Origin of the sequence: Pseudomonas sp. BF-R-19, from assembly GCF_019956445.1 — a bacterium.
GTDB classification, from domain to species: domain Bacteria; phylum Pseudomonadota; class Gammaproteobacteria; order Pseudomonadales; family Pseudomonadaceae; genus Aquipseudomonas; species Aquipseudomonas fluorescens_BH.
In genome coordinates, this window is record NZ_JAHBDN010000031.1 from 1 (window position 1) to 114,854 (window position 114,854).

The window sequence follows — 114,854 nt, forward strand, 5'->3', positions numbered from 1 at the left end:
AAGAGACAACCCTGGGGCTGGCGCAATTTGCCAACAGCACCAAGGGTGACCCGAACGCATTGCTGGTGGTCGGCGCGATCATGGTCGCGGGCATCGAACAGAACAAACCGCAGATCAGCCTGAAGGATGTGACGCCCATTGCCCGGTTGTTCACCGAGTACAACGTGATCGCCGTGCGCAAGGAATCTGAATTCAAGACCCTCGATGACCTGATCAAGGCCTTCAAGGCCAAGCCAACGAGCATCACCTGGGGCGGCGGCTCCAAGGGCTCGGTGGATCACATCGGCATCGCCGAGCTGGCGGGCAAGCTGGACGTGCCGGTCAACAAGGTCAACTACGTGGCCTTTGGTGGCGGCGGCGAGGTGGTCGCCCAGGCGCTGGGCGGCCAGCTCAAGGTGATCACCGGCGGTTACGCCGAGCTGGGCCAATACATCAAGACCGGTCAGTTCCGGGTCCTGGGCATCGGCGCGCCGGAGCGGGTTCCCGGCATTGATGCACCGACCCTCAAGGAGAGCGGCTATGACGTGACGATCGGCAACTGGCGCGGCGTTTACGGTGCAGCGGGCCTCACTCCACAGCAGCGTAAAGAGGTGATCGACGCAGTCGTGGCCGCCAGCAACAGCAAGGTCTGGCAGGACAATATCCAGGCCAATGCCTGGACGCCCAGCGTGTTGACCGGCGATGAATTCGGCAAATTCGTCGAGGAAGAACACGTGCGGTTGCGCGCCATGCTGGTCAAGGTCGGGTTGCTTTGACATGGCCACACAGCGCGCAGTGGTGCCGACGCAATTGGCGGTCGGCATCGGCCTGATCGCCATCAGCGTCGTATTGGCGATTGGCGCCTACCGGTTTCCGCCCGAAATGGGCTTCGTGATCCTCCCTGCGTACGTTTATCCCTATGTCGTGGCGGCGTTTCTGGGAGCAGTGGGGCTGCTGCTGGGGTATCAGGCCGTCAGTGGCGGCTTTCGCGAACTGGATAACGATACCGCCACGGTGCCCGGTGGAAAAAACGGTGCGGCGTGGGTGACGGCGGGGCTTGTCGGGGTGGCGGTGCTGATCAACCTGATCGGTTTCGTGCTGGCCGCCGGGTTGCTGTTTGTCTGTTCGGCGCGGGGTTTCGGCAGCCGTCATCCCGTGCGGGACCTGGCTATCGGCATTGCCTTGACCTTGCCGATCTACTGGCTGTTCAACGCCGGGCTGGGGGTTTCCCTGCCGTCGCTGATCAACATCTGGCTTTGAAAGGAGATCGACACCGTGGACATTCTTTCAAGTCTGGCGATGGGTTTTGCCGCGGCGCTGACACCGATCAATCTGATGTGGGGGTTCATCGGCTGCCTGCTCGGCACCGCCATCGGCGTGCTGCCGGGGATCGGTCCGGCGCTGACGGTGGCCCTGCTGTTGCCGATCACCGCCAAGGTCGACCCCACTGGTGCGCTGATCATGTTCGCCGGTATCTATTACGGCGCGCAGTTCGGTGGCTCCACCACCTCGATCCTGCTCAACACGCCCGGTGAGTCTTCGTCGATGGTCACGGCGCTGGAAGGCAACCTGATGGCGCGCAACGGCCGGGCGGGACCGGCGCTGGCGACGGCGGCGATCGGCTCGTTCGTCGCCGGCACCTTCGCCACGATTTTGCTGACGCTGTTTGCGCCCATCGTGGCCAGGTTGGCCCTGAATTTCGGTCCGACCGAATATTTCGCGATCCTGGTGCTGTCGTTCACCACCGTGTCGGCGGTGCTCGGCGCTTCGATGTTGCGCGGGTTTGCCTCGCTGGGCGTCGGGCTGACCATCGGTTTGATCGGCCTGGACTCGACCTCGGGTATTGCCCGCTACACCCTCGGCGTGCCCGAACTGGTGGACGGCATCGAAGTGGTGCTGGTGGCGGTCGGTTTGTTCGCGGTGGGCGAGGCCTTGTACAGCCTTCTCTATCAAAAGGAATCAAACGAAGGACGGCATCGCCTGACCTCGTTGTGGATGACCCGCGCCGACTGGAAACGCTCGGTGCCGGCGTGGTTGCGGGGTACGCTGATCGGTTTTCCGTTTGGTTCGATTCCGGCCGGTGGCGCCGAGATTCCGACCTTCCTGTCCTATTCCACCGAACGCAAACTCAGCAAGTACCCCAAGGAGTTTTCCGCCAACAAGGGCGAGGGCGCCATCGAAGGCGTGGCCGGCCCGGAAGCGGCCAACAACGCCAGCGCGACCGGGTCTTTGGTGCCGTTGCTGACCCTGGGCATCCCGACGTCTGCCACAGCGGCGATCCTGCTGGCGGCGTTCCAGAACTACAACCTGCAACCGGGGCCGATGCTGTTCGAAACCTCCGCCGAGCTTGTCTGGACGCTGGTGGCCTCGCTGTACATCGGCAACGCGATTCTGCTGGTGTTGAACCTGCCGCTGGTGGGGTTGTGGGTCAAACTGCTGCAAATCCCCCGGCCGTACCTGAACGCCGGCATCCTGGTCTTCGCCACCATCGGCGTGTATGGCATGCGCCACTCATCCTTCGACCTGATCCTGATGTTGGCGATTGGCTGGGGCGGGGTGTTGATGCGGCGGTTCGACTTCCCCGTCGCCCCGGTGATCGTCGGCATGCTGCTGGGGCCGATGGCCGAGAAACAACTGCGCAACGCCTTGTCCATCAGCGAGGGCGACTGGACGGTGTTCCTCACGCAACCGATCTCTGCGTTCTTCCTCGCCCTGACGCTGCTGGTGCTGGTGGTGCCCCATGTGTTGCATAAACGCGGCATCAAGTTGCATGAGGATGATTGAGTCCCCCCTGTGGGAGCAAGCCCGCTCCCACAGGGTCTTGCAGTGGACCAGGTGGAAAACCAATACCTGACTAACTCAGGCCAACATCGACATCAACCCACCCTGACGATCCAGTTTGGCCAGGTCGTCGAAGCCGCCGATGTGCGTGTCGCCGATGAAAATCTGCGGCACGCTGCGTCGACCACTGCGGTTGAGCATTTCCTGCATTTTTCCGGGCTCGCGCTCGATATTGATCTCTTGCATCACCGCGCCTTTGCTCGCCAGCAAGGCTTTTGCGTTGCGGCAGTAAGGGCAGGTGTCGGTTGTGTATAGGGTCACGGTGTTCATGGTGGGTCCTCCGTCAATCCAGTCATTCAGGCATCGATGGCCGGGAAGTCGATATCGGTCAGCGCTGTGTTGTTCAGGTAGTTGGTCAATGTCTGCGAAGCCACATGGGCGATCACTTCGATGATTTTGCTGTCGTCGATGCCGGCGGCACGGGCAGCGGCGATCTGTTCGACGGTCAGGTGCCCACGGCTTTCGGTGATCTGGCGGGCGAGGGTGGCGAAGGCGTTTAGCTCGCCGTGTCGTGCGCTGAGGATGTCCTGCTTCGACAGTCCGGTCTTGCTGGCGAACAGTGTGTGAGCGGCCAGGCAGTAGTCGCAGCCGTTGACCTGCGAAGTGGCGAGGGACACCGCTTCTTTTTCCGTGGCGCTCAGGGACGTTTTGCCCAACGCTGCCGAGTTTTGCAGGTACGCGGCCAGCACCGCTGGGGCGTGAGCCAGGACTTTGAAGGTATTGGGCACAAAGCCGACTTTTTTCTGCACGGCTTCCAGCAGCGGGCGGGTGGTGTCGGTGGCGTGTTCCAGGCTGATCGGGGCAATGCGGGTCATGGTGATACTCCGTGGTGTGAAGCGCGGTAGGCGCTGGGTACGGAGCTGATGTTAGGGCGTGTGTCTGGCGTAATGGGTGCAAATCGTCGATGATATGCGACAGATCGTCCAGAATAGCCTTCGAGAGCCCTGTCATGGATCGTTTGTCCACGTTGCTCACACACTTCGGCGTCAATGCCGGCACTTTCCATAGCGGTACGTTTTGCGGCACCGCCGCCTACGATGGCCAACAGACCAGCGGTCATTTGCACTTGCTTCAGGCGGGCGAGTTGCTGCTCAAGATGGGGGATCAGCCGGACCTGCAACTGTCCGAGCCGTCCCTGATCTTTTTCCCCCGGCCCTATCGTCATCGCCTGTTCGCGTCTGAAGCATCCGCCACGCAACTAGTCTGCGCGACCCTGGATTTCGACGGCGGAGCGGGCAATGCCCTGGCGGCGGCGCTGCCGGATTACCTGGTGCTCAAACTCGATGAAATCCCGACCCTGGCCGGGACCCTGGAATGGCTGTTCAACGAGGCGTTCGACGGCACGTGCGGGCGCGAAGCGGTGATGGATCGCCTGTTCGAGTTGCTGGTGATTCTGTTGTTGCGGCACATCCTGAGCACCACTGGCCAGCAGCCGGGCATGATGGCCGGCCTCGCCGATGCGCGCCTGGCTCGCCCCCTGAGCCTGATGCATCAAACCCCGGCCAAGGCCTGGAGCGTGGCCGAACTCTCGGTCGCCGCCAATATGTCGCGAGCCAGTTTCGCCGAGCATTTTCGCCGGGTGGTCGGGCAGACGCCGGTGGATTATCTGGTGAGCTGGCGCATCAGTCTGGCGCAGAAACGCCTGCGCGAAGGTCGACCGATTGCGCTGATTGCCGAAGAGGTCGGTTACGAAAGCCCCTCGGCGCTGGCCCGGGCGTTTCGGCGCAAGACCGGGCTGAGCCCGCGGGAGTGGAAGGGCAACTGACCACCGCAACCCCCCTGTGGGAGCGGGCTTGCTCGCGAAAGCGGCATATCAGGCACCTATGCTGTCGACTGACACACCGCCTTCGCGAGCAAGCCCGCTCCCACAGGTACAGTGGTGGCTTCAGATGTGCATCAGAACTTGAACGCCTGCCGTCCCACCAGCAACCATTTGCCTTCCTGCTTTTGCCAGATCTGGAAGTTTTCGATTTCGGTCGGCACCACTTCAGTGCCTTTGAGCGCTTGCGCCGAGAAGTGGTGACGGACCAGCGCGACATCGCCGGAGACGGTTATGGTCTGGTTCTGCATCTCAAGGGTCTTGAACGCGCTTTTGCCGGTTTCGATGTCGGCGATGAAGGCCTTCTTGTCCTGGATCTTGCCGCTGGAATGCCCGTAGGTCAGGTTCTCGGCGGTCAAGGCGTTCAGTTCCGGGATGTCCTTGTGCAGCATGGCCTGGGTCAGATGGTCGACCGCCTGGGCCACGTCCTTGTCCGCGGCAACCGGGGTGGCCGCGACGTAGCCGCTGAACAGGCACAGAAAACCGATCAGCACTTTTGCTTTTTTCATGGGTGTTTCCTTGTTGTTGTAGGGGTAGCGCGATGACTGGACAATAATTCATCAGTCATCGTACAACCTAGCATGCATTGGAGGAAAAAAGCGAACTTGCCTGGCACCCTTGCCTCGAAGTTAAAAGGGCGATGCCCTGACTTCGAGGTATTGCGCCATGCAGCCTGACCCGCGTTTCCGGCTCGACCTGACGTTGCTCCTGGTGTTCGTGCTGATTGTCGGGGTGTCGGGTTTTTCTCCTCGCAGCCGGGTGGACTGGGCGCTGGAAAACCTGCTGGTGCTGTTGCTGGTGGGGACCTTGGTGGCGGTTGCTCGTCGGTTCCGCTTGTCGGCGACGTCCATCACGCTAGTGTTTGCGTTTCTGTGCGTGCATGAACTGGGTGCCCATTACACCTATTCCCGGGTGCCTTACGATCATTGGTCTTCGGCGTGGTTGGGCTTCAGTTTCGACCGGGCGGCAGGTACGCACCGCAATCACTACGACCGACTGGTGCATCTGAGCTATGGGCTGCTGCTGGTTTATCCGGTTCGTGAAGTGCTGTGGCGGCTGACGCCGTTGCGCGGGTTCTGGCTGTTTTTCGTGACCCTGAACATCATGCTGTCGACATCCGCCGTGTACGAACTGGTGGAATGGATCGGCGGTGCTTTCCTGGGTAAAGACACGGCGAAGGCCTTCGTCGGCGCGCAAAACGATCCGTGGGATTCGCAAAAGGACATGGCCATCGCGGTGGTCGGTGCGTTTGTCAGTCTGTTGCTGGTGTCTTTGCGCGGCATGGTGCAAAAGCAACCGGTGACGACTGCAAGGTGATCGGGTGGACGGCTTCGACCACGGATGAGTTGTCGAGCCTGGTGGGGCAGTCGTCGCAGTTGGTTGATCGATTTCGGCTTTGAGGTGGGTGTACTGACCAGACGATTTGCGGCGGTTTTGAAGGCCTCTTCGCGAGCAAGCCCGCTCCCACATTCGACCGAGTCCTAAAGATGAAACTCGGTCGAATGTGGGAGCGGGCTTGCTCGCGAATGTGTCAGACCAGACACCGCAAAATTGATGATTAAAGATACTTATCCGTCACTGCCCCCTCCGAAGCACTGGACACCGTCTTCGCATACTTGGCCAGCACCCCGCGCGTATATTTGGATGGCGGCCGCACCCAGCGCGACTTGCGCTCGGCCAGCACGGCATCGGAGACGTCCACCGTGATCTGCCGGGTTTCTGCATCGATGATGATCCTGTCGCCATTCTCCACCAGCGCAATCGGCCCGCCTTCAAAGGCTTCCGGCGTGATGTGACCGACCACAAACCCGTGGGAGCCGCCGGAAAAACGCCCGTCGGTGATCAGCGCCACCTCCTTGCCGAGGCCCTTGCCCATGACCGCCGATGTCGGTGAGAGCATTTCGCGCATGCCCGGGCCGCCCTTGGGCCCTTCGTAACGGATCACGATCACCTCGCCGGGCTGCACTTCGCCATTGAGGATGCCGGCCAGCGCACCTTCCTCGCCGTGATAGACCCGGGCCGTGCCTTCGAAGCGCAGGCCTTCCTTGCCGGTGATCTTGGCCACGGCGCCGTTGGGCGAGAGGTTGCCGCGCAGAATGACCAGGTGGGAGTCCTTTTTGATCGGCTGGTCGAAAGGCCGGATCACGTCCTGGCCGGCCGGGTAGTCGGGGACGCTGGCGAGGTTTTCCGCCAGGGTCTGGCCGGTGACGGTCAGCACATCGCCGTGCAGCATGCCGGCATCGAGCATGCGCTTCATCAGCGGTTGAATACCGCCGATGGCCACCAGCTCGCTCATCATGTATTGACCGCTGGGGCGCAGGTCGGCGACCACCGGGGAAACCTTGCCCAGCTCGACGAAGTCATCCAGGGTCAGTTCGACATCCACCGCATTGGCCATGGCCAGCAGGTGCAACACGGCGTTGGTCGAGCCGGCGAGGGCGATCACCACGCGAATGGCGTTCTCGAAGGCTTTGCGGGTCATGATGTCGCGAGGCTTGAGGTCGAGCTTGAGCAGCTCCATGACCTGCTGGCCGGCGCGGAAACTGTCCGAGGCCTTGTCGCCGCCAATGGCGTCCTGGGAGCTGGAACCGGGCAGGCTCATGCCCAAGGCTTCAATGGCCGAGGCCATGGTGTTGGCGGTGTACATGCCGCCACAGGAACCGGGGCCGGGAATCGCCACTTCCTCGATCTGCTTGACCTGGATCTCGCTGATATCGCCCCGGGCGTGTTGGCCCACGGCCTCGAACACGGAAATGATGTCGGTGTGGCCGGCGCCCGGCTGGATGGTGCCACCATAGACAAAGATCGACGGGCGATTCAGCCGCGCCATGCCGATCAGGCAGCCCGGCATGTTCTTGTCGCAGCCGCCGATGGTCACCAGGCCGTCGAAACCCTCACAACCGGTGACCACTTCGATGGAGTCGGCGATCACCTCGCGGGACACCAGCGAATACTTCATGCCTTCGGTGCCGTTGGCGATGCCGTCGGAAATGGTGATGGTGTTGAAGATCACGCCCTTGGCACTGGCGGCATTCGCGCCTTTTTCGGCTTCGAGCGCCAGCTTGTCGATGTGCATGTTGCATGGGGTGACCATGGCCCAGGTCGAGGCGATGCCGATCTGCGGCTTGGTGAAGTCTGCATCGGTAAAGCCCACGGCCCGCAACATGGCGCGTGCCGGGGCGGCCTCCACGCCGTCGATCACTTGAGAGGAGTACTTGCGCAGATCGTCTTTATCGCTCATGACTGCTCCTATCGCTCATGGCTGTTGCTCACACACTCGTTGAGAAAAACACGATGAGTATAGAAGGCCGGGCGCCCGGGCCCGGACTAACCGGTCGGGAACAGACGCGCGGGTAAGCCTTGTCGTGATATTCTTGGCGACAACTTGGTTTGACCTGTTCAGTTTGCGTGTCCTTGCGACGTGCCGACGGAATCACTGTCGCTCAAGTAGCTGAAGCCAATAAAGATAAGAAGTCAGTTCAGAAGGGACATTAAAGTGGGGTCGATGCGGTTCATCGGCCTTGTGTGCCCACCCTGCAATCCTTGAGTGCCGCACCCGTGACTGCCGTGAAACATGGGGCTGTGCGCATGAGGATGGAAGGGCGGATGGCGTTTTATCATAGGTGCTACAGATGTTTAAAAAAGTGAACACGGCCCTGCTGGGGCTGGCTTTGTCCGTGGGGATGTCTTCCGTCCACGCGGAAGAGGCCAAGAAAGTCGATGTGCTGCTGATTGGTGGCGGCATCATGAGCGCGACCCTGGGTGTGTGGCTCAACGAGCTGGAACCAGGCACCTCGATGCAAATGATCGAGCGCCTCGACGGCGTCGCCCAGGAAAGCTCCAACGGCTGGAACAACGCGGGTACCGGTCACTCCGCCCTGGCCGAGCTGAACTACACCCCGGAAGACGAGAACGGCAAGGTTTCGATCCCGAAGGCCGTTGAAATCAACGAAGCGTTCCAGATCTCCCGTCAGTTCTGGGCCTGGCAGGTTCAGCAAGGCGTGCTGAAGAACCCGCGTTCGTTCATCAACTCCACGCCGCACATGAGCTTCGTGTGGGGCGATGACAACATCAAGTTCCTGAAAAAACGCTACGAAGCCCTGCAAGCGAGCCCGCTGTTCGCCGGCATGCAGTACTCCGAAGACCCGGCTGTGATCAAGCAGTGGGTGCCGCTGATGATGGAAGGGCGTGACCCGAGCCAGAAAATCGCGGCCACCTGGAGCCCGCTGGGTACTGACGTGAACTTCGGCGAAATCACGCGTCAGTTCGTTGCGCACCTGCAAACCACGCCGAAGTTCGACTTGAAGCTGTCCAGCGAAGTGCAGGACATCACCAAAAACGAAGACGGCAGCTGGCGTGTCAGCTACAAGAACCTCAAAGACGGCAGCAAGACCGAAACCGACGCCAAGTTCGTGTTCATCGGCGCTGGCGGCGGAGCCCTGCACCTGCTGCAGAAGTCCGGCATTCCTGAAGCCAGGGAATACGCAGGCTTCCCGGTAGGCGGCTCGTTCCTGGTGACCGAGAACCCGACCATCGCCGAGCAACACCTGGCCAAGGCCTACGGCAAAGCCTCCGTTGGCGCTCCGCCGATGTCGGTTCCGCACCTGGACACCCGCGTGCTGGACGGCAAGCGCGTGATCCTGTTTGGCCCGTTCGCGACCTTCAGCACCAAGTTCCTGAAAGAAGGTTCGTACCTGGACCTGCTGACCACCACGACCACCCACAACGTGTGGCCAATGACCAAGGTCGGCATCAAGGAATACCCGCTGGTCGAGTACCTGGCAGGTCAGCTGATGCTGTCTGACGAAGACCGCCTCAACGCCCTGAAGGAATACTTCCCGAACGCCAAGGCTGAAGACTGGCGCCTGTGGCAAGCCGGCCAGCGCGTGCAGATCATCAAGCGTGACGAAGCCGCCGGTGGCGTGCTGAAACTGGGTACCGAAATTGTCGCTTCGCAAGACGGCAGCATCGCCGGCCTGCTGGGCGCCTCCCCAGGCGCCTCGACCGCCGCACCAATCATGCTGACCGTGCTGCAGAAAGTGTTCAAGGACAAGGTCGCGACCCCGGCCTGGCAGGAAAAACTGCACCAGATCGTGCCGAGCTACGGCACCCAGCTGAACGTCAGCCCTGAGAAGGTTGCTGAAGAATGGGCCTACACCGCCAAGGTGCTGGAACTGACTCCGCCACCGGTGATTGCGCCGGCTGTGAAGCCAGTGACTGTCGACACCGATGCGAAGGCACCGAAGGCTAGTGCTGCGAGTGATATGGCTCTGTAACTAGAGACCGGATCAAAAAAAGCCCACTGAACCGGCGACGGTCAGTGGGCTTTTTTGTGGGTGGTGGCACGGGCAACGCTTTGAACCCGGAGTGTCTACGCCGGCCTTAACAGGGATTTCTGTCATCAATTGTCAAGTCGCTGACGCTCAATGAGAAGCAGACAGTTTGGCCCTGACGATACTGGTTTGTTTACCGACCTCGGTAAGGCGAAACCGTAGACCTGATACCTCTCCGCCCTGGCGGGAATTTGTAGGAGCGAGCGTGCTCCGGGCGGCGTTCCGACGATGGACTCAAGTGCGCTACGTTTAGTCAGTAAGCACGCGTTTTCGTTAACGACCATCGCGAGCAAGCTTGCTCCTACAGTCAGTTGCATCTCAATAAAACAATCATAGAGAGCGCAGAATGAAGTTCAGTTTTGTAGACAACAGCAAACCGACCCGCCGGCGGGTTTTACGCGATGCATTCACTCTGGCTTTGGCGGCCTCGCCGTTGGCAAGCCTGGCCAGGGCAGCCGGCGAATCCGGGGCGGCCAGTGAGGCTGCCGAGGAAGTGACCTTTGCCGCGGGCCCACGACCGCTGGTGCAGTACCCGCAAAAACGCCCGTTGACCCTGGTGACCACTCGGCCGCCGCATCTGGAGACGCCGTTTCCTGTCTTCAACGAAGGGCCGATCACGCCCAATGACGCCTTTTTCGTGCGTTACCACCTGGCCAACTTCCCGACCAGCATCGATCCGGACAGCTACCGCCTGACGATCAAGGGCTCGGTCGACACGCCGCTGTCGCTTTCCCTTGCCGAGCTCAAGGCCCTCGCCACACCGGTAGAGGTGGTGGCCGTGAATCAGTGTTCGGGTAACAGCCGTGGCTTCTCGATGCCTCGCGTGTTCGGTGCTCAGTTGGGCAATGGCTCCATGGGCAATGCGCGGTGGGTAGGGGTACCGCTCAAGGCTGTGCTGGAAAAGGCCGGGGTAAAAGCCGAGGGCAAGCAAGTGACTTTCCGCGGGCTCGATAAGCCCGTATTGCCAAGCACGCCGGAGTACATCAAGGCGCTGGACATCAGCCATGCCATGGATGGCGAGCCGATGATCGCCTGGTCGATGAATGGCACCGACCTGCCATTTCTCAACGGTTACCCGATTCGTTTGGTGGTGCCCGGCTATTTCGGTACGTACTGGGTCAAGCACCTGAGTGAGATCGAAGTCGTCGACCATACCTTCGACGGTTTCTTCATGGCCAAGGGTTACCGGGTTCCGGATAACGATTGCTTCTGCATTGCCCCCGGCACCACGGCGGCGAAAACCCTGCCGATTTCCAAATTGCCGGTGCGCAGTTTCATCACCAGCGTTAAACACGGCGATGTATTGCCGTTGAACAAAAGCGTGGTGCTCAAGGGCATCGCGTTCGACGGTGGCGTTGGGGTCAACAAGGTGGAGGTGTCGATCGACGGCGGAAAAACCTGGCGCGAAACCCAACTCGGGCAGGACCTTGGCCGTTTCTCCTTCCGTGAGTGGACACTGCCGATCAGCTTTACCAGCAAGGGAGCCACGCAGTTGATGGTACGAGCGAGCAACAGTGCCGGCGAGACGCAACCATTGCAGGCTGACTGGAACCCCGCTGGCTACCGCCGCCACGTTATCGAAACCACCCACGTCACCGTCGCCTGAGGAGGGCTGCATGAAACTTGTGAAATGCATGACCGCCTTGCTCTGCGCGGCTCCGGTTTTTCTCACCACCCTGGCTGGCGCCGCACCGCTGTCCATCACGCTGCCGCCTGAAACGGCTGTGTTCAAGCCCAGCACGATGCCTGGCTACGCATTGGCGCAGCAGAAGTGTTCTGTCTGCCATTCGGCCGATTACATCAATTTCCAGCCGCCAGGCCTGAGCCTGGCGCAGTGGACCGCCGAAGCGGGCAAGATGCAGCACGTGTACGGCGCTCCGATCAGCGACCAGGATGTGAGTGTGATCGGCGCTTACCTGGCGGTGACCTATGGCAGTGCGAAGGCCAATGATGCCGAGGTTCAGGCTGCCTCGAACGCCCCGGCGGCCCAGCCCCCGGCGGTGGCTGTGGCTGGGGCAAAAGTCGACGCCAAGGCCTTGCTGCAGAACAACGCCTGCCTGTCCTGCCATGCGATCGATCACAAAGTGGTAGGCCCGGCCTACCGCGATGTGGCGGCCAAATATGCCAAGGACCCGCAGGCAATGGACCGGTTGATGTCCAGCATCCAGCACGGCGGCAGCGGGAAGTGGGGGGATGTGCCCATGCCGCCTTTCGCGCAGTTGAGCGCGGACGACCTGAAGAGCCTGGCGACTTTTATCCTGCAGCAGTGAGCCAGTATCAGCCTGATGCGAAAAGCCCACTGAGCCGGCGACGGTCAGTGGGCTTTTTTGTGGGTGCCACGCGGTCCTTGGCAGTCTGTGATTGAGTTGCTCCGTGCAATCGACCGCGATGACTTTTCGATCCTTGGTGCGCAGATCCTGGTCAAATCAAGGGTTTTGTAATCTATCGCTGCCTGACGCCCTCGAACGAACCTGTGCGCACCTCGCCGCTGCGGATGTAGCGGGCGATCAGCACACCCCCGGGTGAGCTGATCGAATTCGCCAGGGTGAAGGCCGATGCCTGTGCGTTGTCGTCGAACAGGCGCTTGCCACGCCCCAACAGGATGGGATAAATCATCAGCCGCAACTCGTCCACCAGGCCGGCGGCAAGCAGTTGCCGCACCAGGTCGCCGCTGCCCTGGGTCAGTAGCTGAGGGCCGTCCTGGCGTTTAAGCGTGCTGATCGCGTCGACCAGGTTGCCCTCCAGCGCATGACTGTTGTGCCAGGCCAGCGAGTCGGCGCGATGGGTGGCCACATGTTTGGGGACGGCGTTGAACAGGTCAGCGATGGTGTGGTGGGATGAATCGGCCCGAATGTGCGGCCAATAGGCGGCGAAAATGTCGTAGGTACGACGCCCCAGCAGCAACTCGAATGGTTGCGAGAACAAGTCCTGTACGGCCTGGCCGGTGGTTTTGTCGGCGTAGGGCACGATCCAGCCACCGAAGCGGAATCCGCCACTGGAATCCTCTTCAGGTCCACCGGGCGCCTGCATGACGCCGTCCAGACTCACGAATGCGGCAACGGTCAGTGTGCGCATGCTGTTCTCCTGGTTGGTCCTGGTTCAAGAGTTTGAGTAGGGAAGTCTGCGGTCCCCTTGAGACCGCTCCCTGAAAGATAGTCGTTTCCATGTGCGACGAAAGTCGTATGGCGGTCTGTGCTGACGAATGTTAACGAACGTTAATCTTGAAAGTGCAATTGCAAATTTGTATCATTCGTTTTCAATTCAGCGAAGCAGGGAACGCCGCGCCAAAACAATAATAAGGTCAAGGCAATGCTCAAAATGCTTCTCGTGTACGGTCATCTGCTCGCTACGTGTATTGCCCTGGGGAGGGTGCTGCAGGCGGATCACAAACTTTGGAGTTGGCGCAAGGAAATACTGGATCAGGCAAGGCTTGAATACCTCGATGAAACCCAGAAGATCGTCAGCCTCGCGCTGCTGGCCCTTTGGGCAAGCGGACTGTTGCTGGTGCTACAGGGTTATCTCAATGAAGGCGACGTGTATCTGCTCAATCAGAAACTCTGGGCCAAGGTGACGGTCGTCGCGCTGCTGAGCCTCAACGGTGCACTATTGCATCGAGTCGGCTTCCCGCTGCTGCAAAAAGCTCCATTCGTCGCACTGCGCAGTGCGGGCCGTACGCGGCTCGCCTTGTTGGGTGCGCTTTCCATGAGCGGTTGGCTATTCGCCGCTTTCCTGGGGGTGGCTCGAGCCTGGAATCACGTGTTGCCTTACCTGCATGTGATGGGCGCATTCGCCGCATTCTCGTTACTGGCTTGTTGCGTGGCACTGGCAGTCGCCAGCAGGGCAGGCAGTGTCGGTGTGCAAAAAACCTCGGTACCGGGGTAGCGATCAACAGACCGTGTTTCATACCTGTAAACTCGGGCTGGCTTCATTGCGCGGGAAAAATTCCCGCGCATAAAATTCAGGCGCAACTGTAAGTCTGACGGATTGCTCCCGTGCTGTTCCCGGATTGCAACGGGTATTGCGTTGGCACTGCTCGCAGTAAATTTATGGGATTATTTCCCACGCAGCTATACTGGGGTTGTCTACTCAGGAATTCGCTGAATGCAATCGTCCACGCTGCCCACCTCGCTCCTCAAGGCCTTGCGGCATGTCATGCAGCCGCTGGTGCGCCTGATGCTGCGCAAAGGCGTCACCTACCTGGTGTTTGCCGACCTGCTCAAGGAGGTTTTCGTCGAAGTGGCGGACCGTGAGTTCCGCCTGGGCGAGAAGGCACCGACCGACAGCCGCATCAGCCTGCTCACCGGCGTGCATCGCAAGGATGTGCGACGCTTGCGCAATACCAGCGACCCGGCTGCTTCCACGCTTCCGGAAAACATCACGTTCGGTGCGCAACTGGTCAACGCCTGGGCCAAGGCGCCCTTTTGCAACGACGCCGGCCAGCCACTGCCACTGCCTCGATTGGCCAGTGTCGGCGGCGACCGCTCCTTTGACGCCTTGGTGGCGCAGGTCAGTACGGATATCAGGGCGCGGGTGGTATTGGACGAGTGGCTGCGCCTGGGGGTCGTGCGCCTTGACGAACAAGAGCGCGTTCACCTTGAAGCCCAGGCCTTCGTGCCACAAAAGGGCTTCGATGAGAAAACCGCTTACCTGGGGCATAACCTGCACGATCATGCCTGCGCCGCGGTACACAATCTGAGCAGCGATGGCCCGGCCTTTTTTGAACGCAGCGTGCACTATGACGCACTGGCCCCGATGAGCGTCGAGGCGTTGCGCGAGGCCGTGGCCAGCGAGGGAATGCAGGCCCTGTTGAGCTTCAACCGACTCGCCGCCGAACTGGAATTCCGGGACCTGCCCAGCCTTGAACCGCGCCAGCGCATCACAGTCGGCCTGTACTTCTACACTGAAGCTTCCGATCCCAATTCGCCAAAAGCCCCTGAACCATGACCGTCAAATTGCGCCTGATTCGTGCAGTCGCCCTCGTTCTGGGCCTCGGGCTTGCGATTGCGTTGCAAGCCGCCCCGGCCTGTGTCAGCCAGAATGACACGGGCACCAGCGAAGTGCCGGTCATCCAGGCACCGGGGGGTACCGGCGGCACGGGCGCAGCGCCTGGCGGCATGGGCGGTACCGGCATCGACACCGACAACGGCGGGATCGGCGGTACCGGCGCACCGCTGAAAAAACGCCCTGGCGGCATTGGCGGCACCGGTGCCGTTGCAGGTGGAGTGGGTGGCACGGGCATCAGTGACGATAACGGAGGAATCGGTGGCACCGGCATTGTCGGCACCATCACCGGGTTTGCCTCGATCTGCGTCAATGGCGTGGAAGTGCACTTCAACAACAACGTCCCTGTCAGCGAGAACGGCATTGCCAGCTCCAGTACCCGCCTGGCGGTAGGCCAAGTGGTTGCCGTACAAGCGTTCAACTCCCGGCGAGGGCTGGAAGCCGGGCGCATTTCTATCCTGCACGCCTACGAAGGCCCTTTGACAGCCCTGCCGCGCGATTCCATGCCCATGCGCGTCATGGGGCAACCGGTACGCCTGGCCAACGGTGCCCAGGTCGCTGCCGGTCTGCGTCCGGGTGATCCCGTACGGGTCAGCGGGCTGCGCGATGCTCGTGGCGAAGTGGTGGCCAGTCGCATCGACCGGGCGCCCGGCCTCAAGGAGGCCAGTGCCATCGGCCCGGTGGATCGCAGCGGCTATCTCCAGGGGCTCAAACTCAGTAATCACCCAGGTGCGGCGCAGGAAATGCTGGTGCGCGGCCACTGGTCCGGTCGCGAGCTGGACGTGAGCCAAAGTCGCCCCGACCCGAGCCTGCCTTTCATTGGCCGGGCACACAATGCGGTGATCGAGGGCCTGGTACAGGGCCGGCAGGACCGCCATTTGGTGGTGGGCGGCTTTAATGTGACGCTGGCGCGCGACACTGTGTTTGTCGGTGTGCAGGCTTCGCAGCTGACGCTGGATCGCCGCGTGCGGGTCAACGGTGTGTTCACCGGCGCGCGGGAGGTGCAGGCAACGCGTATCGAATTGCCCCGCGAGCGCTCCGATTCGCCAGCCAGCAACCGGCACGGACGACTCGGTACCAGCGAGCAAGACACCGACGACTCAAGTGGCTCGGGCAGCTCGAGCGATTCGAGCGGCCCCAACAGCTCCGGCAACTCTGGCAGTTCGGGGGATTCGGGTAACTCGGGCAGTGACAGGAGCGGCCGCTCCGAGAGTGAAGGCAGCGTTGTCAACGATACTCGCCACGGGGGCAGTGACAGTCATGGCGGTGGCGACAGGATAGAACGCGTGGATGTGGACGTGGATGTGGACAAGTCCGGCAAGTCAGAGCGTATCGAGAAGGTGGAGCAATCCGGCAAAGTCGAGAAAGTGGAGAGGGTAGAGACGGTCGAGAAAGTCGAAAAGGTTGAACGTCCGGAGAAAGTCGAGAAAGTTGATCGGCCAGAGAAGGTAGAGAAGGTTGAACGGCCAGAAAAAGTCGAGAAGGTAGAAAAGGTAGAAAAAGTGGAAAAAGTGGAAAAAGTGGAAAAAGTCGAGAAGGTTGAGCCGGTTGAAAAAGTCGATCGCTCTGGCAAGTCGGGTTAAGCAGTGCAGCCATGATGCACTTGCGTCATAAGTAACTAGGCTGGGTAAGTCACGCAACAAAACCTGCGTGTGAACTTCGATGACGCCAGACACGAGGTGAACATGGACCCCAAGCGCATCCTGCTCGTCGGTTGGCTTGCCAGCCTGGCCTTGCCGGCCTTGGCCGATACCTTCACGACCTCGGTCGGAACCGACTACTCGCGGGGCGACTATGGCACCGGTACTACTTCCGAAACCTGGTACGTCCCGCTGGTGGGCAGATACGAAACCGGTCCCATGACCTACAAGCTCACCGTGCCTTGGCTGCGCATCACCAATCCTTCGGTCGGCCCTGACGGCGAGCCGTTGCCCGGCGGCTGTGGCAAGGTGGAAAGCGGTCTGGGCGACACCGTTGCCGGTGCCGACTATGCCGTGCTTGACGGCAGCGTTGGCGGGCTGTTCGTGGACCTGATCGGCAAGGTCAAGTTGCCCACCGCCGACGAAGACGAGTGTCTGGGTACCGGCAAAACCGACTATTCCGCCCAGGTCGATGTCGCCAAAGCCTTCGGCCCTGTGACCGGGTTCGCGACCCTGGGCTGGAAAAAGTTCGGCGACCCGTCGGGCTCCGACTTCGACAACCCGATATTCGCCGGCCTCGGCTTCGCCATGCCCGTGTTCGCGCGCACCACGGCGGGCGTGTCCTACGACTGGCGACAGAAGGTCGTTTCCACGGGCGACCAGATCAAGGAACTCACCCTCTTTCTCACGCACAAGCTCAATCAGAACTGGAAGATTCAGTTGTATGCCGTCAAGGGGTTTTCCGACGCCAGCCCGGATGGCGAGGCTGGACTGTTGCTCAGCCACGGTTTCTGATATCCGGCCGTTGCCTGATATTTGGTTGTTGACACTTGGGCTGACAGGGCTAATCTGAATATGTGGGAATATTTCCCACGCTAGAATGCTAACTGGCTCTGAGGGATCGTACGGAAACCGCGGTGGCTCGTTATTGCTGCAGACTTATGGCCGTGCCGGTTGGCTGGCCGCTCCAATGGGCGGCCGGGAACTCACTGGACATTGCGTTCGATAGGGAGGTGACAACGCAACTCCAAGCGGAGGTGCATCATGCTGCTCAAGAAATGTTTGTTGGCTCTGGCAATAGGCGGGGTCCTGTCGGCATCGACCGTCCTGGTGCCCGATTACATCGGTAGTTTCTCCAGCGTGTATGCCAAAGATGGCGGCAGCGGCGGTGGTGGTAGCGGCGGAGGCGGTGGAGGTCACGGCGGTGGCGGTGGCGGCGGCTCCGGAGGTGGTGGTAACGGTGGTGGCGGTGGCTCCGGAGGTGGTGGTGACGGCGGAGGCGGCCACGGCGGCGGTGGCTCCGGTAGTGGAGGTGGTGGCTCCGGTAGTGGAGGCTCCGGAGGCGGTGGTCACGGTGGTGACGGCGGTGGCGGTCATGGTGCCGCAGGCCATGGTGGTGACGGTAATGGAGGCCCTGGGCGCGGCGACGCTGACCATGGTGGTGTAGCCGGGAACAAAGGCCCGGGCAATGCACATGACAACGACGATGACCATGGTGGTATGGCCGGGAATAGAGGCCCAGGCAAAGCAAAAGACAAAGACGCGCGTGACAACGACGATGACAACGACGCGGATAACGCCGCAGATGCAGCCAGGGAAGCCGCAGAAGACGCCGATGACGCTGCAAGGGAAGCCGCAGAAGACGTTGGTGACGCTGCAAGGGAAGCCGCAGAAGACGTTGGTGACGCTGCAAGGGAAGCCGCAGAAGACGCCGATGACGCTGCCAGGGAAGCCGCGGAAGACAGAGGCGTTGCCAGAAATGACGCTGATGTAGCCAGAGACGCGGCCAAGGCTGATGCAGATGCGGCCCGGGATGCGGCAAAAGCCGCTGCAGATGCAACCCGGGACGCTGCCAGAGCTGAGGCGGATGCAATCCGGGATGCCGCAAGAGCTGCTGGCGTACCGCGCGCAGAGGCAGATGCAGCCAGAGACGCTGCCCGGGCCGCTGCGGATGCAGCCAGGGACGCCGCCAAGGCCGACGCAGATGCTGCCAGGGACGCCGCCAAAGCCGAAGCGAACGCAGCCAGAGCGGCTGCCAAAGCTGAGGCGAGAGCGGCCAGAGAGGATGTGGCGGACGCCCCGGATGCACCGGATGCGCCAGACGCCCCGGATGCTCCAGACGCACCAGACGCGCCGGATTTCGACACGGTTGAGGTGCAGAACTAGGCCCGCACGTTCGGCAATGAACACGGCAGGCTTACCCGTCGATGACGTCCAGGGAGTTTGAAGGACGAATCGGCAATGAGTCGCAAGCCCCGAAGAATCGCGGGGGCTTGCGACTTTTTTTCGACTTGGTGTCTTTGAAATTTCCTGCCGCAATACCGCTCATCCATGGTGGTTTGTGCGAAAGCCCGCGCGTTGCCCCAGGGTTTTTGCACGAATCTTCACGGCTGTCGCTCGTATCATTTCACCCGGAAACCACGGTGAGCATTGCGATGACAAAAAACACAACGTTGTGGGACATCAGCCCACCCTTGAGTAGCGAAACACCGACCTGGCCGGGAGACACGCCATTCCGGGAGGAGCGCGTCTGGACCTACGGTCCCGAGTGTCCGGTGAATGTCGGACGCATCACCCTGTCGCCGCATACCGGCGCCCACGTCGATGCGCCGCTGCACTACAGCGCCGACGGCGCGGCGATTGGCGATGTCGGGTTGGACGTGTATATCGGGCCTTGCCGCGTTTTGCATTGTCTGGACAGCGGCGAACTGGTGCAGCCGGGGCAACTGGAGGGGCGTTTGCACGATGTGCCCGAGCGGGTGCTGCTGCGAACCTATCGACAGACACCGCTGACGACCTGGGATTCGAATTTCACAGCCGTTGCCAAGGAAACCATCGACCTGTTAGCGAGCCTTGGCGTGCGCTTGATCGGCATCGATACGCCGTCGCTGGACCCCGAGCAATCCAGGACCATGGATTCACACAGTGCCGTAGCCCGCCATCACATGGCGATTCTTGAAGGCATCGTGCTGGAGGAAGTCCCGGAAGGCGATTATGAATTGATCGCCTTGCCGCTGCGGTTCGCTCATCTGGACGCCAGTCCGGTCAGGGCAATTTTGCGGCCGTTGAGTACTACACAACGCGTGTAACCCATTCAACAGATCCGAAGTGGACGCCGGAATCGGGCGCCCGGTTCCGGCGCCCGGTTCCGGCGCCCGGTTGCCGCTGCCGGCGTTTCGCGCTTCAAGTTGTTCGACGCATTCAAGAAGTACTTCGCCCTGTCGCCGATGGCCTACCTGAAAAAACATCGCTTGAACGCCGTCCGCCAGGAGATCCTCGAGCACGGCACGGTACGCAGTATTTCCGGGATCGCCATGGGCTGGGGCTTCATGCACCTGGGCCGTTTTCCACCGAGTACCGCAAGCTGTTCGACGAAACCCCGAGCATGACCTTGCAGCGCAACGAAGCCCGGCGCCAGCAGGGACTTTGAAGGGCCGCCCCGGCCTTACCTGCGTAACACCAGATCCAGCAATTGCTCGCGCTCCTTGATTTTTTGCAGGACGATTTCCGAACGTATATCGGTGACGCCGGCGGTGCGGTTGAGGTGATTGACGATGAAATCCGAGAAGTGTTTGAGGTTGCGGGCCTGGACCCGCAACACATAGTTGCTCGCCCCGGTAATGACATAGGCGGTGACGACTTCCGGCCACTGCTGAACCTTCTTGATGAAGGTCTCGTGCCAGTCCTCGACGTCCTGTCGCAACGACACATGGACGATCGCTTCCAGCTCAATGCCCAGCCGCTCGGCATTCAGCACCGCGCGATAGCCGGTGATGATTCCTTCGCTTTCCAGCAGGCGCAACCGGCGCAGGCAAGCCGAGGGTGACAAGGCGACTTTCTCCGCCAATTCCTGATTGCTGATACGGCCATCCTGTTGCAATTGATGCAGGATTCGCAGGTCTGTCGAGTCAAGATTCATAGTTTGAATAAATCCGCGTTTATTGGGGTTGGATTCGAATATTCTGCGAAATAACTACTACATGGCCAGTTACTTTGCACGAAAATTCTTCAAAGGTTCGTTCATTGTTTCTCCATCGAAAGGCAAGTGAATCGCCTTGAATCAGGGCGCCTGAACCGGCTGATGCAACCTGCCCGGATGGCGTCGCATAACAAAAAACAGGACACCCGATGACGACAAGAAACAGTTGCCTGGCGCTTGATGCCCAGGACGCTCTGGCCCCCCTGCGCCAGCAATTTGCGCTCCCCGAAGGGATTATCTATCTCGATGGCAATTCCCTGGGCGCGCGGCCGGTCGCTGCATTGGCGCGGGCGCAAGCGGTGGTCGCCGAGGAGTGGGGCAATGGCTTGATCCGCAGCTGGAACAGCGCCGGCTGGCGCGAGCTGTCCGAGCGTTTGGGCAATCGCCTGGCGGGTTTGATCGGCGCGGGGGAGGGTGAAGTCGTGGTGACCGATACCACCTCGATCAACCTGTTCAAAGTGCTGAGCGCTGCCTTGCGCGTACAGGCCACAAGGTCGCCGCAGCGGCGAGTGATCGTCAGCGAATCGAGCAATTTCCCCACCGACCTGTACATCGCCGAAGGCCTCGCGCAGATGCTGCAACAGGGGTACACCCTGCGCCTGGTCGACAGTCCGCAAGCATTGCCGCAAGCAATTGACCAGGACACGGCGGTGGTCATGCTCACCCACGTCAATTACAAGACCGGCTACATGCACGACATGCAGGCCCTGACCGCGCTGACCCACGAATGCGGTGCGCTGGCCATCTGGGACCTGGCCCATTCCGCTGGCGCGGTGCCGGTCGACCTGCACCAGGCGGGTGCCGATTACGCCATCGGCTGCACCTACAAGTACCTCAACGGCGGGCCGGGTTCGCAGGCCTTTGTCTGGGTTTCGCCGCAGTTGTGCGATCTGGTGCCGCAGCCGTTGTCCGGCTGGTTCGGCCATTCGCGGCAGTTCGCCATGGAGTCGCATTACGAGCCGAGCAGCGGCATCGCGCGCTACCTGTGCGGTACCCAGCCGATTACCTCATTGGCGATGGTCGAGTGCGGCCTGGATGTGTTCGCCCAGACCGACATGGCCAGCTTGCGCCGCAAATCCCTGGCCCTGACCGACTTGTTCATCGAATTGGTCGAGCAGCGTTGCGCGGCTCATGAACTGAAGTTGATCACGCCGCGTGAGCACGCCCGGCGTGGCAGCCACGTCAGCTTCGAACACCCGCAAGGTTATGCGGTGATCCAGGCCCTGATCGAACAGGGCGTGATTGGTGATTATCGCGAGCCGCGCATCATGCGTTTCGGTTTCACACCGCTGTACACGACCTTCACCGAAGTCTGGGATGCGGTACAGATCCTCGGCGAGATCCTCGACCGGAACACCTGGTCGCAAGCGCAATTCCAGGTTCGCCACAGCGTGACCTGAACCCTGCGGCGTCCGTTTCCTGCTGCGGGAATTTCCCCGCGGCAGGGCTTCGCTCGCCCAATCACCAGTTCTGCAATCACAATAATAAGGAGCACGCAGAATGAAATTGTCCCTCTGGCCTGCCTTGCCGCTCGCCATCTCCAGTTGCCTTGGCCAAATGGCCTGTGCCGCTTCTGACAACGGATTTGTCGAAGACGGTAGCCTGACCTTGACCAACCGTAACTTCTATTTCTACCGCAATAACCTCAACAACCCGGGCGGGCAGAACTATCGGGACGAGTGGGCCCACGGGATCATGCTCGATTACCGCTCCGGCTACACCCAGGGAACGGTGGGGTTCGGGGTCGATGCCTATGCGCAGTTGGGCCTCAAGCTCGACAGTGGCAAGGGACGCACGGGTACGGGGTTGCTGCCGGTCGATGCCGATGGCCGTCCCGAGGATGAGTATTCCGAAGCGGGCGGTGCGGTGAAGGCGCGGATTTCGCAGACCGAGCTCAAGTACGGCAACCTGACCCCGCTCAATCCGGTGTTCGGCACCGGCAATGCGCGACTGTTCACCAGCGTTGCCACCGGCTTTCAGCTGACCAGCAATGAACTCAAGGCATTGCAACTGGACATCGGTCATTTCACCGCCGGCAACGACAGTAATTCGACCAATGCCAATGGCGCGCTGAAAGCGCTGTACGCCGGCGTGGAAACCCGCAGCGTCGATTATCTGGGCGGCAGTTACGCCCTGAGCGATCAACTGAGTGTCAGCCTGTACGGTTCGCAGTTCACCGACATCTGGCGCCAGTACTACGGCAACGCCAACTACACCTATGCGCTGGCGCCAGACCAGTCGCTGAACCTGGATTTCAATCTCTATCGCACCAACGACAGTGGCCAGAGCCTGGCCGGCAAGATCGACAACACCACCTGGTCGCTGTCCACCGCGTACAGGTTCGGTGCCCATCGAGTGACCCTGGCGTACCAGCGGGTCGATGGCGATGAGCCGTTCGATTACCTGGGGTTCGATCAGCAACCGGGCACTTCGATTTTCCTCGCCAACTCGATTCAGGTCCTCGACTTCAACGCCCCCAACGAACGCTCCTGGCAACTGCGTTATGACCTGGACATGGCGCCTTTCGGCGTGCCGGGCCTGAGCTTCATGTCGCGTTACGTCAGTGGTGACCACATCGATGACAGCCATTACGACGGCGGGCCCAATGGCGCCTATGGACGTTACGGCGATGACGGCAAGCGCTGGGAGCGCGACATCGAGGCGCGCTATGTCGTGCAGTCGGGCAAGGCCCGGGACCTTTCAATACGTGTGCGTCAGGCCAGTGTGCGTTCCACCGCGCAGGTCGCCCGGGCCGACACCACGGACAACAACGAAGTCCGGGTGATCATCGAGTATCCACTGAGTATTTTCTGATCCGTGTCCTGCTGTGCGTGGCTGATCCCCACCGTTAAACCCCCGACGTGCTCTTCAAGAAAGACAAAATCCAGAGGACATAAAAATGACCGATAACGCCGGTTTCGAAACGATATCCAACCGTGAACACGGCCTGCGGCGTCAACTGACGTCGGGGCAAATGAGCATGATTGCCATTGGCGGTGCAATCGGCACCGGGCTGTTCATGGGCAGCGCCTATGCCATCGGCTATGCCGGGCCGAGCGTACTGCTCAGCTATGCCATTGGCGCAATCATCACCTTGCTGCTGATGGGCTGCCTGGCGGAAATGACCGTGGCCCATTCGACCTCGGGTTCGTTCGGTGCCTATGCCGAATTTTATGTCAGCCCGCTGGCCGGGTTCCTGGTGCGCTATGCCTACTGGGCGGCGATTGTGCTCGCGGTCGGCACGGAAGTGACGGCGGTGGCGATGTACATGAAGTACTGGTTTGCCAACGTGCCGGAGTGGATATGGATCCTCTCGTTCTCCAGTGTGTTGATCGTGCTCAATGCCATTAGCGTGAAGACCTTCGGCACCTTCGAATACTGGTTCTCGACCATCAAGATCGGCGCGATTGTCGGCTTCATCATCCTGGCGGTGTATGTGGTGTTCGGTTCCGGCAACCCGCAATACGGCGTGCACAATTACACCGCTCACGGCGGCTTCTTCCCCAATGGTCTGCAAGGGATGTGGATCGCGGTGATCGTGTCGATCTTCAGCTACCTGAGCGTGGAGATGATCGCGGTGGCTGCCGGTGAGGCAAAAGACCCGGAGCAAGCGGTCAAGAAAGCCTTTCGCGGGACTATCGTGCGCCTGGTGGTGTTCTACCTGCTGACCCTGGCGTTGATGCTGGCAATCGTGCCTTGGGTCCAGGCGGGCCATGCCCAGAGTCCGTTCGTCACGGTGATGCAAGCCATCGGCATTCCCGGCGCCACCGGCGTGATGAATTTCGTGATCCTGATCGCGGCGTTGTCGGCGATGAACAGCCAGTTGTACATCACCACGCGCATGATGTTCAGCCTGTCCCGTGCCGGCTACGCGCCAAAATCCATGGGGGTGTTGAGCAAGACCGGGATCCCGCTGAACGCGCTGTTGCTCTCCAGCTCAGGGATCGCCCTGGCGACGTTGCTCAACATCCTGTACCCGGAAAGTTCGTTCACCCTGATGATGGCGATCTCGATGTTCGGCGCGATCTTTACCTGGTTCATGATCTTCCTCACGCACTACTGTTTCCGTCGTTTTCATGAACGCAATGGCAACCGCAAACTGTCGTTCCGCATGCGCCTGTTTCCCTACAGCACATTGTTGGGGCTGGTATTGATGGGGGCGGTGATGATCACCACCTACTTCACTGAAGCCTTCAAGATGACCCTGGTGTTCGGTGTGCCGTTCCTGCTGGTGCTGTCGATTGTCTACGGTGTTTTCTTCAGGAAAACCAGGGCGGTCACGGCGCTGAGTGCGCAGCCCAAGCTATAGCCTGAAGGTCGTACCGGGGCGGTGAAGTTCAGTCAGGTCGAAATGCCCGGAACCTGACGATGCGTCGCCCCGGGTTCGATCAGGTTGCGGATTGATACTCGGGTTGTTGTTGATTCAAGCGCGGTACGGAGCGCGCACTGCTTCGAAAACAAGCCGCTGCGCGCAGGGGCACACGCTGCTCAACGATAATCAAGCTCTGTCAGGGGCATGTGGCCCTGAAGCAAATGAGCTGGATGCAGCCTCAATCCGCTCTTGCAGTTGCGCGACATATGTTTGAGCATCCTCCAGGTATCTTGAACGATACAGGGGAGTCGTCAAGCTAGACTTTGCAACCGCTTCCTTGTTCATTTGTTTCAATTTTGACATTCATCTGCAGCGTCCTTATGCGTATGGAGCGGCGGAGAGTAGCGCACTTTTAATGTGCTTCAAAATGAAACGAAGGCTCTAGAACAACGCTTTCGTTGAGTCGCCGCATGTTTCGTAAACTCTACTCAATGGCTGCTTCTGGCCGTATATTGCCTGGCGCCACCGGCCGCTTCACGCACTGAGGAAGTCAGTCAACCTGAATCAAGACTCTTGAGGAGCGCCACACGCTACCGTGCCAGCGCTATTCGTCCACGCTGACGCCCGACCCCCCTAATTCGCTGGGGACATCCTTCAGCTTGGGTAACCCGTCTTTGATGCGCAGTACGGTTTCCTGATAGTGGACGTGAACGCCTGGCGAATACGCGAGATCCGGGATGACAGCGGCATATACGTCGATGAGCCCCATCCCTGGGTGTTCGGTGAAGATATGACCGCCGCAACTCTTGCACCATTTGCGATAACTCTGCGGTGTCTTGTTGTAGGTGCCAATGTTGTCAGCCCCCCGAGTTACTTGCACCGCCTCGGGTTTCCACAGCGTGAAGGCATTGACCGGCGCTGCTGCCCAGTGTCGACACGACTCGCAATGGCAATAGCCCATTGCGGCCGGCTCACCGCTGACGGTGAACTCGACTGCGCCACAAAAACAACTGCCTTTGTAAGACCTTTGAATGCTCATGGAATGACTCCTTCATCAGTTGTTATGCGTACCGCCGAAGTTGGGATGGATCGCTTGAGCGTTGATTAGCTTCACCCGTCGATGTAGCGCACCGCTGTCGTCGGCGTGCGCCGCACCTGCAGTTCGAAAATGTCAGGGCGCGCGTAGTGCCCGGTGACGTCGAGCGTCCGCCGCGCTGGCGCCACGAGTGAGACGTCGATGTCCGCATACAGAATGCCTGCCTCTCGGTGTAATGGACCGGCTGTGATCCGGCCTTGAGGGTTGACCACCACCGAGTCGCCGTCGTTGATCCACTCTTGCGGATCGGGAAACAGTTGCATGCGAGCCGGAAAGTCATCGGGGATGTCGCTGCCGCGCAGCAAGGTACCGCTGCCGAGCACCCAGCAACGGCCTTCGAGTGCTATGTGGCGCATCGTGCTGATCCAGCCATCGCCACTGTCATACGTGGGTGCGATGTAGATCTCCACCCCTTGGGCATACAGAGAATAGCGTGCCAGCGGCATGTAGCTTTCCCAGCAGATAAGTGTGCCAACACGGCCGACGGGTGTGTCGACCGTACGTAACCCTGACGCATCACCGAAACCATGGACCATGCGCTCGGGGTTCGTTGGCATCAGCTTGCGGTGTCGGTTGAGCACTTCGCCGTTCGTGCCGATAACGACTACGCTGTTGTAGAGCGTGCCGCCGCCATGGCGCCGGTCGCATTCATTGATGCCGCACACGATCGTCACGGCGTGAACTCTGGCGGCCTCGCACAATTCGCTCAGGTCACCGTTCGCAATATCGACGGCGTTGGCCAGCAGCCGCGCATGCAACTGGCCCATTACAGCCCCGTCCCTTCCCGCCGCCAGCCGCCAGATCCAAGACGGGTAACCTGGAATGAACTGTTCGGGCAAAACGATCAGCGAGGCTCCCGCCGCCGCCGCCTCAGCGACCGATTGCACGGCCCGGGCGATCGTCGCGCTGCGATCGAGCAGCACTGGCGGGCGCTGAATGATGGCTATCATGGTCATGGCGTTCTCCTGTGGCGGTTGGCTTTCGAAGGCCTCAGCGTGCGCGTGATGAAGTCGCGAGGCTAGTTCAGAATCTGAAGCGTTGTAGTTGCGGAGTACAGGCGATGGATGAAAGCTACGGTCAGTTCTGCACAGTCGCGCGCGGTGCTGAAGCACTGTGCGAGCGCTGGACGCCTTTGGTCGTGCGCGAGCTGCTATGCGGCAGTAAGCGCTTCAATGAACTGCACCGCGGCGTACCACGGATGTCCACCAGCTTGCTGGCACAGCGGCTGCGCCACTTGGAAGATATCGGTGTCGTACATCGCACAGCCGCAGGCAAGGTCTGGGAGTACAGCCTGACCGAAGCGGGCGAGGATTTGCGCCCCATCATAATGGCGCTAGGCCATTGGGGCGCGCGTTGGATAGGCAGTCGCCTGCGCGATAACGAACTCGACGCGGGCCTGCTCATGTGGGACGTGCGCCGGTTCGCGCGCATCGAGATGTTCCCGTCCCGGTCGGTGGTCATCCACTTCAGATTCCGCGACGCGCGGTCCGGCGAGCAAGAGTGGTGGCTCGTGGTCGAAGATGGTGTGGCAGATCTGTGCCGCGACGACCCCGGACGCGAACTCACGCTCGTCGTGGACTCTAGCGTGCGCGCGTTGACCGAGGTGTGGACCGGCGACCGCACACCAAGGGAGGTTCTTCAGTCGCGAGAGCTGCGTGTAGACGGCGCTGTGCAGGATGCGCAAAACTTGTGGCGCTGGCTTGGCACGAGTGCGTTCGCCGGTACCCGGAGCGCTGCAATCGAGCCTTTGCAATAGCCATCGAGAAAAGTAAGCGTCCGAGATTGAAATCTTTACTTTCGGCAGAGGCTTCCGGACTCGGATTTCACGTAGCAGTGTGCAAAAAAGGCGTTTTAACCAGTCAATGACCAGGCTGTTTGGTCGAACCGACTTTTTCGACAGAATCGGCCGTTTTCTGTCGGTCGAGATCGGCAGCTATGGGTTGATCGGGGCTGATCGCAATAAGGACTGTTTGGCGTGCTCTGTAGGTGTTGCGCCTGGCACAGAGCGACCAAGGCGGACGTTCACGGGGACAGCGCTCTGACCGCAGGCAACGGCCGTACTATAATTAATTTCTGTCAATGTTTGCGTGGCGAGCGCTCCAAAACGAATCAGGTATTCATAGCGTTCACCTGACAGGCAGAGGGGCGGCGCAGCAAATGGGATGGACAGTACGTCTGATTACGCGAGAGAGGGTTCAGCCATGAAAATTCACTCCTTCCAGCATTACTCTCATGGTCTGGAAATGGCCGTTCACGATGCATGGATTACCGCCAAGGTGAAGTCGGCCCTGGCATTTTCCGATCCGACCCTTAGCCTGCATATCAATGTCAAAACCCATGCGGGCATAGTGGGGTTAAGCGGCCGCGTCGACACTCATAGACAGTGCGAACAGGCCATTGGTCTGGCCCGTTCGGTTCATGGTGTCGCCGAAGTCGATGCCAGCGACTTGCAGACCCATGTGTTCACGCCAGGGAGTTTTCCAGAAGCGCCCAACGCCGAAGAGAGCACTGAGCGCCGGCCACAATCGTCAACAAAGATGGACGACAAATGATAATGGCAACTTTGTAGGCGCCGTGCTCCCAGTCGGGAACCGAGGGCGCAGGGAAGCTGAATGCCTGTGTGCCCCAGAGTGAATCGCCCATGGTTTCGTGGGCATTTCCGACTGGCTGCTTATGGCTGATTCTGTTGAAAAAGTCGGCTTCGGTTTCCACTGCAGAAAAGTGCGCGTCTGAGATTGAAATCTGTGTTTTGCGCAGAAGGTCCAGGACTCGGATTTGACGTAGCGGCGTGCAAAGAAGGCGCTTTCACCGCTCGATGCATGGCTAGCCAGGGCGGGTCGACTTTTTCAACAGAATCGGCCGTTTACTGCCGGTCAAGAAGGTCAGCTGGCGACCTTTTCCTGATAGTGGCGCTTTCAGCTTGGTCGAGGGTTCAGGGCGAGGGCTGTTACGTTCTATCTCTCGAATGTACTCGCGCGCTTCGCGAAAATAAATGAACTCTGCCATGGCCTGACAGCGAGACGCTGACCGTCTGCAGTCGATCGCAATTGACTGCTTTTGGCCGATTGTTGCCTGTCGCGCAAGGCTGCAATCGACTCAGTCTGTCAGTCCGGCAATGTCGAACAGACCCAAGCCGCCAGTTCTGATCTGATGTTTCGAATATCTGCCGTAAATTTTTTACGCTTTCTTTACGACTGCTGTTTCCGCCCTCAAAGATACTGGCCGCGACTTTCTAGAACGTCCATGCGCCTTGAGGCTTCAGTGGCCTGGGCATATCGTTTTGCCCAAGGATGGCATGCACTTCCTCCCCGTAATTCGAGAGAAGCGACCCTTGAGTGAAACAGCAATCGGAGCACATGAAAACCCGCAATCCAAAACGTCAGGAGCGGGCTTGCTCGTCGCCGCGGTCGGTGTGGTTTACGGAGACATCGGCACCAGCCCCCTCTACACGCTGAAAGAAGTCTTTGCCGGCCACTACGGCGTTCAGGCTAACCACGACGGCGTGCTGGGTATTCTGTCGTTGGTCTTCTGGTCACTGATTTGGGTCGTTTCGATCAAATATGTACTGTTCATCCTGCGTGCCAACAACCAGGGCGAAGGCGGCATCATGGCGTTGACGGCGTTAGCCCGCCGTGCGGCAGCACCTTATCCGCATATGAGTAAAATACTCGTTCTGCTTGGCCTCTTCGGTGCGGCACTTTTTTACGGGGATAGCATGATTACCCCGGCTATTTCTGTGCTCTCGGCGGTTGAAGGGCTACAGCTGGCGTTTGACGGAATCGAGCACTGGGTTGTGCCTTTGTCGGTGATCGTGCTGGTGGCGCTGTTCTTGATACAGAAACACGGTACGGCTCGCATCGGTATCCTGTTCGGCCCAGTGATGGTGCTGTGGTTTGTAGTGCTGGGTGCGCTGGGGATCTACGGGATTTTGCAGCGGCCGGAAGTGCTGCAAGCGCTCAATCCATACTGGGGAGCGCATTTTTTTATCGCTCATCCGGGAATCGGTGTGGCCATCCTTGGTGCAGTGGTACTCGCGCTGACGGGCGCCGAAGCACTGTATGCCGACATGGGGCACTTCGGTCGCAAGCCCATTGCCCGCGCGTGGTTCATATTGGTGTTGCCAGGACTGGTACTCAATTATTTTGGCCAAGGTGCCTTGATCCTGGAAAATCCGGAGGCGGTGCGCAATCCGTTTTATTTGCTCGCGCCGGGCTGGGCCTTGCTGCCGATGGTCGCACTCTCCACACTGGCGACCATCATCGCTTCTCAAGCCGTGATCTCCGGCGCTTTTTCCCTGACTCACCAGGCCATCCAGCTTGGGTATGTCCCTCGGATGTTTATCCAACACACCTCCAGCCAGGAGCAGGGACAGATTTACATCGGCACGGTTAACTGGGCGTTGATGGTCGGTGTTGTGCTGCTGGTGCTTGGTTTCGAGTCGTCCAGTGCGTTGGCCGCCGCTTATGGTGTCGCGGTGACGGGGACCATGTTGATCACAACAATCCTGTCCTCGGCGGTGGTCCTGCTGCTATGGAAAACTCCGCGCTGGTTGGCCATTCCAATGTTGCTGGGATTTTTGCTGGTCGATGGCCTGTACTTCGCGGCCAACGCGCCGAAGATCTTCCAGGGCGGTGCGTTCCCGGTGATTGCCGGTATTGGCCTGTTCATTTTGATGACCACCTGGAAACGGGGCCGCAAGATCATTGTTGAACGGCTGGATGAAACCGCGCTGCCTCTACCGCTATTCATCGGTAGCATCCGTACGCAACCTCCTCATCGCGTACAAGGCACGGCAGTGTTTCTAACGGCCAGGGCCGATGCCGTTCCGCATGCGCTGCTGCACAACCTGCTGCATAACCAGGTTTTGCATGAGCAAGTGGTGTTGCTCACTGTGGTGTCTGAGGACAGCCCTCGTGTGAGTGCTGATCGACGGTTTGAGGTTGAAGCCTATGGCGAAGGGTTCTTCCGGGTCAGTCTGCACTTTGGTTTTATCGAGGAGCCTGATGTCCCCTTGGCGTTGAGTCACTGTCACTTGTCAGAACTGGATTTCAGTCCGATGCGCACCACCTATTTCCTCAGCCGGGAAACGGTGATCCCGACCAAGCGCATCGGTATGGCCCGTTGGCGAGAAAGTCTGTTCGCCTTTTTACTCAAGAACGCCAACAGCAACCTGAAGTACTTCAAGTTGCCGTTGAATCGGGTGATAGAACTGGGTACACAGGTTGAGATGTAAGGAATTGGCAAGGCCGCACGGGCGGCCTTGTTTGTTCGCAGAGTAAGAGACATGAAGACCTCCGTGATCAGCGTCTGTTTCAGCAGCTGATCCCGACCATCATGAATGTCTGCTCCAGCCGATTGCTGCCTGTTTACGCCAGCCCGGAGACTCAGGCTTTCGAGGATCACCAACGATCAGATTCTCGACTTGGGTGAGAAGGATTGCATTTTCTTTCTGCAGGACTCCTTCGCCCCATACCCCCATACCCCCATGTCACCAGCACCCGGCCCGGGTGTTCCCGCAAGCTCTCATTCTGTCCTGTGTAATTCATGCCGCTGCCTGACGGGATCGTCAGGGCGCCAGGCTGCGGTTGGCTTGTGCCCCGACGATACGCTGGTTGCACGGCGGCGGCAGCGCTCAGGTTGTCTGTATCAGGCTGCGCAATTGGAGAGTCGCCTGCGTAATCGGGGAGGTTGGCAGGCAGTGCAATCGCTAGTTTAGGGCCCATCCAACAACAAGACCTCGCTAAAGGAAGGCTTATGCAACTCAGGCTTGCCGTCTCCCACTGTGTGCCCTGCGCTTTTGAGTCGACTACGGGAAACCTTTAGCCGGGTTGAAGTTTTCCCCCCAACGGATGCTGTTCATCTCGATATCGGCGCGGCGCCTACTGACTTACCTTGGGTAGACAAGAGGCGTGTCGTCGTAGCGGACTGTTCCATTGAGCCCGCCTGGCGTTTTACCCCATAACAACAAGAGGCCTGACAATGCTCGAACCCATCGTTCTTTATATCCCTGATGCAATCCGCCTTCCTGCGCAAGAAGGCTCGGTGTTCGGCTGTCGGCATTTTTAGTTTTCAGTTCGAATCTGCTCCTATAAATACAGTGCCCAGCACATACAAGTGTGGAGAAGTTAGATGTATCAGGTAAAACAATCTTGCCGTGGGCTCGGTATTGCCGGCGTGTTGGGAATGATCTGTTCGCCATTGGCAGCCTATGCCGATGTTGTCGATGACAGTCACTTGAAAGTGGATACGCGTAACTTCTACTTGCACCGTAACTACACCAATAACAATGCGCCGGTTTCTGAAGTGCATAGTTGGTCTCAGGGTTTCGATGCGCAGTTTACGTCCGGTTACACCGACACGGCCCTGGCGATCGGCCTTGATGTGGATGCGCAGTACGCCGTGCGCCTGGATTCGTCGGGCAACGACGGTTCGCTGCCGTACAGCGTCCGTGACCAGCAGACGGCCGATGACTACAGCCGCGCTGGCGCTACCTTCAAGATGCGCTACAGCAAGACCGAGTTGAAGGTCGGTGACCTTCGCCCACAACTGCCGGTGGCATTCGATGACCCCAGTCGGCAACTGGATACCATCTACCAAGGGGCCGTGGTCGAGTCCAAGGAAGTCGATGGGTTGACGATGACCGGCGGCCGTTTCTGGTCTGCTGCGACACGGGAATCTTCCAACCACGAGAAACTGTACAAGTTTGGTTCCACCGATAATCTCGACAGTGACGGCCTGGACTTTGGCGGCGCAACTTACGACATCACCAAGAACCTGCAAGCCAGTTATTTCTATGGCGTGTTGCACGATATTTATCAGCAGCACTATTTTGGCCTGATGCATATGGCTGACTTGGGTAATGGCTACAAACTTAAAACCGACTTGCGCTACTTCAATAACAATGAAGATGGCAATGCATTGAACGGTGAAATCGACAACCGTTCCTACGGTGCATTGTTCTCCTTGCTCAAAGGCGCTCACATGTTTGGCCTCAGTTACCAGCGCATGCTCGGTGACAGCGTGTTCCCGACCATGAACGGTTTTATCCCGCAACCTTACCTGGTGCACTGGTCGTCCCTGGGGTTTGTCCGCCCGGATGAAAAGTCCTGGGGCGCGCGCTACAGCTATGACTTTGCCGGGATGGGCGTGCCGGGGCTGAAGCTCTACACCCGCTACATCAAGGGTACCAACTGGGACCGTGGCAACAACCTGAGCGACAACCAGGAAAGCGAACGCTTTCTGGGGCTCAACTACGTGGTGCAGAGCGGGGCGTTGCAAGGCCTGGGGCTGGACCTGCGTAACATCGACGTGAAACAGAAGTACGGCTACGACTACAACGAATTCCGTGTCGCCACGACCTACACCTGGAAGTTCTGGTAAGCCCAGTCCACCCGGGATTTGACCCCATAACAATAAGAGGCCTGACCATGTTCGAACCCTTTGTCCTTTACATCTGCCCCGCAACTTCCCAGTCGGTGTGCTGTGCACCGTCACCCGGCGCGCTGCGCGCATGAGCGGATTCCAAGAGGAGCAAACACTAGTGAATATCCAGGTCGATAACGCGGTCCTGCAGCAGCAGAAGAAGAAAACCTACATTTACGAGTGGTACGTGGTCGGCCTGTGCATGATCGCCTACATCTTTTCATTTGTGGATCGGCAGATCCTGGCGCTGATGATCGAGCCGATCAAAGCCGACCTGCAGATCAGCGACACCCAGTTCAGCTTGCTGCACGGGCTGGCCTTTTCGTTGTTCTACGCGTTCATGGGCATGCCCATCGCCTATCTGGCCGATCGCTTCTCCCGACCGAAGATCATCGCCGTCGGCGTGGTGTTCTGGAGCCTGGCGACGGCTGCCTGCGGCATGAGCAAGAACTTCCTGCACATGTTCCTCGCCCGCATTGGCGTCGGCGTCGGCGAAGCGGCCCTGTCGCCCTCGGCCTACTCGATGTTCAGCGACATGTCCCCAAGGAAAAGCTCGGCCGCGCAGTGGGCATCTACTCGATCGGCTCGTTCGTCGGTGGTGGCCTGGCCTTCCTGGTGGGCGGCTATGTGATCGCGATGCTCAAGGACATGAACACCATCGAGGTCGCCTTTCTCGGCGCGATGAAGGCCTGGCAGCTGGCGTTCTTCATTGTCGGCCTGCCCGGTATCGTGGTCGGCCTGTTGATCTGGCTCACCGTGCGCGACCCGGCGCGCAAAGGCCTGCAGGTCGATGCGCAGGGTCGGGCGAAGAAGGTCGCGATGAGCGATGGCTTGCGCTTCCTCGGCCGCCACCGTGCCACCTTCACCTGTCATTACCTGGGTTTTTCGTTCTACGCCATGGCCTTGTTCTGCTTGATGAGCTGGAGCCCGGCGCTGTATATCCGCAAATTCGGCCTGTCGCCGATGGAGGCGGGCTACATGCTCGGCACCGTGCTGTTGGTGGCCAACACCGCCGGGGTGCTGTTCGGTGGATGGCTCACCGATTATCTGGCCAAGAAAGGTCATCAGGACGCTGCCATGCGCACTGGCGTCATCGGTGCCCTCGGCATGGCGGTGCCGGCCGTGCTGTTCCCGCAAGTCGATCAACTGTGGCTGTCGGTGACCCTGTTGGTGCCAGCGATGTTCTTCGCTTCGTTTCCGATGCCGGCGTCCACGGCGGCGATGCAGATCCTTGCGCCGAACCAGGTGCGCGCACAGGTCTCGGCCGTGTTCCTGCTGATCAGCAATCTGCTGGGCCTGGGCCTGGGCACCACGCTGGTGGCGCTGTTGACCGACCGCTACTTCGGATCGCCCGCAGCAGTCGGTTCGTCGATGTCGCTGGTGATTGCCGGCGCGTCGGCATTGACCGTGCTGCTGCTATGGCGTGGTTGCCGTCATTTCCGCGAAAGCTATGCCCGTGAGCACCCGACCCGGGCTTGATTGGTCATAGTCCACGATCGGCGCCCCGGCCTCGCTCCTGTTAAAGGGAGCGGGGCCGAGGTGCTCCAGGTCAGGAGAACCCTTGATGTTGAATGATGTACACCTGTTGGAACGACATAGCCTGCTCAGCTCGGCCGATTACCGCGAGATCAAGGACAAGGTCAGCCAATACCTGTGCCCGCACAGCTTCAACGTGCTGCGTGACGAGCCCATTTACACCCGGCTCAACGGCGTATTCTTCGGCGATTCGGCGCTGCTCGACCTGCGCTATGGCGCGCCGGTGGAGATCACCATCGGCGACATTGCCGATCAGTACCTGTTTCGCATTACCTTGCAGGGGCATTGCGAGGTGGCCCACGGGCGGCGCAGCGCGGCGATGCAGTCGGGCTACCTGAGCGTTTCCTCGCCGTTCGCGCAAAGCCGCATCGTCACCGATGGCGAGTGCCGCAACCTGATCCTGCGTGTCGACCGTGATGCCCTGGAGACTCAACTGCAACGCCTGCTCGGCCGCAGTCTGCGGCAGTCGGTGATCTTTGATGTCAGCGTCGACCACCTGGGCGCCGGCGTCGTCAGCCTCTATCACACCCTGGACTACATCTGCCGGCTGTACGGCAGCGGCGTGGACGGTTTGCGCCTCGCCAGCGGCCTGTCCGAATACCTGATGCAACTGCTGCTCACACAGTTGCCGCACAACTACTCGGCGGATCTGTTGATCGACTCGCGCGCGCCGCTGCCGCACCACGTGAAAAAGGCCCGTGACTACATCGAGGAACACCTCGACCAACCGATCAGCCTGACGACCTTGAGCGAGCTATGTGGCGTCTCGGTGCGCACCCTGCAGAACGGCTTCAACCAGTTCCTCCAGCAGGCGCCGGTCGAGTACATCCGCGACCGTCGCCTGGCGGTGATCCACGAGTCGCTCAAGCAGGGCAGGGCTGGTGAAACCGTCACCGATATCCTGTTGCGTCATGGCATCAACAGCTTCGGGCATTTCTCCAGCGCCTATCGGCAACGCTACGGCTGTTTGCCGTCTGACACCCTGCGGTGGCAGAAGCATTGAGACTCCTGCGCAATTCGTCATTCGGCTGCGCAATCGGATGAGTCTGTGGCGGTGCGGCTCGATAGGATCGAGTCTCTAACAAAAAGGAGTATCTGCATGAATATTACCGTGCTGGGTGGTGGTCACGGCTGTTACGCCGCTGCTGTCGAAATGGCTGAAAAAGGGCACCAGACCCGCCTGTGGCGTCGAGACTGCGCCGCGCTCAAAGAGCTGCTGGTCATCGGCAGCCTGACCATCAAGGACTACAAGGGCACTCGCAAATTGTCCGTCGGAAAGCAGGGCGACAAGCTCTCGTTCACCGACGACCTGGCCGAAGCCCTGGGCGACGCGCAACTGGTGATCATCCCGCTGCCGTCGACCTCCCACGAAGACCTGGCCAAACACGTGGCGCCGCACCTGCACGACGGTCAGGTGGTGTTCCTGCCGCCGGGCACCTTCGGCAGCTTCGTGTTCGCCAAGGCCATGGCCGATGCGGGCAACCACAGCAAAGTCGCCTTCGCTGAAACCGGCACGCTGCCGTACCTGGTCCGTAAACACGGCGCCAGCGACCTGGTGATCAGCGGCTACGCCACCCGCCTGCCCACTGGCGTATTCCCCAGCAACCTGTCCGAGCATGCTTTCGCGGTGCTGCGCGAGGCCTACCCGAGCGTCGAGCCGATTGAAGACGCCCTGAGCGGTGCGTTGATGAACGCCGGCCCCATCATCCACCCGCCGCTGATCATGATGAACGCAGGTCCCCTGGAGCATTTCGAGGCCTGGGACATTCACAACGAAGGCACCCAACCGTCGATTCGCCGCGTGACCAACCAGCTTGATGCCGAACGCATGGCCGTGCGCGAAGCGCTGACCTACGGCGCGCCGCACTTCCCGCTGGCCGACCACTACAACACCAGCGAAGGTGACGAGTGGATGTACGGGCGCGGTGCCCACGGCAAGCTGACCGACAGCGGCGACTGGCGCGAAGACATCGATCTGCAGACGCATCGCTACATGCTCGAAGACACCCGCCTGGGCCTGTCCTTCCTGGTGTCCGTCGGCCGCTGGGCCGGTGTGCCGACCCCGGTGGCGCAGGGCCTGCTGAGCATTGCCTCGGTCGTCGCCTGTCGTGACCTCTACGCTGAAGGCCGCACCCTGGAAAACCTCGGTCTGGCCACGCTGAGTCGGGCGCAGATGACCGAGCTTCTGACCAAGGGCTACAACTGATGAACGCCGCGCTGCCCCACGTCAGCGTGGTCGGTGCCGGCCGGATGGGCGAGGGCATTGCCCTGGCGTTCATCCATGCGGGCCTGCCGGTCACCCTCATCGATATCAAGGATCGCGCCGAGGATGAGCGGCACGGCTACTTCGAGCGAGTGCGCAACAACATCCGCAGCGAACTGCAGATGCTGGTACGCCTCGGCGTGCTTGAGCTGGAACAGGCGGACATCGCGATATCCCGGTTGACGCTGCAATCCCGGTCCCAGGCCGCAGAGGCATTGCGCCTGTGCGACCTGGTGTTCGAAGCGGTGCCGGAGGTCATCGGGGTCAAGCAGCAGACCTTCGCCTGGGTCAGCGAGCATGTCCCGGGGTCGACGATCATCGCGTCGACCACCTCGACTTTCCTGGTCACCGAGTTGAGCGAAATGGTCAGTGAGCCGCAGCGCTTCGTGAATGCGCACTGGCTCAATCCCGCGTACCTGATGCCGCTGGTGGAAGTCAGCCGCAGCGAAGCGACCTGCCCGCAGGTGGTCGAACGGCTGCTGCAACTGCTCAAGCGGATCGGCAAGGTGCCCGTGGTGTGCAATCCGGTGGCTGGCTACATCGTGCCGCGCATCCAGGCATTGGTCATGAACGAAGCGGCACGGATGGTGGAAGAGGGCGTGGCCAGCGCAGAAGATATCGACACGGCGGTGCGCGTCGGCTTTGGTTTGCGCTTCTCGGTGCTGGGCCTGCTTGAGTTCATCGACTGGGGCGGCGGCGACATTTTGTACTACGCCTCGCGCTACTTGAGTGGCGCGCTGTCACCGCGTTTCGAATCGCCGCAGGTGATCGCCGACAACATGCAAAACGGCCGCAATGGCTTGCGCGATGGCCAGGGTTTCTACGACTACCGTGACATGGACGTGGACGCCTACAAGCAGCAGCGTCTCGGCGACTTTGTCCGCAAGCTGGAGTTGTCGGGGTTGACGCCAGCGTTCGATGGCGCCTTGAAGCAGGCTTGAGCATCAGGGCCCGGAGGCCGGGCCCTGACTGCATCACCAGCGGTCGAAATCCATCAATTTTTCGCCATCCATCTGACAGACCGCCTACCCATCGACCGCTCCGGGTTTCATTTTCACGACTCTAGAGTCCTGCCAGCGTTGCGACATAGAACCCCAAGGCTCAGTTCGCCTCTTCACATCCATGCACTGATTGCCAGCGCATCCTTGCCCGCAAAATCGCGCATGGCGAAATTTTGATACTACACGTCGAGTTGGCGGGAGCGATGAAGCACTGACGACGATTATTGTTTTCGCACAAAAGCAGGAAACAATAATCATGCTGCCGTTGATCAAAAGAATAGACAGTCACGTTCATTTCTATACATCACAAGACCTACGCCGAGTGGCCGGTTCGCTGCCCTATGCGTTACCTGAGCCGCATCCGCTGACTGCTTATCTGGATACATTGATCGATGCCGGAATTGCTCCGACGCTCCTCAATAACGTCCATTTGAGCATTCTGCCGGATTCAGAAAACGTATTTGCTTCATTTGACGAACTCAAGAATCTCCAGGCGGCCAACCCTCTGCGCTATGGGGACGTCAAATTGGTGGGGACGATCAAGGCAGAACCTGCTTACGCCACCCAGGAACGCCTCTCGCACCCGCAGGTGGTTGGCGCACGGATCGTTCTGCACGATGCAAGGCCTGAAACGGTTTCCGATACGCAATTCAGTGATGAGCAGTGGACGGCGTTTTATGGCCGCTTGCTACCACGCCAACATCTGCACATTTACGCGAAAGAAGCCGAGACGAATCTGCGCGTATTGCGCCAGATCCCTCGCGATGTGCGGGTCATTATCGATCACCTGGGCACTTGTCACAGCGAGCGTGACATCACCGAACCGGCCTACATCGCGCTACTCACTGAAGCCAGAGTACGAGGCAACGTGTGGTTCAAGGGCCCTGGCTATCGCACTTGCGTCCATCCCGAGGAAACAGCTCGTTTCGTCACGCAAATTGTTTGCGCAGTCGGCGCGGACAAGATTCTTCTGGAAGCAACGGATGCACCTCATGTTGGAACTGACAACAAGGGAGTTCCGTATTCCGGCCTCTTTAATCTGAACAGCGCTTTCAACTTTGTTGATGCCGTTGCACTGCATGTTTCCAAAGAAACCCGAATTCCTGTTGGCCAACTTCTGCGAGGAGCATCTGGCCAATGGGTAAGTTGATCTACGCCCACGCTCCCACTTCGAGATAACCAGCAATGACGAACATTACAACAAAAGACATCAACTTCACCGTCAAGTATGGCGATGAAACCCTGAGCCTCAAAGGCACGGTTTTTCAGCCAGAACAACTCGACGCCGCGGCGCAAAAACTGCCACCGGTCATCTTCAACTCCGGCTTCACCGGCGGGGTCACGATGTACGGCCAACTGTTCGGTCGCGCCCTGGCAGGCCTGGGTTATCGCGTCATGACCTACGACGTGGCAGGCTTTTTTTCCAACAAGCACATCCGTAATACCCTCGAGTCAGGTGACAAGGTCATCACCAACGTCATCCTCGAAGACCAGAAAGATGAAGTGCTCGGTGCCGTTGAATGGGCGCGCGAGAATTTCGGTGAGATGCCGGTGGTCGCATCGTGGGCGATGGGCTCGGTGGCAAGCCTCGGTGCAGTGGCTGAACTGGCCGCGGCCGGCGGTGAACAGATCCGCTTCTGGGTGCCGATGAGTTATACCAACATCCGCAAACTGCAAGCCTTGCGCGCTGATCAGGCTGCGGCTGACGCAGCCATCCAGCAACTGGCGGATAACGCGCCGATCCCTCCGTTCGACACCGGCACTGATGGGACCCGTCTCGGTTACTACCCGCTGGATCCTGAGACCCAGGCTTATGTCGATCAGCAACTGGGTGGCTACACCGAAGCGGGCGGCGCGGACCGTTGGCCGGGCTGCACCTACGTGACGGCGAAGTCCTACAAGTCCTATGTGGTGTATGACCCGGAGCAGTCCATCGAAGGTGCAAAAGGCTTCCCGCCCGCGCTGATCATCCATGGCGCCGACAACACCTTGCACATGCCGTCGGAGTCTGTGCGTCTGCACCAGAACTATCCGGGCGATGCCGGCCCGAACGCGCTGATCATTTCGCACATGCAACATGGCCAGCAGAATCAGGTCGACAGCCCTGTGTTCAAGTCGATGATCCAGAGCATCGATGAAGCCATCCGCGCGCGCGGCTGATCCGCTCGCCATTCTCCTGCGAGACCTCGGGCGTCGAGGTCTCGCAGCGATTTCCAGCATCGCGGGGTGTATTGCTCCCGTCGTTCTGATCTGTCGTAACGCTTCGGCAGGGCTGGTTCGCTGTCTCAACGATTGAATCTGGCTGAATGCATGCTCAACCCCTAACATGGCGGGTGCAAAGCCACTTCTTCGGGTGGCCCAGGCTGTTCACTTGAATGGCTGCCCCCCATGAAAGGATCTGGCGATGACAGCCCCCAGTGAGTCAGCGACGTCTGTGAATAGCCACACAACCAAGCGAATCGGGCTGCTGATTCTCCCTCAGTTCTCCATGATGGCCCTGGCGGGTGCCAGCGAGCCTTTGCGCGCGGCCAATCGACTGTCCGGCAAAACGCTTTATGAGTGGACCCTGCTCACGGAGTCGGGCGGACCGGTCAGCTCCAGCAGCGGTATCGAAATCCAGACCGTGCCGATTGATCAGGCGCCGGAACTGGATCGCGTTTTTGTCCTGGCGAGCCTGGACATCGAGCATCAGAAACCACCCAAAATGCTGCGCTTCCTGCAGCGCGCAGCGTCCCGCGGGATCACCGTCGGCGCACTGAGCACCGGTACGTTCATCCTCGCACGCGCAGGCTTACTGGAAGGCAAGCGCTGCACCTTGCACTGGGAGTCCATCGGCCAGTTTTCGGAGGAATTCCCCACGATCGAAGTCACCAGGGAGCTGTACGTCAACCATGGCAACCGCTGGACGTGTGCCGGCGGGACGGCGGCCATCGACCTCATGCTGGCACAAGTCGCGCTTGATTTCGGTAACCAGCTCGCGGCGAGCATCGCCGAGCAATTTCTGCACGCCAGGATACGCGCGCCGGAAGAGCATCAGCGGATGTCGATCCAGTGGCGGTTCGGCATTCACGATCGCAGGCTGACAGCCGCCATCGCCTTCATGGAGAACAATCTGGAGAACATCGTCGGCATCGAAGAGATCGCCGACCGTTGCAATCTGTCCCACCGTCAACTCGAGCGGTTGTGGCATCAGCACTTCGGCATGACGCCGAAGAAATTCTATCTGGAGCTCAGGTTGAACGAAGCACGCCGGTTGCTGCGTGAAAGCACCCAGCCCATTGCGTCCATTGCCTACAGCTGTGGGTTCGTCTCGGCGTCACATCTGGGTGCTGCTTACCGTCGTGTCTGGGGATGTACGCCCGGTGAAGAGCGGCGGAAATTTGATGATGCTCACTCCTGATTTCAGTCACTGAGTGCATGGGTCAACAACCGTCAACCCCCTGAAAAACCTCTGAACCAATCCTCTCTGCAAAATCCCATAGCAAGCTAATGACTCGGCCCGACAGGCGGTGCGCTCTGACAAGCCTGGGTCATTTGGCGATCCCGCATACTTGCGCCCTCAATCGACCCTGCGCCTTGCATTGCGAGTTGGCTTGCCGCGTGACGTCGTTTTTTTGATAGAAATCGTCGAACTCGAAGCTCAGAGTGCCTACGGTAGCGCGGTAATGTTTCCTACAGATCCGGCGTTCAATTCCAGATGCGCGACCGATAAAAACAACAATGACGTACAGAAGGCATAACAACCATGGAAACCTTGAGTTTCATTCTGGAAAACGGCGGGCTGATCAGTCTGCTACTCGGGCAGCACCTGCTCATCGTGGCGGTTGCGGTGGGTTTGGCGATTCTGACGGGCGTGCCTGTCGGGATCGCGATCTCCCAGCACCCCAGAACGCGTCGCTGGGTCCTGGCCTTCGCCGCGGTCCTGATGACCATTCCCTCCGCCGCGCTGTTCGGGCTGATGATTCCGGCCCTGTCGCTGATCGGCTACGGGATCGGCGTCGTGCCGGCGGTCATTGCGCTGTTTCTCTACTCCCAATTGCCCATCATCCGCAACACCACCACTGCGATCTCCAACATCGATCCGGCCTTGCGCGAAGCGGCGATCGGGATGGGCATGTCGACCGGGCAACGATTGCGCAAGGTTGAACTGCCGATTGCGGTCCCGCTGATCATGGCGGGCGTGAGGATGGCGACCGTCATCAACATCGGCATCGCAGCCATCGCGGCCTACATCGGCGCCGGCGGCCTGGGCAGCCTGATCATTCGCGGCATCGCGCAATCGGATACCCGACAGCTGTTGGCCGGCGCGATCGTCATCAGTGTCATCGCCATTGCGGCCGATTACGCGTTGTACGGCTTGCAGCGCCTGCTGACGCCAAAAGGCTTGAACAAGAACAAAGTGGCCACCGGCCGAATGAAGGAAGCTACGACGTGATCCAGATCGAAAACCTGAACAAGCAATTCGGCTCAATCACTGCAGTAGAAGATGTCTCATTCAATGTTGAAGAGGGGCAGATCTGCGTACTGCTTGGGCCGTCGGGCTGTGGCAAGACCACGACGCTGAAAATGATCAACCGACTGATCACGCCTACCTCCGGCACGATCAGAATCGGCGGTCGCGACACGTCCGAACTGGACAGCGTCACCCTCAAGCGCTCCATCGGCTATGTGATCCAGCAAGTCGGCCTGTTCCCGAACATGACCGTTGAGGAAAACATCTGCGTCGTTCCCAATCTGTTGGGATGGGACAAAACCAAAAGCCGAAAGCGCGCCGCGGAGTTGCTGGAAGTGGTCGCGCTGGATCCGTCGAAATTTCTCAAGCGCTATCCGTGTGAACTTTCCGGTGGTCAACAGCAACGCGTAGGCGTGGCCCGGGCCCTGGCAGCGGATCCGCCCGTGATGCTGATGGACGAGCCCTTTGGCGCGATCGACCCGATCAACCGGGAAGTGATCCAGGACGAGTTCATGCGCATCCAGCGCCTCGTCAACAAGACCGTCCTGTTTGTCAGTCACGACATCGATGAAGCGGTGAAGATGGCGGACTGCGTCGCCCTGTTCCATAACGGAAAAATCCAGCAGTTCGGCAGCTCGGATGATCTGCTGGCCCGGCCCAACAGTGAGTTCGTGGCGAACTTCATGGGTGGCGACCGGATCATGAAGCGCCTGCGTCTGCTGCGCGCGGCTGACGTGGCCAGCAAGGTCCCGCCACGGGAACACATGCAGATCGTTGGCGGCAACAGCGCTGTTTTTTCGCAATCGCACCTGATCGTCAAGCCAGGGGATGACCTGCGCCAGGTGCTTTCGCAACTGCTGGGTCGCGGCCAGGACTGGGCACTTTGCAACGACAGCGACGGGCGCTTTATCGGCTATGTCCACCAGGCCGACATCCTGGCACGACTTGTTGAAAACATTACTCCGGTGGTGCACTGAAGATGTCTGACTTACTGATCAGATTGTGGGAAGGGCTGCAGTTTTACTGGGGCGACATCAGCTACCTGACGGTCCAGCATCTGCAGATCGTGGCGGTCAGTGGGGTCCTGGCCCTGGTCATCGCGCTGCCGTTGGGTGTGTGGATGAGCCGTCCGGCGAACCAGCGTTACGCCATGGCCAGCATGCAGGTCCTTAACGTAGGGCAGGCGATTCCCAAGCTCGCGTTGCTGGCGTTGGCCATGAGTTTGATTGGTGTCGGTAGCGGCGCGGCCATCATCGGGTTGTTTGTCGCGACGTTGTTGCCCGTGGCAGTCAACACCTATGAAGGCTTGCGCGCCGTGCCGCAGCACTTGGTCGAAGCGGCCGAGGCCATGGGTATGACGCCACGGGAAACGCTGTGGAAAGTTGAAATTCCGAACGCGATGAACGTGATTTTCGCGGGCATCCGCACGGCGCTGGCGATCAACGTCGGTACCGCGCCGCTGGCCTTCCTGGTCGGTGGCGGCGGGCTGGGCGAGTTGATCTTTACCGGGATCGACTTGAACGACTTCGGCATGATGCTGGCCGGTGCCGCGGCGACCGCGCTGTTGGCGATTGCGGTCGATCTGGGCTGCGGCTTGATTCAAAACATTGCAGTGTCACGGGGCTTGAGGTTGACCGGGCGCGAGTGAATCCGATGACCATGGACAAAACCAATAATATGAGGTGCACGATGATTTATCGAATGCTGGCCAGTCTGATCTTTACCCTGAGTCTTGTTTGCGGTGTTGTGGGCAGTGCTTCTGCCAACAACACGATTGTGGTCGGCGGCAAGAAGTTTACCGAGCAGCAATTGGTTGCCGAGATGACCACTCAACTCCTGCGCGCCAATGGCTACAGTGTCGATAAACGCCCGGACCTGGGTTCTTCCGTATTGCGCGCGGCGCAAGAGAATGGTCAGGTCGATGTGTATTGGGAATACACCGGCACTTCGCTGATTACTTACAATAAAGTCACGGACAAGCTCAATGCTGACGAAACGTACAAGAAAATCAGCGAGCTTGATGCGCAGAAAGGCATCACCTGGTTGAATCCTTCCAAGGCTAACAATACCTACGCCTTTGCCATGCGCAAGGAAGAGGCAGAGAAGGATGGAGTCGCTTCGATCAGCGATCTTGCCAAGAAGATCGAAACAGGCAAGTCCTATAAATTTGCCTCCAATGCTGAATTCTTTTCCCGGCCTGATGGCCTGCGTCCCTTGCAAGAGACCTACAAGTTTGAATTTGAGCGCAAGAACATCGTCCGCATGGACGGCGGGCTGACCTATCAGGCGCTTCGAGACGGGCAGGTCGATCTGGCCTTGGTCCTGTCGACGGATGGGCGGATTCCGGCCTTCGGCTTTGTGGTGCTGCAAGACGATAAAAGCTTCTTCCCCAGCTACGCGCTGACCCCGGTTATTCGCACTGAAGTGTTCAAGGCGAATCCAAAGATCGGCGAGTTGCTCAACGCACTGTCGTCCAAGCTGGATGACGACACCATCGCGGGTCTCAATTCCCGGGTCGATGTCGGCCGTGAATCCATCGAGAGCGTGTCCAAGGAATTTCTGCAAAAGAGCAAGTTGCTGTAGAAACTGCCGAAGGCTGCGATCTTCGACATTGTCTTAAGAGCTTTCCAGGGCCGGCGGAATAACCCCGGCCTTTTTTCCCTGCCTCCCATCCACTCCCTTGCACCTCTATCAGGTGCGAGCCGGTTTCGTTCGCCTGTACCCACTCGGAGAATAAAAGTGCAGTTGAATAAAAAGTTCGTGGCGTGCGCGTTTTTGCTAATGGCGGCAAGTGCTCAGGCGGATGACGGTATCGACCGCATGAGTCTCGCCGATATGCGTCATGCGTTGAATGCCGGGACCCTCAGTTCCGAGCAACTGGTCCAGCATTACCTCAATAACATTCAGGCGAACAATCACCAGGGCCAAAACATCAATGCACTGGTGACCATCAATGAACAGGCAATCGATCAGGCCCGCAAGTGGGATGCTGAACGGGCAAAAAACCCCACTGCCAGGTACGCACCGCTGGCCGGCATTCCATTCGTGGTGAAGGACAACTTTGACACCGCTGGTATGGTCACCTCCGGTGGTTCCTTCGTGCTGCGTTCGTCGGTGCCAAGCCAGGATGCCTTCACCGTCAAGAAGCTGATCGACGGGCAAGCCATTCTGCTCGGCAAAGCCAACCTGTCGGAACTGGCCGCGTCCTTTGGCTGGTTTGGCTACAGCTCGTTTGGCGGCCAGACGCTGAATCCGCGGAACACCAAGCGGGATGCTTCCGGCTCCAGCAGCGGTTCTGCCGCCTCGGTGGCGGCGGCGTTTGCCCCCTTCGCGCTGGGGTCGGACACGAGCGGCTCGATCCGGGCGCCGGCCAGCGTCACCGGCACGGTGGGTTTTCGACCTTCGCTAGGGCTGATCAGTCGTAGCGGCATCATTCCGCTGTCGCTCGCGTTCGATACCGCCGGCGTCATTACCAACAGCGTGCTGGATCAGGCCATCGTGCTCGATGCGATCAAGGGCCAGGACAAAGGCGATCCGGCGACCCTCGACCTTGCTGCAGATAAAATACAGTTCGAACCGGCACTGAGCCGTTCCTCGCTGCAAGGCAAGGCCATTGGGGTGATCACCAATTTCAAGGGGGCGAATCCGGAGGTGGACGCGGTCTTTAAAACGGCGCAGGAAACCCTCGGCAAGCGCGGTGCGCATGTCGTCTCCATCGAATTGCCAAAAGCCTTTGAAACCCTATGGAGCGATGTGCTCGGGCCAGTAGGAGAGGGTGAGTTCAAGCCGCAATTCGAACGCTACCTCGCCACCCTCAATCCGAACCAACCGCGAACGCTTGTGCAGTTTCTCGACCTGGCCAAACAAAATCAGGCGCAAAACGCTGCGCACGGGATGAACCCGGCACGCCTGGCCGGACTGGAAACGCTAGCGAGTGCCACCAGCACCGATTCACCCCAGTACATCTCCATTCTCTCCCGGAAGATTCCACAGTTGCGCGCGCAACTGATGGACGTCATGAAGAACAACAAGGTGGACAGCCTGTTCTTCGCGACCATCAACTGCCCGGCTTCGGTGGTGCACGGTGTGAGCGATGACAGTTACGTGTGCAAGTCCGGCGATACCTACGCGTCGTCGTACATTGCCTCGGCCACGGGATTTCCCGAGATCACCGTTCCGGCAGGCATCATCGAGGGCAACCTGCCGGTCGGTGTTTCGTTCCTGGGCGGCTACGGCGAAGACGCCAAGGTGGTTGGTTTCGGCTACGCGTTCCTTGGGCGGTAATCGTCAGATCTGTTCCAGCAACCAGGTACGAAACGCGACGAGTGACGGCAGCATTTCGTTGCGCGGCGGATAGGCCAGGTAGTAACTGCGCTGGCTGGCAAAGGGCTGATCGAGGCTGATCAGTTCGGTGTTGGCCAGTTCGTCGGCCACCAGGATACGCGGTACCAGACCGATGCCGATGCCGGCCCTGACGGCCTGGATCAAGTGCGAGGTGAGTTCGAAACTCGGCCCCAACCGCATCATCCGATGGGGCAGGCCGTGGTGGCTGAACCACTCGCCCCAGACGTTGGCATTGTTTGCGACGTTGAGCAGCGTCTGTCCGCCAATGCGCTCCGGGGTCCAGGTGTCATGGGCTTCGGCCGCTTGTGGTGAAATGATCACCATCAATTCTTCGGTGTGCAGGCGATGGCTGATCAGGCCCGGCAAGTCGGCATTGCCGACGACGATCGCGGCATCGATCCCGCTGGTTTCAAAGTCGATGGCATCGATCCGGGAATTGATGTGCACCAGCATGCCGGGATGGGTTTTGTAGAAGTCATGCAGGCGCGGCAATAACCACTTCGAGCCGAAGGTCGGCAAGGTGGCCAGGCGCAAGGTGCCGCTGCCTGATTGATAAGCCATGGCCTGCAGCGTGGCGCTGCGGATGCGTCCGAGCGCTTCGCTCATTTCCCGCTGATAAAGACGACCGACATCGGTCAACTGCACTTGCCGGCCTTCACGGCGGAACAGCGTCAGGCCCAGCTGCTGTTCCAGCGCCTGGACCTGCCGGCTCACGGCGCTTTGGGTCAATGACAGTTCCATCGCGGCACGGGTATAGCTTTCATGGCGGGCGGCGGCTTCAAAGGCCAGCAGCAACGACATCGAAGGGGTGAGGTGACGGTAATTCATTCGTAAAAGTCATCGATAGCGGCAGGATTATCCGTTTGTCTGGTGCCACAGCCTGCAGGATCATTGGCGTACCCGACGACCTGAGGCTGACCCATTAATGCTCAGGCGACAAGTGTTTTGAGTTTTCCCGTGATTAGACCGACAAGAGAACAGCCTGCGATGATCGCTCAGTTGCCCACCGTTGCACTCGCGGCACAGTACCCGGAATTTCTTCAAGCCCTGCGTGCCAGCGGCTTTCGCGGCCAGCTCAGCGCTGACTACGCCACCCGCACCGTGTTGGCGACCGACAACTCGATTTACCAGCGGCTGCCGCAAGCGGCGGTGTTCCCCCTGGACGCGGATGACATCGCACGCATCGCGACCTTGATGGCCGAGCCACGCTTTCGCCAGATCAAGCTGACCCCGCGCGGTGGTGGCACCGGCACCAACGGGCAGTCATTGACCGATGGCATCGTGGTCGACCTGTCGCGGCACATGAACAGCATCCTCGAAATCAACGTCACCGAGCGCTGGGTGCGGGTGCAGGCGGGCGTGGTCAAGGATCAGCTCAATGCCGCGCTCAAGCCTCACGGGCTGTTCTTCGCGCCGGAGCTGTCGACGTCCAACCGTGCCACCGTCGGCGGCATGATCAACACCGACGCCAGCGGCCAGGGCAGTTGCACTTATGGCAAGACTCGTGATCACGTACTGGAATTGCACAGCGTGCTGCTCGGCGGTGAGCGCCTGCACAGCCATCCGCTGTCCGACGCGGAACTGGAGGCGGCTTGCGCGCAGTCCGGCCGTATCGGCGAAGTGTATCGGGTGGCGCGCAATATCCAGGAGACCCAGGCCGATCTGATCGAATCGGTATTCCCCAAACTCAACCGTTGCCTGACCGGTTACGACCTGGCGCACCTGCGCGACGAGCAAGGGCGTTTCAACCTCAACAGTGTGCTGTGCGGTGCGGAAGGGTCACTGGGCTACCTTGTCGAAGCCAAACTCAACGTGCTGCCGATTCCCAGGTATTCGGTGCTGGTGAACGTGCGTTACGGCAGCTTCATGGATGCGCTGCGTGACGCCGGTGCGTTACTGGCACACAAGCCGTTGTCCATCGAAACCGTGGACTCCAGGGTGTTGCTGCTGGCGATGAAAGACATCGTCTGGCATAGCGTCGCCGAGTATTTCCCGACGGACGTCGAGCGCCCGACGCTGGGCATCAATCTGGTGGAGTTCAGCGGTGACGACGTGGTGCAAGTGAACGCTCGCGTGGCGTCGTTCGTGGCGCATCTGCAGGCCGACTCGACGATTGAGCGGCTGGGCCACACGTTGGCAGAAGGCGCCGAAGCCGTGTCCCGCGTCTACGTCATGCGCAAACGCTCGGTCGGGCTGCTGGGCAACGTAGAAGGTGAGGTTCGCCCGCAGCCTTTCGTTGAAGACACCGCCGTGCCGCCGGAGAAACTGGCCGACTACATCGCCGAGTTTCGTGCCTTGCTGGACAGCTATGGTCTGGCGTACGGCATGTTCGGTCACGTCGATGCCGGTGTGTTGCACGTGCGTCCGGCGCTGGACATGAAAGCCCCGTCCCAGGCCGCGCTGGTCAAGCCGATTTCCGACGCCGTGGCCGAGTTGACCCGGCGTTACGGCGGGTTGCTATGGGGCGAGCACGGCAAGGGTTTGCGTTCGGAATACGTCCCCGGGTTTTTTGGCGAGTTGTACCCGGCATTGCAATCGCTCAAGGGCGCGTTCGACCCGCACAATCAGCTCAACCCCGGAAAGATCTGTACGCCGCCGGATGCTGCCCAGGGCTTGCTCAAGGTCAACGAAGTGACGCTGCGCGGAGATCTGGATCGGCAGATCGACGAGCGCGTCTGGCAAAGCTTCGGCACTGCCATGCACTGCAACGGTAATGGCGCCTGCTACAACTACGACCCCAATGATGCGATGTGTCCGTCGTGGAAAGCCACCCGTGAGCGCCAGCACTCGCCGAAGGGCAGGGCGTCGTTGATTCGCGAATGGTTGCGTCTGCAAGGCGCGGCCAATATTGATGTACTGCAAGCAGCCCGCGGCAAGTTGTCGTGGTTGAGCGGGTTGCCAGCGCGGTTGCGTAACAACCTGGCGCGCTCGCGGGGCGAGGCTGATTTTTCCCATGAAGTCTATGACGCGATGGCGGGCTGCCTGGCCTGTAAATCCTGCGCGGGACAATGCCCGGTCAAGGTCAACGTCCCGGAATTCCGTTCGCGTTTTCTGCAGCTGTACCACGGTCGCTATCAACGACCGCTGCGTGACTACCTGATCGGCTCGCTGGAGTTCACCATTCCATACATGGCGTATGCGCCGGGTCTTTACAACGCGGTGATGGGCTCGAAATGGGTGAGCCGCCTGCTTGAGCGACAGGTCGGCATGCTCGACAGCCCGTTGATCCACCGTCATGACTTGCAGGCCACGTTGACCCGTTGCAAGGTCGCGGTCGCCAGCGTGCCAGCCCTGCGCGAACTGACCGTGGCACAACGTGAGCGCAGCGTGGTGTTGGTGCAGGACGCCTTCACCCGTTACTTCGAAACGCCGTTGCTGGCGAGCTTTATCCAGTTGGCGCATCAGTTGGGTTATCGGGTGTTTCTGGCGCCCTATAGCGCCAACGGCAAACCTTTGCACGTGCAGGGTTTTCTCGGCGCCTTCGCCAAGGCGGCGATCCGCAACGGCAATCAGCTCAAGGCACTCGCCGACTGCGGTGTACCGCTGGTGGGGCTGGACCCGGCGATGACGCTGGTCTATCGCCAGGAATATCAAAAAGTACCAGGGCTCAACGATTGCCCGAAGGTCTTGCTGCCTCAGGAGTGGTTGTCCGATGCGTTGCCGGAAAACCCGTATCCCGCGACCGGGACATTCCGTTTGTTGGCGCACTGCACCGAAAAAACCAATGTCCCGGCCAGCACTTCGCAATGGGAAGCCGTTTTTGCCCGGCTCGGGCTCAAGCTGACGACTGAGGCGACCGGCTGCTGCGGCATGTCCGGAACCTTCGGCCATGAGGCACGTAACCAAGGCAGCTCACGAACCATTTTTGAGCAGTCCTGGTCCGGCAAACTGAACAAGAACAGCGAGGCGCTGGCCACGGGATACTCCTGTCGCAGTCAAGTGAAGCGCTTTGCCAACCTGCAATTGCGCCATCCATTGGAGGTTGTGTTAGAGCATACGCTCGCGAAGTGAAGAGGAGCGCTCGGTTGAATCATCGGGCCGATGTCGGCTCAGTTGCCGTTCTTGATATTGCTCCAGGAGCGCGTGCGGACACGATCGACCGCATGGGACTGCGGTTGCAGGGTGAACAGCGTGGCTATCACCTGCGCAGAGGGGTAGATGTTCGGGTTGTCTTGCACCTCGGCCGAAACCAGCGCGTTCGCGTCTTTGTTGGCGTTGGCGGTGAGCGCCCCTTGGGAAACAACGATGGCCAATCGAAGAGGAAAATTAACGGTCGCTGCCGACGAAGATCCCAGCTACTTGCCATTCCTGGCATGCGCTACCTTCGCTCGAATACCATCAAAATACTGGGACTTCAGCTCTGTCGTTAACGGCCCAAGGATGGGGTTTGCTTTGAACCGGGCCAACAGATGCTCAATCACCCGATCTACCTTGGCGTAGGCAGCAGTGACGCTTGAAGGCACCAGCGGATCAAACTCAATCCCTTCCATCTCGATATCGAGTGTTTTCAACACGGGTTCGGCGTCCAGGATCTGGTGGCGTATTTCATCCGGCGAGCATTGCATTGTCGACCTCCTTGTAATGCCATAAGTACAGACACGCCTCTCGTTAACTGCATGTCGGATGACGCAGTCAACGCATGGCAGCCACTGTCTTAAAAATGAAACAAAATTGTCGCGCAGAAATATTACTGAAATATTTCAATCCTATGATCGAGGGAGATCTTTTTCAGGTTACCTCCCTCATGCGTCGAGCTGTGTTCAATCAAAAAGGAGGCGTTGGCAAATCAAGCATCGCCTGCAATCTCGCGGCTGTCAGTGCTGCCGAAGGCTACAGGACGCTGCTGGTGGATCTCGATCCCCAGGCTAACTCGACCCAATACCTGACAGGACTGACCGGCGATGATATCCCCATGGGGATTGCCGATTTCTTCAAGCAAACCTTATCCAGCGGCCCGGCCAGCAAAAAGAACCGGGTGGCCATCACTGATACTCGCTACAACAATCTGCACCTGGTCACGGCCAGCCACGAGCTTGCCGACCTGCAGTCAAAGCTTGAGTCAAAGTTCAAGATCAACAAGCTGCGCCGCTTGTTGGTAGAGCTTTCCGAAGATTACGAACGTATATATATCGATACGCCGCCTTCCCTGAATTTCTATACGTTCAGCGCACTGATCGCCGCCGACCGCGTGCTGATTCCTTTCGATTGCGACAGCTTTTCTCGTCAGGCGCTCTACAGCGTCATCGCGCAAGTGGCCGAGTTGCAGGCTGACCATAATGAGTCGTTGATCGTGGAAGGCGTGGTGGTCAACCAATTTGTGGCGCGTGCCAGCTTGCACCAACTGCTGATCGACGAGTTGGTGGCCGAAGGCTTGCCCGTGTTACCGGATTATTTGAGCAGCACGGTCAAAATGCGGGAGTCCCATGAAACGTCGGTGCCCATGATCCACCTGGCGCCACGCCATAAGCTTTCATTGGAATTCGTCAGTCTGTTTTCCGCTTTGGAGCGGGCCAGTTGATCGCAAAAGCAATGTTGACGTTTCAGCTTCCAGCGATGGGATAACACGCCTTGGTTCCCCTTCTGGTTTCACTGCTACCACAAAGCACTCCAGCCAGGCCCAGACGCGAGCGACTCGGCATGCTCACGCCATCACCTGGCGTGAGCATGCGCCGATCACTCAGGTAAAGGCGAAGTCCGCCTCGGTGATGGCGGCCTGTGGGACGCCAGTCAAGGTGATGCTTCCCACATCCGGCTGACCAGTGACGGTAATGACGGCCTCGCCGAACTGTTCTCCAACAGTGAGATTCGCGAAGGCCAAACCGCTGGTGCTCAGGTCGATCAGGTCAGTGCCGTCCTCGAAGTCGAAGATGGTGTCCGTTCCCCACACCGTACCGAACTGGAACTTGTCCGCACCGAGGCTCGGCTCGAAGAAGACGTCACCGACCATGAAGTCGTCGACGCTGCTACCCACCAATACGTCGGCGCCTACGCCGCCTTCCATGACGGCGCCGCTGGCGCCCGCGGTCAGGGTGTCGTTGCCGGCGTCACCGTCGAGGTTGGACTGGAAGCCGAAGGGGTCGTCGCCCCCGAACAGCTGGTCGTCGCCATCGCCGCCACTGGCATTGGCGAATTCCTGGACGATCAGGGTGTCGTTGCCGGCACCGCCGAGCAGCTCGTCGAAGCCCAGGCCGCTATCGATGACGTCGTCACCGCTGCCGCCGTCGAGGAAGTCGGCTCCTTCCAGACCGAAGATCTGGTCATTACCGCCCAGGCCGAAGATGCGATCGTCGCCATCGGTGCCGGTGAGCACGTCATTACCCTCGGTGCCGGCGGTGATGAGGGTCGTGTTATTACCGAAGTCGCCCGCCGTCAGGTTGTGCGTGCCCTGCAGGCGCAGGGTGAAGTCGAGGCTGTCGAGCACACCGTCGTCGTTTTCGTCGGCGATCAGCCAGGTGTTGCCCGGGCGCAGGCTGTAGAACAGGTCGGTCACGCCGTTGCCACCGCCCACCAGTACGGCGCCCAGTTGCGGATTGACGTTGAACTGGCCGCGGAAGAAGAACTCATTGTTGAGTTCCAGGGTGTCGCCGCCCACTACGCCAGCGCCCTGGAAGTCGACCAGGGTGTCGAAGGTGGCGAAGGGCGAGCTGGGGTTGAAGCCGGTGAAGAACTCGAACTCATCGTCGCCGGCGCCACCGGTGAGACTGTCCTGGCCACCTTCACCCATGATCAGGTCGTTGCCGGCGCCGCCATTGAGCATATCGGCGCCGGGGCCGGCGAACAGTTCGTCGTTGCCGTCTTCGCCGAAGATCTGGTCATTGCCGTCGCCGCCGAAGAAGTCGTCGTTGCCCACGCCGCCGTTGAGGACGTCGTTGCCGTCGTCGCCGTCGAGGGTGTCGTTGCCTTCGCCGCCATTGACGACGTCGTTGCCAGCGCCGCCGGACAGGGTGGTGTCGTTGCCGGCGCCACCGTTGATGATGTCGTTGCCCTCATTGCCGGTCAGAAGGTCGCGGTCGGCGCCACCATTGATAATGTCATTGCCGGTGCCGCCGGAGATCCGGTCGATGCCCGCGTCACCGTTCAGGGTGTCGTTGCCGTCGCCGCCATTGATGATGTCGTTGCCGTCATTGCCGTTGATCACATCGCCGCCGCCCAGGCCGAAGATGGTGTCGGGATCGTTGGTGCCATCGATCACATCGCCGCCTTCAGTGCCGCGCAGGACGAAGGCGGTGGTGCCGAAGTCGCTCCTGACCAGGTTGTGGATGCCGTCCAGCTGCACAGCGAAGTCAGTGGCGTCGAAGATGCCGTTGTCGTTGGAGTCAGCGAACAGCAGGGTGCTGGCGGCGCCGAGGGCGAAGAAGACTTCGGTGAAGCCGTTATTGCCGAAACCGAGGCTGGTTCCCACCGTGGGTACGCCGTTGTGGGCGCCCTGGAAGACCAGGCGGTTGGGAAAGCTGGAGAGCCGCAGGATATCGCCGCCGACCTGACCCGCACCTTCGAAGTCGGTGACGCGGTCCTGGCTCAGGGAGCTGGACTCGTTACCGGTTTCCACGGTCCAGAAGTAGCTGTCGATGCCGGCACCGCCGGTAAGGATATCGGCGCCTGACCCGCCGTCGAGAGTGTCGTTGTCGTTGCCTGCGAGAAGTGTGTCGTTGCCGAGGTCGCCGAAGAGGTCATCGTTGCCGTCACCGCCGTCGACATTGTCGTTGCCGCCCAAGGCGAACACGGTGTCGTTGCCGGCCAGGCCGGTTATTTGGTCGTCTTCCTCGGTGCCGAGCAGAAAGTCATCACCTGGGGTGCCAGGGATAGTAGCCATGGTTCTACCCTCCGTTGATGGAGATGGTAAGCGTGAACTGCGTTACAGCGAATCGAGGTTAATTAGACAAACCAAAGGGTCACAAGTACGCCACTTTGACCTGACCGTTTATCGCGAATGCAGCCGAGTGTTGATGAGCCCTGGAGCATTCGCCAACCCTCCACAGCTGCCACATGGCTAGCTCCGGAGTTCCAGGGCAGGAGGGGTTTAAAAGCTGTCATTCCCCGGTGACTTGATGAAATATCATGAAACACATAAGACTTTCCTGCGTGAACTTTCACAACGTTCTACCGCACAGAGTGAGTGACTCAGGAGGGGGAGACTCGCACTGCCAAATCCACTCGTAGCTTGGACTACGGTCCGGGGTGCGTGGGGTAATGCAGCAGCTGTGACATTCGTTTACTTCGGGCTTTGAAAACGTGATTGATATTCGCATAGGGTCGATAGCTACCCTTTACGACAGGCAGCAATCGGCCCAGAGTGTGTAAAAACGCCTTCGCGAACCCTTGCTATGATTTCTGAGGATTTCATCGCAGGGATCGCCCATGAAGCGCTTTATCCAAGGTGAACATCGAGGCCAAGGCACCTTACTTCCCGAGAGCCTCGACGACTACGTCAGCGATACCAATCCGGTACGTGTAGTCGACGTCTTTGTCGACGAACTCGACCTGGTCAATCTGGGTTTTGAAGGTGCCATTCCAGCCGATACTGGCCGGCCTGCTTACCACCCCGCGATCTTGCTGAAGATCTACATCTACGGCTATCTCAACCGCATCCAGTCGAGCCGACGTTTGGAGCGAGAAGCTCAACGCAACGTCGAGCTGATGTGGTTGACCGGGCGTTTGATGCCGGATTTCAAGACCATCGCCAACTTCCGAAAAGACAACAGCAAGGCCATCCGAGGCGTCTGTCGCCAGTTCGTCGTGCTGTGTCAGCAATTGGGACTGTTCGGAGAACATCTGGTCGCCATCGATGGCAGCAAATTCAAAGCAGTCAACAACCGCGACCGCAATTTTACCAGCGCCAAACTGAAGCGGCGGATGGAAGAAATTGAATCGAGTATCAATCGTTACCTGGCGGCACTCGATGCTGCCGATCGGCAAGAACCAACAGCTTCCGAGCCCAGCGCCGTGCGGTTGGAAGAGAAAATCGCCAAGCTCAAAACTCAAATGAAGGAGCTTCAAGCGATCGAAATCCAGCTCAATGAATCGCCGGATAAACAGGTCTCACTGACCGATCCAGACGCCCGCTCCATGATGACGCGCGGCACGGGAATCGTCGGCTACAACGTGCAGACAGCGGTCGATACTCAGCACCATTTGATCGTTGCGCACGAGGTGACCAACGTCGGCTCCGACCGAGATCAACTCAGCTCGATGGCCACGCAGGCCCGCGAGGCGATGGCGTCAGATACGTTGTCGGTGGTGGCTGATCGAGGTTACTTCAAAAGCGAACAAATCCTGGCCTGTCACGATGCAGGCATCACCGCCTATGTGCCCAAGCCGATGACCTCTGGAGCCAAGGCTGACGGGCGTTTCAATAACGATGCCTTCGTCTATGACGCGGCAAAAAACGAATACATTTGCCCGGCTGGAGAGGCGCTGATCTGGCACTACTCCTACGTTGAAAAAGGCCTGAAGTTGCACCGTTACTGGAGTTCGAAATGCCAGGGTTGCGCGTTGAAGTCGCAATGCACCCCGAGCACGGAGCGACGAGTTCGACGCTGGGAGCATGAAGACGTATTGGAGGAAATGCAGCTTCGACTGAGCAAAGCGCCGGAGATGATGCGAGTGCGAAAACGGACGGTTGAGCATCCCTTCGGGACGCTCAAACAATGGATGGGTGCGACGCACTTCCTGACCCGAAAGCTGGCAGGGGTGAGCGCGGAGATGAGCTTGAATGTGCTCGCCTACAACATGAAACGGGTCATGAAAATCATCGGCACCCATCACTTGATGAAGGCGCTAACGGCCTAAAAACCGGCCGGTTTTTACGTGTTCCGATGACCTGGCGCGTTGCTGGGGTGGTTTAGCTCATCAGGAAGGGACATCGTGCCTTGATCAGGCTGCGAAGCCGGACAGCCGCTCAGCCTTGAAGATCGAAACGGGATCTAGCGTTTTTACACACTCTGGACCCGAAGGAGACATTCGTTTGCGTCGGGATGCCCCCTATCCAGTCGTCAGGCATTAAGCACTGTTGAGATGGTCGCGTATGAACTCGATGAACCGCTGGGTCTTTGCAGGAAGCAGCCGTGTTTCGGTCAGTGCGTAAACCGAGAGGCGAGTGCGACTACGACGAGATGTGCCACATCCTCTAAGGCACCGTGCGCCTGACCGATGCGGACGGCGTGGCGAAGACCTTCGGGCCGGGGGATTCGTTCGTGGCGGCGGTGGGGTTCAAGGGAACCTGGGAAAACATCACGCCTGCGCCTCGCCTGGGAGCGCCGGCAGCCCGTACGTCAACGCAAGTTCCAAGGCCGGTTACAAAGGGTATAACTATCAGAACAAAGGGCGGGTCACCCGGAATAGGCCCTCCAAAGGCAGCGCCCGGGCCAGGCGCCCCAGGCCTGATCGGCGCCTGCGGCGCGGAGCGATGTGATGAGTTCCAGAGCATGGCGATGGGCTCGCAAGAGCCTTTTTGGCTGCATCGAGCTGGCCTTGCTGGTCGCTCCACTGTGCGCCAGCGCCATGTTCAAGTGCCAAGCCAGGGACGGAGCCATCAGCTACACCAGCCAAGCCATCGCCAGCGCCCGCTGCACTCGCCTGAATGGCATGGCGGGCGCCGGTGTCGGCGCCAAGGCAATGGCTCTGCCACGGGTTGTGCGGGACGACGACTCAGGCGCGGTGCGGATTCGGGTGTTCACCTTCATCCACAAGGGTATTCGTCAATATGTGAGCCGGCGCCCCGTCGGGATCTCCGCACGGGTCGATGTCCTTGAGCTCTATTACATCAAGGGCTGCTATCTGTGCATGGCGCCGAAGGATTTCAAGGTCGCCTCATTGCGCCTGGACACCCATTCCTATCGGCGGGAGATCGAAGCCGCTTCGGGTCATTATGGTGTCGACAGGGCGCTGGTCCGCGCAGTGATACATGCCGAATCGGCGTTTCGCCCCAACGCCATTTCCGAAGCCGGCGCCCAGGGGCTGATGCAGTTGATGCCCGCCACCGCCGAGCGCTTCGCCGTGGACGATCCGTTCGACGCACGACAGAACATTCGTGGCGGCGTGCGCTACCTGGCCTGGCTGCTCAAGCGCTTCAACGGCAACCAGGTGCTGGCGTTGGCAGGTTACAACGCCGGCGAAGCGTCCGTGGTCGAGTACAACGGGGTGCCTCCCTACGCCGAGACGCAATCCTACGTCACCCTCGTGCAGTCCTTGACCGAACGCTATCGCAACCATCGCTGAATGGCTCAACCGAACTTCCACGCTCACCGGTAGCTATCGACCCATGGCGGCCCTCCGTGAAGGGGCAGAAACCGGCCAGGAGCGCAAGGTAGACTCACCAACAATACTTGCCAGCATCGCCGATATAACATGCTCTGGCTCATCTATAAGGGGCCCCGCCGGCACTGGAGTTTCCTTCCTGCTCTTATGTGATGCCTCGAACACCGGGCTCGCAATATCGCCCGATGATCTCGAACAATCGATTGCACGATGTAGCGAGGTAAGGTTCAGGCGCTGTGGCAACCCCGAGCAACAGGCCAGAGGAACTCCCGGACGGCGTCGCCAACCACGCTGACAAAGGCGATGGAGCCATGCCAAAGGTCATCGCTTCCCGAACGATTTGCACGTCGGGTGCGCCGTCGGGGAGTCTGAGAAGTACAGCCAGGCCTGCCTTGACCCACTCTGCATCGTGCATTCGTAACTGCTCGCATAACGCGTCACGCTGGGCGCAATACAGTCGCTTGAGCCGGCGGACACGGCGAATGTAGTGGCCATCACGCATAAATTGAGCCATGGCGAGTTGAATGACGGGTGAAGGTGCGGGGGCAAGCGTCGTCGCCACCTCGGAGAACGCAGTAACCAGATCGGTTGGCGCTACAACAAATCCAAGTCGCAGCCCCGGGCTCACAGTCTTGCTGAAAGAACCTATGTGGATAACCCGCTTGCCCTCGTCCAAAGACGCCAAGGCAGGGGCCGCCCTGCCTTCCAGTTGCAGCTCGCTGAGGTAGTCATCTTCGATGATCCAGGCGTCATTGGAGACCGCCCATTCGAGAAGTTGAAGCCGTCGCCTCAATGACAGAGTCGAGCCCAAGGGGGCTTGTTGACCGGGCGTCAGGACAGCTAATGCGGCGTCCGCGGCCTTCTCGATTCCGTAGCCCACATTGAGGCCTTCGGCATCCACCGGTATAGGAATGACATTCAAACGAGCAAGCTCCAGCCCCTTGCGGGTAAGAAAGAATCCGGGCTCTTCCATCCAAACCTTCTTACCGTCCAGACCTAACACTCGCAGTGCAAGCCCTAAGCCGGAGCTGTATCCCGAAGTGATGAACACCTGCTCGGGGATGCAGTGGAGGTTTCTGGAGAGGGAGAGATAGCCTGCAATCTCTCGGCGCATCTCAAATTCCCCTCGAGGATCGGGATAGATCAGAGACGAGAAAGATCCGGCCTTTAACAGATTGGATGAGCGCGCACGTGCGAAAAGCTTTTCCAGGCCATCGAACGCTGGAATGCCGAGCTGAAAGATTGCGGGCCCAGTGTTCACCCGCTCATAGGCGCTCATAAAAGCTCCAGGCTCCGGTGGTGCCGGCTGAGCCGTCGCTGCGCGGGGGCGTGGCGCCACGCGTGTGCCCTTTGCTCCGAATGTTTCGATCATTTGGGCGTCGGCTAATCGTTCATACGCCGTTTGAACGGTTCCGCGCGCCACACCAAGGTGCGCGGCGAGATCCTGCCACGAAGGCAATCGAGTACCTGGTGTGAGCAGGCCTGACTCTATTGCCCTGCTGATACTCATACGAATTTGCTCTGACAGGGGCAGCTTTGCTCTCCGGTCGAGCTGTATTTGCAGGTCTGAATTCATATTCTTGGTACATACAAAGGTGGGTGATCTTGGTTCTTTTATTCGTACCATCGACGGTACAAGATTTAAAGACCAAGACGGAGCACCTTCCCCCTTCAAGCATAGGAACCATCATGACCAACGCCGTCATCGAATGTATCGTGAGTCGCAGTGCCGCCAAGTACTACGACCCTGCCGCCACTTTGAGCGACGACCAAATCCGTGAGTTGGTACGAATCGGCACCACGGCACCAACGTCCTTCCATATACAGAACTGGCGCTTCATCGCGGTACGTACGCCTCGCGCCAAAGCCCGCTTGAGTCCTATCGCCTGGAATCAGCCCCCGATCACTGAAGCAGCCGTTACCTTCATCGTCTGCGGCCAACTGGCCGATTCCAGCGTAATACCGGAACGCCTTGCACCGCTGGTGGAAGCGGGCGTCATGCCGGCAACGATGGTGCCGGACTGGGAACTCCCTGCACGTGATTTGTATTTGGAGCACCCACAGCGCCAGCGTGACGAAGCAGTGCGCACGGGCACCTTCGGTGCGTCGGCGATCATCTATGCCGCTCGTTCGCTAGGCCTGGGTTCGACGCCGATGATCGGTTTCGATGCCGACGCGGTGGCCCGCGAGTTCGGGCTGGCTGAAAACGAAGTGCCGGTCATGCTGTTGTCCATAGGCGCCGAGCGTCCAGGACACTGGGCTCAGAAGCCGCGCCGTCCGCTGTCCGATGTATTGGATCTCGTTTAATCGTTAATAAACGCAGTAACTTACGGAGACTATGATGCCTAGAAGTGCAGTTCTAACGCCGGAACAAGTACCGGCCGATTCGAAACCGACGCTCGATGCATTCACCAAGAACATCGGGTTCACTCCAAATATGATGATGACCTTCGCGCAGAGTCCAATCGCGTTCAACTCATGGGCTACCCTGCTCGGTTCCTTGAGCAAAGCGCTCGATGTGAAGACGCGTGACAGTATCGGCCTCGCAGTTTCCGAAGCGAATGGCTGCAACTACTGCCTGACGGTTCACAGCTTTACGGCCGAGCATATGGCCAAGCTGTCGGCCGATGAAATCATTCTCGCTCGGAAGGGCCAGGCCCCCGACCCGAAGCGCGACGCTGCCCTCCAGTTCTCGCACAAAGTCATTGAGACTCGCGGCAAGGTCAGTGACGCTGATCTGAAAGCCGTCCGCGATGCGGGATACACCGATGCGAATATCATGGAGATTGTCGCGTTGGTGGCCATGTACTCCCTGACGAACTTTTTCAATAACGTGTTCGATCCCGAGAAGGACTTCCCTGCCGTTACGCCGGCTGGCTCGATCTGAACTCTATCCGCTCGAATCGACCATCTCCCAAGAGGTGTCATCTGATTCGAGCATTACGCCAAAGCCTGGATGCCCCCAAGAAAGAGTGTTGGGAAAGCGTCCAGGCTTTTTGTATGTGCTCTGGACGTTTTCCCAACGTCAGCTATAACCATTTCCGGTCAGTCGTGACAGATACAAACTCGCCAGCGGGCCTTGCTGCGGCTCCAGATTTTTGCCCTGAGTGGGGGTGCCCGAACATATCGGATTAACATCCCACCTTCTCAATACCACATCTATCGCATTTCATGTCGCAGATAATTGAGAACCTGCGACAGACTCACACGATATCACAAAGCCTTTACCGTCAAGCCCGAGTGAGTCGTCGCATAACTTAGAAGTTATACGGCAGTTTTTTTCAAAACCGCTACACCAGTATCAAAGCGCAAGGTCAATCGTAAAAAGTGAGCACACTCCTCTTGAACGCTGCGCCCACAGCCCACCCCTAACTTCATAAGTTCGTTAGTCATGATCAGCCATATGACCATGCGAGGGGTGTATTGCCGCTTACCTCACGTAAATTCCCGAGACGGCTCCCCATTAATATGTATGGTTTGAGTGAGACAGTAGCCACGATTTCTGACTGCGCGAAAGAGATGGCTTCCTCCAGCGCTTTTCTTGAATTTTATTTGCAGTCTACTCAAACTCATTTCTAGGCCGCGATAGAGATCAGGCTCTCTCCCAATACTACTAATTAGCTCTGCTTTACTGATCACGCGCTCCTCCTTGAGGAGCATGGTTTTTACAATTGCGCTCTCAATATTTGTTAAGTGTATTTTATTGGCGCCGTCGAATAGGATTCGATTATTTATATCGAGTTTCCAGCATTGAGGGTATTGAAGTGACATCTCTGCAAAGTTTGTCATGGTTTTTGATTGTAAAGTTCATGAATGCAACAAAAAACAAATCGTAAAAAACATTACTTATTTTGTCTTCCGTGATGTAGTTTTAGGAATGCATTTTTTAAATGAAGGTTTTATTAGAGTGACTGCGCAGTAGGCTGTGAATTTATAGAAATATACTTGTAAGTTAGATGCTAAGCGCCAACTAATAGAGTTAGCTTATTAAAACTCTTGGTTATCCAGATTCAACGTTGAAACAGATCGTCGTAGGATGTATCGGTCAGCCGTGGCTTTTTGTTCTCGTTGTAATGAATACGCGATGGGTGATTTACGGATCCCGGGATTATGCTGCACGTCAGCGCTATAGCGGGGCGTACAATCGATTGGTTCCGTGAGCGCCTACAGCCAAATAGCCGGGCTTGCTGCGCAGGCTTGAGGAGGAGTTTATAGACGGGGCGTGCGCCAGCCTTTCATTTGGCGACAGCGCCTTTTCATTTCATGACAACCCATAACCATTGATCTGACATTGCACATAGCGTTGTTTGAGTCAGTTTTTGTGTGGTGGTCATGCCCCTCTCCAGACGTACCAGTAATGTCGTCAGTGGTGTGCAGATTCGCGGATGGGGTTTGAGAGTACGAAATCCTGAGGGTCAGCTTTGGGTCGGATGCAGCCCTTCACGATGGGCAGCAATCGGCCAGAATCTGTCTCTCGGTTTCTGCAAAAGCAGGGGGTTATTCACAGAATTTGGAAGCACATTACCGATCTGAAATTGGCGCAAATGCCAAGAAAGCAATCGAGTGATTCCAATCCACTCGGCCTACAAGTCCATCAAGCGAACCCACTATGGCAGGCCAACTATGTCCAGCGTTGAGCATCAGCAAATGCAACTGAACTGGCGACACTTCACAAAAGAAAACGCATGCGAGGCGCTGGCTTGCTCATATTGCCTCTACGTTTTCCATCATCCTGACCGATCAGTGAGTTTAAAAAACTGACTGCAGCGTCCGTCGTCTAACCAGGCGTGGGGTACAGACACTGTCGGCACGAACAAGGCAGCGCGTCGACAGTGCAAATCTCAGTTGATATGGCTGCCCACTACGTCACCAATTCGCTGAGCAATATGCTCGGCGTGGGTCTCCAGCGCGAAGTGGCCAGTATCCAGTAACTCGACCACCGCATTCGGGTTGTCACGCTTGTAGGCCTCGGCACCTGGCGGAATGAAAAACGGATCGCCCTTGCCCCCAGATCGCCAGCGTTGGCACTTGGGTATCTCGGAGGAATTTCTGGAACGCGGGGTACAGTTGCAGGTTGTTCTGATAGTCATAAAACAGATCGAGCTGGATGTCCTTGTGACCAGGCCGCTCCAGCAAAAGCGCGTCCGGATAATAACCCTCGGGTGCAATGAGTTCGGGGTTGCTCACACCTGCCACATACTGCCAGCGTGTGCCTTCCAGATGCAGGATGGCATCGTTGATCACCCGGCGCTGGATCTGCTAAACACCCGAATGATTGTCGAAGGCCAGCGGCGCGACCTGCTCAACAGCGATGCCGACGTAGCGCGCTGGCTGGAGCAGATCGGTTTCGGTTCGGCGACGGAAGTGGCGGCGGGTGACGGGCTTTTGCTCGATCAATTGCGCAAGCTGCGCGACTGCACCGAGAGCGGGCTTGCCGCCCGTCGAGTGAACCGCGTGGCGGATCCGGCGGCGCTGAATGCCTTTCTACTGCGAGTAGTGCCGCAACTGGTGTGGGAGGAGGCGGGCGCGCCGGTGCTGGATTGGTTCCAGCAGGGTGATGCTGGCCACCAGCGTCTGAGCAGGCTCGCTTACGCCGCCGCGCAGTTGTTGGCCGAAGGCGATTTCAGCCTTGTGCGTAAATGCGAAAGCCCCGAATGTTCATTGATGTTTTATGACCGCACCAAGTCGCACAAACGGCGCTGGTGCAGCATGGCGCTATGCGGAAACCGGCATAAGGTCGCCGAGTTCCGCAAGCGACGTCAAAGTGCTGCGGACTAGGCATTTCGATTGCCCCGCTCAATGGCGACCAGATGATCAACAAGCTCATCGACGAATTACGAGGGGATATCAAGGCCAGCCATGAGAAGCGCCGGGAGGGCTGGAAAACGAAAAATCCCGGCATCAGGCCGGGCTCTCTGTAGATGGGCCAAATCCCTTTGGCTGTTTGCATTTTGCTTGGAGGATGTGACGAAGGCGTGACAGGGCAGATACAAAAAGCCCGGTACGGTTGTGCTTCATACCGTATGTCTAATGCGGTGAATTCCCTCAAGTGTTCCGACTTCAACCGTAAAACACTTGGGAGAAGGGGTATGTACGATGACGCGAAGGCACAGGCGTTTTCCACCTGGCATGAGTTGCTGATGTGATTTCAATTAACAGTTTCGGCGATAGATCATGTCTGTGCCCTGACCTGCACCTCAGGCGTAAACTGAACACGGTGCAGCATGCATTGAAAAGCGCTGCACTTGGAGGTGAGCCATGCGCTCCATTACCGTTTACACCTCGATCGCACTGCTGGCGCTACTTATGGTGCCACTTGCCAGCGCAGCGACTTCGGTCGAAGTCGTCTTCAAGAACCCCGAAAAATTCAGCGATGCCAGCCTGGATAGTCCGGGCTATGAACGTGGCGCCGATCCTTATGTCATGAAAGAGCTGCGTAGCTACATCCAGAAGCTTGGCGAGCGGTACCTGCCCCCCGGCCAGCAACTGCAAATTGAAATACGCAATATCGACCTGGCCGGTCGCTATGAACCTTGGAGGCTAAATGCCTACGAGGTGCGCTTCATGCGCGACATCACCTGGCCGAGCATCGATCTACATTACGTGCTCAAACAAAACGGCCAGATCGTCAGCCAAGCCGACGCCAGGGTCATGGATCAGCTCTACCTCCAGCGTCCGGGGCGTGCCAACCGAAGTGACAGGCTCTACTCCGAGAAGGCCATGCTCTCGGACTGGTTCCACAGACAATTCGCCGGGCAACATCAGAGCGGGTTGAATTGAGCCACCCTGCACTCTGAATCACCCGTCCGGTATGGGACGTATGAGTCAGAAACGAAAAGCCTGATGCCGTACGTCTAATGCGGTGAATTCCCTCAAGTGTTCCGACTTCTACCGAAAAACACCTGGGAGAAGGGTCATGTACGATGACGTGAAGGCACGGGCGTTTTACGCTTGGCATGAGTTACTGATGAACCCCGAAGATCAGATGGATGCGCAGCAGCAGTACGATGAACTGCTTCGGCTCGCTGACAATTTTCGGAAGAAAGGAATTATTGATCCGAAAGAGCGCAAGACCTTGATAGAGATCGCGACGGTTGCCTATGCACGCGCCGTGGAAGGCGCTGGGTAATCGAATCGCAGGCAAAGAAAAGCCCGCGTGGGGAGCGCGGGCTAAAAAATCACGAAGGAGCTGTGTGCACCCTATATTGCGAGTGGTGAAAAACTTGTGAAAGTGCAGAAAAAAGCCCGGCAATGGCCGGGCTCTCTGTAGATGGGCCAAATCCCTTTGGCTGATCGCATTGTGTTTGGTGAGTGTGACGAAGGTGTGATGGGAGCGGAAACAGAAAGCCCGGTGCCGGGCCGTAATGGCGGGGCAGAATTACCAGGGAATACAGTGCTTTTCAGTGATGAGAATGGCGAGGTACAACCCAATATAGATAGTCCGTCCCACCTTCAACGATACTGGTAACGGTTGGACCCGCCGCTGATGAAGCTGATCGAAGAGCAGTCGACCAATGCCAGCACGGGCGAGGAAGCCAGTGCCATGACGGGCTCTTTGAAATACTCCGGTTCTCTGGACGCGTAAGTCTGCTCCCGGTTTATTCCATTGAAAAAACCACTCGTTCCATGTGTCAGTCCCGATTCTGTTTTTTTGAACTCGGGCTGAAAGCACTTATCCAAAAAAAATGTGGGATTGTTTCCCACGCTACGTTGCCAACTGGCTCTGAGGGATTGTGCGGATACCGCAGTGGCTCGTTAATGCTGCAGATTTATGGCCGTGCCGGTTGGGCGGCTGCTCCAATGGGCGGCCGGGAACTCACTGGACATTGCGTTCGATAGGGAGATGAGTACGCAACTCCATGCGGAGGTGCATCATGCTGCTCAAGAAATGTTTGTTGGCTCTGGCCATCGGCGGAGTCCTGTCGGCATCGACTGTCCTGGTGCCCGATTACATCGGTAGCTTCTCCAGCGTGTATGCCAAGGATGGCGGTGGAGGCGGCGGTGGCTCCGGCAGTGGCGGCTCCGGAGGAGGTGGTCACGGTGGCCACGGTGGTGATGGCGGTCACGGTGACGGCGGCGATGGAGGAAAGGGTGGCGATCATGGTGCTGCAGGCCATGACGGTGACGGTGACGGTCATGGAGGTCCGGGGCGCGGCGATGCTGACCATGGTGGTGTAGCCGGGAACAAAGGCCCGGGCAATGCCCATGACAACGACGCTGACGACGCTGATCACGATGCTGACAACGATGCCGCCGATGCAGCCAGGGACGCGGCCAAGGCTGATGCCAATGCAGCCCGGGACGCTGCCAGAGCGACTGCGGATGCAGCCCGTGATGCGGCAAAAGCCACTGCAGATGCCGCCCGTGACGCCGCCAGGGCTGAAGCAGATGCCGCCCGGGATGCCGCAAAAGCTGCTGGCGTAGCCGGCGCCGATGCAGACGCAGCCAGAGATGCTGCCCGGGCCACCGCGGATGCAGCCAGGGACGCCGCCAAGGCCGAAGCAGATGCCGCCAGGGATGCTGCCCGGGCTACCGCGGATGCCGCGAGGGACGCCGCCAAAGCCGAGGCGAAGGCAGCCAGAGAGGCCGCAAAAGCCGTGGCGAAGGACGCCAGAGAGGATATGGCGGACGCCCCGGATGCTCCGGATGAACCGGATTTCGACGCGGTTGAGGTAGAGAACTGAACCTGCACGTTCGACAATGAACACGGCAGGCATACCGTAGAAAACGTCCCGGGAGCTTGAGGGACGTATCGGCAAAGAGTCGCAAGCCCTGAAACGTCGTGGGGTTTGCGACTTTTTTTCGGCTATCGAGCCAAGGGGAGCATTTCTACAGTCAGATCGACCGCTGATTCACGCGCTGAGTCAGCTCTTGCGCGGACTCTTTGCGTTCCGAGTAGCGGTCAACCAGATCGGGGCGATCCCGTAGCAGCAGGGTAAATTTCACCAGTTCCTCCATGACGTCCACCACCCTGTCGTACAGCGACGAGGGTTTCATGCGATTGGCGTCGTCAAACTCCAGAAAAGCCTTTGGCACGGAAGATTGATTGGGGATGGTGAACATGCGCATCCAGCGCCCCAGCACCCGAAGCTGATTCACCACATTGAAGGACTGGGAACCGCCGCAGACCTGCATGACCGCGAGGGTTTTTCCCTGGGTTGGGCGAACCGCGCCCAACGCCAGCGGCACCCAGTCGATTTGCGCCTTGAACACCGCAGACATGGAACCGTGGCGCTCTGGCGAGCACCAGACCTGGCCTTCGGACCATTGCATCAGTTCGAGCAGTTCCTGGACTTTCGGGTGATCGGAGGGCGCGTCGTCCGGTAGCGGCAGGCCTGATGGGTTGAAGATCCGAGTCTCGGCGCCGAAGTGTTCGAGCAACCGGGCCGCTTCCTCGACCAGCAGGCGACTGAACGACCGCGCACGAGTCGAACCGTATAGCAACAGGATGCGCGGTTTGTGCTGGTCGTCGCGTCCATGGGCGATGGGCTGGGTCAGTGACGTGTCGAGATGGGGCAGGGGATGGGTCATGGGGGCTCCGGTCAAAGCGTGCCGATGCGGTCGAGTTCCCGCTTCAGCGCATCGCGGTCAAGGTGTGCAAAAGGCAGGTCGAGCAATGCCCGGCAGCGCGTTTCGATGAGCGCCAGGGTTGAGTGGAACGCCGCCGATACTGTCGCTCCATCGCCCTTTATGTCCGATGGGTCTTCCAGGCCCCAATGAGCTTTCAGTGCCGGGCCGAAGTACACGGGGCACGCCTCACCAGCGGCCTTGTCACAGACCGTAATGACGATGTCCGGTGGGTTGGCTTCGAAAGCCTCATTGCCTTTGCTGCTCAAGCCGTCGATGGCGATGCCGGCTTCTTGCAACGTGCTCAGGCTGCGGGGCAGCACCTGGCCCTTGGGGAGGCTGCCGGCACTGATCGCCTCAAAACCTTCAGGGGCGAGATGGTTGAACATGGCTTCGGACAGGATGCTGCGACAGCTATTGGCGGTACACATAAACAGAACGCGCATGGTGACTCCTCTTTGCAGTCGCACAGGGCTAGACGCTCAGGCGCAGGGCCAGGGCAGACAGGGTGATGAACAGAATCGGCAGGGTCAGGACCACGCCGACCTTGAAGTAGTAGCCCCAGGTAATGCGGATGCCCTTGCGCTCCAGGACATGCAGCCAGAGCAGGGTGGCCAGGCTGCCGATGGGGGTGATCTTGGGGCCCAGGTCAGAACCGATGACATTGGCATAGATCATGGCTTCACGCACCACACCGGTGGCGTCGCTGGCCTGAATCGACAGGGCCCCCACCAGCACCGTGGGCATGTTGTTCATGCCCGATGACAGCAAGGCCGTGAGCAGGCCTGTGCCCAGCGCGGCGCCCCAGATACCGAATTCGGCCAGGTAGTTCAGGGCCATGGTCATGTAGGTGGTCAGCCCGGCGTTCTTCAGCCCGTACACCACCAGGTACATGCCCAGCGAAAAGATCACGACCTGCCAGGGCGCCTCGCGCAGCACCCGTCGCGTTGAGATCACATGCCCACGGGCAGCCACGGCGAACAGCATCGCGGCACAGACCGCTGCGATGGCGCTGATGGGAATGCCCAAGGGTTCCAGCGCAAACAGCCCGACCAGCAGCAGAGCCAGGACAAGCCAGCCGACGCGGAAGGTCAGGGGATCACGCACGGCGCGTCGCGGATCCATCACGTCATCGAGAGCGTAGTGCCTGGGAATGTCGCGCCGGAAAAACCGGTACAGCACCACGAGCGTGGTCGCCACGGCAACGAAGTTGACCGGCACCATGATGGCGGCGTACTCGCTGAAGCCCAGGTCGAAGTAGTCGGCCGAAACGATGTTGACGAGGTTGGACACCACCAGGGGCAAGCTCGCCGTGTCGGCAATGAAACCGGCCGCCATGACGAACGCCAGGGTAGACGCTGGTGAAAAACGCAGTGCGAGCAGTATTGAAACGACGATGGGGGTCAGGATCAGGGCTGCACCGTCATTGGCAAACAGCGCGGATACGCCGGCCCCCAGCAGTATCGTGAATACGAACAGGCGCCGGCCGTCACCCTTGGCCCAGCGCGCCACATGCAGTGCCGCCCACTGGAAAAACCCGGCCTCATCGAGCAGCAGACTGATGATGATGAGCGAGATGAAGGTCGTGGTGGCGTTCCAGACAATGCCCCACACCAGTGGAATATCGTCCAGCGTCACGACGCCTGCCAGCAGTGCCAGGACGGCCCCCAGGGCGGCGCTCCAGCCGACGCCCAGGCCCTTGGGTTGCCAGATGACCAACACCATGGTGAGCAGGAAAATGATAAACGCAGTAAACATGCACAGTCTCGATGAATGAAGGGTCAGTAGCAGGCGGAAGTGTTGAGCGGACGGTCGCCCATCGCGGCAAGGCGAGTGCTGTTGCCCGCAAGCCAGTCGGCGTTTGCCAGCAACGTTGTCTCGAGAACGTCGCGAACCCACGCGGGCAGATCGGGGTTGAGCCGGTAATACACCCACTGCCCCTGGCGGCGGTCGAGAAGCAGGCCGCAGCCGCGAAGCTGGGCGAGATGGCGGGAAATCTTAGGCTGACTGTCGTCCAGGGCGCAGACCAGCTCACACACGCATAACTCGCCTTCACGAGTGATGAGCAAAGTGGCCCGGGCGCGGGTTTCGTCGGCCAGACATTTGAATACGGCGGCAGGATTGAGCATTGGCGTGGCTCGATACATATGGTTATTCGAATATACGTTTTTCCATATGTATTGTGCAAGCCGCTCGGGCTCGAGAAGGGGAGGCCTCGCCCCGGCCAGGTTGTTCAGGTATGAGATAGACTCGAGCCCATTCGGCACAAAACACAGGAGCGGTGATGAATGGAATCATTTAGCGTACGCGAGCTGAAAATGACTGACGCTCAAGCGTTGCTGGCTTTTGAAATCCAGAACCGTGAATGGTTCGAATCCCATATCGATGCGCGCGCCCCTTCTTTTTACTCGTTGCAGGGTGTCGCCGATCACATCGAAAGCTATTTGTCCGATTTTGCCATCGGCGCCTGGCACCCCTTTGTCATCGAGGATTGCCGCCAAAGAATCGTCGGACGAGCCAATCTGAAAAGCATCGACTCATCGACGGGGTCTGCGCAGGTGGGCTATCGGATTGCTCAGCGCGCATGCGGCCAGGGGCTGGCAACACTGGCGCTGAGGCACCTGATCCAGGCGGCACGGATGCACTGGGGACTTGCGCAACTGGTTGCGTATGCCTTCAGGGAAAACGCCGGCTCCAGAAAAGTACTGGATCGGTGCGGATTCAAGCTTGAGCAACCCTCCTGTCACGACAACATGGGGGGCGAAGACCGATTCGTCCTGTCGATCAGATAACTGCTTTCAATCGTTCCGCAGGCTTGTAGCAGGTCACGCCTGCTACTCCTGATCTTCAGCCACCTCTTTCCAGCTGTCATCCGGATCAAAGCGCTTCATCGCCAGCGCCAGTTTTTCACCACCGGGGCCCAAGTCTTTCTCGAACACCTGTCCTTCATGACTGATCATGAAACTCATCACGCCGGTGTCGTTGTACTTCACCGGCCAGGCGATCAGCGCAAAGCCCCGGCTCATCTTGTCACCGATGAGGTAGCTGTAGGCGCCGCCCGGTGCCGAAGGACCCTGGCCATGAAGGATGCGGAAGCGGTAACCATGCCACTCTTCGTCGGCAATGGCTTTGCCGAACGAAGGCCCCAACGGGCTGATCTGGTCGCTGTCGTCTTCGGCCCAATAGAGTCCGTCGTGCTTGCCGGGGGTGCTGAAGATTTTCTGCGCATACTCGAGTGCGCCGTCATCGTCTCGATCCACCGACGCATAGTCCATCTGGGCATCGTGATAGGCCAGCACCGATTGCACTGCGGCAAGTTCATTGCGGCCGATCTGACGTGCGCGGATCTCGGCACTGCCGGCCTTCATGTCGAAGCGCCAACCGTCCGCGGCTTTGGTCATGGGGATGGGCAGTGTCCAGTTCTTGCTGCCAACCGCCAGGATCGCCTTGCGGTCGCTGGTGTTTTCAATGTGGTGTTGCTCGCGGTATTGCTGCAAGAACGCATCCACATCTTCGCGCTGCACGCCTTCGCGGGGGATGTAGCTGTGCCAGTCGCTGCCCAGCAGCTCGGTCAGGCGTGCCTGGTCGGAGTGTTCGGTGCCCAGTGCTTCGACAAAGGCTTGTGCTGCCTTTTCCGGGGTTGGAAAGGCCTGCTGTGCCGTCGCCATGCACGACCACAACAAGCCGGCGGCTATCGCCAGGACATGAGGGAGCAAGCCCGTGAGTCCCTTCAATCGAGGATGGTTTTTCAACGACGGCCCCCCCTTTGACGCGCTGGTGGATTGGACGGCCGGCTGACCTGGTGACCGGCCGATCGCGAGGCACTGGGGCGTTGGGCGGATGCCTGGCTGGCCCGGCCACGATTGGCCTGGACGTTGGCCTGGGACGGTGAACGAGCGCCGGCGAACGCATTGTTGCGGGCACTGCCGGCACTGGCGGCGGGCCGTTTATTCGTCGCTTGCCGCGTCTGCGCGGAGCCTTCTCTGCGCTGATTCAACTGGGTGCTCTGGTTCCTGGCCTGCTGGGTCTCTCTCCTGGGCTGCTGATTTTCCCGGGTGTTTCTGGCGGTACCCTGGCTTCTATCAGCTGCCTTGGGCCTGTCTGCACCGGCCTGTAACCGATTGTCGCCCGAAGTTCCGGACTGGAGTTTGCGCGTTTGATCACGGGCTTCGCGGTTGCTGGTGGCTGGTCGTTCGATACCGTGCCTGTCCATTGAGGTGCGGGCATTTTCACGGGCCTGGGCGCGTTGGGCATTGTCCCCGCGATAGGCTTCACGCTGACTGGCGCCGTTCAGTTGGCGGCCGTACTGTGCGCGACTCACATTGTCTCGATAGGGCACGCCATTGCGGTGCACCGGGTTGTGCTGCCATTTGTTATTGGTGATCCGGTTGTTGGCATTGATGTTGTTGTAGCGATTGACGTCGATGTCGACGTCGTTATTGCCCCAGTCACATTCACCCCACAACGATCCAATGATCGCCACACCGGCACCAAACGCGAGTCCGGCCATCAGGGCCTGGCCAGGGTAATAGGCCGGTGGCGGTGGATAGTACGCGGGCGGTGACGCCGGGTAGGGCCAGGTGCCGTAGGTGGTCGTCGGGTTATACGTGGGGACGTACACCACTTGCGGATCGGCAGGCTGAATGATGATGGTGGAGTTGCTGGCCGGGGCCGCTTCAGGGGCTGGAGCCGGTGCCGCAGTCGTGGTCGCCGGTGCCGGCGCCGGGACATTCTGGATCGTCACGTTCTGATATTGGTTGCTCTGCAGATTGCCGGCTGCCTGTGCCTGGCGCCGTAAGCGTTGCGCGCTTTCCATGAGATCGTCGGGCTGCGCCAGGAAAGCATCACCCAGGCGCTGGACCCAGACGGGATCCTGTCCCAGCAATGCCAGAACCTGCGGGAAGGCGACCAGTGCCTGCACGCTCGGATCCCAGGGCTGGTTCGCCACCTGTTTGACCGCATCGTCGCCCTTGGCGTCCGGGTGAGCTTTGGACCAGCTGACCGCCTCGCCAACTTCCCCGGGGTAAGTGGTGGCCATCAGTACCTGTGCAAACAGTGGGTCCGGGTAAAGCGCAATGGGCGCCAGCATCTGATCCAGCTGTTCCTGGGTAAATACCGGATCCTTGGTCACCGGGGCGGCCGGCGCTGTAGTGGCCGCGCTTGCCGGTGCGGGGGCGGCGGCGGGCGCCGGAACCGGGGCTGGTGCGGCAGCGGTCCCATCCGAACCCAGTGCCAGGCACGAAGATCCGCTCAAAAACAGTACGGCCGACAACGCGTAAAGTAATGGATTGTGCATTGCACCCCCCATGGGGTCAGGCAGGCTTGAAATGAGTGGATCAATCCCTGGCAGGTGAAGCCGACTTTGCAAGCCACAGAGCCCGGCCTCGACACCGCTTTCTAATGGTAGCAGTTGATTCGAAGAGTCAAGGATGCCTGGAAAATTGCGCCTCGATCACTGGGCGCTGGCATCGCTTTCGTGCTCTTCGGCGAATGCCATGAACACCTTCAGGTCCAGCACATCCAGCTTGATCTGGGCGATGAAGGCCGAGAAGGCCAGGTTGGCGGCCAGCAGACGCAGGTCGCTGGCCCAGGCCGGAAGATAGACCGGCCCCTTGAGCCAGCCGGATTCGAAAAGAGGCGCCAGGCGCACGGTGTCAGCCAGGCTGAGGCGCCCTGCAAAAAGATGCCCGACCAGTTCCGGCCGGTTATCGCGAATTGCGATACGCAGCAGGGTGTGGACACCGAGCAACCCGGTCAGGTAAGCGGCATCCTTGGTGAACGCCGAACCACCCCGCAGGTCGGCGCCGCGGAACACCCGTTGGGTCGAGCGGAAGGATTCCTCTTCTGTCTGCCCGGCCGCCAGAAAACCTTCGAACACCTGGATGAAGTCGGCACCTTCCAGCGCCTGCTGGACGGCGAGCACGCGCAGGGCCAGGCGACGCAGGCGGTTGATGTCCATGCTGCCGGTGAACAGTTCGGCCAGGGTGGCAATGCCTTCCTGGGTCTGGGTCGTACGGGGCGCCCCCAGTCCCAGGCTTGTGAGGTTGGGCTGGCGCGCGCCGTTTTGTGCCGTGGCGACATGCACGAAGGCCTCGTGTTGCAACAGTTGATGCTTGTCCAGTTCCGAGAACAGCGCGCTGGCTCGCAGGCGAATGCGGCTCGATCCGGCGATGGCCTTGGCGGCCAGGTTCGGATCGAGCACGACCGTGATCTGGCTGGCGCCGAAGAAGCGATCCAGTTCCGGTTGAATCCAGGCGGCGAACACCTTGGCCGGGATCTCGGCCGGGCAGGGTGGAATCCGCGCACCGCCCAGCAGGGCGTCGGTGGTCTTGAGGAAGAACCGGGCCGCGTCGAGCATGCTCAGTTGCAAGCGCGTGTAGTAGAAGTCCGGGCGCCGGTACAGCGCTGACGAATATTGGGTAAAGGCGGGAGTACCAATGGCCTCCAGCATGTGCCCGGCGGTGGCATAGCTACGGGCGGTCATGGCGAGGAAATTCCCGGCCGGATGCCCCACATCGCACTGGGTGATAAAGGTTTCCAGGGCGGCGATGTCGGCGCTGTGCTCGCGGGGCTGCAACTCGACCTTGGGTAACTCGGCCCGCCCGCCGCGCCATTTCGCCAGGAAGTCTTCCTCGACGCCGTCCGGCCAGGACAGGGCATCCAGCACGCGGATCTTGCGGGTCAGGCCGGGCAGGGCGGCATCGAGTTCGGACAGGGCGGCGCTCATGGAGATCTCCTTGAGGGACGAAGTGGCGTTACAAAAGCTTAGTCGTCACGCGCGGTTACGTTTTGGGCTGGCGGGCGGCGCGGGCAAATTCGATGAATGCCTTGAGCGCTGCGGGCACATGACGGCGACTGGGGTAATACAGGTGCAGACCCGGATAGTAGGGGCACCAATCGGCCAGCACCTGGACCAACCGGGCATCGGCCAGATACCCGCTGACCATGTCCTCGAACACATAGGCCAAACCCACACCTTGCAATGCCGGGCCGATCATCAGGCTGACATCGCCAAGCGTGAGCGGGCCGCTGACTTCGATTTCCTGGGTGATCGCGCCGCGTTCGAGTTCCCATCGGTACATCGCGCCGCTGGGGAAGCGATGGCGGATGCACGGCAGGCCATGCAAGTCTTCTGGTTTGCGTGGTGCCACATGCTGTTCGAAGAATGCCGGTGAGCCCACGACCACCGAACGCATGTTCGGCCCGATGGGCAGTGAAACCATGTCGGCTTCCAGGCGGTTGCCAAAGCGTACCCCCGCGTCAAAGCCGCCGGCCACCACGTCCACCAGTGCGTCGCTCTCGACGATCTCCAGCCGGATGTCCGGATACACCTGCAAAAACTGGCTGACGATCGGCAGCAGCACCAACTCGCATGCCTGTCGACCTGCGGTGATGCGCAGGTTGCCTGAGGGCTTGTCGCGAAAGTTATTGAGGTCTTCCAGCGCATCATCGATGTCACGGAAGGCCGGTTTCAGTCGGGTGTAAAGGCGTTCCCCGGCGTCAGTCAAGGCCACGCTACGAGTGGTGCGGTTGAACAGGCGTACGCCCAGGCGATTCTCCAGGGCGCGCAATGAGTGACTCAAGGCCGAGGGCGTGAGGCCCAGTTCCACCGCCGCACGACTGAAGTTCAGGTGCTGGGCGATGCACAGGAAGATCGACAGGTCAGCAGTGGAGGGGGATTTCATTTGTGAGCGCCTTTCACAAAGTCATGCAAAATTGCTGGGATTATCACATCAGTAGCACAGCCTTAAAGTGGCATCAACTCATCGAGAAGGCCCGGCAATAACGCTTGGGTCGCTGACAGGAGGAGTTGAAATGCGTACCTGGTTCATTACTGGCGCTTCCCGTGGTTTTGGCACCCTCATCGCAGAACACGCCCTGCGTGCCGGCGACGCGGTCATTGCCACCGCCCGCAATCCACAAGACATCACCGATCGCCTGGGTGATCACCCGAACCTGCTGGCCGTGCGGCTGGATGTCACCCGCGAGGAAGAAGCCCATCAGGCGGTCGCCGAAGGCATCAAGCGTTTCGGGCGCATTGACGTGCTGATCAACAATGCCGGTTTCGGGGTGCTCGGCGCGGTGGAGGAAACCAGTGCCAGCGAGACGGAACGTCTGTTCGCCACCAACGTGTTCGGCGTGCTCAACGTCACCCGCGCGGTACTGCCGCACATGCGTCGCCAGCGTAGCGGTCACGTCATCAACATCTCGTCGATTGGCGGTTATCAGGCCTACATGGGCTGGGGCGTCTACGGTTCCACCAAGTTTGCGGTAGAGGGCATTACCGAAGCGCTGCATCAGGAACTGGCGCCCTTGGGCATCCATGCGACAGTCGTCGAGCCCGGGTTCTTCCGCACCGATTTCCTGGACGAGCAGTCGCTGATCAAGACCGCCCTGGAACTGCCGGACTATGAGGAAACCGTCGGCAAGATGCGCCAGTTCGCCGAAGGCGCCAACCATGCGCAGCCAGGGGATCCGGTGAAGTTTGCTGAAGCGATGCTCGCACTGGTCAACGCCCCGAAACCGCCACAACGCCTGGCGCTGGGCAGTGACACCCTGGCGCGAATCGAGGCGAAAAACCGTTTTGTAGAGACGGAACTGAGTGAGTGGAAAGCATTGGCGCTGTCCACCGACTTTGAGGTCTGAGGCGGCATCGATCTGCTCATTCCGGATGACGTACGGTGTGTCAATCAGGCCTCAGAGCAGGCTCCACGACACCCCGAGGTACATCGCCATGCCCTCGCCTGGGGTGGATCGTGCCGCGTCCAGCCCTTTGTCGTCGTAGCCGGGTGTGACCGTGGCGGCATAGTGCTTGTCGGTCAGGTTGCGCAGGTCCAGCCAGGTCTGCCAGTCGCCCTTGGGCGCGTTGTAGCCCAGTGTGGCGCCGAATATGGCGTAGGGATCGGCGTAGTAGCTGTTGGCGTAATCGACCGCGACCTTGGACACCCATTGCGTGTTGACCGCGGCGAAAAAGCCTTGTGGCCAGTCGTAGCGCAGTTCGCCCTGGTAATAGTGCATCGGCAGGCCCGGCAGGCGGTTGTCGCCGAAGCGCTCATCGTCGCGGTAGTGGAAGTCACTGAAGGTATAGCTCTGGCGCAGGCTCAATTGGCCGCCATCCTCCGGCGACCAGAGGGGGCTCAGCAGGCTGGCTTCCACGCCCTGGTGCACGGTGGGGCTGGCGTTGAGCTCGTAGGGCGTGGTGGCGTTGGCGTCCGGCAACACCGAAAGCAGTTCATGGCGCACCTGGGTGTAGTACCAGGCCAGGCTCCACTGCCCCAGCGTGCTGTCACCGCGGCCGCCGATTTCCAGGGTAGTGGCGGTCTGGTTTTGCAGCGTGATTGGTTGGCGCTGGGCGCCCGTGGCGACGCCGCTGCCTGCGGGGAATCGGATGTTCGAGCTATAGATCAGCGACCACGGGTGCGGTGCCTCGACCGAGCGGCTGAGATTGCCGAACAGTTGCAGGTCTGGTGTCAGTTGGTAGCGCAGGCCCACGCGCGGGGCGTAGTCCCAGTCGTGCAGACTGGTCTTGCCACCTTCTTGCGGGTAAGTGACAGCGCTTTCCCGGCGGGTGTAGATCGCGGCGAGGCCGGTGGTCAGCCACAGGTCGTCGGCGATCTCCAGGTCATTGCCGGCATGCAGGACCGTGTCCGAGCCCTGGTAGGTGAAGTTGCGAATCAGTGTGCCCGGTGCATAACCGGCGGTGTTGCCGGTGGGGATGCGCACGAACTCGCTGGCACCGGCGTTGGGCAGGTGTTTGGTCACTCGCAGGCCCAGGGTGCTTTGGCTTTGCAGCCCCCAGAGCGTGTCGCGACGCTTGTAGTCGAACGTGCCGCTGACGTCGGTGTACGCCACCTTCAGGCGGTTGGGACCCTCGCTCAAGTCCATGGGATAGTCGTGGTAGACAAGGCCGGTCTGGATGCTCGAATCGTCATCGATGTACCAGGTGGTCTTGTTGCCGATAAAGGTGCTGCCCGGCTCGTCGCGGCGGTCGTCCCGCGCCACGTAGACCGGGTTGGCCGCCCGTGGGTCATGCTCGATGGAGTGCTTGGTCACCCGTCCCGCGAGGTCGTTGTCGGTCTGGCGGTGGCGCAGGTAGAAGCGTGTTTCCAGGTTGGCGTTGAAGCGATAACCGAAGTTGGCGATGACACCCTGGCTCTCGCTGGCCGTGTGGTCCTGGTAGCCGTCGGCGTTGGCGTCGGTCATGGCCACGTAGTAATCGAAGGCGCCGAGCACCTGCCCTGAACTGATCTGGCGCTGCTGATAGCCGTGACTGCCCGTTGCGTAGCGTACCTGCAACTTCGGCGCGTCGTAGCCGGTATGGCTGACGTAATCGATGACCCCGCCCAAGGCCAGGGCACCCCGGTCGAACCCGTTGGCGCCGCGCAGCACTTCCACATGATCGAGCCACAGCGGTTCCAGCAATTCATAGGGCGTGCCGCCGGGGCCGGTCAGCGGCAGACCGTCGAGCAGGGTGTACAGCCCCGAGGCGTGGGCGCCCGGTGCACGGTTGATGCCCGATCCGCGGATCGAGATCTTCACCCCTTCGTTGCCCGCCGACTGGGCATAGATCCCCGGCTGGTAAGCCAGCACATCCTGATTGCTGGCCACGCGGCCCTGCAACGGACGGCGCATGTCGACCAGGTTGGTGCCGCCGGGAACCTGGGCCAGCCGGGCCCTGGCGTCTTCGATCCCCTGGTCTTCGTCACTCTGGTCCTCGGCGCCAATCAGCACTTGCCCCAGCTCCAGGCCCTGAGCCGCGGTCATGGCCGGACAAACGAGGGCCAGGCCCAGCAACGCAGCGGGCAAGGAATGAGGCGAGGGCATTGGGGAAACTCCAGACGTACAAGAACGGGCAATGAACAGTGCGACGCAAGAAGGAACGAAGGGAGCACATGGCAATTTTGTTATTTTGTTTCCCCGCCAAGGGCTGGCGGCTATCGGTTCAGCAGCGGTGCCAGCAATGCACACATACCGCGCCAGTGCGAACCCTCCCAGTAAACCCGTTGGCAGGCGTCGCAACGCAGGAAGCGTGAATAGAGGACGCCAATGCGTGGCGGCACCTGCGTCCGGGCCAGTTCCAGGCTGATTTCGTGCAGCGGCAGGTTGCAATGAAGGCACAGGCTGAATGGCCGCGCGCTACGCGCCAGGTCGAGGCGCTCGTACAATTCGCGCAGTTGCAGCGACGGTTTCAGGGCATGCACATAACAGCCGTGGCTGATGATTCGCCGCTTGAGCAGTTCGCGGTCGCGGGTCAGCACGATGCGGCCTTGTTGTGCAGCGATCTCGGCGATCTCGCCATCCTCGAAGGCATTGTCGTAGAGGGTGTCGAAGCCGCTCATGCGCAGCAGGCTGGCCAGCCCGCCAAGGTGCGCATCCGCGACGAAGCGCAGCACCCGTAAAGGTTGCGCACGAACCTTGAGCAGCGGGCTGATGTCCAGCGCTTCGAACTTGGGATACACCGCCAGCCGGTCACTGTCGAGGATCACCCGCTCCAGGCCCACCGACTCGCCGTTGAGCAGCACCAGTTCGACCTCGGTGTGCGGCACGCCGAGCGCCTCGATCATGTGCTTGACCGTCGCCCCTTGCGCGCACTGGCAGGTGAAGGGTTGCCGCCGCCGTTCGGCCGGCAGGAAATCGTTGAGCTCCTCGTAGAAGCGGAAAGTTGCACTGGTCATGTTGAACAGTATGGCAGGGCTGCGGGATGTGCGAGCCTGGTCCGGACCACACCCATCTCGCTTGGGAGTGATCGACTTGCCTGCTTATCACGATTTAGCCACTACAAAGCCTGTAACAGGGTGCCCGAAATCTCATTGGGCACGGGCTCATCGGCCGCCTGCGAACTCCTCTCTGGTTTCACCAGGCTGTCAGAGGAGTCAACACTTGTTTTTTGACAAGGTGGAACCACGTAGGGCCACAGTCCTCAGTCGGCTGTGGAAAGCCCATACTTGTGTGCGTAGGCGTACAGATCTACGCGGTTCGTCAGGCCCAGCTTGCTGTAGATCGATGTCAAATGGTTGCGCAGCGTGTGCTCGCTGATGTGCAGTTTCTCGGCCACCAACTTGCCAGGGGCTGAGGGGTCGCTGGCCAGCGATGCAATGGTTTGCTGTTCGCGGCGCGTCAGCTTGGCGATTTTGTGTTGCTCCGGGTCTATATCGCGCTCGGTTTTCTTGCGCGCCAGTTCAAGGAAGATACGGCTGGTCGCATTGCGGTCAATCCAGAGTTCGCCGTCATGCACTTTTTCTATGGCTTTGAGCAATGTCGAGGCGGATGCCGACTCCCGCTTATCCACCACGCCACGTGCGCCCGCCAGCACCGCACGGTCATGCAGCGCCACGTCGCTCGACCCTGTCACTACCAGAATCCTGGCTTTGGTCCGGTTGTGCAATTCGGCCAGCGACTCGATACAGTCCTCGCTGTCCAGGTCCAGCACCACCACATCTGGCGCGCATGGGTGCAGTGAAAGCAGGTACTCCGCCACCGACGCCGCCGAGCCCGCCAGCATCAACCTCGGTTGAGCGCTTTCCACCAGACGCTCAAGGCCCCAGGCCACGAGCGGTAGAGCGACTAACTGGACTTGAATTGGCATGCGGGTCGCTGCCTCTTTAGGCGGGTTGTGTTAGCTGATCATGATAGCAATCGTTGCAACCCGTAGCTTTTTTCTATAGCGCTTCAGGCACCCCCTCCCATGACATTTGTCCCGTAAAACACTGTTTTCATGGGTGATTGACTCCCAGAAAAAAAGGGATAGCGCACTCATGTAAAAAACAGCGGTCGTTTTTAGACTGCAGCCATGAAAGACGCACACCGAATTGAGCCCCGTGAACAAGTCACCCTGTCGCTGCAACTGACCGGCGGGGGCAGCGGTGTCACCCGTGACATCAGCGCCTCCGGTTTGTATTTCGAAACCGAAAGCGAGCAGCAGGTGGGTAGCTTGATTGACTTCGAGATCGAACTCGACACCCCCGGCGGCCCCATGAAGTTCAAGGCGCAAGGACAAATCGTGCGCATTGAGCCGCAGGGCGGCAGGGTCGGGGTGGGCGTGAAGCTGCTGGCCAGCCGGCTGGTACCGGTGGAGTGAAGTGTTCGTGGGTTGAGGAAGAATCGGCTTGTGGCTGTTAGCGGTCCACAGCGGTTTTTTGCTCAGAGAGACATTCATGGGAGAAAGACATGGCTAGCACCACAACTACCAGCGGCGGAACCGTTACTTCATTTTCCAACACGCCGCAGGCGAAGGATGACGTCTATACCACCACTGAAAATCTGCTGGGGGTCGTGTATTGGGACGTCATGTCCAATGACCTCGGCGGCAGCGCGAAGACACTCTGGTCACTCGATAACGCGGACAGTCTTTCTACTGCCACCAAGGTTTCTGCTCCGGCCGACCTCCTGGTCCAGGATACGGCGAGGGCTGAGGCGACGAGCACTGACACCAGCGAGAATGGTGCAAAGATCTGGATCACCTCGGACGGTAAGGTCGGCTACGACGCCGCTACTTTTTCAGAGGCTTTCAAGGCACAACTCCAGGCGCTTGCGACTGGCGAGCTCCTGACGGACAGCTTTACCTATGCGATGCGTCTCGGCAATGGAACGCTCAGTTGGGCCACCGCGACAGTGCAGTTTTCGGGCGTGAATGATGGTGTGACGATCTGCATCGGCGCGCAGGCCGGCATAGTGACCGAAGACGCCGACACCACTGCGAGCACGACCGACTCGCTGACGGCCAGCGGCACGATTACCTTCAATGACATCGACCTGAGCGACACGCACACGGCGACGTTCGCGCCGGCGGCGGGCAACGCTACTCATCTTGGTACGTTCGAGCTCTCGGCGGTAAGCGAAGCAGCGAACGCGGCCAACGGTTCGGTGCAATGGACGTACAACCTTAGCAATGCGGCGGCGCAGTACCTGGCCCAGGGACAGACAGTCTCCGAAACTTACCTGGTCACCATCAGCGATGGTCATGGCTCGTCGGTAACGCAGAATGTGACCGTCACCATCACGGGCACCAATGACGCGCCGACGGTGGCGGCGGCAGAGGTCGAAAGCGGTGCGGTGACCGAAGACGGCACCACGGTGGCCAGCGGTAGCTTCGCCTTCGGCGACGTGGACCTGGCCGATGACGCACATGTGGCCAGCGTGAGCGCGCCGGCCGGTGCGCTGGGTACGCTGGTGGCCAATGTCAGCGACGAGAGCACGGACGACGCTGCGGGCAGCGTGGGCTGGACCTATACGCTGAACAACAGTGCGGCGCAGTACCTGGCCGAGGGCCAGACCAAGACCGAAGTGTTCACGGTGACGCTGACCGACGATTTCGGGGCGGCGGTGACCAAGGAAGTGACGATTACCCTGACCGGCACCAACGACCGGCCGACGCTGACCATCGACGACACGACCGGGGCGATGAACGAAGGCAACGGCGCGGCCACGCTGAGCGACAGCGGGGTGCTGAGCTTTGCCGATCTGGACAGCAGCGACACGGTGACGGTCAGCCAGAGCGCCAACGACGACCTCGTGTGGAGTGGCGGTACCCTCGGCGCGGCGCAGGCTGCGGCGCTGGTCGCCGGTTTCTCGGTCGATCAGGCCGGCTGGACCTACAGCAGCAGCGAGAACCTGGACTTCCTGAGCGCCGGTGAAACCATCAGCTTCTCCTACACCGTGGTGGCCACCGACGACAGCGGCGCGGGCAACGCAGCCTCGGCGACGCAGACCGTCACCATCACCATTATCGGCAGCAACGATGCGCCAGTGCTCAGCTTCGCGACGGGCAATGATGCCGGCGCGGTGCAGGAAGACACCAAACTCAGTGTGACTGGCCAGTTCAGCTCGGCCGACATCGATCACGATGCCACGGCGACCTGGAGCATTGCGGGTACGGATACGGGCATCTACGGCTCGATCGCCGTGGACAACACCGGCAAGTGGACTTACACGCTGGCCAATGGCACCAATGGTGTCGCCAGTGCGGTGCAATCACTGAAGTCTGGCGAGACTCACAACGAAGTGTTCAGCGTGCAGGTCAGCGACGGCCTCGGCGGCGTCGACACCCAACTGGTGACTATCACCGTCACCGGCAACAACGATGCGCCGGTGCTCAGCTTCGCGACGGGCAATGATACCGGCGCGGTGCAGGAAGATACCAAACTCAGCGTGACTGGCCAGTTCAGCTCGGCCGACATCGATCACGATGCCACGGTGACCTGGACCATCAATGGCCCGTCAACAAGCACCTACGGTTCGATCGCCGTGGACAGCACCGGCCAGTGGACCTACACGCTGGCCAATGGCACCGATGGCGTTGCCAGTGCGGTGCAGTCGCTGAAGGCCGGCGAGAGCCACGATGACGTGTTTACGGTGCAGGTCAGCGACGGCCTGGGTGGCGTGGACACCCAGCTGGTGACCGTCACCATTACCGGCAGCAATGACGCACCCGTGCTCAGCTTCGCGACGGGCAATGCTGCCGGTGCGGTGCAGGAAGACGGCACGCTCAGCGTGAATGGCCAGTTCAGCTCGGCCGACATCGATCACGATGCCACGGCGACCTGGACCATCAATGGCCCGTCAACAAGCACCTACGGTTCGATCGCCGTGGACAGCACCGGCCAGTGGACCTACACGCTGGCCAATGGCGCCGATGGTGTCGCCAGTGCGGTGCAGTCGTTGAAGGCGGGCGAGAGTCATAATGATGTGTTTACGGTGCAAGTCAGCGACGGCCTGGGCGGCGTGGACACCCAACTGGTGACTATCACTGTCACCGGCAGCAACGACGCCGCCGTGCTGTCCTCGGCCAGCGTTACGCTGAGCGAAACCAATGCTCCGCTGACCACCGGCGGCAGCCTGACCATTAGCGATATCGACAGCCCGGAAAGCTTCCAGGCGCAGTCCAACACCGCCGGCAGCTACGGCCAGTTCTCCATCGGCACCGGCGGTGTCTGGACCTACATCGCCAACTCCGCCCACAACGAGTTCGCCGCCGGCACCACCTACACCGACACCTTCGCGGTGAGCAGTGCCGACGGCACCCTCACTTCGGTCACCGTGCATATCCTCGGCACCAATGATGCGGCCGTGCTGTCCGCCGACATCGCCAACCTTACCGAGACCAATGCCGCCGTCGACATTTCCACCACCGGCACCCTGACCATCAGCGACGTCGACAGCGCCGCAACCTTCGTCGCTCAAACCAACACCGCCGGCAGCTACGGCCAGTTCTCCATCGGCACCGGCGGTGCCTGGACCTACGTCGCCAACTCCGCCCACAACGAGTTCGCCGCCGGCACCACCTACACCGACACCTTCGCGGTGAGCAGTGCCGACGGCACCCTCACTTCGGTCACCGTGCATATCCTCGGCACCAATGATGCGGCCGTGCTGTCCGCCGACATCGCCAACCTTACCGAGACCAATGCCGCCGTCGACATTTCCACCACCGGCACCCTGACCATCAGCGACGTCGACAGCGCCGCAACCTTCGTCGCGCAAACCAACACCGCCGGCAGCTACGGCCAGTTCTCCATCGGCACCGACGGTGCCTGGACCTACGTCGCCAGTTCCGCCCACAACGAGTTCGCCGCCGGTACCACCTACACCGACACCTTCGCGGTGAGCAGTGCCGACGGCACCCTCACTTCGGTCACCGTGCATATCCTCGGCACCAACGATGCCGCCGTGCTGTCCGCCGACATCGCCAACCTCACCGAGACCAATGCCGCCGTCGACATTTCCACCGCCGGCACCCTGACCATCAGCGACGTCGACAGCGCCGCAACCTTCGTCGCGCAAACCGACACCGCCGGCAGCTACGGCCAGTTCTCCATCGGCACCGGCGGTGCCTGGACCTACGTCGCCAGTTCCGCCCACAACGAGTTCGCCGCCGGTACCACCTACACCGACACCTTCGCGGTGAGCAGTGCCGACGGCACCCTCACTTCGGTCACCGTGCATATCGCCGGCAGCAACGACTCACCGACGATCACTTCCAACGGTGGCGGTGCGACGGCTTCGATCGACGTGACGGAGAACGCCTCGGCGGTCACGACGGTGGCGGCGACCGATGCTGATTTGCCGGCGCAGACGCTGAGCTACTCGCTCCTGAATACGGCCGGGACGGACTTCAGCAAGTTCTCGATCAGTTCGAGCGGGGTGCTGACGTTCAATTCGGCGCCCGATTACGAGAATCCCCAGGATGTCGGTGGTACCGATGGCGACAACGCCTACGTTGTGGATGTTCAGGTGGCCGACGCCAGTGGCGGAATCGATACGCAGACGATTACGGTAAACGTGCAGAACGTCGTTGAAACTCCGATTGATACAACACCGCCAGCGTCACCGACTGGGCTGACTTACAACAACTCCGGTACAAACCATAAGCTTTCAGGGAGCGCCGAAGCTAATTCATTCATTAAGGTTTACCTGGACAATGGCAATGGCGTGTTTGGCGCCGGCGACACAGAAATTGGGACCGGAACGACCAATACCGGCGGTCAATTCGCCAATATTGATTTGACTGGCAAGTTTACGGGTACCAAGACGCTATTTGTCACGGCTATGGACGCGGCAGGCAACGTTAGTGCTGCAACAAGCATTAGCCTGACTTACCCTGCGGGAGTGTCCGGAGAAGCAATAAACCTTGCGATTGCTGATCCATCGGCAGGCCTGAGCGATAGCTTTGTTGTCACAATTGCCGACGTTCCGTCAAATTGGACTCTAAACGCCGGAATCAACAACGGCGACGGCACCTGGACCGTGCAGACCAGCGATCCCGGAGCATTGACAGTGACAACAACAGAAGGCTTCGCGGGCGCTGCGGTACTCCACATCAACATGACCTGGACTAACGCCGACGGCTGTGTGGGCAGTTCCTATGTATTCAATAACGTCGAGGCCTTTGCCCCCGGCACGCCGATTTTCGCCTTGTCCGCTGACGACAACCTGACCGGTTCGTCCGGTGCCGACACCTTCGTCTTCGCCCAGCCGATCGGCAACAATCAGATCTACAGTTTCGATGCCATGGCAGACAAGATCGACATGATCGGCTTCACGGGTGTCACCGGTTTTGCTGACTTGAGCATCACTAACGACGCCAATGGCAATGCACTGGTCAGCATAAGCTCCGGCCAGACGATCACCCTGAAAGGTGTCGATGCAGCGAACTTGAGCGAAGCGAACTTCCAGTTCGATGTGGACCCGATCACCAACAACGCCGGTACCCTCACCATTGCCGACGGCGCGATCATGCCGTTCGGTGGCAGCATCCATAACAGCGGCACCATCGAACTCGGCTCCACCGGCAGCTCGACCAACCTTGAGATTCTGTTCCGTGGCGCGACCTTGACCGGTGGCGGCCAGGTGCTGCTATCCGACAACGCGCAAAACGTGATTTTCGGCGGCAGCGCGGACACGGTGCTCACCAATGCCGACAACACCATCTCGGGTGCCGGTCAGTTGGGAGCGGGGCAGATGATGCTGGTCAACTCGGGCCTGATCCTTGCCAGCGGCGTCAATGCGCTGGTGATCGATACCGGTAGCAGCGCCGTCACCAATACGGGCGTGCTGCAAGCCAGCGGCAGCGGCGGATTGGTGATTGAAAGTGCGCTCCTCAACAGCGGTAGCCTGTGGGCGAACGATGGCAATATCACCATCCACGCAGATGTAAGTGGTGCGGGAAGCGCGACTATCAGCGGTTCGGCGATGCTCGAATTCGCTGCTGCCTCCGATCAACATGTGACGTTTGACAGCGGCGCGGCAGGCACGCTCAAGCTCGATATGTCGGCGGCGTTCAGTGGCAGCGTCAGCGGTTTTACTGCGGGTGACAAGCTGGAATTTGGCGATGTTGCGTTCGGTGCCAATACGCAGATCACCTATGCAGCGAATGACACAGGCACCGGCGGCATGTTGAGCGTGAGCGACGGTGCGCATGTGTCGCAGTTCGCGCTGAACGGCCAATATGCGGCCGCGGGTTTGCAGGCGAACGCCGAGGGCAGCGGCAGTGAGCTGGCCTACGATGCAGCGGCGGCAAACCACACCATGCTGGGCGGCCTGGCCAACGACATTCTGCTCGGCGGTGCGGGTGACGATCTGTTCTTCGGCGGGCTGGGCAACGACACGCTCAACGGCGGCCTCGGCAACGATACCTTCATGTTTGCTGCGGCAGGCTTCGGCAACGACTCGATCCAGGGCTTCGATATCGATCCGGCCGCAGGGCAGGACTTGCTCAATATCGCGGGGCTGGGGATCAGCAGCGAGACGTTCGCTGCCAACGTGAACATTGCGGCTGACGGGGCGGACACGGTGATCGGGATCGGAGTGGACACTATTCGCCTTGTCGGTGTTAACAGTGCAGGTATCGATCAGGCGGACTTTATCCTGACGGCATGATGCTTTTGCTGCAGGCCGCACGTAGCTATGCGGTTGCAGACCCCATCGCGGATAAATCCGCGATGGGGTCTGCGCGAGGTGTTTTACTCGTCACTCCACCCGGGGCGAGTGCGGGGTGTCGCTTTGTTCGGTTGCTGCCGAGCGAAGAGTGCCCTGCCTATCCAGCCGGACAATCCCGCGACACTGCATTACCTCGGTGTGTTATGTCTTCAACAGGGGCAGTACCAGCAGGCTGAAACCTTGGCGACGCGCTCGAACATGCGGGTTGGTCGCAACATCGAGCTAGGCAATCGCAACTTCCAATTGATCCAGGCGGCGCAGCAGGCCCAGGCTTCGAATACCCCACCCAAAGCCAAACTTGCCTCAAAGTAATGTGGACGTAACAGACGAGCGGGTGAAAACCCCGTTCCGTCGGTTGGTTCCCATGCGCCATTGAGCCTATACGCAGCCTTTGAGATTTGATGTAAATCAAGTCATGAGCGCTTCAGACTCTTAGAATCGAAGAAAAACCTACTGGTTGCCTGATCCTCTGGCGGAGAAGTTCATCAGCGATTTTCTGAGTGCCGAGCAGCTGCAGGGGCATGCCGTCCATGCTGAACCGGCCATGGACATTGGTGGCGAATCGCTGGTGTCTACACAGAGGCGGCCTGCGTCGAGTATCCACTCCACTGGAGATTTATCATGAGCCAGTATCAAAGCCTGTTACTGATCATCAACCCGGCCTTGCGCCATTCTCCAGCCATGAATCGTGCGGCAGCGCTGGCCAGGACCAGCGGCGCGAGTTTGCATATCGCGGCGCTGATACCCTCGTTCAAATGGTTATCGCTGCTTGAAGAAGGCGATCGAGAACTGGCTCGGGAGCGTTACCTGCAGGACCATCGCCACTGGTTCAAGGCTCAGGCCGAGAATTTGCGTGGCAGAGGGATCGAGGTAACCACCGAGGTGGCTTGGGCCGAGGACATCAAGCAGGACATCATTGATCACGTCACGGACATGCAGCCCGACTTGTTGATCAAGGAGGTTCAGCATGAGTCCGTGCTCAAACGGGCCTTCTTCACCCCGTTGGACTGGCATTTGTTGCGTCACTGTCCGGTGCCGGTCTATCTGGTGGGCGGGAGCGGCTTCGTTTTGCCCCGCAAGGTTGTAGCGGCGGTCGAGGTATCGGATATCGAGTCCGTCGACAACGAGCTGAATGACCGAATCATCAAGCAGGCTTGCAGTCTTGCCATGCAGTGCAATGCCGAGTTGCATTTGCTGTACGCCTGCGATATCTCGGCCGCTTATCTTGCGGACATGGGCGGCCTGGCACTTGCTGACCTTACCAAAGCGCTTCGCAGAGACCTGGAAAAGTCTTTCCTTGGGTTGGCAGGTCGGTTCGGGGTGCCCTCCGATCGTCGACATTTCATTGAAGGACATCCGGTCACGGTGTTGAGTGAGTTTGCTAATGAACACAACGTGGATGTGATCGTGATGGGTAGGGTCCAGTCCCATGGTGTGCACAAGCTTTTGGGCAGCACGACCGAGCATGTTCTGTATCAGGTGCCATGCTGCGTTCTGGCGGTCTAGATCGAGTCTGTACCAGGCTTGATGGCACACGGTCAGTTCGACAGTTGAGTCTGATACGAGTCAGAAAAGGGATTAGTTGCGCTTCCAGTACTTCTGCATTTCCAGAAACAGGAAGGATGCGGTCCATGTGATGAGCACCAGCCCGGTAAGGGCTTGTAGACCGGTCAAGTATTTGAGGTTGCCCACAGGCGAAATATCGCCGAAGCCGATCGTCGTGTACGTCGTAAAGGAAAAGTAAACGCAGTCCATCAGCGTACCGTCGAAGTTGCCCGTCAGGCTGCCCCATCTGCCGGAGTGCACCATCAGGTAATAGACCAGCGCAAAGCACCAGACCTCTATCGCGTGGGCCAGGAGGGCGCCGAATACTCCAACTACGATTCTGAAATGGCTCCACAGCTTGAGCCGGGGTAGCCAATCATTCAGGCGTAACAGACATTCATAGTGGATCACTACGGTGATGATGACCACCAGCGTATTGATCAGCGTGACTGCCAGCATGGCAAATCTCCAGCGAAAAGGGAGGCGGTGAATCAGAGTATTTCTACGCCTGGGAGCCGGAAAATCGTTGAGCTGAATCAACAAGGGGGTTTAGTAATCGAAAACCAGTCGTGCGTTAACGATAGCTGCTGATTAGTTTATAAAAGTCAGGACCTCCACGGCATAACGCCAAATAATCGAACTACAGCTCTCCAGTGCAGCAGGCCCGGCATCAACGATGCGGTGGCAGGCAGGTGACCACCGAAGTGGACTGGCGACTGCTACGCGAGTGTCCGACCCACCTGCACCTGGTTACCAGAATCCACAACCCACAACCCATAACCCATAGTGGACTCTCGGAGCCAACCGTTGGCTTTCTCCATAATCACATGAACCCAGCATGCTCCACGTAGCAATGCGTGCTATCAGCGATTATATTGCTGCAATCAGTGCATTAATGTCCTGCAATCAACCCGTCTTGTTCATCAGCAGATCAGTTCTCACACTGGGGCCACTCATTTGATAACGGCTTCTGACTGAAGGAGAAATGACCATGGTATCTGCGATCCGGTTCAACCAGCTCGGCAACCCTGAAGTACTGAACCTGGAGACACTGGGCGAACAAGCGCCAGGCCAAGGCGAGGTTTGGCTTGAGCAAGAGGCTGTAGGTGTCAACTTCCTCGACGTTACCCAGCGCAAGGGAGCGGTGCCCGTTGCGTTGCCATCTGGACTTGGGCTGGAGGGCGCTGGGCGTATCGCAGCTGTGGGGGCGGGTGTCAGCAACGTGCGAGTAGGGGATCGCGTGGCCTATGCCACCGGACCTATCGGTTCCTATGCTTCGGCCCGGCTTTATCCGGCAGAGCGGCTGGTCAAAATTCCGGATTCGCTGTCATTTGACGATGCCGCCGCCGTCATGTTCAAGGGCATCACTGCACAGTACCTGTTGAAAGCCACTTATCCTGTGGGGCCCGGCACAACCATGCTCCTCTACGGTGTGGCTGGAGGGTTGGGGGAAATCATGGTGCCGTGGGCCAGGCACTTGGGGGCCACGGTGATCGGCGTGGTTTCAAGGCAGGCCAGTGTCGAGAAAGCTCTGGCGTCGGGATGCGATGAAGTCCTGGTGTTCGATGCTGACAGCCTGGCTTGCGAGGTCGCTCGTATCACCGAGGGTAAAATGGTCGACGTCGTCTATGACCCGATAGGGCGTGTGTCTTTCCAGGCATCCCTGGATAGCTTGCGACCACGAGGACTGATGGTTTCGTTTGGCGCTTCATCAGGTGCGCCGTCAGCCGTGGAACTGTCGACACTCAATGCCAAAGGCTCGCTGTTCCTCACACGTCCTTCGTTGGCAGCCCATACGGCGAGTGCCTCCGAGTACCAGGAACGAGCGCAGGATGTGTTGGCCGCCATCGGTGCGGGAATTATCAAGCCTCGGGTTCGGGCAAGCTACTCTCTGGCTGACGCAGCATTGGCGCATGCGGACCTGGAGTCGGGGCGTTCATCGGGAGCGATCATTCTAAAACCATGAATCTTGATGTTCTGAACAATCAGTACAGTGACGAAATCGCTGCGTTTCTGGCCGTGGCCTCGCAAGGCTCATTTGTCGGGGCTGGCCGGCTATTACAGCGACACCCTACAGTCGTCTCGAAACGACTCGCCGCAATGGAAAAGCGCCTTGGCGTTCGGCTCGTGGAGCGCTCAACCCGGCAGGTGCGAATTACTGAAACAGGTGCCAGGCTGGAGCAGCGCCTTCGCTCGGCCATCGAGTTGATGGATGAAGCGCAGCAGCAAGCGTCCGAGGGCGCCAGCGAAATCCGCGGTACCTTGCGGCTTGCATTGCCAGCAGCCATGGGCCGGCGTTGGCTTGGCCCGATGCTGCCGGAGTTTCTCAAGGCTCATCCGCATGTCTCGATCCTCGCAGACTACAGCGAGCGTCTGGTCGACATCATTGATGAAGGTTTTGACGCGGCGATCCGAATCGGAGAACTGGAAGACAACCGGTTGATCGCCAAGAAACTGAGTGACCATCGCCGGATACTCTGTGCCTCACCTGCTTACATCAGACAGCACGGCATGCCCGAAACGCCACAGGACCTGATCAGGCACAATTGCCTTCGCTTCAGCGGCCTTGCGTCTTTTCCCCAGTGGAGACTCCATCGCGGCAATGAGCTGCAGACGGTTTCTCCCAAAGGAAACCTGACGGCCAATGACAGCGAATCATTACTGGCAGCGGCCAGCGCCGATGCCGGAATACTGGGTGCAGGTGACTGGTTGATGAGTCGTGATATTGCTGCCGGGAGGCTGTTGCATGTCCTTCCTGACTGGCAATTGGACACCGCTGGTGGGGTCTACCTGGTCAGGCCATCGGCCAAATTTCCGGGTGCCGTGGTCGTCGCGTTCAAACAATGGATCGAGTCAAAGTTTATCCCCACACCCCCATGGGCCATTTGACCGACAGACCTTCGGTGGGCCGACGGCTGCCGGTCGGGAAGGGCAGCAATCGACTCCCTTCAGTGGCTAATACCCGTGAATCAAAAGTAGTACCCGATATTGATGTTCGTTCGGTAGTACCACTGATTACTGCCTGTTGAACTGGTATTGGTAAACCCGGTGCCATTTTCTGCACCGCCGTAGGGGTTGGCGTTTTTTGCCCAGGTCAGGTCGACCCACGCCATGATCGGCATCGCGAGGAACTGTGCACCGACGGTGTACATCTGCGAGTCGTCCCAACCGCTCTTGTCTTTCATCATGCGGCTGTAGTCGTTGTACAGTTTGATTTTCTTCAACTGTCCCAGTTTCGGCGTGGGGATGTCGTAGCTGACGTTCAGCGAAGCGATGGTGGCTTTGGCGGCAATCAGGTAAGCGGGCGTCAACCCGTTGCCGCCCATGAGTATTGAATCGTCGCTGACGCCGCTCGGGTTTTTCGGGTCGTATTCGTAGCGAATGCCTTGGGTGCTGACGGTCCATTGGCCGGCGTTGATGATGGCGTGGATGCCGCCGGCCCAATAGTCGCCGTCATCCTTGGTGGTGGCGTTATAGAGCTGGGCAGTGGCCAGCGATGCGCCGACTTCGGTTTTCCAGCCATCGTTGACAAAGGTCCGCGCGACACGTGCGTTTAACTGGTTGTGTTTCTCGTTATCCTGGCGCGACTGGATAAAGGGAATCGCATTGTCCTTGAGATCGGCGAAACGGCCGACCTCCGGCGAGTAGCGGATGTCGGAAGGCAACATGCGCGGGAAGTACCCCAGCTGCAGGTCCCAGTCCTTGTCCTTGTAGCTGTACTTCAAACCGGTGCCGGCGCTGACGCCGTAACCCATGAAGAAGGGCAGGTGATAGCTCCAGCCGAATTGCGGGTAGGGTTCCAGTCCGAAAGGTTTGAACGGCGCGCCCACTTGCAGATTGGAATTGCTGTTCAGGCGATAGCCAACGAAACCGCGATCGATGGAACGTTTACCGTCGTCCTGGAACCAGTAGCCGACATCACTGTAGAGGTTCTTGTAAGTCGCTTGCACATCGATACGGAAGGTGTCGAACAGAAACCGGCCATTGTTCTCGGTGGTGTCCCAATGCTCATCGCGATAGTTGGTGCGCAAGGCGCCGCCGATGTCCAGGCTGCTTCGGCCGTCCTCGCTACGCCAGGCGATATGCGGAAACGGCTTTTTCGCGGTGGCCGATGACTCTGGCGCAGCAGGACCGGGTTCGCCTGCGAAGCTGAGGCAACTGCTCATCAACAGTCCCAGACCTATAACGTAATTCTTCATGCTGACTTCCCCTGCAATGTTGAGCGCTACAAAGTGACCGGCAACACTTCTCCGCTTGCCTCTAAAGTGGCAATGGCTGGAAACGTTCGAATGTTGCTATGTGGCGTGGGTTTTTATTTTTACTGTTTCATAGGTAATACGGCGTCTGACATATGAATCTGATAGATATAGAGCAGAAACTATGCCAAGTGTTGATTGCACTTCCTGTCAGGAATAAACCTAGTAAAAACAATTGTTTATATAGGAAACGCATTTCCTTGTATTGCCCGTGAAACGTGAGGTTGCGGGGGTAACCAAAGTGCACGTTAACTGTGCGTTGTAACTTCACGCGCATAAAAAAGGCCGACAAAAAGTCGGCCTGTTTAATGGGTGAAATAGAGGTGTTACAGGTCGAGCACCAGTCGCCGACTCTTGCAGCCGGATACGCACACCATCATTGATTTATTCGCGGCACGCTCGGCTTTGGTCAGCACGCCGTCACGGTGGTCGACATCACCCTCCAGCACCCGCGTTTCGCAGGAACCACAAACGCCTTCGCGACAGCTGTACTCGATGTCACAACCGGCCTCTAGCAACACATCGAGCAAACTCAGGCCCGGTTCGATCGACAGTGTCTTGCCGGATTTTTTCAGCTCGACGCTGTAACTGCTCTGCGCGTCTTCGGACGGCGGCAGTTCAGCCGCGGCGAAACGCTCGATATGCGCATGGGGATAACCCAGGCCTTCGCAGGTGCTTTCGAAGGCATCGAGCATCGGTGTCGGACCGCAGCAATAAAAATGCGTGTCGTCGGGCTGGCCTGCCAGGTAGGCGCTCAGGTCCGGCGGCATGCCTTTTTCGTCATTGAAGTGGTAAACCACCTTGGCGCTCAGGCCGCCGAGTTCTTCCACCAGTGCCGCTTCCTGCCGCGAACGGGCGCAGTAGATCAGTTCGGCAGATTTTCCCAGTGCCAGCAATTGGCGGAACATGCAGTAAATCGGCGTGATACCGATACCGCCGGCTACCAGCACGCTGTGCCTGGCGCTCAGGTCGAGCTGGAAGTTATTGCGCGGTGCCGAAATCGGCAGTTGCATGCCGACCCGCAGTTGCCCATGTACATATTCCGAACCACCACGGCTGTTGCGATCACGCAGGATGCCGACCACATAGCGGCCTCGATCGCTCGGCGAGTTGAGTAGCGAGTAGCTGCGCACCAGCCCGTTGGGCAGATGCAGATCAATGTGCGATCCGGCTTCGAACGGGGCGAATACCGTGTCGCCTTGGGGCCGCAACTCGACACTGATGATGCCTTCGGCTTCGTAGCGCAGAGTATGCACAAGCGCGGTGAGGGGGGAGGAATGGGACATCGGTCACCTCTTTTCGACAGTTCGCAAATCGAGATCGAGACGCGCGCCGGCCTCGATCTCCACCCGCAGTTCGGGAAACACCAGCGCGCTCACTTCGACCAGCGTGGAGGTCGGGAACAACGCGTGACCGGCGAAGAAGTCGCGACGCGCGCGACCCACTTGGTCCTTGTCGGCAATGGCGGTGACATACACCGTGAGCCGGTAGATATTGCCGACATGCCCACCGGCCGCTTCGACCAGCGCCCGAACCTTGCCCAGCACCACCAGGGTCTGGGCATAGGCATCAAGCGGCGCGCCGGATTCAGCGGCCAGGCACGTGGCGGGATGACCGGTCATGCCGGACATCACCACCTCGTTGCCGATCAGCAAGGCATTCGACCAGCTGTTGCTGGCCGACTCGTTCAGCGAGTCGGCCTGAACACGTTGCACCGCTGCGTTCATGACAATTGCTTCGCGTCGATCAGCTCCAGTTGGGCCTTGGCTGCGTTTTTCAGGTAGCGACGCAGGCGCACCACACCGAGGTCATGCTGGTAGAGGTTTTCCCGCTGGTTGGCGTCTGGCTCCATGAATTCGAGCAGCGTCCGATCCTGTTCCAGCACCGCCCAGTGACGCGCTTCCAGACGGTTCTTGTAGAGGAACCGCCAGGTGTCGCGTTGCCAGCCGGTCAGTGGGCGGCAACGCCAGTGGAACACCGCCGACATGGAAGGGCCGCTCGGCGTGTAGCTGCCGATGATGGTGAAGTTGCCGCCCGGGCCGCCGGTTTTCGGATAGGGGATTTCCAGGCGCAGCCAGTGGCAGCTGTCGTCCATGAATTCGGTCCAGTCGAAGTTCACCCCGCGCTGGCCCTCTTTCTCGAAGAAGAAACCTTTGTCGGTGTCGCGGGTGACAAATTTGGCGGTGGCTTCGCCTTCGCTCATGGAGTGCGACATCTTGTGCAGGTAGGTACCGTGCATCGGGTCCATGACGTTGTCGATGACGTAGCGGTAGTCGCCTTTCCACTCGGCGTAGCAGACGAAGCTGCTCCACTCCGGGGAAGTCAGCTGTTCGGGCAGCACCAGTTCCGGTGGGCTTTCAACGTGCGGTTCGGCAGCGTTGTAGAGAAAGATCGCGCCAGCGGCTTCACGGGTGTGGAACATCCGCGTTGGGCGACTGCCTTCGAGTTTGCAACCGGGGCTGCCGGGAACTTTGGTGACGGTACCGTCGCAGCGCACTTCGACGCCGTGATAAGGGCATTGCAGACGATCACCCAATACCGGGCCCTGGGACAACGGCGCGCCGCGATGAGGGCAATGGTCTTCCAGGGCATGCACGCTGCCGTCATTGTCACGCCACAAGGCAATCTTGTAGCCCAGTCGACGGATCGACACCGGCTTCTCGCCCAGTTGGTCGCTCGGCATGACCGGGAACCAGAGGTTCTTCAAGCCATTTGCCAGGAGGTTTTCTACAGGATCAACGGTTGTGTTCATATTCATTTCTTATTTACCTCCGGCGGGTCATTCGCCCAGCCGAGCCATCAGGGTTTTATAGGCATCCGGTGTCCACTCGCCGGTGGTCAGGGGGCAGGGCGGACCCGCCAGGTTCAGGTGCGCGAGCAGGTCGGGCAACTCTGTCACCCCATTGCCGAAGGCGCGTTCGATGGAGTCGCCCAGCAACTCTTCGAACTGGGTGTTGGGGCGCTTGCGGGCCTGATTGGGCTGCAGGTAGGGTTCGGTATTGCTCATTTCATTGACCTCCGTTGCGTACCCGTTCGCGGATCGTTTCGCGCACGGGGATAAAGTCATACGTCGGGAAGACTTCGGTGCTGAACACGCCCCAGGCCGAGCGTTCGAGCTCGACGTTGAGGGGCGGCAGCAGGCTCGGCGGCAAACGCAGGGTGACGATCTGGCCCAGGCCCATGGCCACGGTCCAGGACACCACCTCGACGCCTTGCGGGGGAAAGCGCTCCCACCAGTCCTGCTGTTTCATGTGCCGCTGAATGTCTTCCAGGTTTTTCGATTGGTCGTGCTTGAGCAGCACGGTCACCAGCAAGGTTTCGCTCATGCTCGTGACCTGCTCAGGGCTTCGGTTTGTCAGTCAGGAACTTGCCTTGCGGCGCCTCGACGTTTTGCTGGCGGCGGGTATTGCCATCGATGCCGCCGGCAATCGCCCATTCGGCGAAGACTGTCGGGCCGGGTTCGAAAGTGCGTGGCTGCCATTCGCCGGTCAGTTGGTCTTCGTCGGCGTAGTACTCGACCAGCGCACCAGCCGGGTTCTTGAAGTACCAGAAGAACGCCGAAGACACCGGGTGCCGCCCCGGGCCGATTTCCGTGGCCCAGCCGCTGCGGGATATGTGCATGCCGCCGCCGAACACTTCGTGCACGTCGCGCACGGTGAAGGCGACGTGGTTCAGGCCGGCGCGAGGGGCGGGCAGTTGCAGCATGAACAGATCGTGGTGGCCGCCTTCTTCAGCGGTGCGCAGGAACGCGCCGCGATCCGGATAGCGGTCTGAGGCCTGGAAGCCGAAGCGCTCGTGATAGAAGGCTTCGCAGGCGTTGACGTCCTTGACGAAAAACACCACATGCCCGACCTCGATCGGCGTCGCGCGTTCGTAGACCGGCGCAGCCTTGTTGATCCGGCCCTTGGTTTGCCAGGTGTTATGGCCGCTGCACTCGATCTGCAATTCACGCTTGCGGGTCACCTGCAGACGGATCGCCAGGCCATTGGGGTCGGTGCAACCGATACGGCCGTTCGCTTCGATGAAGCCCGGATCGTTGGCAATTCGCTCGCTGTAGAATTTCAGGTCGGCATCGCTTTCGACACCCCAGACCACTTCGCGCACGGTCGAACCGGGCTCGATGGCCGGCGGCAGGCCGGCCTTGTTGATGTCGGCGAGCACCACGCGGCAACCGTTGAGGGTTTCGAAGATGACCTCGTCGGGTTGCTCGCTGACTTTGCTCAGGCCCCAGTCACTGAAAAACCGTGCGCTGGTGTCCAGGTCCTCGACACCGTAGGTGACTTCATCAATGCCTAAAACGCTCATAACCCTACCTCTCGTTGCACACCGGCCCAGGCCAGTGGCTGTTCATTCATGCCCCAATAAAGGCTTTTCTGTTCCATGTACTGCAGGATGCCGAGGCGCCCTTTTTCACGGCCCAGGCCACTGTCACGCCAGCCACCGAACGGGGTGGAAATCGAGAACTGCTTGTAGGTGTTGATCCACACCGTACCGGCCTGGATTTTTCGACCCAGCGCCCAGGCGCGTTTGTAGTCGCCGGTCCAGATGCCAGCGGCGAGGGCGTACAGGCTGTCGTTGGCCTGCTCCAGCAATTGCGCTTCGTCGTCGAACGGCATGGCCACCAGCACCGGGCCGAAGATTTCTTCCTGGCACACCTGCTGGCTGTTGTTCAAACCTTCGAGGATGGTCGGGGGGTAGTAGTAACCCTGGTCGTAAACGCCGCCGCTCGGGCGCTTGCCACCGAGCAGCAGACGTCCGCCTTCGGCCAGCCCCAGCGCCACATAGCGTTCCACCGACTCGCGGTGACCGGCGCTGATCAGCGGGCCCATTTGCGTACGCTCGTCCGCCGGATCACCGACACGCAACTCGGCCGCCGCCGCCACCAGGCGCGCCATGAACGGCTCATACAGTGCGCGGGCGACGAACAACCGCGAACCGGCGATGCAGGCTTCGCCCGAAGAACTGAAGATGCCGTACAACACACCGGCCACCGCATGGTTGAGGTCGGCGTCATCGAGGACGATGGTCGGCGATTTACCGCCCAGTTCCAGTGACACCGGCATCATCTTGTCGGCGGCGATGTGGGCAATGTGCTTGCCGGTTTTGGTGCCACCGGTGAACGACACGCGCTTGACCAGCGGGTGACGGGTCAGCGCATCGCCGAGCAGCGAGCCCTTGCCCGGCAGCACGCTGAGCAGGCCTTTGGGCAACCCGGCGTCTTCGCAGATGCGCGCCAGTTGCAAGGCCATCAGCGGAGTGATTTCCGCAGGCTTGATGACCACCGCATTACCGGCGGCCAGGGCCGGGGCGACTTTCTGCGCTTCGCTGGCAATCGGTGAGTTCCACGGTGTAATCGCGGCGATCACACCCATCGGCTCGTAAACGCTCATGCTGACGAAATCACCACGGGACGGCGTGATGGTTTCTTCGAGGGTTTCACAGGCCGCGGCGAAGAACTGGAAGGTGCCGGCCGCGCTGGCCACCAGGGCTCGGGTTTCGTTGATCGGCTTGCCATTGTCCTGGCGCTGCAATTGCGCCAGTTCTTCACTGCGCTCACGGATCAGCTCGGCAATGCGGTACAGCACGCCGGCGCGTTCATGAGGTTTGCGCTGCGCCCAGCCGCTGTGCAGAAACGCCTGGTGAGCGCCTTGCACGGCCTCTTCAACGTCTTCGACACTGGCGGCGTTGAGCCAGGCAACGGCTTCGCCGGTGGCGGGGTAGCACGTGGCATAGCGATCACCGCGCCCCAGTCGCCATTCGCCGGCAATGCAGATCGGTAAAGTCTGTTCGAGAGTCATCGCAGTCCCCTAAATCGAAATCGCGTGGGCGTGGTTGCCCAAGGCGCGGACGACGCTGTAAACGGTCAACGCCGAGGTCTTCGGGTTGGCCAGCAGCGGTTTGCCACGCAGGCTCAGTTCGAACCCGCCAAAGGCGCCGCGGGCTTCGAAGTGATGGACGTTTTCCTCGCTCAGCGGGTCGGCGATCAGGGTCACATGGGTGCGATCCAGGCCGAGACCGGCCAGCGACAAGGTCGCGGCGACGTTGGCGTTTTTCGGGTAAAGGTGGGCCGCTTCGCGGGCGCTGCCCTGAAAAATCACCGTGGCTTCGGTAAGGCTGTCCAGGTCAAAGGCCTGTTCAGCCGGGGTGTTTTTCCAGGCGCGCGCCGGTTTGCGTCCGGTGTAGTTCACCGCGTCCAGGCCGCCGACCTTGGCCGCCGACAAGGCGTCGATACCGCCGATGGCGCCGGGCAGCAATTCGATGCGGGTCTGACCGCGTTCGGCTGCCGCCTCCAGGCGCTCCACCAGGCCGACTTCGGACAGCGCGCCGACCGAGACGATCAGGCAGGCAATGCCACGTTCCAGCGCCGGCAACACATGTTCTTCGATGGCCTTGTGACCGGCGCACTCGACCAACAGGTCGGGGCGCGCGTCGGCCGGTAGCGCCGTCAGCACTTGCGGTGGTTGCTTGAAACTGGTCAGCCTCTGACGTACAAGCTCTTCGGAACCGGCCGAGGCGATGACGTAGTCGACGCACAACTGCGGGTCTTTCTCCAGCAGTTCGAGCACGCCGACGCCAATGGCGCCGCAGCCGATCATAGTGATATGCAACATGGCGAAGTCCTCAGGCCGTGGCTTTTTGCGCTTTGGTTTCGCTGTTGGGCGGACCGGCGAACTGGGTGGCGAAGCTGCCGACACTGAGCATGTCGACTTCCAGCAGGAACGGTCCGGGCTGCGCGATCGCACCGTCGACGACCTTGCCGAAATCCTTCAGGTCGGTGACCAGGCCATGGCGCAGGTTCAGCGACTCGGCCAGCTTGGAATAATCCGGCGTGTGCAGGTCGACGTAGCAGTGGCGACTGCCGTACACCGCGTCCTGAATGTTGCGGATGACGCCGTAGCGCTGATCGTTCATCAGCAGAATCACCACGTTGGCGTTCTCTTGCACCAGCGTTGCCAGCTCGCCGAGGTTGAGAATGAAACCGCCGTCACCGGCCAGGGCGAAGACCTTGCGCTCAGGTGCCGTTTCCGCTGCCGCAACGGCCGCGCCAATGCCCATCGACAAACCCTGGCCAATTCCACCGCCCAATGCATGCACGCCGGCACGCGGGTGGAACAGGGTCAGCAGGCGGTTGCCCCAGATGCTGTTGGACAGCGTGACGTCGCGCACCCACGAGAAGTTGCGTCCGGTGAGCGCTTGCAGCTGTTCGACCATGGCCGAGTACGGGCCGAGGTCGGCGATCAGTTGCGTGCGGGATTTTTCACGCACGTGCTTGAGCTCGGCGAGGAACGTCGGGTCGATTTGCAGGCGACCTTCCAGGCGATCCGCCAGGCCTTCCAGCGCCAGTGCCGAATCGCCGCAGATGAACAATTCGCTGTTGTAGCTGCGACCTTCGATGGCCGGGTTGGCGTCGATGCGCAGGGTGTTGCGTGGCAACTTCAGCGCGTATTTGAACGTCTCGTTGCTGCGCAGTCGGGAACCGGCGATCAGCAGGGCGTCGCAGCTTTGCAGGAATTGCTCGACCAGTTTGTTTTGCGAGAACGCACCGAGGCAGCGCTCGTCGTCTTCGTTGACCACACCGCGACCTTGTGTCGAGGTGATCACGCCGACGCCCATGTCCAGCAGGCGCTTGACTTGCGGGCCGGCATGCCGCGCGCCGCCGCCGAGCCACAACAGGGGACGGGTGGCCGTGGCCAGGCGCTCGGCCACCAGGTCCAGCGCGTCAGGTGCGGGCACGGCAACGGGAACCGGCAGCGGCGACAGGTCGGTCGGCATCGGGATGAATGTCGACTGGATGTCGATCGGGATTTCAACGCTGACCGGCCCGGTCGGTGCGGTCAAAGCGGTTTGCACGGCCAGCTTCATGGTGCTGAGTGCGGTTTCGACGCTGCGCACGCGGAACGCGGCTTTCGACACAGCCTTGAGCATGGTCAACTGGTCGCGGGCTTCGTGGATGTAAGCGAATTCCTGGTCCAGGTACGGCGTTTCAATCTGCCCGGTGATGTGCAGCAGCGGCGTGCCGGCGGTCAGCGCTTCGACCATCGCCCCGGCGGCGTTACCGGCCGCGGTGCCGGTGGACGTCAGGCAAACACCCAGGCCACCGGTGGTACGGGCGTAGGCGTCGGCCATGTTGGTGGCGCCGGCTTCACCGCGGGCCATGACGAAACGGATGTTGCCGCGCACGGCGAACGCATCGAGGATCGGCATGTTGTGGATCGAGATCACACCGAACGCGGCCTTGACGTCGCATTGCTCGAGAAACGCGGTGATGGCAGCGCCAACGGTGACAGTATTTTCATTACGCATGGCGGGACAGGCCTCCAGAAACATCGATATGGCTGCCTGTGGTGTAAGCCGACAGAGGCGAGGCCAGAAACAGGATTGCGCGGGCCACTTCAATCGGCAGGCCCAGGCGTCCCAAGGGAATGTGTTTGCGTTGTGCCAGCTGAGCGGTCCATTGGGCCCAGTCCAGATCCCGCTCTTCGCGGGCTTCGAAACGTCGGCGCCATTGCCCGGACTCGACCAGGCCAATGAGGATGCCGTTGACCCGAATGCCTTCGACGGCAAATTCGGTGGCCATCGAACGCACCAGGTTCATCACCCCGGCGCGCGCGGCCGAGGTGGCGACCATGTGCGGTTCCGGCTGGCTGGCCAGCAGCGAATTGACACAGACGATGGCCGCGTTCGCTTCACCTTGCAGCTGTGCCTTGAAGGCGCGGACCGGGTTGATGACCGAGAAAAACTTCAGGTTCAGTTCTTCGGTCCAGGCGCTGTCCGTGGTCTCGGCGAAGGTCGACACGCGACCTTGCCCGGCGTTGTTGATCAGCACGCTGGCCGGCCCCAATGCCGCAAGGCTGGCGGCGGCGAAGGCGTTGACCGAGTCGGCGTCAAGGACGTTGCAGACCTGAGCCAGCAATCGCGCCTCGGGAAAGCGCTGACGTAATTTGTCTTCGGCGCCGCGCAAGCGATCTTCGTCGCGCCCGCAGAAGGCCACGGCCGCGCCGGCTTCGAGCAACAGCTCGACGCAGGCCAAGCCAATGCCCGAAGAACCACCGGTGACAATCGCGGTGCTGTCTTGCAGTTGATAGAGACTCATCTCAATCCCTCATCAGAGCCGTTACGCGGTTGTGGCCGTCGTGGCCAGTCGCAGTGTTGTAATCGAGCAACCGCGACAGTTCGTCGGCGCTGCGACGTACTTGCAGGAGCAATTCGTTGAAGTTGACGTGAGCGATCTGAGTGGTGGGAATCGTCACACCCAGCGCCGCGACGATCTGCCCGGATTGATCGCGCACCGGGGCGGCGACGGTCGAGATCGCCGACTCGAAGAAGCCTTCACCGCTGATAAATCCGCGCTGACGGTCGGCTTGAACCATGTCAAACAACTCCATCACGGTTTTCGGCGTGCAGGGCGAGAACTGTTCCAGATGATCTTCCGGGTACAGCTCGCGCAATTCGGCCAGCGACAGGTCTTCGAGCAGGATGCGGCCAAGAACGGTGGCGTGGGCGGGCAGGCGGGTGCCGACGTTCACCGCGGTGGAGAACACCGACGGCGGCGAGACCTTGGCCACGTAGACGATCGAGCGGCCGTCGCGCACCACCAGATTGCTCGGGTAGTTGAGGCGGTCGCACAAGCGGGCCAGCAGCGGTTGACCGAGCTCGGTCAGTTCCAGTGAGGCGAGGTACTCGAAGCCCAGGCGCAGCACCGACATGCCGAGGCGGTATTCGTTGCCGCTGCGGGTCACGAAGCCCATGGTTTCCAGGGTCGTCAGCAGACGAAAGATCGTCGAGCGCGGCAGCGACAGGCGTCGGGCCAGTTCCGGCGCGGTCAGCGTGCGATTGCGCCGGCTGAATTCGCACAGCAGCAGCAGGCCGCGCTCCAGGCCTGGCACGATGTATTTGTCCTGAGCGTCCTTCAGCAGATCTGAATCGTTCATAGCGATGCACCTGTCAGGGATTCTTTGATAGCGAAGGCCAGGCGGCCTGCCACTACACAAGGTTGTTCGATGGGGCTGGCGTGCCCGGCATCTTTGATAAGGTCGAAAGTACCGCCCAGGGCCTTGGCCAGGGTCAGGCAGCTGTCGGGAGCCGTGATGCCGTCGGCTTCGCCGCAATGCACTTCGCACGGCATTGAAAGCGGTGCATGGCGCAGCAGGTCCTCGCCGCACAGCAGTTCTATGGCCTGGCGATAACCCTCTGGCTTGAGCCGCGCCATGTTCCACTGCACCCAGGCCTGTGCCTGAGGGCTGGCAGCGGGGGAGAGCATGTAGGCACTGCGCTGCTCGGCGATGTGTTGAATGCCCAGCTGTTCCAGGGCGCGCAGGCGTTTGTTGCGCACTTCCTGGCGCTGCACGGCGCGTGATGGATGGCCATAGCCCTGCGCCGGGCTGATCAACACCAGGCGGCTGATGCGCTGTTGGTGCACGCCGCTGGCGAAAGCGATGGCGGTAATCGCCCCGAGGGAATGCCCCACCAGCACGCAGCGCTGGATGCCCAGCGCGTCGAGCATCTGCAGCAGCCGTTCGGCATAATCCGAAGCATCGGGGGCCAAGGCTCTGAGCGGCGTGGAGTCGCCGTAGCCGGGCGCGTCCCAGGCAATCACCCGGGCGCTGCGGCCAAGTTCCTGCGCCACCTCTAACCACGACGCCGAGCCCGAGCCAATCCCGTGCAACAACACAATGGCAGGACCGCTTCCGCATTCGCGAAAGGCCTGGCGTGCGCCCGCGATCTCCAGCGTGCGCTGGGGAAAGTCCCGGGCCAATTGAGCCTGGAGACCGGCGGTGAGCCGCGGGGCGAGATTATCGATGGCGTGTGACATGGGCTTATCCGCGCTTGATCGAGGCCAGGGGGTGTTCTGGCGGGTAGGTCGGGGTCAGCGGTTTTTTCGCACCGAGCATCACGCACATCAGCGCGTCTTCATCGCCGATGTTGATTTCTTCGCGGTACACGCCGGGCGGCACGGAAATCACGTCGCGGTCGGTAAGGATGGTTTCGAAGCGCTCGCCGTCCTTTTCGATGATCACCTTGAGTTTGCCGCGCAGCACGAAGAACACTTCTTCAACGTCGGTGTGCAGGTGCGGCGGACCTTCGTGACCGGCCGGAATCACCATGGTCGAGAACGTGAAATTCTCCGACGGGATAGTGTTCATGTCCGAGGTCACGCCGGTGCCACCGGTGCCGATGTAGCGCATTTGCGCGCGGCGGAATTTCGGGTCGTAGTCGGCCTGGAATTTCAAGGCGTTCCAGTCGTACTTGCGGGTTTCGTAGCGCGCGATACGGGTTTTCATCCAGCTTTCGAGATCGCTGCCGGCCGGCTGTTCCCAGCTTTTCGGGGCGTCGTGCTGGGACGCTGAGTGTGCATTGAGGTTTGCAGAAAGGTCGGTCATGGCAGTCTCCAATATCAAGGCATGACGAACCCGCCGTTGACCGGCAAGGTTTGTCCAGTGATGAAGCGGGCGAGGTCGGACAGCGCGAACAACACGGCGCCGCTGACATCTTCGGGAAGTTGTGGGCGTTGAATGGCCCGTTGGTCGTTGTACAAACGGTGGCGGGCTTCAGGCACATAAGCCGTGGCTTCGACCAGCACCAGGCCGGGCGCGATGGCGTTGACCGTGATGTTGTCGGTCCCCAGTTCGCGGGCCAGGCTGCGGGTCATGGCGATGATTGCGCCCTTGCTCGCGACATACGCCAGCAGGTTCGGCGCGCCCCACAGCGGGGTGTCGGAGGCCAGGTTGACGATGGCGCCATGACCGCTGGCGCGCAGGGCCGGCAGACACGCCTTGGTCATCAGCCAGGTGCCGCGCACGTTGACTTGCATGACCTGATCCCAGGTGTCCAGGCTCAGCTCTTCGCAGGTCTTGCCGCCGGAGTTGGTGATCGAGGCGTTGTTCACCAGACCGTCGAGCCCACCGAGCAAACGGGTGGTTTCAGCAATGCAGGCATCGATCGAATCCGGTTGCGCCAGGTCGACCGTCACGCCGTGCACGGCCAGGCCTTCAGCGACCAGTTCGGCGGCCGATTGCTGCACGCGTTCGGCGAGAATGTCGGCGATGACCACATGGGCACCGGCCCGGCCGATGGCCTGGGCAAAGGCGTAACCCAATCCGCGGGCGCCACCGGTGACCAGCACGCGACGGCCTTCGAGCAAGCGATTGAAGGTCGTCATCATTGGGTACTCAGCATGGCTTTGGGCATGTAGTGCAGGACACGTTTTTCGGTCCAGACCACCGCGCCGTAAGCGAGTACACCGATCAGCGTGAGCATGACAATGGCCACGAACACGCCTGCGGTATTGCCCTGACCTTCGGCATCGACCAGCAGGAAGCCCAGGCCCTGATTGCCGCCCACCAGTTCACCGACGGTGACACCGATGACGGCCAGGGTGGAAGCAATGCGCAGGCCGGAGAACAGCGCGGCCATGGCCGAGGGAAACTCCACCAGGCGAAAGATCTGCCAGCGACTGGCGTTCATGGTCCGCACGAGGTTGATCATGTCCGGGTCCACGGTGCGGATTGCCGACAGTACGTTGATCATCACCGGGAAGAATACGATCAGGATGGCGATCAGGATCTTCGGGTAAATGGTGTAGCCCAACCACATGACAAACAGCGGGGCGAAGGCGACTTTCGGGGCGATCTGCAGGGCGAGGATGTACGGCGACAGCATGGCCTCAGCGGCGGGCGAAAGGCCCAGCGACACACCGATCACCACGCCGAGCAGGGCACCCAGGCCGAAGCCGACAATGATTTCGAAGGCGGTGATCAGGGTGTGTTGCAACAGGCCGCCGGTGTGCCACATCACCAGGCTTTCCTGGGCCACGCGGCTCAGCTGCGGCATCACGAATTCGGGCATGCCGAGCAATCCCGGGCCCCATTGCCAGAGCACCAGGAACAGGATCAGCAGGGCGACGCTGCCGAGCATGGAGTTATTAAGGTTTTTCATCGTGTCGGTACCTTGTTGTCACTGGCCGTCATTGCGCGGCTGTTTGGGTGTCGATGAACTGGTTGGTGTACAGGTCGTCGAGCTTCGGCTCCTGGGTGACGATGCCTTCGCTGACATAGAACTGACGGACCGTTTCAAGTCGCGCCGGATCGATGCGCCCCGGTACCACCTGATTGGCGTAGACGTGCTCGACATAGAGCTTGAAGACCTTCTCCAGCGACGCTTCCTTGCCGGCATAAGCCGGGACCGCCTTGGCGAATGTGGCCGCTGCGGCTTTGGGGTCGGCAATGATGTCGTTCATGCCTTGCAGGGTGGCCTGGACCACATCGCGGACAATCTGCGGGTGATGCTCGATAGCGTCGTCGGACGCGAGAATCGCCTGGGCCATGCTTTCGAAGATCTGCGCCTGCGGGATCAGCCTGATCTTCACCCCGGCTTCTTCGGCGTTGACCACCCAGTCCGGCACGCCCGCCATCGCCTGGGACTTGTCGGCCGAGAACAACTGCCAGACGCCCGAGGGACCGGCCGCCTGGATGTTCACATCGGTCTTGCTCAGGCCGGCTTTGCGCAGCGAGGCGAGTAGGGCGTAGTAGGTGGTGTCCGAGTAGGACATCACCGTCATGGTCTTGCCCTTGAGGTCGGTGATGGCGTTGATGTTCTCCGCCGCATTGGTGGCAATCATGGTTACGCCGCCGGCGCCGAGCACCGCGACGGCGCGCACTGGAATCCCGTTGGCCCGCACCACGATCGGGGTATCGCCGATGGCGCCGCCGAGCATGGCGTTACCGGCGCCGATCTGTTTTGCCACGTCCACGCCGCCCTTGGCAGCAATGAAAGTCATGTTCAGGTTTCGGGCGGCGTAGTAGCCCTTCTGCTGCGCGATGATCCATGGGGCGAACGCCGGCGAGTTCGGTGGCGCCGGCAACAGGTAAGTCACGTCGGTCGACTGCGCCTGAGCGGCGAAAGCCATGCCCAGGCCGAGCGCGATGCCGGTGACCTGGCTGAAGCGTTGAAACAGAGACTTGAACATGCGTACTCCTCAATCGGTTGATGGCCACACGGGCGTGGATCAATGCAGTTCGGTGTCTTCACTGACCTGCAGCAACTCCATCAGGCGGCCGACCAGCGGGCCGATCTCCGGCAGCTTGCGGCGCTCCAGCGGGTTGTCGCGAAACGGCAGATCAATGTTGATTTCTTCGATGATGGTGCCGGGGCGGGCGCTCATGACCAGCAGTCGGTCAGACATGGCGATGCCTTCGATCAGGTCATGGGTAATGAACAGTGCGGTTTTCTTTTCATCGAACAGCATCCGCGCCATGTCCTGTTGCAGGATCATCTTGGTCTGCGCATCCAGCGCCGAGAACGGCTCGTCGAGGAACAGTACCTGCGGGTCGATTGCCAGGGTGCGGGCCAAGGCAGCACGCTGGCGCATGCCACCCGACAGCTGGAACGGGTAATGGTCGGCAAAGCCTTGCAGGTGGCAACGATCGAGCAGATCTTTGGCCACGGCCTGACGCTTGGCGGCCGCCACACCTTGTATTTCCAGGCCCAGTTCAACGTTGCGGCGGATGCTGCGCCACGGCATCAACAGGTCTTTTTGCAGCATGAACGCGACCTGACGGACCGGGCCGGTGACCGCTTCACCGCCGACGAACACTTCGCCTTCGGTCGGACGATAGAGGCCGGAACCCATGTTGAGGATGGTGCTCTTGCCGCAACCGGAAGGGCCGATGATCGACACCACTTCACCACGGCGAATCTTGAAGTTGACCCCGCGAATGGCGAACGGCGCTTCGGGCTTGCCCTTGGCTGGGAAACATTTACCGACATTGCGGAATTCAATCTCGGTCGGCTCCAGGTCTTCCTTGGGAGCGGATTTGTTCCATTGAGGGGTGACGGCGTACATCTCTTTCACAGCCATTGGGAAGGGTCTCTGGTCTGTTTTATAGGTGATACGGTGTTTAGTGCATGAACAATGCCAGAGAATGGCTAATTCGCTTTTATGTTGAAAAACCATTTAAAAACAATGATTTAATGAGAATTTAAAGATTTGATGGCGTTTCATATATGAAACGTAGTTTCTTATATGGCACGAAATTGCACATCGATTGTGGGAGGCTCGATGATTTGCGAGTAGGCAGTGCTTTTTTAAGTAACGCTGAGCGTGTGGAAATAACGAATTTGTTTTAAATGTGAAACAAAGTTTGCCGAAACAAAAAACGGGCCCCCATAAGGCGCCCGTTTTTTATTACGAGAAGATTGTGAAATGCGTCGGCGCACTGACTACTGGCCGTATAAACGTGTGTTCTTTGCTGAGGATGCCGACGCTTTCTCTCAAACAGCCTCCCCCAGAGGGAGGCTGTCATCGTCAGAAGTCGAAGAACACCGTTTCCGATTCGCCTTGAAGGTGGATGTCGAAGCGGTAGGCCAGCTTCCCGTCAACCGTGCAGCGCCGGGCAATCAGGGATTCACGCCGATGTGGCTGTTCGATCAGATTCAATACGGGGTCCACTGCATTCGCCTCGGATTCGTCGTCGAAATACAACCGCGTCTGCAGGTGAATGTTGATGCCCCGGGCGAACAGCGACACATTGATATGCGCTGCCATGGGCACACCCGAGGCATTTTTCACCAGGCCAGGCTTGACGGTTTCGATCGTCCATTCGCCGGCATCTGTGGTGGCGGTACGACCAAAGCAGTTGAAGGGTTTTTCCAGATCGAAACCGCTGTCGTAGTGGCCTTGGTGATTGGCCTGCCAAAGCTCTAGGAACGCGTCGCGAATCAAGTGGCCGTTACCGTCATAAACATGACCCAGCAATAGAATGTGCTCACCTGGCGCGCCAGGTTTTGCCATCACATTCCAGATTTCCTGTTCCCGCGGCGGGTTGCCGGCCGCTTCCAGTGCCAGTCCGATATGCACATAGGGGCCGGCTGTTTGCGACGGGGTTTCAGGCAGAAGTTGAACGGGCATGTGCAGGCCTCCTCAGCAGTTTTCGAAGTGGGTCTTGCGCTGGCCGCGCAGGACGATATCAAAGCGATAAGCCAGGCAATCCATAGGATTGGCCATGCTCATGTCGAGCCTGGCGATCAGGCTCTGTACCGCTTGCGGATTGGCGATCGACTTGACGATCGGGCACATGGGGATCAACGGATCGCCTTCGAAATACAGCTGGGTAATCAGGCGCGTGGCAATGGACGGGCCACTGATGGAGACATGGATATGGGCGGGTCGCCAGTCGTTGGGACCGTTGCGCCATGGGTAGGGGCCGGGTTTGACCGTACGGAAGCTGTAGTTGCCATCGCGATCAGTCAATGCACGGCCGACGCCGCCGAAGTTCGGATCAAGAGGCGCCAGGTAACTGTCTTTTTTATGCCGGTAACGACCACCCGCATTGGCTTGCCACATCTCCACCAAGGTGTGTGGAATCGGCTTGCCGTACTGATCACAAACCCGACCCGCGACGATGATGCGTTCGCCGATTGGCAGGCCACCGTGATTGAAGTTCAGCAGCAGGTCGTTATCGTGTTGGCCCATCTTCAGATGGGAAAAATCCGGACCGCTGGTTTCCGAGACAGACTGGGGAATGCTCACCAATGCCTGGCGGGGGGAGCGCAGGATCGAAGTCTTGTAGTCAGGTGTCAGGGCTTTGGGATGCCAATTACGGTCACGAATGGCGAAGCGGCTCTCGTGCGCATCAGACATGTCGATTTTCCTATTGTTATGGTTGGTCAGAGGCAAGCGCTGCGATGGCAGCGACTTGCAGCCCAGTCTCCTCTTGTGCGGCCCAACCCAAAATTGAAAAAAACGACTTGTTGCATGTCCAAATGGTTATGGATATTTCCCTTCGCGATATTCTTGCCCGACCTCGCGCAATGCCTCCACGCACCACTGGGCGGCGGGTGTCACCGGCAACACAGGATTTGTGCAGAGCCCCACGGAACCACCGGCTTCACGCATCCCCAGCTCCACCAGCTCACCTAGCTTCAAGTCCTGCCTGACCGCGTCAAAAGGCGCGACCCAGATTGCCTGGCTGAATTGGACGTAGCGCCGGCTCAGGGCAATCGACAGGGTTTCCAGGCGTTGGCGCGAGGGTGTGATCCCGTGCTGCACAAACAGGCTGTCGGCGAATTTGCGGATCGTCGTCCCCGCCAGCGGCAAGACCACCGGATAGTCTTCGAGGTTTTTATGCCCCGGTGGATCACTCAGCACTGGATGGTCCTTACGTACCACCAGGGTCATGGACTCGCTGTAAAGGTGCTCGAACGTCAACCCGTGAATCGATGGGCTATCGGTCATTCTGCCAACCACCAGGTCCAGCTCGCCGACACGCAGTCGGGACAACAGGTAGGCGCTCGGCCCGGTCACGACACTGACCGCCAAGGCGGGATGCCGGTCGTGTAAACGGCAGACAACCTCAGGCACCAACAGGCTTTCGACGGTGGATAGCACGCCGAGCCGTACGGCAATCGGCTCATGTACACCGGAGCGCAAACTGTTGACCCCTTCGCGCAGCGATTGCACGCTCGGCCCCGCATAACGTAAAAAGGCCACCCCGGCCTCGGTCAGCGTCGAGCCCTTTTTGCTCCGCTCAAACAGCCTGGCAGCCAGCAGGGACTCCAGCTCCTTGAGGGTTTTCGAAAGCGCCGGCTGGCTGATTGCCAACTTGTCGCAGGCACGTGCCAGGCTGCCCTGGCGCGCCACCTCGAGAAAACACACCAGATGACGGAATTTGATTCGGGTGTCGATGTTCAATTTGGTGCTCTGCCTTCGTGGTGTGGCATTCATTATTCCTGGTGACCGATGCCGGCAAAACGGTGGTTATCGGTCGACATTCGGCAGTTCGCAGCCCGGGATCAGTCGTCCCAGTTTGACCGCCTGGCGATAAAGCACCTGCATGAGCTGCGTGGCGGATTCGCCAAGCGGCTCGAACCGCGAGTAGACAAAGCTGATATCGAAATGAATCGCCTCAACCAGCGGCACGACGATCAGCCCGCTGTCCTGGGCCACGAATTCATCGATGATGGTCAGTCCCATGCCTTGCTTGACCAGGGCGACCGCTTCGTTGGCATTGGTGAAATTCAGCATGGAGCTGAGGTTCAGGCCCTGGCGTTCGATCTCGTCGGCCAGCAACCGGCCAAAAGGCATGTCGGGGCGAAACAGCAACAACGGCTGGTCGACCAGTTCGTGCAGTGACAATGAAGCTCGGTGGGCAAAGGGGTGATCGGCCGGCATCACGCAGACCATGCGTGCGCGCATGAAGGGCAGCGAGTGCAGGTGGTCATGGATCAGCGGCAGCGCTGAGACAGCCAGGTCGACCTTCTTCGAGAGTATCTGGTTGGGCATGTCGCCCATCAGCGTGGTTTGCCATTCAATGTTCAGCGATGGCAATTGCTGCTTGAGCTTGGCCAGGGCGAACGGGATGACCACCGTCGACAGTGAAGCACTGCAGCAGATGCGCAGCTGACGGTGGGGGCCGTTGGCCAGGGCCAACGCACACTCATTGACGGCCAGCGCGGCCTGGTAGACACGCTCGACTTCCCGGTAAAGGGTCACGGCTTCGGCGGTGGGCACCAGGCGATTGTTGATGCGCTGGAACAGGCGGTAGACCAGCCGACTCTCGATATAGGCGATCAGCTTGCTGACTGCCGGCTGCGACACGTAGAGCATTTTTGCCGCACCGCTGATCGAGCCGGTCAGCATCACCGCCCGGAACACTTCCATGTGCCGCAGCTTGAACACCATCGTGTTGGCGCCGGGGCCTTCGCCGTAGGGCATGGGTCATTAACCTTTGGTTATTGTTCGAGCGATCTGTGTATGAGCGCTATTGATCGCCGGGTCGTATCTTCACTGCAACGGCATCGCCCACCGCGGCGAACAATAACAAAGATCAGTGAGCAAGCGCAGTGACGCTTGGCGGGAGCAGCCTTGAGCATCTACGACGAACCGAAGATCGATTGCCATAACCATCTGTTTGATCCCGCACGGTTTGCCTATCGCGCCGACACGGTTTACGCACCCGCCGGGCAGGAGGTCGCGACCCTGGAGCAGTTCGGTCGGGTGATGGGCGCCTATGGTGTGCAACACGCTTTGCTGGTGGGGCCGAGCAGTGGCTACCGCACGGACAATCGTTGCCTGCTGCATGCGCTGGCGCACAGCGAAGGCCGCTTCAAGGGGATTGCCGTTGTCGACCACGACACGCCCCTGGATGAGCTGGCAGCGCTCAAGGAACAGGGCGTGGTGGGCATCGCGTTCAATCCGGCGCTGGAAGGCGTGGAGGTCATGAGTGATGCGGCCGGGCTTTTCGGGCGGCTCGCCGAACTGGACCTGTTCGCCCAGATCCAGGTCCAGGGCAATCAACTGGTCGAGTTGCTGGGCTTGATTGAATCGACTGCACCGCGACTGCTCATCGACCACTGTGGCCGTCCCGACGCCCGTGCAGGCCTCGGCCAACCAGGGTTCCAGGCGCTACTGGGGCTGGCGGAAAGCGGCCGGGCCTGGGTGAAAATCTCCGGCATGCAGAAGTTCGCCGACCACGATCATCTCGATGAGCAAGCCGGTGCCTACGTGCGGGCGCTGCTCCAGGCCTTTGGCCCGGAGGCTTGCGTGTGGGGTTCGGACTGGCCGTTCATTCGCGAGCAATCGCGTGTGGACTACGGGCCGCTGCTCAAGCTGGCTGAGCGACTGATGCCCGATTTCAGTGAAAGGAAAAAGGTGATGTGGGACACGCCACGGCGACTGTTCGGTTTTGGCGCGCGCTGAACCGGCCCAGGGCAGTGGTGCTGCCAGTAAAACTCCGATAATAACAAGGAACACAATCATGACGACCGACAATAGATTTGCGGCGGCAACGCTCGCCTGTCCGGCGGCGCAAACCGCCAGGACCCGTACCCGATTCATGATCCTGGCGCTGATTTCCGGTGGCACCATGATCAACTACCTGGATCGCAGCGTCATGGGCATCGCCGCCCCCAGCATCAGTGCCGACCTGGGCCTGAACGCGGTCATGATGGGGCTTATCTTCTCTGCATTTTCCTGGACCTACGCAGCCGCGCAGATTCCCGGCGGCATCCTGATCGACCGGCTGGGAACCAAGTTCACTTATTGGCTGGCGCTGACGTTATGGTCGTTGTTCACCGGCCTGCAAGGTCTTGCCCAGGGCTTTTTCTCGTTACTGGGCTTTCGCCTGCTGGTGGGCGCCACCGAAGCACCGTGCTTTCCCACCAATAGTCGGGTGGTCGCGACCTGGTTCCCGCAGAGCGAGCGGGCACGGGCGACCGGCATCTATACCTTCGCTGAGTACGTCGGTCTGGCGTTTCTCACGCCGCTGCTGTTCTGGGTGTTGCACGCCCATGGCTGGCGTGTGCTGCTGATGGCGGTGGGCATCCTGGGTGTGCTCTATGGTCTGGTGTGGTGGCGCAAGTACCACGAGCCCCATGAGTCGACCACGGCCAATCAGGCCGAACTGGATTACATCGCCGAAGGCGGCGGGGTGATCGATGGCGGCCAGAAAGCCACGCGGTTTTCCTGGTCGCAGATTCCGGCACTGCTCAAGCATCGCAACATGCTGGGGATCTGCCTGGGGCAGTTCGCCTGCAACTCGACCAACGTGTTCTTCCTGACCTGGTTTCCCACTTATCTGGTCACCGAGCGGCACATGCCCTGGCTCAAGGTGGGTTGGGTGGCGGTGCTGCCGTTCATCGCGGCTTCACTCGGCACCCTGGCCGGCGGCTGGCTGTCGGACGCGTTGCTGCGCCGCGGCTACTCGTTGAACGTCGCGCGTAAGTTGCCGGTGATCGCAGGCCTTTTGACCGCATCGGTGATCGTGCTGGCCAATTACGTGGACTCCGACGCACTGGTGATCGCCATTCTGTGCGTGGCCTATTTCGCCCAGGGCATGTCGGCGCTGGCCTGGATGATCGTCTCCGATATCGCCCCCAAAGGCTTGCTCGGCTTGAGCGGTGGTGTGTTCAACCTGTTCGCCAATGCGGCCGGCATCGTGACCCCGTTGACCATCGGCGTGATTGTCACGACCACGGGGTCGTTTGTCTGGGCCCTGGCTTTCGTGTCCTCGATCACCGTCCTGGGGGCGCTGTGTTACCTGTTCATGGTGCGCGACCTGCGTCGCCTGCCGGAAATCCAATCCGTTCAACAAGGAGCAAATTGATGACTCGATACCTTGAAGGCCAGACGGCCATCGTTACCGGCGGCATGCGTGGCATCGGCCTGGGCATTGCGCGGCGCTTGCACACCGCTGGCGCGCAGATCGTCATCTGGGACCTGGCGGTCGATGGCTGGGACAGCGTCGCCAACGGCTTTGAACCGGTGATGCGTCAAGCCGTCAATGTCGCCTCGCTGGCGTCCGTGGAGGCGGCATTCGGTGAGGTCGTTGCGCAACAGGGGCGCGTCGACATCCTGGTCAACAATGCCGGTATCAACGGGCCGGTTGCTCCTTCCTGGGAGTACCCGCCAGCCGCCTGGGACCAGGTCATCGCCATCGACCTGACGGGCGTGTTCTATTGCTGCCGCACGGCGATCCCGCACATGCGCGAGCGAGGCTACGGGCGCATCGTCAACGTTGCCTCAATGGCCGGCAAGGACGGCGTGCAATACATCAGCGGTTATTCGGCAGCAAAGGCCGGTGTCATCGCGTTTACCAAGGCGGCAGCCAAGGAGTTGGCCCAGGACGGCGTGCTGCTCAATTGCATCGCGCCGGCCATGGTGGAAACCGGGCTGCTGGCGCAAATGACCCCCGAGCACATTGCCGCGAGCAAGGCCAAGATTCCCATGGGGCGTTTCCTGCAAATCGAGGAGATCGCCAACATGGTGACCTGGATCGCCGG

At 59.9% G+C, this 114,854-nt stretch carries 100 protein-coding genes and 5 pseudogenes (1 of these 105 running past the window's edge); 55 read left to right on the top strand and 50 right to left on the bottom strand.

The annotated features are described in order from the left end of the window. The 3 genes from KGB28_RS03000 to KGB28_RS03010 all read left to right on the top strand — a co-directional run. On the top strand, window positions 1-755 hold a 755-nt coding region (locus KGB28_RS03000), incomplete at its 5' end, for a tripartite tricarboxylate transporter substrate binding protein (protein ID WP_223442171.1). A gap of 1 nt (window position 756) precedes the next feature. After that, window positions 757-1,239, top strand: a complete 483-nt coding sequence (locus KGB28_RS03005; protein WP_223442173.1) for a tripartite tricarboxylate transporter TctB family protein — start codon at window positions 757-759, stop codon at window positions 1,237-1,239. A 15-nt stretch (window positions 1,240-1,254) separates the two neighbouring features. Next, window positions 1,255-2,763 carry a tripartite tricarboxylate transporter permease gene (locus KGB28_RS03010; RefSeq protein ID WP_223442175.1) on the top strand — a complete coding sequence of 503 codons (1,509 nt, stop codon included), beginning with the start codon at window positions 1,255-1,257 and terminating at the stop codon, window positions 2,761-2,763. 75 nt (window positions 2,764-2,838) lie between these two features. Here the strand turns inward: KGB28_RS03010 and grxC are convergent, their stop codons facing one another. Further along, window positions 2,839-3,090: a glutaredoxin 3 gene (gene grxC / locus KGB28_RS03015; protein WP_150725458.1), complete on the bottom strand. Its 252-nt coding sequence runs from the start codon at window positions 3,088-3,090 to the stop codon at window positions 2,839-2,841. A gap of 26 nt (window positions 3,091-3,116) precedes the next feature. Further along, window positions 3,117-3,635, bottom strand: a complete 519-nt coding sequence (locus KGB28_RS03020; protein WP_223442176.1) for a carboxymuconolactone decarboxylase family protein — start codon at window positions 3,633-3,635, stop codon at window positions 3,117-3,119. Between the two features lie 134 nt (window positions 3,636-3,769). Here KGB28_RS03020 and KGB28_RS03025 point away from each other — a divergent pair, with 134 nt between their 5' ends. Further along, window positions 3,770-4,585, top strand: coding sequence for an AraC family transcriptional regulator (locus KGB28_RS03025; protein WP_223442178.1), 816 nt, complete (start codon window positions 3,770-3,772; stop codon window positions 4,583-4,585). Window positions 4,586-4,716: 131 nt separating this feature from the next. On the opposite strand, the gene KGB28_RS03035 is transcribed toward KGB28_RS03025, so the two are convergent. After that, window positions 4,717-5,148 (bottom strand): nuclear transport factor 2 family protein, encoded by a 432-nt coding sequence (locus KGB28_RS03035; protein ID WP_223442180.1) that lies wholly within the window; start codon window positions 5,146-5,148, stop codon window positions 4,717-4,719. Between the two features lie 157 nt (window positions 5,149-5,305). On the opposite strand from KGB28_RS03035, the gene KGB28_RS03040 reads away from it, so the two are divergent. Further along, window positions 5,306-5,956, top strand: a complete 651-nt coding sequence (locus tag KGB28_RS03040; protein WP_223442182.1) for a DUF2238 domain-containing protein — start codon at window positions 5,306-5,308, stop codon at window positions 5,954-5,956. A gap of 241 nt (window positions 5,957-6,197) precedes the next feature. Here KGB28_RS03040 and ilvD read toward each other — a convergent pair whose 3' ends face one another. Next, a complete protein-coding gene (ilvD, locus tag KGB28_RS03045; protein ID WP_223442185.1) occupies window positions 6,198-7,880 on the bottom strand; it encodes a dihydroxy-acid dehydratase in 1,683 nt (560 codons plus the stop codon). Window positions 7,881-8,271: 391 nt separating this feature from the next. Here ilvD and mqo point away from each other — a divergent pair, with 391 nt between their 5' ends. The 3 genes from mqo to KGB28_RS03060 all read left to right on the top strand — a co-directional run bounded on the left by mqo (window position 8,272) and on the right by KGB28_RS03060 (window position 12,242). Beyond that, window positions 8,272-9,915 (top strand): malate dehydrogenase (quinone), encoded by a 1,644-nt coding sequence (gene mqo / locus KGB28_RS03050; RefSeq protein WP_223442187.1) that lies wholly within the window; start codon window positions 8,272-8,274, stop codon window positions 9,913-9,915. Window positions 9,916-10,318: 403 nt separating this feature from the next. Beyond that, entirely contained in the window at window positions 10,319-11,578 is a 1,260-nt protein-coding gene (locus KGB28_RS03055) for a molybdopterin-dependent oxidoreductase (RefSeq protein ID WP_223442192.1), read from the top strand. Between the two features lie 10 nt (window positions 11,579-11,588). Then, window positions 11,589-12,242, top strand: a complete 654-nt coding sequence (locus tag KGB28_RS03060; protein ID WP_223442195.1) for a c-type cytochrome — start codon at window positions 11,589-11,591, stop codon at window positions 12,240-12,242. A gap of 172 nt (window positions 12,243-12,414) precedes the next feature. Here the strand turns inward: KGB28_RS03060 and KGB28_RS03065 are convergent, their stop codons facing one another. Further along, the gene (locus KGB28_RS03065) at window positions 12,415-13,047 is read right to left on the bottom strand and encodes a dihydrofolate reductase family protein (protein WP_223442197.1); all 633 of its coding nucleotides are present in this window, start codon (window positions 13,045-13,047) and stop codon (window positions 12,415-12,417) included. Window positions 13,048-13,281: 234 nt separating this feature from the next. Here KGB28_RS03065 and KGB28_RS03070 point away from each other — a divergent pair, with 234 nt between their 5' ends. From KGB28_RS03070 to KGB28_RS03100, 7 genes and pseudogenes are all read left to right on the top strand, one after another. Beyond that, window positions 13,282-13,854 carry a hypothetical protein gene (locus KGB28_RS03070; RefSeq protein WP_223442199.1) on the top strand — a complete coding sequence of 191 codons (573 nt, stop codon included), beginning with the start codon at window positions 13,282-13,284 and terminating at the stop codon, window positions 13,852-13,854. Window positions 13,855-14,073: 219 nt separating this feature from the next. Then, window positions 14,074-14,916, top strand: a complete 843-nt coding sequence (locus KGB28_RS03075) for a DUF6502 family protein (protein ID WP_223442201.1) — start codon at window positions 14,074-14,076, stop codon at window positions 14,914-14,916. Further along, on the top strand, window positions 14,913-16,556 hold the full coding sequence (locus KGB28_RS03080; RefSeq protein ID WP_223442203.1) for a DUF5666 domain-containing protein: 1,644 nt from the start codon (window positions 14,913-14,915) through the stop codon (window positions 16,554-16,556). Before KGB28_RS03075 ends, KGB28_RS03080 begins: the two co-directional genes overlap by 4 nt. A gap of 102 nt (window positions 16,557-16,658) precedes the next feature. Then, window positions 16,659-17,408, top strand: a complete 750-nt coding sequence (locus KGB28_RS03085) for a hypothetical protein (RefSeq protein ID WP_223442204.1) — start codon at window positions 16,659-16,661, stop codon at window positions 17,406-17,408. A 249-nt stretch (window positions 17,409-17,657) separates the two neighbouring features. Continuing rightward, a complete protein-coding gene (locus KGB28_RS31485) occupies window positions 17,658-18,779 on the top strand; it encodes a hypothetical protein (RefSeq protein WP_263296522.1) in 1,122 nt (373 codons plus the stop codon). Window positions 18,780-19,048: 269 nt separating this feature from the next. Further along, window positions 19,049-19,702, top strand: coding sequence for an arylformamidase (gene kynB / locus KGB28_RS03095; protein ID WP_223442206.1), 654 nt, complete (start codon window positions 19,049-19,051; stop codon window positions 19,700-19,702). Window positions 19,703-19,774: 72 nt separating this feature from the next. Then, window positions 19,775-20,043: pseudogene (locus tag KGB28_RS03100) on the top strand (helix-turn-helix domain-containing protein); the annotation flags it as partial. A gap of 15 nt (window positions 20,044-20,058) precedes the next feature. Here KGB28_RS03100 and KGB28_RS03105 read toward each other — a convergent pair. Further along, window positions 20,059-20,532, bottom strand: coding sequence for an Lrp/AsnC family transcriptional regulator (locus tag KGB28_RS03105; protein ID WP_223442209.1), 474 nt, complete (start codon window positions 20,530-20,532; stop codon window positions 20,059-20,061). Between the two features lie 209 nt (window positions 20,533-20,741). Between KGB28_RS03105 and kynU the strand changes: the two genes are divergently transcribed. The 3 genes from kynU (at window position 20,742) to KGB28_RS03120 (ending at window position 24,901) form a co-directional block, all read left to right on the top strand. After that, entirely contained in the window at window positions 20,742-21,992 is a 1,251-nt protein-coding gene (gene kynU / locus KGB28_RS03110; protein WP_223442212.1) for a kynureninase, read from the top strand. Window positions 21,993-22,092: 100 nt separating this feature from the next. Continuing rightward, window positions 22,093-23,406 carry an OprD family porin gene (locus KGB28_RS03115; RefSeq protein ID WP_223442215.1) on the top strand — a complete coding sequence of 438 codons (1,314 nt, stop codon included), beginning with the start codon at window positions 22,093-22,095 and terminating at the stop codon, window positions 23,404-23,406. A gap of 85 nt (window positions 23,407-23,491) precedes the next feature. Next, window positions 23,492-24,901 (top strand): amino acid permease, encoded by a 1,410-nt coding sequence (locus tag KGB28_RS03120; protein ID WP_223442218.1) that lies wholly within the window; start codon window positions 23,492-23,494, stop codon window positions 24,899-24,901. Window positions 24,902-25,508: 607 nt separating this feature from the next. Here KGB28_RS03120 and KGB28_RS03125 read toward each other — a convergent pair. Continuing rightward, window positions 25,509-25,943 carry a GFA family protein gene (locus KGB28_RS03125; protein WP_223442221.1) on the bottom strand — a complete coding sequence of 145 codons (435 nt, stop codon included), beginning with the start codon at window positions 25,941-25,943 and terminating at the stop codon, window positions 25,509-25,511. Window positions 25,944-26,014: 71 nt separating this feature from the next. Continuing rightward, complete coding sequence (locus tag KGB28_RS03130; RefSeq protein ID WP_223442224.1) at window positions 26,015-26,956, bottom strand: carbon-nitrogen hydrolase family protein; 942 nt, start codon at window positions 26,954-26,956, stop codon at window positions 26,015-26,017. Between the two features lie 104 nt (window positions 26,957-27,060). Here KGB28_RS03130 and KGB28_RS03135 point away from each other — a divergent pair, with 104 nt between their 5' ends. From KGB28_RS03135 to KGB28_RS03210, 16 genes and pseudogenes are all read left to right on the top strand, one after another. Further along, complete coding sequence (locus tag KGB28_RS03135) at window positions 27,061-27,756, top strand: winged helix-turn-helix transcriptional regulator (RefSeq protein WP_223442226.1); 696 nt, start codon at window positions 27,061-27,063, stop codon at window positions 27,754-27,756. A 445-nt stretch (window positions 27,757-28,201) separates the two neighbouring features. Further along, window positions 28,202-28,552 carry a BON domain-containing protein gene (locus KGB28_RS03140; RefSeq protein ID WP_223442229.1) on the top strand — a complete coding sequence of 117 codons (351 nt, stop codon included), beginning with the start codon at window positions 28,202-28,204 and terminating at the stop codon, window positions 28,550-28,552. Between the two features lie 743 nt (window positions 28,553-29,295). Then, complete coding sequence (locus tag KGB28_RS03145) at window positions 29,296-31,233, top strand: potassium transporter Kup (protein WP_411740572.1); 1,938 nt, start codon at window positions 29,296-29,298, stop codon at window positions 31,231-31,233. Between the two features lie 896 nt (window positions 31,234-32,129). Continuing rightward, the gene (locus tag KGB28_RS03150; RefSeq protein ID WP_223442234.1) at window positions 32,130-33,380 is read left to right on the top strand and encodes an OprD family outer membrane porin; all 1,251 of its coding nucleotides are present in this window, start codon (window positions 32,130-32,132) and stop codon (window positions 33,378-33,380) included. A gap of 160 nt (window positions 33,381-33,540) precedes the next feature. Next, window positions 33,541-34,901 (top strand): annotated as a pseudogene (locus tag KGB28_RS03155) (spinster family MFS transporter). 85 nt (window positions 34,902-34,986) lie between these two features. After that, a complete protein-coding gene (locus KGB28_RS03160; protein ID WP_223442236.1) occupies window positions 34,987-35,961 on the top strand; it encodes an AraC family transcriptional regulator in 975 nt (324 codons plus the stop codon). A 96-nt stretch (window positions 35,962-36,057) separates the two neighbouring features. After that, entirely contained in the window at window positions 36,058-37,164 is a 1,107-nt protein-coding gene (locus KGB28_RS03165; RefSeq protein WP_223442238.1) for an NAD/NADP-dependent octopine/nopaline dehydrogenase family protein, read from the top strand. Then, window positions 37,164-38,162: a 3-hydroxybutyryl-CoA dehydrogenase gene (locus KGB28_RS03170; RefSeq protein WP_223442240.1), complete on the top strand. Its 999-nt coding sequence runs from the start codon at window positions 37,164-37,166 to the stop codon at window positions 38,160-38,162. The genes KGB28_RS03165 and KGB28_RS03170 overlap by 1 nt, the downstream gene beginning before the upstream one ends. A 316-nt stretch (window positions 38,163-38,478) precedes the next feature. Continuing rightward, window positions 38,479-39,372, top strand: coding sequence for an amidohydrolase family protein (locus KGB28_RS03175; RefSeq protein WP_223442242.1), 894 nt, complete (start codon window positions 38,479-38,481; stop codon window positions 39,370-39,372). A gap of 35 nt (window positions 39,373-39,407) precedes the next feature. Beyond that, window positions 39,408-40,382, top strand: a complete 975-nt coding sequence (locus KGB28_RS03180; RefSeq protein ID WP_223442243.1) for an alpha/beta hydrolase — start codon at window positions 39,408-39,410, stop codon at window positions 40,380-40,382. Window positions 40,383-40,626: 244 nt separating this feature from the next. Continuing rightward, window positions 40,627-41,622, top strand: coding sequence for a GlxA family transcriptional regulator (locus KGB28_RS03185; RefSeq protein WP_223442246.1), 996 nt, complete (start codon window positions 40,627-40,629; stop codon window positions 41,620-41,622). A 345-nt stretch (window positions 41,623-41,967) separates the two neighbouring features. After that, on the top strand, window positions 41,968-42,657 hold the full coding sequence (locus tag KGB28_RS03190) for an ABC transporter permease (protein ID WP_218433270.1): 690 nt from the start codon (window positions 41,968-41,970) through the stop codon (window positions 42,655-42,657). Next, complete coding sequence (locus tag KGB28_RS03195; protein WP_150725508.1) at window positions 42,654-43,652, top strand: ABC transporter ATP-binding protein; 999 nt, start codon at window positions 42,654-42,656, stop codon at window positions 43,650-43,652. The genes KGB28_RS03190 and KGB28_RS03195 overlap by 4 nt, the downstream gene beginning before the upstream one ends. A 2-nt stretch (window positions 43,653-43,654) precedes the next feature. Beyond that, a complete protein-coding gene (locus KGB28_RS03200) occupies window positions 43,655-44,323 on the top strand; it encodes an ABC transporter permease (protein WP_223442249.1) in 669 nt (222 codons plus the stop codon). Between the two features lie 5 nt (window positions 44,324-44,328). Continuing rightward, the gene (locus tag KGB28_RS03205) at window positions 44,329-45,258 is read left to right on the top strand and encodes a glycine betaine ABC transporter substrate-binding protein (RefSeq protein WP_223442252.1); all 930 of its coding nucleotides are present in this window, start codon (window positions 44,329-44,331) and stop codon (window positions 45,256-45,258) included. Window positions 45,259-45,414: 156 nt separating this feature from the next. Continuing rightward, the gene (locus KGB28_RS03210; RefSeq protein ID WP_223442254.1) at window positions 45,415-46,959 is read left to right on the top strand and encodes an amidase family protein; all 1,545 of its coding nucleotides are present in this window, start codon (window positions 45,415-45,417) and stop codon (window positions 46,957-46,959) included. Between the two features lie 3 nt (window positions 46,960-46,962). Here KGB28_RS03210 and KGB28_RS03215 read toward each other — a convergent pair whose 3' ends face one another. Next, entirely contained in the window at window positions 46,963-47,847 is an 885-nt protein-coding gene (locus tag KGB28_RS03215; RefSeq protein ID WP_223442257.1) for a LysR substrate-binding domain-containing protein, read from the bottom strand. A gap of 159 nt (window positions 47,848-48,006) precedes the next feature. Between KGB28_RS03215 and KGB28_RS03220 the strand changes: the two genes are divergently transcribed. After that, a complete protein-coding gene (locus tag KGB28_RS03220; protein ID WP_223442260.1) occupies window positions 48,007-51,030 on the top strand; it encodes an FAD-binding and (Fe-S)-binding domain-containing protein in 3,024 nt (1,007 codons plus the stop codon). Window positions 51,031-51,068: 38 nt separating this feature from the next. On the opposite strand, the gene KGB28_RS03225 is transcribed toward KGB28_RS03220, so the two are convergent. Together KGB28_RS03225 and KGB28_RS03230 are read right to left on the bottom strand one after the other, a co-directional pair. After that, window positions 51,069-51,272: a hypothetical protein gene (locus KGB28_RS03225; protein WP_223442262.1), complete on the bottom strand. Its 204-nt coding sequence runs from the start codon at window positions 51,270-51,272 to the stop codon at window positions 51,069-51,071. Between the two features lie 42 nt (window positions 51,273-51,314). Next, complete coding sequence (locus KGB28_RS03230) at window positions 51,315-51,584, bottom strand: hypothetical protein (protein WP_150725514.1); 270 nt, start codon at window positions 51,582-51,584, stop codon at window positions 51,315-51,317. 179 nt (window positions 51,585-51,763) lie between these two features. Between KGB28_RS03230 and KGB28_RS03235 the strand changes: the two genes are divergently transcribed. After that, complete coding sequence (locus KGB28_RS03235) at window positions 51,764-52,537, top strand: ParA family protein (protein ID WP_223442386.1); 774 nt, start codon at window positions 51,764-51,766, stop codon at window positions 52,535-52,537. A 159-nt stretch (window positions 52,538-52,696) separates the two neighbouring features. On the opposite strand, the gene KGB28_RS03240 is transcribed toward KGB28_RS03235, so the two are convergent. Continuing rightward, window positions 52,697-54,832 carry a calcium-binding protein gene (locus KGB28_RS03240; RefSeq protein WP_223442265.1) on the bottom strand — a complete coding sequence of 712 codons (2,136 nt, stop codon included), beginning with the start codon at window positions 54,830-54,832 and terminating at the stop codon, window positions 52,697-52,699. A 545-nt stretch (window positions 54,833-55,377) separates the two neighbouring features. On the opposite strand from KGB28_RS03240, the gene KGB28_RS03245 reads away from it, so the two are divergent. Then, on the top strand, window positions 55,378-56,808 hold the full coding sequence (locus KGB28_RS03245; protein WP_223442267.1) for an IS1182 family transposase: 1,431 nt from the start codon (window positions 55,378-55,380) through the stop codon (window positions 56,806-56,808). Window positions 56,809-57,018: 210 nt separating this feature from the next. Here the strand turns inward: KGB28_RS03245 and KGB28_RS03250 are convergent. Then, a pseudogene (locus tag KGB28_RS03250) lies at window positions 57,019-57,111 on the bottom strand (LysR family transcriptional regulator); the annotation flags it as partial. Between the two features lie 318 nt (window positions 57,112-57,429). On the opposite strand from KGB28_RS03250, the gene KGB28_RS03255 reads away from it, so the two are divergent. After that, window positions 57,430-58,236 carry a lytic transglycosylase domain-containing protein gene (locus KGB28_RS03255; RefSeq protein ID WP_223442270.1) on the top strand — a complete coding sequence of 269 codons (807 nt, stop codon included), beginning with the start codon at window positions 57,430-57,432 and terminating at the stop codon, window positions 58,234-58,236. 184 nt (window positions 58,237-58,420) lie between these two features. Here KGB28_RS03255 and KGB28_RS03260 read toward each other — a convergent pair whose 3' ends face one another. Then, window positions 58,421-59,902 carry a PLP-dependent aminotransferase family protein gene (locus KGB28_RS03260; protein WP_317853284.1) on the bottom strand — a complete coding sequence of 494 codons (1,482 nt, stop codon included), beginning with the start codon at window positions 59,900-59,902 and terminating at the stop codon, window positions 58,421-58,423. A gap of 62 nt (window positions 59,903-59,964) precedes the next feature. Between KGB28_RS03260 and KGB28_RS03265 the strand changes: the two genes are divergently transcribed. Then, entirely contained in the window at window positions 59,965-60,582 is a 618-nt protein-coding gene (locus KGB28_RS03265; RefSeq protein WP_223442275.1) for a nitroreductase family protein, read from the top strand. Between the two features lie 34 nt (window positions 60,583-60,616). After that, window positions 60,617-61,162: a carboxymuconolactone decarboxylase family protein gene (locus KGB28_RS03270; protein WP_223442278.1), complete on the top strand. Its 546-nt coding sequence runs from the start codon at window positions 60,617-60,619 to the stop codon at window positions 61,160-61,162. Between the two features lie 548 nt (window positions 61,163-61,710). On the opposite strand, the gene KGB28_RS03275 is transcribed toward KGB28_RS03270, so the two are convergent. Further along, window positions 61,711-62,064 carry a winged helix-turn-helix domain-containing protein gene (locus KGB28_RS03275; protein WP_317853285.1) on the bottom strand — a complete coding sequence of 118 codons (354 nt, stop codon included), beginning with the start codon at window positions 62,062-62,064 and terminating at the stop codon, window positions 61,711-61,713. 1,052 nt (window positions 62,065-63,116) lie between these two features. After that, window positions 63,117-63,525 (bottom strand): annotated as a pseudogene (locus tag KGB28_RS03280) (alpha/beta fold hydrolase); the annotation flags it as partial. Here KGB28_RS03280 and KGB28_RS03285 point away from each other — a divergent pair. From KGB28_RS03285 to KGB28_RS03300, 4 genes are all read left to right on the top strand, one after another. Further along, window positions 63,496-64,053, top strand: coding sequence for a CGNR zinc finger domain-containing protein (locus KGB28_RS03285; RefSeq protein ID WP_223442281.1), 558 nt, complete (start codon window positions 63,496-63,498; stop codon window positions 64,051-64,053). The pseudogene KGB28_RS03280 and the gene KGB28_RS03285 overlap by 30 nt on opposite strands. A gap of 480 nt (window positions 64,054-64,533) precedes the next feature. After that, window positions 64,534-65,055, top strand: coding sequence for a DUF3016 domain-containing protein (locus KGB28_RS03290; protein WP_223442284.1), 522 nt, complete (start codon window positions 64,534-64,536; stop codon window positions 65,053-65,055). 136 nt (window positions 65,056-65,191) lie between these two features. Continuing rightward, window positions 65,192-65,404 (top strand): hypothetical protein, encoded by a 213-nt coding sequence (locus KGB28_RS03295; protein WP_150756657.1) that lies wholly within the window; start codon window positions 65,192-65,194, stop codon window positions 65,402-65,404. Between the two features lie 745 nt (window positions 65,405-66,149). Then, a complete protein-coding gene (locus KGB28_RS03300) occupies window positions 66,150-66,959 on the top strand; it encodes a hypothetical protein (RefSeq protein ID WP_223442406.1) in 810 nt (269 codons plus the stop codon). A gap of 151 nt (window positions 66,960-67,110) precedes the next feature. Here KGB28_RS03300 and arsH read toward each other — a convergent pair whose 3' ends face one another. From arsH to KGB28_RS03320, 4 genes are read right to left on the bottom strand one after another with little or no spacing between them, the layout of a single operon-like run. Further along, window positions 67,111-67,806 (bottom strand): arsenical resistance protein ArsH, encoded by a 696-nt coding sequence (gene arsH / locus KGB28_RS03305; protein ID WP_150756655.1) that lies wholly within the window; start codon window positions 67,804-67,806, stop codon window positions 67,111-67,113. Window positions 67,807-67,817: 11 nt separating this feature from the next. Continuing rightward, window positions 67,818-68,288 (bottom strand): arsenate reductase ArsC, encoded by a 471-nt coding sequence (locus KGB28_RS03310; RefSeq protein WP_223442286.1) that lies wholly within the window; start codon window positions 68,286-68,288, stop codon window positions 67,818-67,820. A gap of 28 nt (window positions 68,289-68,316) precedes the next feature. After that, a complete protein-coding gene (locus KGB28_RS03315) occupies window positions 68,317-69,600 on the bottom strand; it encodes an arsenic transporter (protein ID WP_223442289.1) in 1,284 nt (427 codons plus the stop codon). Window positions 69,601-69,623: 23 nt separating this feature from the next. Then, on the bottom strand, window positions 69,624-69,971 hold the full coding sequence (locus KGB28_RS03320) for a metalloregulator ArsR/SmtB family transcription factor (protein ID WP_223442293.1): 348 nt from the start codon (window positions 69,969-69,971) through the stop codon (window positions 69,624-69,626). A 159-nt stretch (window positions 69,972-70,130) separates the two neighbouring features. On the opposite strand from KGB28_RS03320, the gene KGB28_RS03325 reads away from it, so the two are divergent. After that, a complete protein-coding gene (locus KGB28_RS03325; RefSeq protein WP_223442295.1) occupies window positions 70,131-70,634 on the top strand; it encodes a GNAT family N-acetyltransferase in 504 nt (167 codons plus the stop codon). A 42-nt stretch (window positions 70,635-70,676) separates the two neighbouring features. Here the strand turns inward: KGB28_RS03325 and KGB28_RS03330 are convergent, their stop codons facing one another. From KGB28_RS03330 to KGB28_RS03345, 4 genes are all read right to left on the bottom strand, one after another. Next, complete coding sequence (locus KGB28_RS03330; protein ID WP_151214424.1) at window positions 70,677-71,510, bottom strand: DUF2950 domain-containing protein; 834 nt, start codon at window positions 71,508-71,510, stop codon at window positions 70,677-70,679. An 80-nt stretch (window positions 71,511-71,590) separates the two neighbouring features. Beyond that, window positions 71,591-73,138: a DUF3300 domain-containing protein gene (locus KGB28_RS03335; protein WP_223442298.1), complete on the bottom strand. Its 1,548-nt coding sequence runs from the start codon at window positions 73,136-73,138 to the stop codon at window positions 71,591-71,593. Window positions 73,139-73,294: 156 nt separating this feature from the next. After that, on the bottom strand, window positions 73,295-74,569 hold the full coding sequence (locus tag KGB28_RS03340) for a flavohemoglobin expression-modulating QEGLA motif protein (RefSeq protein ID WP_223442301.1): 1,275 nt from the start codon (window positions 74,567-74,569) through the stop codon (window positions 73,295-73,297). Window positions 74,570-74,624: 55 nt separating this feature from the next. Beyond that, a complete protein-coding gene (locus KGB28_RS03345) occupies window positions 74,625-75,527 on the bottom strand; it encodes a LysR family transcriptional regulator (RefSeq protein WP_223442303.1) in 903 nt (300 codons plus the stop codon). A 130-nt stretch (window positions 75,528-75,657) separates the two neighbouring features. On the opposite strand from KGB28_RS03345, the gene KGB28_RS03350 reads away from it, so the two are divergent. Beyond that, a complete protein-coding gene (locus KGB28_RS03350) occupies window positions 75,658-76,488 on the top strand; it encodes an oxidoreductase (protein WP_223442306.1) in 831 nt (276 codons plus the stop codon). 51 nt (window positions 76,489-76,539) lie between these two features. On the opposite strand, the gene KGB28_RS03355 is transcribed toward KGB28_RS03350, so the two are convergent. The 3 genes from KGB28_RS03355 to KGB28_RS03365 form a co-directional block, all read right to left on the bottom strand. Next, the gene (locus KGB28_RS03355) at window positions 76,540-78,666 is read right to left on the bottom strand and encodes a TonB-dependent receptor family protein (RefSeq protein ID WP_223442309.1); all 2,127 of its coding nucleotides are present in this window, start codon (window positions 78,664-78,666) and stop codon (window positions 76,540-76,542) included. Between the two features lie 110 nt (window positions 78,667-78,776). Next, entirely contained in the window at window positions 78,777-79,517 is a 741-nt protein-coding gene (locus KGB28_RS03360; protein ID WP_223442312.1) for a Mut7-C ubiquitin/RNAse domain-containing protein, read from the bottom strand. A 245-nt stretch (window positions 79,518-79,762) separates the two neighbouring features. Next, window positions 79,763-80,428, bottom strand: coding sequence for a LuxR C-terminal-related transcriptional regulator (locus KGB28_RS03365; protein WP_223442313.1), 666 nt, complete (start codon window positions 80,426-80,428; stop codon window positions 79,763-79,765). 204 nt (window positions 80,429-80,632) lie between these two features. Here KGB28_RS03365 and KGB28_RS03370 point away from each other — a divergent pair, with 204 nt between their 5' ends. From KGB28_RS03370 to KGB28_RS03385, 4 genes and pseudogenes are all read left to right on the top strand, one after another. After that, window positions 80,633-80,920 carry a PilZ domain-containing protein gene (locus tag KGB28_RS03370; protein ID WP_150725532.1) on the top strand — a complete coding sequence of 96 codons (288 nt, stop codon included), beginning with the start codon at window positions 80,633-80,635 and terminating at the stop codon, window positions 80,918-80,920. Window positions 80,921-81,009: 89 nt separating this feature from the next. Next, window positions 81,010-87,216, top strand: coding sequence for a VCBS domain-containing protein (locus KGB28_RS03375; protein WP_223442315.1), 6,207 nt, complete (start codon window positions 81,010-81,012; stop codon window positions 87,214-87,216). Window positions 87,217-87,366: 150 nt separating this feature from the next. After that, window positions 87,367-87,573, top strand: a pseudogene (locus tag KGB28_RS03380) (hypothetical protein); the annotation flags it as partial. A 324-nt stretch (window positions 87,574-87,897) separates the two neighbouring features. Continuing rightward, the gene (locus tag KGB28_RS03385) at window positions 87,898-88,782 is read left to right on the top strand and encodes a universal stress protein (RefSeq protein WP_223442316.1); all 885 of its coding nucleotides are present in this window, start codon (window positions 87,898-87,900) and stop codon (window positions 88,780-88,782) included. Window positions 88,783-88,854: 72 nt separating this feature from the next. On the opposite strand, the gene KGB28_RS03390 is transcribed toward KGB28_RS03385, so the two are convergent. After that, on the bottom strand, window positions 88,855-89,280 hold the full coding sequence (locus KGB28_RS03390; protein WP_223442318.1) for a potassium channel family protein: 426 nt from the start codon (window positions 89,278-89,280) through the stop codon (window positions 88,855-88,857). Between the two features lie 532 nt (window positions 89,281-89,812). Here KGB28_RS03390 and KGB28_RS03400 point away from each other — a divergent pair. Together KGB28_RS03400 and KGB28_RS03405 are read left to right on the top strand one after the other, a co-directional pair. After that, entirely contained in the window at window positions 89,813-90,787 is a 975-nt protein-coding gene (locus KGB28_RS03400; protein WP_223442320.1) for a quinone oxidoreductase family protein, read from the top strand. After that, on the top strand, window positions 90,784-91,710 hold the full coding sequence (locus tag KGB28_RS03405; RefSeq protein ID WP_223442322.1) for a LysR family transcriptional regulator: 927 nt from the start codon (window positions 90,784-90,786) through the stop codon (window positions 91,708-91,710). The genes KGB28_RS03400 and KGB28_RS03405 overlap by 4 nt, the downstream gene beginning before the upstream one ends. 80 nt (window positions 91,711-91,790) lie before the next feature. Here KGB28_RS03405 and KGB28_RS03410 read toward each other — a convergent pair whose 3' ends face one another. The 22 genes from KGB28_RS03410 to KGB28_RS03515 form a co-directional block, all read right to left on the bottom strand. Continuing rightward, window positions 91,791-93,020, bottom strand: coding sequence for a hypothetical protein (locus KGB28_RS03410; protein WP_223442331.1), 1,230 nt, complete (start codon window positions 93,018-93,020; stop codon window positions 91,791-91,793). Window positions 93,021-93,403: 383 nt separating this feature from the next. Continuing rightward, a complete protein-coding gene (locus KGB28_RS03415) occupies window positions 93,404-94,363 on the bottom strand; it encodes a PDR/VanB family oxidoreductase (protein ID WP_223442333.1) in 960 nt (319 codons plus the stop codon). A gap of 3 nt (window positions 94,364-94,366) precedes the next feature. Further along, window positions 94,367-94,804: a Rid family hydrolase gene (locus KGB28_RS03420; protein WP_223442335.1), complete on the bottom strand. Its 438-nt coding sequence runs from the start codon at window positions 94,802-94,804 to the stop codon at window positions 94,367-94,369. Beyond that, on the bottom strand, window positions 94,801-95,835 hold the full coding sequence (locus KGB28_RS03425; protein ID WP_223442336.1) for a Rieske 2Fe-2S domain-containing protein: 1,035 nt from the start codon (window positions 95,833-95,835) through the stop codon (window positions 94,801-94,803). Before KGB28_RS03425 ends, KGB28_RS03420 begins: the two co-directional genes overlap by 4 nt. 21 nt (window positions 95,836-95,856) lie before the next feature. Next, window positions 95,857-96,084: a recombinase-like helix-turn-helix domain-containing protein gene (locus KGB28_RS03430; RefSeq protein WP_150725541.1), complete on the bottom strand. Its 228-nt coding sequence runs from the start codon at window positions 96,082-96,084 to the stop codon at window positions 95,857-95,859. Window position 96,085: 1 nt separating this feature from the next. Next, window positions 96,086-96,403 (bottom strand): hypothetical protein, encoded by a 318-nt coding sequence (locus KGB28_RS03435; protein WP_223442339.1) that lies wholly within the window; start codon window positions 96,401-96,403, stop codon window positions 96,086-96,088. Window positions 96,404-96,416: 13 nt separating this feature from the next. After that, the gene (locus tag KGB28_RS03440) at window positions 96,417-97,382 is read right to left on the bottom strand and encodes a VOC family protein (RefSeq protein ID WP_223442342.1); all 966 of its coding nucleotides are present in this window, start codon (window positions 97,380-97,382) and stop codon (window positions 96,417-96,419) included. Continuing rightward, window positions 97,379-98,875 carry an aldehyde dehydrogenase gene (locus KGB28_RS03445; RefSeq protein WP_223442345.1) on the bottom strand — a complete coding sequence of 499 codons (1,497 nt, stop codon included), beginning with the start codon at window positions 98,873-98,875 and terminating at the stop codon, window positions 97,379-97,381. The genes KGB28_RS03440 and KGB28_RS03445 overlap by 4 nt, the downstream gene beginning before the upstream one ends. 9 nt (window positions 98,876-98,884) lie before the next feature. After that, a complete protein-coding gene (locus KGB28_RS03450; RefSeq protein ID WP_150756352.1) occupies window positions 98,885-99,688 on the bottom strand; it encodes an aspartate dehydrogenase in 804 nt (267 codons plus the stop codon). Window positions 99,689-99,698: 10 nt separating this feature from the next. Continuing rightward, a complete protein-coding gene (locus KGB28_RS03455; RefSeq protein WP_223442348.1) occupies window positions 99,699-101,381 on the bottom strand; it encodes a thiamine pyrophosphate-binding protein in 1,683 nt (560 codons plus the stop codon). Then, entirely contained in the window at window positions 101,374-102,171 is a 798-nt protein-coding gene (locus tag KGB28_RS03460) for an SDR family oxidoreductase (RefSeq protein WP_223442351.1), read from the bottom strand. The genes KGB28_RS03455 and KGB28_RS03460 overlap by 8 nt, the downstream gene beginning before the upstream one ends. 1 nt (window position 102,172) lies before the next feature. Next, complete coding sequence (locus KGB28_RS03465) at window positions 102,173-103,009, bottom strand: IclR family transcriptional regulator (protein ID WP_223442354.1); 837 nt, start codon at window positions 103,007-103,009, stop codon at window positions 102,173-102,175. After that, on the bottom strand, window positions 103,006-103,890 hold the full coding sequence (locus tag KGB28_RS03470; RefSeq protein ID WP_223442356.1) for an alpha/beta fold hydrolase: 885 nt from the start codon (window positions 103,888-103,890) through the stop codon (window positions 103,006-103,008). The genes KGB28_RS03465 and KGB28_RS03470 overlap by 4 nt, the downstream gene beginning before the upstream one ends. 4 nt (window positions 103,891-103,894) lie before the next feature. Then, complete coding sequence (locus tag KGB28_RS03475) at window positions 103,895-104,458, bottom strand: cupin domain-containing protein (protein WP_223442358.1); 564 nt, start codon at window positions 104,456-104,458, stop codon at window positions 103,895-103,897. A gap of 14 nt (window positions 104,459-104,472) precedes the next feature. Next, on the bottom strand, window positions 104,473-105,240 hold the full coding sequence (locus KGB28_RS03480) for an SDR family oxidoreductase (protein ID WP_223442359.1): 768 nt from the start codon (window positions 105,238-105,240) through the stop codon (window positions 104,473-104,475). Then, complete coding sequence (locus KGB28_RS03485; protein WP_150725552.1) at window positions 105,237-106,013, bottom strand: ABC transporter permease; 777 nt, start codon at window positions 106,011-106,013, stop codon at window positions 105,237-105,239. The genes KGB28_RS03480 and KGB28_RS03485 overlap by 4 nt, the downstream gene beginning before the upstream one ends. Window positions 106,014-106,041: 28 nt before the next feature. Further along, window positions 106,042-107,043: an ABC transporter substrate-binding protein gene (locus KGB28_RS03490; RefSeq protein WP_223442361.1), complete on the bottom strand. Its 1,002-nt coding sequence runs from the start codon at window positions 107,041-107,043 to the stop codon at window positions 106,042-106,044. 39 nt (window positions 107,044-107,082) lie between these two features. Continuing rightward, entirely contained in the window at window positions 107,083-107,919 is an 837-nt protein-coding gene (locus KGB28_RS03495; protein ID WP_223442390.1) for an ABC transporter ATP-binding protein, read from the bottom strand. Between the two features lie 462 nt (window positions 107,920-108,381). After that, window positions 108,382-108,984 (bottom strand): protocatechuate 3,4-dioxygenase subunit alpha, encoded by a 603-nt coding sequence (pcaG, locus tag KGB28_RS03500; protein WP_223442363.1) that lies wholly within the window; start codon window positions 108,982-108,984, stop codon window positions 108,382-108,384. A 12-nt stretch (window positions 108,985-108,996) separates the two neighbouring features. After that, complete coding sequence (gene pcaH / locus KGB28_RS03505) at window positions 108,997-109,716, bottom strand: protocatechuate 3,4-dioxygenase subunit beta (RefSeq protein WP_150756345.1); 720 nt, start codon at window positions 109,714-109,716, stop codon at window positions 108,997-108,999. Window positions 109,717-109,842: 126 nt separating this feature from the next. Beyond that, window positions 109,843-110,766 (bottom strand): pca operon transcription factor PcaQ, encoded by a 924-nt coding sequence (gene pcaQ, locus KGB28_RS03510; protein WP_223442364.1) that lies wholly within the window; start codon window positions 110,764-110,766, stop codon window positions 109,843-109,845. A gap of 66 nt (window positions 110,767-110,832) precedes the next feature. Continuing rightward, window positions 110,833-111,789: a LysR family transcriptional regulator gene (locus tag KGB28_RS03515; protein ID WP_223442366.1), complete on the bottom strand. Its 957-nt coding sequence runs from the start codon at window positions 111,787-111,789 to the stop codon at window positions 110,833-110,835. Window positions 111,790-111,939: 150 nt separating this feature from the next. On the opposite strand from KGB28_RS03515, the gene KGB28_RS03520 reads away from it, so the two are divergent. The 3 genes in view from KGB28_RS03520 to KGB28_RS03530 are tightly spaced (at most 58 nt apart) and all read left to right on the top strand, a layout consistent with a single transcriptional unit that may run on beyond the window. After that, window positions 111,940-112,773: an amidohydrolase family protein gene (locus KGB28_RS03520; protein WP_223442368.1), complete on the top strand. Its 834-nt coding sequence runs from the start codon at window positions 111,940-111,942 to the stop codon at window positions 112,771-112,773. A gap of 58 nt (window positions 112,774-112,831) precedes the next feature. Continuing rightward, window positions 112,832-114,178: an MFS transporter gene (locus tag KGB28_RS03525; RefSeq protein ID WP_223442371.1), complete on the top strand. Its 1,347-nt coding sequence runs from the start codon at window positions 112,832-112,834 to the stop codon at window positions 114,176-114,178. Then, window positions 114,178-114,854 carry the 5' portion of an SDR family NAD(P)-dependent oxidoreductase gene (locus tag KGB28_RS03530; protein WP_223442374.1) on the top strand. 64 nt of this gene lie beyond the right edge of the window, so the window shows 677 of its 741 coding nt (coding positions 1-677); the start codon lies at window positions 114,178-114,180; its stop codon lies off the right edge, out of view. The genes KGB28_RS03525 and KGB28_RS03530 overlap by 1 nt, the downstream gene beginning before the upstream one ends.

What these genes read in the sequence shown, in the direction of transcription:
- KGB28_RS03480 (WP_223442359.1), bottom strand. Translation starts at nt 105,240, where the DNA reads ATGATGACGACCTTCAATCGCTTGCTCGAAGGCCGTCGCGTGCTGGTC.
- KGB28_RS03255 (WP_223442270.1), top strand. Translation starts at nt 57,430, where the DNA reads ATGAGTTCCAGAGCATGGCGATGGGCTCGCAAGAGCCTTTTTGGCTGC.
- KGB28_RS03270 (WP_223442278.1), top strand. Translation starts at nt 60,617, where the DNA reads ATGCCTAGAAGTGCAGTTCTAACGCCGGAACAAGTACCGGCCGATTCG.
- KGB28_RS03075 (WP_223442201.1), top strand. Translation starts at nt 14,074, where the DNA reads ATGCAATCGTCCACGCTGCCCACCTCGCTCCTCAAGGCCTTGCGGCAT.
- KGB28_RS03265 (WP_223442275.1), top strand. Translation starts at nt 59,965, where the DNA reads ATGACCAACGCCGTCATCGAATGTATCGTGAGTCGCAGTGCCGCCAAG.
- KGB28_RS03130 (WP_223442224.1), bottom strand. Translation starts at nt 26,956, where the DNA reads ATGACCATGATAGCCATCATTCAGCGCCCGCCAGTGCTGCTCGATCGC.
- KGB28_RS03190 (WP_218433270.1), top strand. Translation starts at nt 41,968, where the DNA reads ATGGAAACCTTGAGTTTCATTCTGGAAAACGGCGGGCTGATCAGTCTG.
- KGB28_RS03365 (WP_223442313.1), bottom strand. Translation starts at nt 80,428, where the DNA reads ATGCCAATTCAAGTCCAGTTAGTCGCTCTACCGCTCGTGGCCTGGGGC.
- KGB28_RS03295 (WP_150756657.1), top strand. Translation starts at nt 65,192, where the DNA reads ATGTACGATGACGTGAAGGCACGGGCGTTTTACGCTTGGCATGAGTTA.
- KGB28_RS03085 (WP_223442204.1), top strand. Translation starts at nt 16,659, where the DNA reads ATGGACCCCAAGCGCATCCTGCTCGTCGGTTGGCTTGCCAGCCTGGCC.
- KGB28_RS03120 (WP_223442218.1), top strand. Translation starts at nt 23,492, where the DNA reads ATGACCGATAACGCCGGTTTCGAAACGATATCCAACCGTGAACACGGC.
- KGB28_RS03415 (WP_223442333.1), bottom strand. Translation starts at nt 94,363, where the DNA reads ATGTCCCATTCCTCCCCCCTCACCGCGCTTGTGCATACTCTGCGCTAC.
- grxC (WP_150725458.1), bottom strand. Translation starts at nt 3,090, where the DNA reads ATGAACACCGTGACCCTATACACAACCGACACCTGCCCTTACTGCCGC.
- KGB28_RS31485 (WP_263296522.1), top strand. Translation starts at nt 17,658, where the DNA reads ATGCTGCTCAAGAAATGTTTGTTGGCTCTGGCAATAGGCGGGGTCCTG.
- pcaG (WP_223442363.1), bottom strand. Translation starts at nt 108,984, where the DNA reads ATGCCCGTTCAACTTCTGCCTGAAACCCCGTCGCAAACAGCCGGCCCC.
- KGB28_RS03300 (WP_223442406.1), top strand. Translation starts at nt 66,150, where the DNA reads ATGCTGCTCAAGAAATGTTTGTTGGCTCTGGCCATCGGCGGAGTCCTG.
- KGB28_RS03220 (WP_223442260.1), top strand. Translation starts at nt 48,007, where the DNA reads ATGATCGCTCAGTTGCCCACCGTTGCACTCGCGGCACAGTACCCGGAA.
- KGB28_RS03105 (WP_223442209.1), bottom strand. Translation starts at nt 20,532, where the DNA reads ATGAATCTTGACTCGACAGACCTGCGAATCCTGCATCAATTGCAACAG.
- KGB28_RS03330 (WP_151214424.1), bottom strand. Translation starts at nt 71,510, where the DNA reads ATGGCGACGGCACAGCAGGCCTTTCCAACCCCGGAAAAGGCAGCACAA.
- KGB28_RS03275 (WP_317853285.1), bottom strand. Translation starts at nt 62,064, where the DNA reads ATGACAAACTTTGCAGAGATGTCACTTCAATACCCTCAATGCTGGAAA.
- KGB28_RS03495 (WP_223442390.1), bottom strand. Translation starts at nt 107,919, where the DNA reads ATGTACGCCGTCACCCCTCAATGGAACAAATCCGCTCCCAAGGAAGAC.
- ilvD (WP_223442185.1), bottom strand. Translation starts at nt 7,880, where the DNA reads ATGAGCGATAAAGACGATCTGCGCAAGTACTCCTCTCAAGTGATCGAC.
- KGB28_RS03425 (WP_223442336.1), bottom strand. Translation starts at nt 95,835, where the DNA reads ATGAATATGAACACAACCGTTGATCCTGTAGAAAACCTCCTGGCAAAT.
- KGB28_RS03285 (WP_223442281.1), top strand. Translation starts at nt 63,496, where the DNA reads ATGCAGGATGGCATCGTTGATCACCCGGCGCTGGATCTGCTAAACACC.
- KGB28_RS03160 (WP_223442236.1), top strand. Translation starts at nt 34,987, where the DNA reads ATGTTGAATGATGTACACCTGTTGGAACGACATAGCCTGCTCAGCTCG.
- KGB28_RS03355 (WP_223442309.1), bottom strand. Translation starts at nt 78,666, where the DNA reads ATGCCCTCGCCTCATTCCTTGCCCGCTGCGTTGCTGGGCCTGGCCCTC.
- KGB28_RS03240 (WP_223442265.1), bottom strand. Translation starts at nt 54,832, where the DNA reads ATGGCTACTATCCCTGGCACCCCAGGTGATGACTTTCTGCTCGGCACC.
- KGB28_RS03065 (WP_223442197.1), bottom strand. Translation starts at nt 13,047, where the DNA reads ATGCGCACACTGACCGTTGCCGCATTCGTGAGTCTGGACGGCGTCATG.
- KGB28_RS03165 (WP_223442238.1), top strand. Translation starts at nt 36,058, where the DNA reads ATGAATATTACCGTGCTGGGTGGTGGTCACGGCTGTTACGCCGCTGCT.
- KGB28_RS03435 (WP_223442339.1), bottom strand. Translation starts at nt 96,403, where the DNA reads ATGAGCGAAACCTTGCTGGTGACCGTGCTGCTCAAGCACGACCAATCG.
- KGB28_RS03475 (WP_223442358.1), bottom strand. Translation starts at nt 104,458, where the DNA reads ATGACCGACCTTTCTGCAAACCTCAATGCACACTCAGCGTCCCAGCAC.
- KGB28_RS03040 (WP_223442182.1), top strand. Translation starts at nt 5,306, where the DNA reads ATGCAGCCTGACCCGCGTTTCCGGCTCGACCTGACGTTGCTCCTGGTG.
- KGB28_RS03420 (WP_223442335.1), bottom strand. Translation starts at nt 94,804, where the DNA reads ATGAACGCAGCGGTGCAACGTGTTCAGGCCGACTCGCTGAACGAGTCG.
- KGB28_RS03235 (WP_223442386.1), top strand. Translation starts at nt 51,764, where the DNA reads ATGCGTCGAGCTGTGTTCAATCAAAAAGGAGGCGTTGGCAAATCAAGC.
- KGB28_RS03325 (WP_223442295.1), top strand. Translation starts at nt 70,131, where the DNA reads ATGGAATCATTTAGCGTACGCGAGCTGAAAATGACTGACGCTCAAGCG.
- KGB28_RS03375 (WP_223442315.1), top strand. Translation starts at nt 81,010, where the DNA reads ATGGCTAGCACCACAACTACCAGCGGCGGAACCGTTACTTCATTTTCC.
- KGB28_RS03310 (WP_223442286.1), bottom strand. Translation starts at nt 68,288, where the DNA reads ATGCGCGTTCTGTTTATGTGTACCGCCAATAGCTGTCGCAGCATCCTG.
- pcaH (WP_150756345.1), bottom strand. Translation starts at nt 109,716, where the DNA reads ATGTCTGATGCGCACGAGAGCCGCTTCGCCATTCGTGACCGTAATTGG.
- KGB28_RS03245 (WP_223442267.1), top strand. Translation starts at nt 55,378, where the DNA reads ATGAAGCGCTTTATCCAAGGTGAACATCGAGGCCAAGGCACCTTACTT.
- KGB28_RS03490 (WP_223442361.1), bottom strand. Translation starts at nt 107,043, where the DNA reads ATGTTCAAGTCTCTGTTTCAACGCTTCAGCCAGGTCACCGGCATCGCG.
- KGB28_RS03185 (WP_223442246.1), top strand. Translation starts at nt 40,627, where the DNA reads ATGACAGCCCCCAGTGAGTCAGCGACGTCTGTGAATAGCCACACAACC.
- KGB28_RS03145 (WP_411740572.1), top strand. Translation starts at nt 29,296, where the DNA reads ATGCACTTCCTCCCCGTAATTCGAGAGAAGCGACCCTTGAGTGAAACA.
- KGB28_RS03060 (WP_223442195.1), top strand. Translation starts at nt 11,589, where the DNA reads ATGAAACTTGTGAAATGCATGACCGCCTTGCTCTGCGCGGCTCCGGTT.
- arsH (WP_150756655.1), bottom strand. Translation starts at nt 67,806, where the DNA reads ATGACCCATCCCCTGCCCCATCTCGACACGTCACTGACCCAGCCCATC.
- KGB28_RS03525 (WP_223442371.1), top strand. Translation starts at nt 112,832, where the DNA reads ATGACGACCGACAATAGATTTGCGGCGGCAACGCTCGCCTGTCCGGCG.
- KGB28_RS03460 (WP_223442351.1), bottom strand. Translation starts at nt 102,171, where the DNA reads ATGAGTCTCTATCAACTGCAAGACAGCACCGCGATTGTCACCGGTGGT.
- KGB28_RS03350 (WP_223442306.1), top strand. Translation starts at nt 75,658, where the DNA reads ATGCGTACCTGGTTCATTACTGGCGCTTCCCGTGGTTTTGGCACCCTC.
- KGB28_RS03200 (WP_223442249.1), top strand. Translation starts at nt 43,655, where the DNA reads ATGTCTGACTTACTGATCAGATTGTGGGAAGGGCTGCAGTTTTACTGG.
- KGB28_RS03260 (WP_317853284.1), bottom strand. Translation starts at nt 59,902, where the DNA reads ATGGTACGAATAAAAGAACCAAGATCACCCACCTTTGTATGTACCAAG.
- KGB28_RS03140 (WP_223442229.1), top strand. Translation starts at nt 28,202, where the DNA reads ATGAAAATTCACTCCTTCCAGCATTACTCTCATGGTCTGGAAATGGCC.
- KGB28_RS03020 (WP_223442176.1), bottom strand. Translation starts at nt 3,635, where the DNA reads ATGACCCGCATTGCCCCGATCAGCCTGGAACACGCCACCGACACCACC.
- KGB28_RS03205 (WP_223442252.1), top strand. Translation starts at nt 44,329, where the DNA reads ATGACCATGGACAAAACCAATAATATGAGGTGCACGATGATTTATCGA.
- KGB28_RS03400 (WP_223442320.1), top strand. Translation starts at nt 89,813, where the DNA reads ATGGTATCTGCGATCCGGTTCAACCAGCTCGGCAACCCTGAAGTACTG.
- KGB28_RS03440 (WP_223442342.1), bottom strand. Translation starts at nt 97,382, where the DNA reads ATGAGCGTTTTAGGCATTGATGAAGTCACCTACGGTGTCGAGGACCTG.
- KGB28_RS03055 (WP_223442192.1), top strand. Translation starts at nt 10,319, where the DNA reads ATGAAGTTCAGTTTTGTAGACAACAGCAAACCGACCCGCCGGCGGGTT.
- KGB28_RS03360 (WP_223442312.1), bottom strand. Translation starts at nt 79,517, where the DNA reads ATGACCAGTGCAACTTTCCGCTTCTACGAGGAGCTCAACGATTTCCTG.
- KGB28_RS03410 (WP_223442331.1), bottom strand. Translation starts at nt 93,020, where the DNA reads ATGAAGAATTACGTTATAGGTCTGGGACTGTTGATGAGCAGTTGCCTC.
- KGB28_RS03450 (WP_150756352.1), bottom strand. Translation starts at nt 99,688, where the DNA reads ATGTTGCATATCACTATGATCGGCTGCGGCGCCATTGGCGTCGGCGTG.
- KGB28_RS03340 (WP_223442301.1), bottom strand. Translation starts at nt 74,569, where the DNA reads ATGAGCGCCGCCCTGTCCGAACTCGATGCCGCCCTGCCCGGCCTGACC.
- kynB (WP_223442206.1), top strand. Translation starts at nt 19,049, where the DNA reads ATGACAAAAAACACAACGTTGTGGGACATCAGCCCACCCTTGAGTAGC.
- KGB28_RS03320 (WP_223442293.1), bottom strand. Translation starts at nt 69,971, where the DNA reads ATGCTCAATCCTGCCGCCGTATTCAAATGTCTGGCCGACGAAACCCGC.
- KGB28_RS03430 (WP_150725541.1), bottom strand. Translation starts at nt 96,084, where the DNA reads ATGAGCAATACCGAACCCTACCTGCAGCCCAATCAGGCCCGCAAGCGC.
- KGB28_RS03370 (WP_150725532.1), top strand. Translation starts at nt 80,633, where the DNA reads ATGAAAGACGCACACCGAATTGAGCCCCGTGAACAAGTCACCCTGTCG.
- KGB28_RS03405 (WP_223442322.1), top strand. Translation starts at nt 90,784, where the DNA reads ATGAATCTTGATGTTCTGAACAATCAGTACAGTGACGAAATCGCTGCG.
- KGB28_RS03485 (WP_150725552.1), bottom strand. Translation starts at nt 106,013, where the DNA reads ATGAAAAACCTTAATAACTCCATGCTCGGCAGCGTCGCCCTGCTGATC.
- KGB28_RS03390 (WP_223442318.1), bottom strand. Translation starts at nt 89,280, where the DNA reads ATGCTGGCAGTCACGCTGATCAATACGCTGGTGGTCATCATCACCGTA.
- KGB28_RS03345 (WP_223442303.1), bottom strand. Translation starts at nt 75,527, where the DNA reads ATGAAATCCCCCTCCACTGCTGACCTGTCGATCTTCCTGTGCATCGCC.
- KGB28_RS03005 (WP_223442173.1), top strand. Translation starts at nt 757, where the DNA reads ATGGCCACACAGCGCGCAGTGGTGCCGACGCAATTGGCGGTCGGCATC.
- KGB28_RS03385 (WP_223442316.1), top strand. Translation starts at nt 87,898, where the DNA reads ATGAGCCAGTATCAAAGCCTGTTACTGATCATCAACCCGGCCTTGCGC.
- kynU (WP_223442212.1), top strand. Translation starts at nt 20,742, where the DNA reads ATGACGACAAGAAACAGTTGCCTGGCGCTTGATGCCCAGGACGCTCTG.
- KGB28_RS03125 (WP_223442221.1), bottom strand. Translation starts at nt 25,943, where the DNA reads ATGAGCATTCAAAGGTCTTACAAAGGCAGTTGTTTTTGTGGCGCAGTC.
- KGB28_RS03175 (WP_223442242.1), top strand. Translation starts at nt 38,479, where the DNA reads ATGCTGCCGTTGATCAAAAGAATAGACAGTCACGTTCATTTCTATACA.
- KGB28_RS03080 (WP_223442203.1), top strand. Translation starts at nt 14,913, where the DNA reads ATGACCGTCAAATTGCGCCTGATTCGTGCAGTCGCCCTCGTTCTGGGC.
- KGB28_RS03315 (WP_223442289.1), bottom strand. Translation starts at nt 69,600, where the DNA reads ATGTTTACTGCGTTTATCATTTTCCTGCTCACCATGGTGTTGGTCATC.
- KGB28_RS03290 (WP_223442284.1), top strand. Translation starts at nt 64,534, where the DNA reads ATGCGCTCCATTACCGTTTACACCTCGATCGCACTGCTGGCGCTACTT.
- KGB28_RS03180 (WP_223442243.1), top strand. Translation starts at nt 39,408, where the DNA reads ATGACGAACATTACAACAAAAGACATCAACTTCACCGTCAAGTATGGC.
- KGB28_RS03230 (WP_150725514.1), bottom strand. Translation starts at nt 51,584, where the DNA reads ATGCAATGCTCGCCGGATGAAATACGCCACCAGATCCTGGACGCCGAA.
- KGB28_RS03135 (WP_223442226.1), top strand. Translation starts at nt 27,061, where the DNA reads ATGGATGAAAGCTACGGTCAGTTCTGCACAGTCGCGCGCGGTGCTGAA.
- KGB28_RS03455 (WP_223442348.1), bottom strand. Translation starts at nt 101,381, where the DNA reads ATGCGTAATGAAAATACTGTCACCGTTGGCGCTGCCATCACCGCGTTT.
- KGB28_RS03150 (WP_223442234.1), top strand. Translation starts at nt 32,130, where the DNA reads ATGTATCAGGTAAAACAATCTTGCCGTGGGCTCGGTATTGCCGGCGTG.
- KGB28_RS03335 (WP_223442298.1), bottom strand. Translation starts at nt 73,138, where the DNA reads ATGCACAATCCATTACTTTACGCGTTGTCGGCCGTACTGTTTTTGAGC.
- KGB28_RS03025 (WP_223442178.1), top strand. Translation starts at nt 3,770, where the DNA reads ATGGATCGTTTGTCCACGTTGCTCACACACTTCGGCGTCAATGCCGGC.
- mqo (WP_223442187.1), top strand. Translation starts at nt 8,272, where the DNA reads ATGTTTAAAAAAGTGAACACGGCCCTGCTGGGGCTGGCTTTGTCCGTG.
- KGB28_RS03445 (WP_223442345.1), bottom strand. Translation starts at nt 98,875, where the DNA reads ATGACTCTCGAACAGACTTTACCGATCTGCATTGCCGGCGAATGGCGA.
- KGB28_RS03070 (WP_223442199.1), top strand. Translation starts at nt 13,282, where the DNA reads ATGCTCAAAATGCTTCTCGTGTACGGTCATCTGCTCGCTACGTGTATT.
- KGB28_RS03470 (WP_223442356.1), bottom strand. Translation starts at nt 103,890, where the DNA reads ATGTCACACGCCATCGATAATCTCGCCCCGCGGCTCACCGCCGGTCTC.
- KGB28_RS03035 (WP_223442180.1), bottom strand. Translation starts at nt 5,148, where the DNA reads ATGAAAAAAGCAAAAGTGCTGATCGGTTTTCTGTGCCTGTTCAGCGGC.
- KGB28_RS03215 (WP_223442257.1), bottom strand. Translation starts at nt 47,847, where the DNA reads ATGAATTACCGTCACCTCACCCCTTCGATGTCGTTGCTGCTGGCCTTT.
- KGB28_RS03465 (WP_223442354.1), bottom strand. Translation starts at nt 103,009, where the DNA reads ATGAACGATTCAGATCTGCTGAAGGACGCTCAGGACAAATACATCGTG.
- KGB28_RS03515 (WP_223442366.1), bottom strand. Translation starts at nt 111,789, where the DNA reads ATGCCCTACGGCGAAGGCCCCGGCGCCAACACGATGGTGTTCAAGCTG.
- KGB28_RS03170 (WP_223442240.1), top strand. Translation starts at nt 37,164, where the DNA reads ATGAACGCCGCGCTGCCCCACGTCAGCGTGGTCGGTGCCGGCCGGATG.
- KGB28_RS03115 (WP_223442215.1), top strand. Translation starts at nt 22,093, where the DNA reads ATGAAATTGTCCCTCTGGCCTGCCTTGCCGCTCGCCATCTCCAGTTGC.